The organism is Burkholderia sp. AU18528, assembly GCF_002223215.2.
GTDB classification, from domain to species: Bacteria; Pseudomonadota; Gammaproteobacteria; order Burkholderiales; family Burkholderiaceae; genus Burkholderia; species Burkholderia semiarida.
In genome coordinates, this window is sequence record NZ_NKFC02000006.1 from 856,338 (window position 1) to 970,389 (window position 114,052).

General features: G+C 68.4%; 100 protein-coding genes and 2 pseudogenes (2 of these 102 only partly in view). 54 read left to right on the plus strand and 48 right to left on the minus strand.

What is annotated here, in order from left to right:
- From CFB52_RS20750 to CFB52_RS20780, 7 genes are all read left to right on the plus strand, one after another.
- Window positions 1–1,334, plus strand: the 3' portion of a protein-coding gene (locus tag CFB52_RS20750; RefSeq protein ID WP_099317308.1) for an MCP four helix bundle domain-containing protein. Its footprint begins 1,054 nt before the window's first position; only the last 1,334 of its 2,388 coding nucleotides appear in the window; its start codon lies off the left edge, out of view; the stop codon is at window positions 1,332–1,334.
- Between the two features lie 22 nt (window positions 1,335–1,356).
- Window positions 1,357–2,085 carry a methyl-accepting chemotaxis protein gene (locus CFB52_RS20755; RefSeq protein ID WP_099317890.1) on the plus strand — a complete coding sequence of 243 codons (729 nt, stop codon included), beginning with the start codon at window positions 1,357–1,359 and terminating at the stop codon, window positions 2,083–2,085.
- A complete protein-coding gene (locus CFB52_RS20760; protein ID WP_060311143.1) occupies window positions 2,082–2,663 on the plus strand; it encodes a hypothetical protein in 582 nt (193 codons plus the stop codon). The genes CFB52_RS20755 and CFB52_RS20760 overlap by 4 nt, the downstream gene beginning before the upstream one ends.
- Window positions 2,664–2,684: 21 nt before the next feature.
- A complete protein-coding gene (locus tag CFB52_RS20765; RefSeq protein ID WP_099317309.1) occupies window positions 2,685–3,644 on the plus strand; it encodes a chemotaxis protein CheX in 960 nt (319 codons plus the stop codon).
- Window positions 3,645–3,680: 36 nt separating this feature from the next.
- Window positions 3,681–4,046 (plus strand): response regulator, encoded by a 366-nt coding sequence (locus CFB52_RS20770; protein ID WP_059639893.1) that lies wholly within the window; start codon window positions 3,681–3,683, stop codon window positions 4,044–4,046.
- Window positions 4,047–4,192: 146 nt separating this feature from the next.
- Entirely contained in the window at window positions 4,193–4,663 is a 471-nt protein-coding gene (locus CFB52_RS20775; RefSeq protein ID WP_099317310.1) for a DUF3592 domain-containing protein, read from the plus strand.
- Between the two features lie 23 nt (window positions 4,664–4,686).
- A complete protein-coding gene (locus tag CFB52_RS20780) occupies window positions 4,687–5,640 on the plus strand; it encodes a hypothetical protein (protein ID WP_099317311.1) in 954 nt (317 codons plus the stop codon).
- Window positions 5,641–5,661: 21 nt separating this feature from the next.
- Here CFB52_RS20780 and CFB52_RS35325 read toward each other — a convergent pair.
- Window positions 5,662–5,842, minus strand: a pseudogene (locus CFB52_RS35325) (LysR family transcriptional regulator); the annotation flags it as partial.
- Between the two features lie 205 nt (window positions 5,843–6,047).
- On the opposite strand from CFB52_RS35325, the gene CFB52_RS20790 reads away from it, so the two are divergent.
- Window positions 6,048–6,842 (plus strand): enoyl-CoA hydratase, encoded by a 795-nt coding sequence (locus CFB52_RS20790; protein ID WP_099317312.1) that lies wholly within the window; start codon window positions 6,048–6,050, stop codon window positions 6,840–6,842.
- Between the two features lie 188 nt (window positions 6,843–7,030).
- Here the strand turns inward: CFB52_RS20790 and alr are convergent, their stop codons facing one another.
- Entirely contained in the window at window positions 7,031–8,152 is a 1,122-nt protein-coding gene (gene alr, locus CFB52_RS20795; RefSeq protein ID WP_099317313.1) for an alanine racemase, read from the minus strand.
- A 301-nt stretch (window positions 8,153–8,453) separates the two neighbouring features.
- On the opposite strand from alr, the gene CFB52_RS20805 reads away from it, so the two are divergent.
- Window positions 8,454–8,825: an MAPEG family protein gene (locus CFB52_RS20805; RefSeq protein ID WP_099317315.1), complete on the plus strand. Its 372-nt coding sequence runs from the start codon at window positions 8,454–8,456 to the stop codon at window positions 8,823–8,825.
- A gap of 46 nt (window positions 8,826–8,871) precedes the next feature.
- Here CFB52_RS20805 and CFB52_RS20810 read toward each other — a convergent pair whose 3' ends face one another.
- Window positions 8,872–9,819, minus strand: coding sequence for a LysR family transcriptional regulator (locus tag CFB52_RS20810; protein ID WP_060311136.1), 948 nt, complete (start codon window positions 9,817–9,819; stop codon window positions 8,872–8,874).
- 119 nt (window positions 9,820–9,938) lie between these two features.
- Here CFB52_RS20810 and CFB52_RS20815 point away from each other — a divergent pair, with 119 nt between their 5' ends.
- The 6 genes from CFB52_RS20815 (at window position 9,939) to CFB52_RS20840 (ending at window position 18,030) form a co-directional block, all read left to right on the plus strand.
- Window positions 9,939–13,478 carry an ABC transporter ATP-binding protein gene (locus CFB52_RS20815; RefSeq protein WP_099317891.1) on the plus strand — a complete coding sequence of 1,180 codons (3,540 nt, stop codon included), beginning with the start codon at window positions 9,939–9,941 and terminating at the stop codon, window positions 13,476–13,478.
- 186 nt (window positions 13,479–13,664) lie between these two features.
- Window positions 13,665–14,042, plus strand: a complete 378-nt coding sequence (locus CFB52_RS20820) for a hypothetical protein (RefSeq protein WP_099317316.1) — start codon at window positions 13,665–13,667, stop codon at window positions 14,040–14,042.
- A gap of 15 nt (window positions 14,043–14,057) precedes the next feature.
- A complete protein-coding gene (locus CFB52_RS20825) occupies window positions 14,058–15,392 on the plus strand; it encodes an aspartate aminotransferase family protein (RefSeq protein ID WP_099317317.1) in 1,335 nt (444 codons plus the stop codon).
- A gap of 25 nt (window positions 15,393–15,417) precedes the next feature.
- Complete coding sequence (locus CFB52_RS20830) at window positions 15,418–15,972, plus strand: carboxymuconolactone decarboxylase family protein (protein WP_099317318.1); 555 nt, start codon at window positions 15,418–15,420, stop codon at window positions 15,970–15,972.
- A 207-nt stretch (window positions 15,973–16,179) separates the two neighbouring features.
- Entirely contained in the window at window positions 16,180–17,079 is a 900-nt protein-coding gene (lpxO, locus tag CFB52_RS20835; RefSeq protein ID WP_060311132.1) for a lipid A hydroxylase LpxO, read from the plus strand.
- Between the two features lie 159 nt (window positions 17,080–17,238).
- Window positions 17,239–18,030: an extensin gene (locus CFB52_RS20840; RefSeq protein WP_099317319.1), complete on the plus strand. Its 792-nt coding sequence runs from the start codon at window positions 17,239–17,241 to the stop codon at window positions 18,028–18,030.
- Between the two features lie 95 nt (window positions 18,031–18,125).
- On the opposite strand, the gene ahpF is transcribed toward CFB52_RS20840, so the two are convergent.
- From ahpF to CFB52_RS20865, 5 genes are all read right to left on the minus strand, one after another.
- Window positions 18,126–19,727 carry an alkyl hydroperoxide reductase subunit F gene (gene ahpF / locus CFB52_RS20845; RefSeq protein WP_060311130.1) on the minus strand — a complete coding sequence of 534 codons (1,602 nt, stop codon included), beginning with the start codon at window positions 19,725–19,727 and terminating at the stop codon, window positions 18,126–18,128.
- Between the two features lie 118 nt (window positions 19,728–19,845).
- Complete coding sequence (gene ahpC / locus CFB52_RS20850; protein ID WP_011547973.1) at window positions 19,846–20,409, minus strand: alkyl hydroperoxide reductase subunit C; 564 nt, start codon at window positions 20,407–20,409, stop codon at window positions 19,846–19,848.
- 223 nt (window positions 20,410–20,632) lie between these two features.
- On the minus strand, window positions 20,633–20,998 hold the full coding sequence (locus CFB52_RS20855; RefSeq protein WP_059582424.1) for a type II toxin-antitoxin system VapC family toxin: 366 nt from the start codon (window positions 20,996–20,998) through the stop codon (window positions 20,633–20,635).
- Window positions 20,992–21,210 (minus strand): hypothetical protein, encoded by a 219-nt coding sequence (locus CFB52_RS20860; protein ID WP_059582422.1) that lies wholly within the window; start codon window positions 21,208–21,210, stop codon window positions 20,992–20,994. The genes CFB52_RS20855 and CFB52_RS20860 overlap by 7 nt, the downstream gene beginning before the upstream one ends.
- 90 nt (window positions 21,211–21,300) lie before the next feature.
- Entirely contained in the window at window positions 21,301–22,197 is an 897-nt protein-coding gene (locus tag CFB52_RS20865; RefSeq protein ID WP_059582420.1) for a LysR substrate-binding domain-containing protein, read from the minus strand.
- Between the two features lie 179 nt (window positions 22,198–22,376).
- On the opposite strand from CFB52_RS20865, the gene CFB52_RS20870 reads away from it, so the two are divergent.
- The 3 genes from CFB52_RS20870 to CFB52_RS20880 are packed head-to-tail and all read left to right on the plus strand — an operon-like array spanning window position 22,377 to window position 25,336.
- The gene (locus tag CFB52_RS20870; RefSeq protein WP_059582418.1) at window positions 22,377–23,543 is read left to right on the plus strand and encodes a branched-chain amino acid ABC transporter substrate-binding protein; all 1,167 of its coding nucleotides are present in this window, start codon (window positions 22,377–22,379) and stop codon (window positions 23,541–23,543) included.
- Window positions 23,544–23,568: 25 nt separating this feature from the next.
- Window positions 23,569–24,093 (plus strand): L-2-amino-thiazoline-4-carboxylic acid hydrolase, encoded by a 525-nt coding sequence (locus CFB52_RS20875; RefSeq protein WP_059582415.1) that lies wholly within the window; start codon window positions 23,569–23,571, stop codon window positions 24,091–24,093.
- On the plus strand, window positions 24,086–25,336 hold the full coding sequence (locus tag CFB52_RS20880) for a Zn-dependent hydrolase (protein ID WP_059583070.1): 1,251 nt from the start codon (window positions 24,086–24,088) through the stop codon (window positions 25,334–25,336). The genes CFB52_RS20875 and CFB52_RS20880 overlap by 8 nt, the downstream gene beginning before the upstream one ends.
- 36 nt (window positions 25,337–25,372) lie before the next feature.
- On the opposite strand, the gene CFB52_RS20885 is transcribed toward CFB52_RS20880, so the two are convergent.
- The 10 genes from CFB52_RS20885 to CFB52_RS20930 form a co-directional block, all read right to left on the minus strand.
- The gene (locus tag CFB52_RS20885) at window positions 25,373–26,209 is read right to left on the minus strand and encodes a cytochrome c (RefSeq protein ID WP_059582412.1); all 837 of its coding nucleotides are present in this window, start codon (window positions 26,207–26,209) and stop codon (window positions 25,373–25,375) included.
- Between the two features lie 277 nt (window positions 26,210–26,486).
- On the minus strand, window positions 26,487–27,755 hold the full coding sequence (locus CFB52_RS20890) for a hypothetical protein (RefSeq protein WP_099317320.1): 1,269 nt from the start codon (window positions 27,753–27,755) through the stop codon (window positions 26,487–26,489).
- On the minus strand, window positions 27,752–29,575 hold the full coding sequence (gene glmS / locus CFB52_RS20895; RefSeq protein WP_099317321.1) for a glutamine--fructose-6-phosphate transaminase (isomerizing): 1,824 nt from the start codon (window positions 29,573–29,575) through the stop codon (window positions 27,752–27,754). The genes CFB52_RS20890 and glmS overlap by 4 nt, the downstream gene beginning before the upstream one ends.
- 119 nt (window positions 29,576–29,694) lie before the next feature.
- Window positions 29,695–30,183 carry a hypothetical protein gene (locus tag CFB52_RS20900; RefSeq protein WP_059582405.1) on the minus strand — a complete coding sequence of 163 codons (489 nt, stop codon included), beginning with the start codon at window positions 30,181–30,183 and terminating at the stop codon, window positions 29,695–29,697.
- The gene (gene pgaC / locus CFB52_RS20905) at window positions 30,161–31,432 is read right to left on the minus strand and encodes a poly-beta-1,6-N-acetyl-D-glucosamine synthase (protein ID WP_099317322.1); all 1,272 of its coding nucleotides are present in this window, start codon (window positions 31,430–31,432) and stop codon (window positions 30,161–30,163) included. The genes CFB52_RS20900 and pgaC overlap by 23 nt, the downstream gene beginning before the upstream one ends.
- Window positions 31,429–33,522 carry a poly-beta-1,6-N-acetyl-D-glucosamine N-deacetylase PgaB gene (gene pgaB / locus CFB52_RS20910; RefSeq protein WP_099317323.1) on the minus strand — a complete coding sequence of 698 codons (2,094 nt, stop codon included), beginning with the start codon at window positions 33,520–33,522 and terminating at the stop codon, window positions 31,429–31,431. The genes pgaC and pgaB overlap by 4 nt, the downstream gene beginning before the upstream one ends.
- A gap of 13 nt (window positions 33,523–33,535) precedes the next feature.
- The gene (pgaA, locus tag CFB52_RS20915; RefSeq protein ID WP_099317324.1) at window positions 33,536–36,148 is read right to left on the minus strand and encodes a poly-beta-1,6 N-acetyl-D-glucosamine export porin PgaA; all 2,613 of its coding nucleotides are present in this window, start codon (window positions 36,146–36,148) and stop codon (window positions 33,536–33,538) included.
- A 52-nt stretch (window positions 36,149–36,200) separates the two neighbouring features.
- Window positions 36,201–36,959 (minus strand): hypothetical protein, encoded by a 759-nt coding sequence (locus tag CFB52_RS20920; RefSeq protein WP_099317325.1) that lies wholly within the window; start codon window positions 36,957–36,959, stop codon window positions 36,201–36,203.
- A 63-nt stretch (window positions 36,960–37,022) separates the two neighbouring features.
- Window positions 37,023–37,448 (minus strand): hypothetical protein, encoded by a 426-nt coding sequence (locus CFB52_RS20925; protein ID WP_060311732.1) that lies wholly within the window; start codon window positions 37,446–37,448, stop codon window positions 37,023–37,025.
- Between the two features lie 634 nt (window positions 37,449–38,082).
- Window positions 38,083–39,078, minus strand: coding sequence for a LysR substrate-binding domain-containing protein (locus CFB52_RS20930; RefSeq protein ID WP_059582392.1), 996 nt, complete (start codon window positions 39,076–39,078; stop codon window positions 38,083–38,085).
- Window positions 39,079–39,655: 577 nt separating this feature from the next.
- On the opposite strand from CFB52_RS20930, the gene CFB52_RS20940 reads away from it, so the two are divergent.
- From CFB52_RS20940 to CFB52_RS20970, 7 genes are all read left to right on the plus strand, one after another.
- The gene (locus CFB52_RS20940) at window positions 39,656–41,071 is read left to right on the plus strand and encodes a circularly permuted type 2 ATP-grasp protein (protein WP_059582390.1); all 1,416 of its coding nucleotides are present in this window, start codon (window positions 39,656–39,658) and stop codon (window positions 41,069–41,071) included.
- Between the two features lie 64 nt (window positions 41,072–41,135).
- Window positions 41,136–42,077: an alpha-E domain-containing protein gene (locus CFB52_RS20945; RefSeq protein WP_099317326.1), complete on the plus strand. Its 942-nt coding sequence runs from the start codon at window positions 41,136–41,138 to the stop codon at window positions 42,075–42,077.
- An 8-nt stretch (window positions 42,078–42,085) separates the two neighbouring features.
- The gene (locus CFB52_RS20950) at window positions 42,086–43,081 is read left to right on the plus strand and encodes a transglutaminase family protein (protein WP_099317327.1); all 996 of its coding nucleotides are present in this window, start codon (window positions 42,086–42,088) and stop codon (window positions 43,079–43,081) included.
- Window positions 43,082–43,174: 93 nt separating this feature from the next.
- Window positions 43,175–46,588 (plus strand): DUF2126 domain-containing protein, encoded by a 3,414-nt coding sequence (locus CFB52_RS20955; protein ID WP_099317328.1) that lies wholly within the window; start codon window positions 43,175–43,177, stop codon window positions 46,586–46,588.
- Window positions 46,589–46,802: 214 nt separating this feature from the next.
- Window positions 46,803–49,409, plus strand: a complete 2,607-nt coding sequence (locus CFB52_RS20960; RefSeq protein WP_099317329.1) for a circularly permuted type 2 ATP-grasp protein — start codon at window positions 46,803–46,805, stop codon at window positions 49,407–49,409.
- Window positions 49,403–50,434 carry a transglutaminase family protein gene (locus CFB52_RS20965; protein WP_099317330.1) on the plus strand — a complete coding sequence of 344 codons (1,032 nt, stop codon included), beginning with the start codon at window positions 49,403–49,405 and terminating at the stop codon, window positions 50,432–50,434. Before CFB52_RS20960 ends, CFB52_RS20965 begins: the two co-directional genes overlap by 7 nt.
- A gap of 178 nt (window positions 50,435–50,612) precedes the next feature.
- The gene (locus tag CFB52_RS20970; protein WP_059582375.1) at window positions 50,613–50,885 is read left to right on the plus strand and encodes a hypothetical protein; all 273 of its coding nucleotides are present in this window, start codon (window positions 50,613–50,615) and stop codon (window positions 50,883–50,885) included.
- 59 nt (window positions 50,886–50,944) lie between these two features.
- On the opposite strand, the gene pip is transcribed toward CFB52_RS20970, so the two are convergent.
- Window positions 50,945–51,877 (minus strand): prolyl aminopeptidase, encoded by a 933-nt coding sequence (pip, locus tag CFB52_RS20975; protein ID WP_099317331.1) that lies wholly within the window; start codon window positions 51,875–51,877, stop codon window positions 50,945–50,947.
- Window positions 51,878–52,207: 330 nt separating this feature from the next.
- Between pip and CFB52_RS20980 the strand changes: the two genes are divergently transcribed.
- The gene (locus CFB52_RS20980; protein WP_099317892.1) at window positions 52,208–53,359 is read left to right on the plus strand and encodes an acyltransferase; all 1,152 of its coding nucleotides are present in this window, start codon (window positions 52,208–52,210) and stop codon (window positions 53,357–53,359) included.
- Window positions 53,360–53,388: 29 nt separating this feature from the next.
- On the opposite strand, the gene CFB52_RS20985 is transcribed toward CFB52_RS20980, so the two are convergent.
- Both CFB52_RS20985 and CFB52_RS20990 read right to left on the minus strand, forming a co-directional pair.
- Window positions 53,389–54,207: a multidrug ABC transporter ATPase gene (locus tag CFB52_RS20985; RefSeq protein WP_099317332.1), complete on the minus strand. Its 819-nt coding sequence runs from the start codon at window positions 54,205–54,207 to the stop codon at window positions 53,389–53,391.
- Between the two features lie 315 nt (window positions 54,208–54,522).
- Window positions 54,523–54,810, minus strand: coding sequence for a hypothetical protein (locus CFB52_RS20990; protein ID WP_099317333.1), 288 nt, complete (start codon window positions 54,808–54,810; stop codon window positions 54,523–54,525).
- Between the two features lie 352 nt (window positions 54,811–55,162).
- Between CFB52_RS20990 and CFB52_RS20995 the strand changes: the two genes are divergently transcribed.
- Together CFB52_RS20995 and CFB52_RS21000 are read left to right on the plus strand one after the other, a co-directional pair.
- Window positions 55,163–55,399 (plus strand): hypothetical protein, encoded by a 237-nt coding sequence (locus CFB52_RS20995; RefSeq protein WP_059582368.1) that lies wholly within the window; start codon window positions 55,163–55,165, stop codon window positions 55,397–55,399.
- 90 nt (window positions 55,400–55,489) lie between these two features.
- Window positions 55,490–55,807 carry a hypothetical protein gene (locus CFB52_RS21000; RefSeq protein WP_059639304.1) on the plus strand — a complete coding sequence of 106 codons (318 nt, stop codon included), beginning with the start codon at window positions 55,490–55,492 and terminating at the stop codon, window positions 55,805–55,807.
- 94 nt (window positions 55,808–55,901) lie between these two features.
- On the opposite strand, the gene CFB52_RS21005 is transcribed toward CFB52_RS21000, so the two are convergent.
- Genes CFB52_RS21005 through CFB52_RS21035 form a run of 7 tightly spaced genes read right to left on the minus strand, consistent with a single transcriptional unit; the run spans window position 55,902 to window position 63,122 of the window.
- Window positions 55,902–56,966: a 2-aminoethylphosphonate aminotransferase gene (locus CFB52_RS21005; RefSeq protein ID WP_059582362.1), complete on the minus strand. Its 1,065-nt coding sequence runs from the start codon at window positions 56,964–56,966 to the stop codon at window positions 55,902–55,904.
- The gene (aepY, locus tag CFB52_RS21010) at window positions 56,966–58,147 is read right to left on the minus strand and encodes a phosphonopyruvate decarboxylase (protein ID WP_059582360.1); all 1,182 of its coding nucleotides are present in this window, start codon (window positions 58,145–58,147) and stop codon (window positions 56,966–56,968) included. The genes CFB52_RS21005 and aepY overlap by 1 nt, the downstream gene beginning before the upstream one ends.
- On the minus strand, window positions 58,144–59,829 hold the full coding sequence (gene aepX / locus CFB52_RS21015) for a phosphoenolpyruvate mutase (protein WP_089465543.1): 1,686 nt from the start codon (window positions 59,827–59,829) through the stop codon (window positions 58,144–58,146). The genes aepY and aepX overlap by 4 nt, the downstream gene beginning before the upstream one ends.
- Window positions 59,826–60,593 (minus strand): NTP transferase domain-containing protein, encoded by a 768-nt coding sequence (locus CFB52_RS21020; protein WP_059582354.1) that lies wholly within the window; start codon window positions 60,591–60,593, stop codon window positions 59,826–59,828. Before CFB52_RS21020 ends, aepX begins: the two co-directional genes overlap by 4 nt.
- A 35-nt stretch (window positions 60,594–60,628) precedes the next feature.
- Window positions 60,629–61,630 (minus strand): TIGR00374 family protein, encoded by a 1,002-nt coding sequence (locus tag CFB52_RS21025; RefSeq protein WP_059582352.1) that lies wholly within the window; start codon window positions 61,628–61,630, stop codon window positions 60,629–60,631.
- Window positions 61,627–62,436 (minus strand): 2OG-Fe(II) oxygenase, encoded by an 810-nt coding sequence (locus CFB52_RS21030; protein ID WP_099317334.1) that lies wholly within the window; start codon window positions 62,434–62,436, stop codon window positions 61,627–61,629. The genes CFB52_RS21025 and CFB52_RS21030 overlap by 4 nt, the downstream gene beginning before the upstream one ends.
- Window positions 62,433–63,122, minus strand: a complete 690-nt coding sequence (locus tag CFB52_RS21035; protein WP_059582348.1) for a CDP-alcohol phosphatidyltransferase family protein — start codon at window positions 63,120–63,122, stop codon at window positions 62,433–62,435. The genes CFB52_RS21030 and CFB52_RS21035 overlap by 4 nt, the downstream gene beginning before the upstream one ends.
- A gap of 627 nt (window positions 63,123–63,749) precedes the next feature.
- Between CFB52_RS21035 and CFB52_RS21045 the strand changes: the two genes are divergently transcribed.
- Together CFB52_RS21045 and CFB52_RS21050 are read left to right on the plus strand one after the other, a co-directional pair.
- A complete protein-coding gene (locus tag CFB52_RS21045; protein WP_060967634.1) occupies window positions 63,750–65,264 on the plus strand; it encodes an acetyl-CoA hydrolase/transferase family protein in 1,515 nt (504 codons plus the stop codon).
- A gap of 287 nt (window positions 65,265–65,551) precedes the next feature.
- A complete protein-coding gene (locus CFB52_RS21050) occupies window positions 65,552–65,977 on the plus strand; it encodes a helix-turn-helix domain-containing protein (protein WP_099317336.1) in 426 nt (141 codons plus the stop codon).
- A 148-nt stretch (window positions 65,978–66,125) separates the two neighbouring features.
- Here the strand turns inward: CFB52_RS21050 and CFB52_RS21055 are convergent, their stop codons facing one another.
- Together CFB52_RS21055 and CFB52_RS21060 are read right to left on the minus strand one after the other, a co-directional pair.
- Window positions 66,126–67,007: a helix-hairpin-helix domain-containing protein gene (locus tag CFB52_RS21055; protein ID WP_099317337.1), complete on the minus strand. Its 882-nt coding sequence runs from the start codon at window positions 67,005–67,007 to the stop codon at window positions 66,126–66,128.
- A gap of 182 nt (window positions 67,008–67,189) precedes the next feature.
- Complete coding sequence (locus CFB52_RS21060) at window positions 67,190–68,713, minus strand: sigma-70 family RNA polymerase sigma factor (RefSeq protein WP_059582337.1); 1,524 nt, start codon at window positions 68,711–68,713, stop codon at window positions 67,190–67,192.
- A 298-nt stretch (window positions 68,714–69,011) separates the two neighbouring features.
- On the opposite strand from CFB52_RS21060, the gene CFB52_RS21065 reads away from it, so the two are divergent.
- Together CFB52_RS21065 and CFB52_RS21070 are read left to right on the plus strand one after the other, a co-directional pair.
- Window positions 69,012–69,437, plus strand: coding sequence for a hypothetical protein (locus tag CFB52_RS21065; protein ID WP_099317338.1), 426 nt, complete (start codon window positions 69,012–69,014; stop codon window positions 69,435–69,437).
- Between the two features lie 28 nt (window positions 69,438–69,465).
- A complete protein-coding gene (locus tag CFB52_RS21070; RefSeq protein ID WP_060311728.1) occupies window positions 69,466–70,317 on the plus strand; it encodes an SH3 domain-containing protein in 852 nt (283 codons plus the stop codon).
- 121 nt (window positions 70,318–70,438) lie between these two features.
- Here CFB52_RS21070 and ilvD read toward each other — a convergent pair whose 3' ends face one another.
- The 5 genes from ilvD to CFB52_RS21095 form a co-directional block, all read right to left on the minus strand.
- On the minus strand, window positions 70,439–72,298 hold the full coding sequence (gene ilvD / locus CFB52_RS21075) for a dihydroxy-acid dehydratase (protein WP_099317339.1): 1,860 nt from the start codon (window positions 72,296–72,298) through the stop codon (window positions 70,439–70,441).
- Between the two features lie 304 nt (window positions 72,299–72,602).
- Window positions 72,603–73,625: an Ldh family oxidoreductase gene (locus CFB52_RS21080; protein WP_099317340.1), complete on the minus strand. Its 1,023-nt coding sequence runs from the start codon at window positions 73,623–73,625 to the stop codon at window positions 72,603–72,605.
- Complete coding sequence (locus CFB52_RS21085; RefSeq protein WP_099317341.1) at window positions 73,618–75,210, minus strand: aldehyde dehydrogenase (NADP(+)); 1,593 nt, start codon at window positions 75,208–75,210, stop codon at window positions 73,618–73,620. The genes CFB52_RS21080 and CFB52_RS21085 overlap by 8 nt, the downstream gene beginning before the upstream one ends.
- A gap of 83 nt (window positions 75,211–75,293) precedes the next feature.
- Window positions 75,294–76,919, minus strand: coding sequence for an APC family permease (locus CFB52_RS21090; RefSeq protein WP_060967625.1), 1,626 nt, complete (start codon window positions 76,917–76,919; stop codon window positions 75,294–75,296).
- A 234-nt stretch (window positions 76,920–77,153) separates the two neighbouring features.
- On the minus strand, window positions 77,154–78,074 hold the full coding sequence (locus CFB52_RS21095; RefSeq protein WP_059582316.1) for a dihydrodipicolinate synthase family protein: 921 nt from the start codon (window positions 78,072–78,074) through the stop codon (window positions 77,154–77,156).
- Window positions 78,075–78,325: 251 nt separating this feature from the next.
- Here CFB52_RS21095 and CFB52_RS21105 point away from each other — a divergent pair, with 251 nt between their 5' ends.
- The 8 genes and pseudogenes from CFB52_RS21105 to CFB52_RS21140 all read left to right on the plus strand — a co-directional run.
- Window positions 78,326–79,258, plus strand: coding sequence for a 4-hydroxyproline epimerase (locus CFB52_RS21105; RefSeq protein WP_099317893.1), 933 nt, complete (start codon window positions 78,326–78,328; stop codon window positions 79,256–79,258).
- Complete coding sequence (locus tag CFB52_RS21110) at window positions 79,255–80,382, plus strand: FAD-binding oxidoreductase (RefSeq protein WP_099317894.1); 1,128 nt, start codon at window positions 79,255–79,257, stop codon at window positions 80,380–80,382. The genes CFB52_RS21105 and CFB52_RS21110 overlap by 4 nt, the downstream gene beginning before the upstream one ends.
- Window positions 80,383–80,491: 109 nt before the next feature.
- Window positions 80,492–80,725: a 2Fe-2S iron-sulfur cluster-binding protein gene (locus CFB52_RS21115; RefSeq protein ID WP_099317342.1), complete on the plus strand. Its 234-nt coding sequence runs from the start codon at window positions 80,492–80,494 to the stop codon at window positions 80,723–80,725.
- The gene (locus tag CFB52_RS21120) at window positions 80,722–81,999 is read left to right on the plus strand and encodes an FAD/NAD(P)-binding oxidoreductase (RefSeq protein ID WP_099317343.1); all 1,278 of its coding nucleotides are present in this window, start codon (window positions 80,722–80,724) and stop codon (window positions 81,997–81,999) included. The genes CFB52_RS21115 and CFB52_RS21120 overlap by 4 nt, the downstream gene beginning before the upstream one ends.
- 393 nt (window positions 82,000–82,392) lie before the next feature.
- The gene (locus CFB52_RS21125) at window positions 82,393–82,743 is read left to right on the plus strand and encodes a metalloregulator ArsR/SmtB family transcription factor (protein ID WP_099317344.1); all 351 of its coding nucleotides are present in this window, start codon (window positions 82,393–82,395) and stop codon (window positions 82,741–82,743) included.
- Complete coding sequence (locus CFB52_RS21130; RefSeq protein WP_099317345.1) at window positions 82,733–83,167, plus strand: YeeE/YedE family protein; 435 nt, start codon at window positions 82,733–82,735, stop codon at window positions 83,165–83,167. Before CFB52_RS21125 ends, CFB52_RS21130 begins: the two co-directional genes overlap by 11 nt.
- Before the next feature lies 1 nt (window position 83,168).
- Window positions 83,169–83,591 (plus strand): DUF6691 family protein, encoded by a 423-nt coding sequence (locus tag CFB52_RS21135; RefSeq protein ID WP_060311096.1) that lies wholly within the window; start codon window positions 83,169–83,171, stop codon window positions 83,589–83,591.
- A 51-nt stretch (window positions 83,592–83,642) separates the two neighbouring features.
- Window positions 83,643–83,882 (plus strand): annotated as a pseudogene (locus tag CFB52_RS21140) (PLP-dependent aminotransferase family protein); the annotation flags it as partial.
- Between the two features lie 84 nt (window positions 83,883–83,966).
- On the opposite strand, the gene CFB52_RS21145 reads toward CFB52_RS21140, so the two are convergent.
- The 3 genes from CFB52_RS21145 to CFB52_RS21155 all read right to left on the minus strand — a co-directional run bounded on the left by CFB52_RS21145 (window position 83,967) and on the right by CFB52_RS21155 (window position 87,178).
- Complete coding sequence (locus CFB52_RS21145; protein WP_099317346.1) at window positions 83,967–84,245, minus strand: hypothetical protein; 279 nt, start codon at window positions 84,243–84,245, stop codon at window positions 83,967–83,969.
- Window positions 84,246–84,341: 96 nt separating this feature from the next.
- Window positions 84,342–85,655 carry a cytochrome-c peroxidase gene (locus tag CFB52_RS21150; protein WP_373680973.1) on the minus strand — a complete coding sequence of 438 codons (1,314 nt, stop codon included), beginning with the start codon at window positions 85,653–85,655 and terminating at the stop codon, window positions 84,342–84,344.
- A gap of 59 nt (window positions 85,656–85,714) precedes the next feature.
- Window positions 85,715–87,178, minus strand: a complete 1,464-nt coding sequence (locus CFB52_RS21155) for a metallophosphoesterase (RefSeq protein WP_099317348.1) — start codon at window positions 87,176–87,178, stop codon at window positions 85,715–85,717.
- A 170-nt stretch (window positions 87,179–87,348) separates the two neighbouring features.
- Between CFB52_RS21155 and CFB52_RS21160 the strand changes: the two genes are divergently transcribed.
- The gene (locus CFB52_RS21160; RefSeq protein ID WP_099317349.1) at window positions 87,349–88,197 is read left to right on the plus strand and encodes a class I SAM-dependent methyltransferase; all 849 of its coding nucleotides are present in this window, start codon (window positions 87,349–87,351) and stop codon (window positions 88,195–88,197) included.
- Window positions 88,198–88,305: 108 nt separating this feature from the next.
- Here the strand turns inward: CFB52_RS21160 and CFB52_RS21165 are convergent, their stop codons facing one another.
- From CFB52_RS21165 to CFB52_RS21185, 5 genes are all read right to left on the minus strand, one after another.
- Window positions 88,306–88,617: a hypothetical protein gene (locus CFB52_RS21165; protein ID WP_060311090.1), complete on the minus strand. Its 312-nt coding sequence runs from the start codon at window positions 88,615–88,617 to the stop codon at window positions 88,306–88,308.
- Window positions 88,614–90,635 carry a BCCT family transporter gene (locus tag CFB52_RS21170; RefSeq protein WP_099317350.1) on the minus strand — a complete coding sequence of 674 codons (2,022 nt, stop codon included), beginning with the start codon at window positions 90,633–90,635 and terminating at the stop codon, window positions 88,614–88,616. The genes CFB52_RS21165 and CFB52_RS21170 overlap by 4 nt, the downstream gene beginning before the upstream one ends.
- A 310-nt stretch (window positions 90,636–90,945) precedes the next feature.
- Window positions 90,946–92,133 carry a porin gene (locus CFB52_RS21175; RefSeq protein ID WP_059639328.1) on the minus strand — a complete coding sequence of 396 codons (1,188 nt, stop codon included), beginning with the start codon at window positions 92,131–92,133 and terminating at the stop codon, window positions 90,946–90,948.
- A gap of 128 nt (window positions 92,134–92,261) precedes the next feature.
- Window positions 92,262–94,682, minus strand: coding sequence for a glycoside hydrolase family 31 protein (locus tag CFB52_RS21180; RefSeq protein WP_099317351.1), 2,421 nt, complete (start codon window positions 94,680–94,682; stop codon window positions 92,262–92,264).
- Window positions 94,683–94,708: 26 nt separating this feature from the next.
- A complete protein-coding gene (locus tag CFB52_RS21185; RefSeq protein WP_059582281.1) occupies window positions 94,709–95,980 on the minus strand; it encodes an MFS transporter in 1,272 nt (423 codons plus the stop codon).
- Window positions 95,981–96,452: 472 nt separating this feature from the next.
- Between CFB52_RS21185 and CFB52_RS21190 the strand changes: the two genes are divergently transcribed.
- The 8 genes from CFB52_RS21190 (at window position 96,453) to CFB52_RS21225 (ending at window position 105,777) form a co-directional block, all read left to right on the plus strand.
- A complete protein-coding gene (locus tag CFB52_RS21190; protein ID WP_059639331.1) occupies window positions 96,453–97,397 on the plus strand; it encodes a MurR/RpiR family transcriptional regulator in 945 nt (314 codons plus the stop codon).
- Window positions 97,394–98,386, plus strand: a complete 993-nt coding sequence (locus CFB52_RS21195) for an isoaspartyl peptidase/L-asparaginase family protein (RefSeq protein ID WP_099317352.1) — start codon at window positions 97,394–97,396, stop codon at window positions 98,384–98,386. Before CFB52_RS21190 ends, CFB52_RS21195 begins: the two co-directional genes overlap by 4 nt.
- Before the next feature lie 26 nt (window positions 98,387–98,412).
- The gene (locus tag CFB52_RS21200; RefSeq protein WP_099317353.1) at window positions 98,413–100,317 is read left to right on the plus strand and encodes a dipeptide ABC transporter ATP-binding protein; all 1,905 of its coding nucleotides are present in this window, start codon (window positions 98,413–98,415) and stop codon (window positions 100,315–100,317) included.
- 102 nt (window positions 100,318–100,419) lie between these two features.
- The gene (gene gsiB / locus CFB52_RS21205) at window positions 100,420–101,982 is read left to right on the plus strand and encodes a glutathione ABC transporter substrate-binding protein GsiB (RefSeq protein WP_060311085.1); all 1,563 of its coding nucleotides are present in this window, start codon (window positions 100,420–100,422) and stop codon (window positions 101,980–101,982) included.
- 67 nt (window positions 101,983–102,049) lie between these two features.
- Window positions 102,050–102,970, plus strand: coding sequence for a glutathione ABC transporter permease GsiC (gsiC, locus tag CFB52_RS21210; RefSeq protein WP_059582267.1), 921 nt, complete (start codon window positions 102,050–102,052; stop codon window positions 102,968–102,970).
- A 7-nt stretch (window positions 102,971–102,977) separates the two neighbouring features.
- On the plus strand, window positions 102,978–103,871 hold the full coding sequence (gene gsiD / locus CFB52_RS21215) for a glutathione ABC transporter permease GsiD (RefSeq protein ID WP_099317354.1): 894 nt from the start codon (window positions 102,978–102,980) through the stop codon (window positions 103,869–103,871).
- A complete protein-coding gene (locus CFB52_RS21220; RefSeq protein WP_099317355.1) occupies window positions 103,871–104,953 on the plus strand; it encodes a P1 family peptidase in 1,083 nt (360 codons plus the stop codon). Before gsiD ends, CFB52_RS21220 begins: the two co-directional genes overlap by 1 nt.
- On the plus strand, window positions 104,950–105,777 hold the full coding sequence (locus CFB52_RS21225) for a M55 family metallopeptidase (RefSeq protein WP_099317356.1): 828 nt from the start codon (window positions 104,950–104,952) through the stop codon (window positions 105,775–105,777). The genes CFB52_RS21220 and CFB52_RS21225 overlap by 4 nt, the downstream gene beginning before the upstream one ends.
- A gap of 35 nt (window positions 105,778–105,812) precedes the next feature.
- Here CFB52_RS21225 and CFB52_RS21230 read toward each other — a convergent pair whose 3' ends face one another.
- Complete coding sequence (locus tag CFB52_RS21230) at window positions 105,813–106,592, minus strand: alpha/beta fold hydrolase (protein ID WP_099317357.1); 780 nt, start codon at window positions 106,590–106,592, stop codon at window positions 105,813–105,815.
- Window positions 106,593–106,734: 142 nt separating this feature from the next.
- Here CFB52_RS21230 and CFB52_RS21235 point away from each other — a divergent pair, with 142 nt between their 5' ends.
- Entirely contained in the window at window positions 106,735–107,514 is a 780-nt protein-coding gene (locus CFB52_RS21235) for a helix-turn-helix domain-containing protein (RefSeq protein WP_099317358.1), read from the plus strand.
- Window positions 107,515–107,948: 434 nt separating this feature from the next.
- On the opposite strand, the gene pcaG is transcribed toward CFB52_RS21235, so the two are convergent.
- The 3 genes from pcaG to CFB52_RS21250 form a co-directional block, all read right to left on the minus strand.
- On the minus strand, window positions 107,949–108,542 hold the full coding sequence (pcaG, locus tag CFB52_RS21240) for a protocatechuate 3,4-dioxygenase subunit alpha (protein WP_059582250.1): 594 nt from the start codon (window positions 108,540–108,542) through the stop codon (window positions 107,949–107,951).
- A gap of 3 nt (window positions 108,543–108,545) precedes the next feature.
- Window positions 108,546–109,253 (minus strand): protocatechuate 3,4-dioxygenase subunit beta, encoded by a 708-nt coding sequence (gene pcaH / locus CFB52_RS21245; protein WP_060311079.1) that lies wholly within the window; start codon window positions 109,251–109,253, stop codon window positions 108,546–108,548.
- Window positions 109,254–109,531: 278 nt separating this feature from the next.
- The gene (locus CFB52_RS21250) at window positions 109,532–110,116 is read right to left on the minus strand and encodes a YiiX/YebB-like N1pC/P60 family cysteine hydrolase (protein ID WP_059582246.1); all 585 of its coding nucleotides are present in this window, start codon (window positions 110,114–110,116) and stop codon (window positions 109,532–109,534) included.
- A 120-nt stretch (window positions 110,117–110,236) separates the two neighbouring features.
- On the opposite strand from CFB52_RS21250, the gene CFB52_RS21255 reads away from it, so the two are divergent.
- The 4 genes from CFB52_RS21255 to CFB52_RS21270 all read left to right on the plus strand — a co-directional run bounded on the left by CFB52_RS21255 (window position 110,237) and on the right by CFB52_RS21270 (window position 112,894).
- Complete coding sequence (locus CFB52_RS21255) at window positions 110,237–110,974, plus strand: helix-turn-helix domain-containing protein (protein ID WP_059582244.1); 738 nt, start codon at window positions 110,237–110,239, stop codon at window positions 110,972–110,974.
- 76 nt (window positions 110,975–111,050) lie between these two features.
- On the plus strand, window positions 111,051–112,037 hold the full coding sequence (gene pcaQ / locus CFB52_RS21260; protein ID WP_059582242.1) for a pca operon transcription factor PcaQ: 987 nt from the start codon (window positions 111,051–111,053) through the stop codon (window positions 112,035–112,037).
- A gap of 127 nt (window positions 112,038–112,164) precedes the next feature.
- The gene (locus CFB52_RS21265) at window positions 112,165–112,524 is read left to right on the plus strand and encodes a type II toxin-antitoxin system RelE/ParE family toxin (protein ID WP_099317895.1); all 360 of its coding nucleotides are present in this window, start codon (window positions 112,165–112,167) and stop codon (window positions 112,522–112,524) included.
- 73 nt (window positions 112,525–112,597) lie between these two features.
- Window positions 112,598–112,894, plus strand: coding sequence for an XRE family transcriptional regulator (locus CFB52_RS21270; protein ID WP_006479223.1), 297 nt, complete (start codon window positions 112,598–112,600; stop codon window positions 112,892–112,894).
- Window positions 112,895–112,981: 87 nt separating this feature from the next.
- Here CFB52_RS21270 and CFB52_RS21275 read toward each other — a convergent pair whose 3' ends face one another.
- Window positions 112,982–114,052 carry the 3' portion of an APC family permease gene (locus CFB52_RS21275; RefSeq protein ID WP_059639345.1) on the minus strand. It continues 204 nt past the right edge of the window, so only the last 1,071 of its 1,275 coding nucleotides appear in the window; its start codon lies off the right edge, out of view; the stop codon is at window positions 112,982–112,984.

Below are 114,052 nucleotides of genomic sequence, written 5' to 3' on the forward strand. Positions count from 1 at the left end.
TCAACGAAGTCGCGAAGCGGATGCCGGACGGCCGCGAGAAGTGGCTCGACCTGAGCTGGTCGGCGATCACCGACGAAACCGACACCGTGGTGCGCCTGATGCTGTGCGTGCGCGACGTGACCGAGATCCGCGCGCTGACCGCGCAGGCCGGCGAGCAGCAGCGGCGCCTCGAGATGATCGGCGAGATTCTGTCGATCAGCCAGGACAAGTTCCACGACTTCGTGCACAGCGCGAAGGGCTTCCTCAGCGAGAACGAGCGGATGATCCGCCAGCACGAGCGCGCCGATCACTCGATCGTCGCGGCGCTGTTCCGCAACATGCACACGATCAAGGGCAATGCGCGCACGTACAGCCTTCAGCACCTGACGAACATCGTCCACGAAGCGGAGCAGGCGTACGAATCGCTGCGCCGCGCGGACAGCGGCCCCGAGTGGAACCGCGACGCGCTGATGGAGGATCTGGCGCGCGTACGCGAAGCCGTCGACCACTACGCGACGATCAACGCGGTCACGCTCGGCCGCAGCGGCGAGCCGGCGCAGAATGGCGCCGATTTCCTGATGGTCGAGCGTGCGCACATCAGCGAGAGCCTGCGTGTGCTCGACGGCGCCGATCCGGCCAACGCATCCGACTGGCGCGCGGCGCGCGATGCCGTGCGCCGCATGCTGAGCCAGCTCGGCACGCAAGGGATCGGCGACGTGCTCGGCGGCGTGATCGAATCGCTGCCGTCGCTCGCGGCCGAGCTCGGCAAGCCGGCGCCCGTCGTGCATATCGACAGCCACGGCCAGCGCGTGCGCAGCGAGATCGTTGCGACGCTGAAGAACGTCTTCATGCACCTGCTGCGCAATGCGATCGACCACGGGATCGAATCGTCCGACGCGCGGCGCGCGGCCGGCAAGCCGGCGTCCGGCACGATCGACATCGCGGTCGGCGTGGGCGGCGGCGAACTGTGGTTCGTGCTCGGCGACGACGGCCGCGGCCTTGCGCTCGACCGGATTCGCGGCATCGCGCGCGAGCGTGGCTGGATCGATGCCGTGAGCGAAGCGGCGTTGTCCGACGAGGATGTCGCCGAGCTGATCTTCCGGCCGGGCTTCTCGACCGCGCAAGCGGTGACCGAAGTATCGGGGCGCGGCGTCGGCATGGACGCGGTGCGCAATTTCCTGAAGCGCGACGGCGGCGATATCGCGCTGCGCTTCACCGACGATCGCGTCGGGGCCCCGTATCGCGCGTTCGAGACGATCGTGTCGCTGCCGGCGCGCTTCGCGGCCGACGGTGCCACTCACGGCGCAGGGCACGCGCAGCCGGCGCGCCTCGCGGATATCGGCGCGGCGGAGTGACGGCGTGATCGTACAGGCGTGGATGATTCAGATGGCCGCCGCGCTCGCGGGCGGCGTGGTCGTCGCGGTGGCGGCGGCGATCGTGTGTCGTGTGATGCGCCAACGGCTCGTCGCATCGATGGAGCGCGACGCGCATGCGTTGCGCGGTGCGCTTCGCGCGGCCGAGGTGCGGGCGGAAGAGACGGCGTCGGCGCATGCGCAAGCGGCGGACGCATGGGCGCAACGCGAGGCGCAACTGGAAGAGGCGCTGGCGCGCGAGGTGTCCGAGAGCGCCGCGCAGCGCGACGCGTTGCAGGCACTGTCGGCCGACCGCGCGGCGCTCGCGCAGCACGCGATGAAGATCGCCGACGAAGCCGCGCGCCTGCGCGGGCTCGCCGGGACGTTCGAGCGCTGGCACGAGCAGATGATCTCGCTGACCACGCAGAACCAGGACATGCGCGCGAAGAACCTGGAGCTGTCGGCGATCGTCGCGCACGTGTCGATCGTGTCGCTGAACGCGTCGATCGAGGCGGCGCGTGCCGGCACGGCCGGGCGCGGCTTCTCGATCGTCGCGAGCGAGGTGCGCGGGCTGGCCGCGCGCTCGCAGGAACTGTCGAACAGCTATCGCGACAGCCTGAACCGCAACGATCTCGTGACGGCCGCGACGTTCCAGGACATTCAGGCCGGCGGCAAGATGATCACGGCCGCGCTCGCGACGGTCGAGACGCTGGCCGGGCAACTGCACGCGCGGATCGAAGGAGCGGCCCCGTGATCAGCGCGCAGGCGAGGGCCGGTTTCGAGCGGATCTTTTTCGATGCCGCGCGCACGCGGCTCGCGGCCGGCGGCGCGTGCGACATCCGGCCGGCCGCCGGGCACGCACACGACGCGCCCGATCGCATGCACGCGAAGCCGCGCTCGAAGCCGACGGTAGCCGAACATGTGGTCGTGCTGACGATCTCGGCGCTGCATTTCCGCCTGCTGCTTGCACTGCGCTTCAGCGACGACGACGCGACGCGCCGCCATTTCGCCGGCGCGACGGCGGGCGCGAGCAGCCAGCGGCCGCTGACCGACGCATTCATGGAAGTCGCGAACCTGTGTTGCGGCGCGATCAACCAGGCGCTGACCGCGCCGTTTCCCGATCTCGGAATGTCGACGCCTTACCTGCTGAGCGGCGCGAGCATCGACGCCATGCACGCGCTCTCGCCCGATTACGTGGCCGCGTACGACCTGACGCTCGACGGCGACGTGCGGGTCGGCGCGACGCTGTGCGTGTGCGCGAACGCGCCGGTCGATTTCCATGTGCCGGAAACGGCCACGGTGGAGAGCGGCGGCGAGCTCGAACTGTTCTGACCGACCATCAGGAATCCTCCGATGACCGAAGACCAACCCGTCAGCAAGGTGCTCGTGCTCGACGACAGCCGCGTGCATGCCGACGCGATCAAGCGTTTCTGCGACGAGCACAATCTGGTCGGCCTGACCGTGCGGCGCAGCCGGCTCTTGAAGGTGCTGCGCTCGAACATCGATCTCGGCGCGATCCTGCTGGCCGAGGATTACGGCGGCTCGCCGGCCGAGAGCGCGATCATCGCGACGCAGATCGACGCGCTGCGGCCCGAGTTGCCGATCATCCTGCGCCGCGAATCGCTCGCGTCGCGCGACGGGCTGCCCGATGCGCTCGCGCGTGTCGCGTGCGCGGCCTACGTCGCCGACGACATGACGCCGCTCGCGCGCGCGATCGACGAATACCTGTTCGGCCGCGACTATCCGAACGCGCTCGTGCGCGGCATCTCGGAGATCACCGAGGCGCGCATCGACGGCCTGTTCCCGGGCATGACGATCGAGCACGACACGCCGTGCATCGTGCGCGACCAGATCATCTTCGGCGAAGTGTTCAGCCTGATCGCGCTCGAAAGCGCGTGGTGCCGCGGCTACATGCTGCTGCAGACGAGCGAGCAGCCGCTGCTCGACATGCTCGGCGGCACGCGCGACAGCGGCCGCGCGCCGGATTTCCGCGACGTGAACAGCGTGCTCGGCGAACTGACCAACCTCGTGTGGGGCGCGTTCAAGAACCGCTATCTCGGCGACGCCGAGGCGCTGGCGCGCCATCCGGTGCAGGTGCCGCTCGTCGTCAATCACAAGCAGAAGTTCATCTCGTTCGGCGGCGACTGTCCGCAGCTCTGTTTCAAGTACCGGATGACCGATCCGGCTTCGGGGCGCTCGGCCCGTCTCGACCAGCGTTTCGTGTTCAGCCTGAGCTGGTCGCCGGAGGATTTCCGCGAATCGGTGCAGGACGTCGGGCCGATGGTCGAAGCGGGCGAACTCGAACTGTTTTGAATGTTGAAGTCGGCAACGACGAAAGGGGAATACGACATGGCAAAGATTCTGGTGGTGGACGATTCGGGCACGGTGCGCGACGAAGTGGCCGGCTTCCTGCGCAATCACGGGCTCGACGTCGCGACGGCCGTCGACGGCAAGGACGGGCTCGCGAAGCTCAAGGCGACGCCCGGCGTGCGCCTCGTGATCAGCGACGTGAACATGCCGAACATGGACGGCCTGACGATGGTCGAGAAGATTCGCGGCGAACTGGCGAACACGGCGGTCAACGTCGTGATGCTGACGACCGAAAGCAGCCCGGCGATGAAGGCGCGCGGCAAGGCCGCCGGCGTGAAGGGCTGGATCGTGAAGCCGTTCAAGGGCGATGCGGTGCTCGACGCGCTGAAGAAGCTCGCGGGCTGACGCGCCTGCGGGCCGTCGAACGGTTGCGCGCGCAATTTACAGCGCGCCGCGATGTCCGTATCCTGCCGGATGCCGAGGGCGGCGTGGCGGCGCATCGTGCGCCGCCACGCCCGGCATCGACGAACATCAGGAACGGAACGAAACCGATGGCATCCGAATACGGGCGACCCGCCGCGCGGCACACGGAGACGCTGATCGCGAAGGGCGTCGTTTTTACCGTCGTGGGCACGTGCGTGCTGATCGGCGTCACGTTGCATGCGCAGTCGACGCGCGAATTCCTGCGCGCGTCGGTCGTCGTACCCGGGCGCGTCGTCAAGCTGAACGCAGGCCAGCATCATCCGGAGATCGCGTTCACGACGCTCGCGGGCGAGCAGGTCGAATATGCGCAGGGCGGCGAGGTCAGCGTGCAGGACGGCGCGACGGTCGAGGTGCGCTATGCGCCGGACGCGCCGAGGATGACGGCGCGGCTCAACACGTTCGGCGCGATCTGGGGCGGCGTGCTGACAATCGGCGCGATGGGCGCGGTCTTTTTCGCCGTCGGCGTCGGTCAGTTGTGGTCGGGCGTGCGCGCGTGGCGCAGCGGGCGCAACCGGGTGCGCCCGCCCGCCGCGCACTGAAACACTTCACAGGACATTCCGGCATGACAATTCGCTTGATGCCGTGGCTCGTCGCGATCGGCGCCGCGTTCGCGGGCTGCGCCGCGCACGCGGCGGGCACCGCGCATTCGCTCGATCAGGTGCCCGGGAAATTCGATTCGCCTGACGCCCGCGCCGCGTATGCGCGCGACATGAGCGGCGCGCCGGAAGCGGACGGTTTCGGCGTGCACTTGCCGCCCGGCTTCACGAAGGAGGGGCTGGTGGCGCAGCTTGCGCCGGGCCAGCCGCTTGCGCGTGTCGTGCTGGCCGGCGCGAAACCGTGGCCGCAGCGTCCCGGCGCGTTCGTCGCGATCGTTTGCGTGGCGCCGACCGACGAGTCGGCGCGCGAGGCGCTGCGATTCCGTGCACCCACCGATTGCGAGGGCTTCGACCGCCACGCCCAGGCCGATGATCAGAAGGAACTGGTCTGGCTGGGCGTGTTCGAGCGCGGCCCGGACGGCGTGCCGCGCCTCGTCGCTCGAACCGAACAGCCGCTCGACCAGGCCACCGACTGGAGCAACACGAATCTCGACAGTCCCGACTACCTCGAGGAGGCGAAGCCGCCGGGTGATCGCGTGCTACGTCCCGAGCGGTGGTCGCGGTTCGATCTCGCGCCGTATGCGCTGCGGGCGGGCGATGCCGCGTTCGGGGTGCGGGCGGGCTGGTCGATCGGTTATTCCGGCGGCGGTGCGTCGTTCGAGGCGTTGTACCTGTTCCGGATCGACGGCAAGACGCTGCGCATCGTGTTCGCGCAGCCGATGATGTTCTACCGGGATATCGCAGGCGATTGGCATCGCAACGGCACGCGCGATCACGACATCACCGAAGGCAGCAATACGCTGAGCGTGCTGTCGACGTCGACGGACGGCTTCCGCGACCTGCAGTTGCGCGAGCGCGGCGGCAAATGGCGCCGGACGTTTCGCTGGTCCGCGGCGGACGGCGCGTATCAGGCGCGCTGACGCACCGGCCCTGGCGGTCCGCTACCGGGCCACGACCGGCCCCGCCGCCGCCGTCGCGAATTCGGCGACGACGGCTTCGATCACCGCCCGTACATGCGGTCTTGTAGAGATCGGCACGGGCGACGAGCCACCCGGTGAAATGATTGCATCGCCGCTCCATCAGGCGCACCAGTTCAGGCTCGGCGTCGGCGCGGAAGCACGGCGCGCAACGGCGCCGTTGACGGGCGAGCGGCATCGCACGTCGCGCGGTGGCCGACGGGCAGGCGTGCATGCGCATGCGGCGGCGCGGCTGGACGTCGTGCCGAATGTGGAGGACCATTTCCCCGACATGCCGCGAGCGGGCGGGCGCGATGGCCGCTCGTTCGCATCGCCTCTCAACCCTGCCGAACCCCGTCGAGCGGAACACCATGGAACCCATTCACGAGACAGCTGGGCCGATCCTGCTGCGCGACACGCGCGACGGCGTCGTCACGCTGCGCCTGAATCGCCCGCAGCAGTTCAACGCGTTGTCCGAAGCGATGCTTTCGGCCCTGCACGATGCGTTCGATACGCTTGCCGCCGATCCGCACGTGCGCTGCGTCGTGCTGGCCGCCGAAGGCAAGGCGTTCTGCGCCGGCCACGACTTGCGGCAGATGCGCGGCAAGCCCGAACTCGGCTATTACCGCACGCTGTTCGCGCAGTGCAGCCGCGTGATGCTCGCGATGCGCGCATTGCCGGTGCCCGTGATCGCGCGCGTGCACGGCATCGCGACGGCGGCCGGCTGCCAGCTCGTCGCCGCGTGCGATCTCGCGATCGCGGCCGATACCGCGCGCTTCGCGGTGTCGGGCATCAACGTCGGGCTGTTCTGCTCGACGCCGGCCGTCGCGTTGAGCCGCAACGTCGCGGCCAAGCGCGCGTTCGACATGCTGGTGACCGGGCGCTTTGTCGATGCGGCGACGGCGGCCGCGTGGGGGCTCGTCAACGAAGCCGTGCCCGAGGACGCGCTCGATGCGGCCGTCGCGCGCAAGGTCGCGGAGATCGTCGCGAAGAGCCCGGCCGCGGTGCGATATGGCAAGCAGATGTTCTATCGTCAGCGCGAGTTGCCGCTCGACGAAGCGTATGCGTACGCGGGCGACGTGATGGCGCGCAACATGATGGAAGAGGATGCGGGCGAGGGCATCGACGCGTTTCTCGAGAAGCGCAAGCCGACGTGGCGTTCGTGATGCGTTGACGGAAGCCGGCAGCGAGCGCGTCGTCGTGCAACGCACAACGACGGGCCGCGTCGTTGCCGGTGCGCGTGGGCGGTTCGCCGCAAAGCAGCCGGGTCGCCCGAGGCGGCCACGCCAGCACGTGGCACGGCAGGTGGCGGCGACGCGGTTACGCATCGCAGCACCGCAGCACCGCCGGCCCGTCAGCGTCCGTAGCTGCCGGTCCGTAGCGCCGGCTGCACGCTCGTCGCCCCGGGCGGCACGATCACGACGGGCACGCGGCGCGCGAGCGCGCACATCAGCTCGTAGCCGATCGTGCCGCTGGCTTGCGCGACATCGTCCACCTTCACCTGGTCGCCCCACAGCTCGACGCTCGAGCCGATGCCCGCGTTCGGGCACGGCGTCAGGTCGACGGTCAGCATGTCCATCGATACGCGGCCGACGACGCGCGTCATCACGCCGTCCACCGCGATCGGCGTGCCGGTCGGAGCATGGCGCGGATAGCCGTCCGCGTAGCCGCACGCGACGACGCCGATCCGCATCGCCCGGTCGGCCGTGAAGCGGCGGCCGTAGCCGACGGTTTCCTCCGGCGCCAGCGTCTGCACGCCGATGATCCTGCTCGTCAGCGTCATCGCGGCCGTCAGCGGCGTGTCGGCGATATGCCGCGAGGCGCCCGTCGGCGAAGCGCCGTACAGGATCGTGCCGGGGCGCACCCAGTCTCGGTGCGCGCGCGGGTGCCACAGCACGGCCGCCGAATTCGACACCGAGCGCTCGCCCGGAATCCCGGCCGTGGTCGCGTCGAACTGGTCGAGCTGCCAGTCGACTTCGCCTTCGTCGGCGTTCGCGAAATGCATCATCAGCGTGATCTTGGCGATCGGCGGCGCGCTCGCCGCGCGTTCCCACGCGGCGCGGAACGCGGCCGGCCGATAGCCGAGCCGGTTCATGCCGGAATTCATCTTGAGCTGGATGTCGATCGGCTGCTGCGGCTTCGCGGCGATCAGCAGGTCGAGCTGTTCGTCGCAGTGCACGGCGACCGTCAGCCGATGGCGATCGGCCAGCTCGACGTCGGCGGGCTCGAAGATCCCTTCGAGCAGCAGCACGGGCTTGTCCCAGCCGAGTTCGCGCACGCGCACGGCTTCGTCCAGATCGAGCAGCGCGATGCCGTCGGCGGCCGCGAGGCCCGGGTAGATCCGCTCGATGCCGTGGCCGTACGCGTTGGCCTTGATCACGGCCCACACGCGCGATTGCGCGGCGGTGCGGCGGATGAAGTCGAGGTTGTGGCGGACGGCGTCGGGGCGGATATGGGCGACGATGGGACGGGGCATGGCAAGGGCTCGGGTCGGATGTCGTTCGGCGCACGGGGTGCGGAGTGAAGCGGCAGGCCGGCGCGATTGCGCGCCCAGCCAGTGTCGAGCGCTATCTTATTGGTGTTCGACCAGTTTTAATTAACGTATTTATCGATGATTTGGTGGAAATTCGGGTGCTGACGCTCGCCGCGCACTGCCCACTTCGGCCTGCGCGGCCGAGTCTCCCGTCTAGAAAACCGGTGCGCGAACGGCACGGTGCAATGCTAAGCTCTCGGCGATCTTGTCATTGACCAATGTAATCATAACGGAGGAGACTTGGATGACGACGTCCCAGCTGTGCCTGTTCATCGTGGCGCTGTTGCCGTTCCCGATGACGTTTCTCGCCAAGGCCCGCAAGGGTTACGACAACCGTACGCCGCGCGATTACCTCGCGAAGCTCGAAGGCTGGCGCGCCCGTGCGCAGGCCGCGCATCAGAATTCATGGGAAGCGCTCGCGCTGCTTACGGCCGCGCTGGTGGTGGCGTGGCACAACGGCGCGAACGCGCATCGCGTCGACCAGCTCGCGATAGCGTTCGTCGCGATCCGCGTCGCCTATGCGCTGATGTACCTGTTGAACTGGGCGTCGCTGCGTTCGCTCGTGTGGTTCGGCGGGATGGCGTGCGTCGTCGCGCTGTTCTTCGCGACGCCGTAAGCGGCCGGTCATACGCAAACGCGCTGCCGGCGTTGCATGCGGCCCGTCAGGCCCCGCCCGCGCCCCGTGCGTGACTGTCGTTGGATGCGGGCGCAACGATCTTCGAGACGAACGGAGGCGCGTCCGCTTCGCTGCGCAGGAATGCGATCAACGGATCGAGCAGCCGGTGCCGCGTCGCCGGGTGGCGGCGCAGCACGAAGCGCCATGACGCGTCGCGCGCGAGGCCCGGCACCAGCGGCACCAGACGCCCGCTGCGCAGCTCGGGCTCGATCAGCGGCACGCGGCCGAGCGCGATGCCCGCGCCGCCGACGGCCGCGCCGATCACCTGGCTGAAACTGCTGTAACGGACGATCTTCGTCTCGAAGTCGTCCGGCAAGCCGAACTGCACGGCCCAGTTGCGCCAGTCGATCTCGGGGCTGTCCTCGTGCATTTCCTGCAGCAGCCGCGAGCGGCATACGTGCCCCGACGCGTACGGAAACAGCTCGGGGCTGCAGACCGGAAACACGGTTTCCCGCATCAGCACGTCGTCGTCGGCCCGCAGCCGGTGCGCCGGTACGTGCACGATCGCCAGATCGACGCCGCTGCGCGCGAAATCCGGCTCGTCGTCGAGCACGACCGCGTGCAGCGGGGTGTCGGGATGAAGCGACGAGAATTCCGCCAGCCGGCGCGCGAGCCACATCGACGAAAACGGCGCGTTGGCGGACACGGTGAGCCGTTGCGCGGCACCGCGAATCTCGCTGCACGCGTCGGTGAGACGCGACAGCGCATCGCTGACGGCCGGCAGCAGGCGTGCACCGGCCGGCGTGAGACCGATGCCGCCGAGCCCCGTGCTGCGTTCGAGCAGCCGCGCGCCGAGCGATTCCTCGAGCGAACGGATCTGGTGGCTGACCGCGCTGGTCGACACGTTCAGCTCGACCGCCGCGCGCGCGAACCCGCCGAGGCGGACGGCCGCCTCGAAAGCACGCAGTGCGCTGAGGGGAGGAAGGTGCGACATGCGGGGTATTGTAGTTGACTCAACACCCGTTGAAAAATCATCTTTTGCCGCGCGCGGGCGGCGCGGGTAGCCTCGATCCGGTCAACCAGAACGCAACCAAACACCGACCGGAGGGCTTCATGTATTTCGACCGACGACTATGGGCGATGATGGCGGGCCTGCGCTGGCGGGTGGCGGCGGCCGTCGCGCTCGGGCTGCTCGCGATGGGTGTCGGCATCCTCCGCTTCGTGTTTCTCGGCCGCGTGCTGGCGCTGGTGTTTTCCGGCGCGCCGGCGCGCGGCATCGGCGAAGCCGTCGTTGCAACGGCGGCCTGCGTGCTGCTGCGCGCATGGCTCGATCATCGCCGCACGGTGCTCGCGCAGCATACGGCGGGCCGCGTGCAGGCGACGCTGCGCGCGCGGCTGTTCGACCGAATCGCCGCGCTCGGCCCCGCCTGGTTCAGCGGCGAACGCACGGGCGGCGTGATGCTCGCCGTCGTCGATGGCGTCGAGCAGTTGCAGACCTTCTTCGGCGTCTACCTGCCGCAACTCGTGATCGCCGCGTGCGCGCCGCTCATGATCTTCGCGGTGCTCGCGTGGTGGGACGTGCCGACGGCTGCGATCCTGCTCGTCGCGGCGCTCGTCACGCTCGCGTTGCCGCAGCTCGTGCATCGCGCCGACAAACGCGCGGCGCTCGCCCGTTCGGCCGCGTTCAAGGCGTTCGGCGAGGAATTTCTCGACGCGGTGCAGGGCCTGCCGACGCTGAAGGCGTTCGGGCAGAGCACCGCGTTCGGCGCGAAGCTGGCCGCGAAGGCGCGCGCGTTGTCGGACAGCACGTTCTGGGTGCTCGCGCTCGGCCTGCTGACACGGTTCTTCACGGATCTCGGCACCGGCCTCGGCGCAGCCGCGGCGATCGCGGTGGGCGCATGGCGCGTGCGGCACGGCGACATGAGCCTCGAAGCGCTGCTGATCGTGCTGATGGCCGGCAGCGAGATCTTCCGGCCGTTGCGCGACCTGCGCGCGGTGCTGCATCAGGGGATGATCGGCCAGTCGGCGGCGAATGCGATCCACGCGCTGCTCGACGCGGGCGGCGCCGCGCCTCGCGTCGATGCGCCGCGCGTAGCGGGCCTGCGGCCGGAGATCGCGTTCGACGACGTCAGTTTCGCGTATCCGGGGCGCCGCGCGGAGGCCCATGCGGCGCTGAGCTTCTCGGTACGCGCGGGCGAGACGGTCGCGATCGTCGGGCCGAGCGGAGCCGGCAAGTCGACCATCGTGCGCCTGCTGCTGCGCCAGCACGATGCGCAGGGCGGCGCGGTCCGGATCGGCGGCCACGACGTGCGCACGCTCGATGCCGATCAGGTGCGCGAGATGATCGCGGTCGTCGCGCAGGATGCGACGCTGTTCGATGGCAGCGTCGCCGACAACCTGCGGCTCGGCCGCCCCGACGCGAGCGACGCGGAGATGATCGCCGCCGCGCGCGCCGCCAACGCGCACGATTTCATCTCGGCGCTGCCCGATGGCTACGCGACGCGCATCGGCGAGCGCGGGCTCATGTTGTCGGGCGGTCAGCGCCAGCGCATCGCGATTGCCCGCGCGCTGCTGCGCGATGCGCCGATCCTGTTGCTCGATGAGGCGCTGTCGTCCGTCGATGCGGAAAACGAGGCGCTGATCCAGCAGGCGCTGGACCGGCTCACGCGCGGGCGCACGACGCTGGTGCTCGCGCACCGGCTGTCCAGCGTGATCGGCGCCGATCGCATCCTGGTGCTCGACCAGGGGCAGGTCGTCGACGAAGGCACGCACGCGGCGCTGATCGCACGCGACGGCCCGTATCGCCGCCTGATGGGGCCGCAACTGGAAGCGGCCGCCGAATCCGTCGGCGCGGCGACCCCGGCCGGCGCGACCGCGCGCGCGTCGTCGGGCCCGCAGGTGCGGCCGCTGAACGACGACGCGGCGACGATCGGCTGGCCGGAGACGTTGCGGACGCTGCTGCGCTTCGTGCGTCCATGGAAGGGCAAGGTGGTGCTCACCGTGCTGTTCGGGATCGGCCGCGTGCTCGCATTCATCGGCGTCGGCGTGCTCGGCGCGCGGGTGGTCGGCGCGGTGCCGACCGGTCATGTCGGCACCGGGCTGGTTGCCGCGCTGCTCGTGATCGCGCCGGTCGCGGCCGTGCTGCACTGGCTCGAATCGTGGCTCGCGCACGACATGGCGTACCGGCTGCTCGCGGAAATGCGCATCGCATTGTTCGCGACGCTCGAGCGGCTCGCGCCGGCCGGGCTGCTGCGTCGCCGTTCCGGCGATCTCGTGTCGCTGGCGACGCAGGACGTCGAGACCGTCGAATATTTCTACGCGCATACGCTCGCGCCCGCGTTCGTCGCGGTGCTCGTGCCGGCCGGCGTGCTGGTGCTGCTCGCGTCGGTCGCATGGCCGCTCGCGCTCGTGCTGCTGCCGTTCCTGCTGTGGGCCGGGCTCGCGCCCGTGCTCGCCCGCCGCGACGTCGACCGGCTCGGCACCGGCGCGCGCGAAGCGCTCGGCCGGCTCGGCGCGCACCTGACCGAAACGATCCAGGGGCTCGCGGAACTGACCGCGTTCCAGGCGATCGCACGCCGGCGCGCCGCATTCGTGGCCGAGGCCGATGCGTATCGTCGGCAGCGCGCGAAGCTGCTCGACGATCTGTCGACGCAAAGCGCCGCGCTCGAAGTCGCGAGCGGGCTCGGCGGGCTGGCGGTTGCCGCGCTCGGCGCGTGGTTGTGCGCACGCGGCTGGTTCCCGCACGAGTCGTTGCCGCTGCTGGTGCTCGTCGCGGTGGCCGCGTTCATGCCGGTGGCCGAAATCGGTCAGGTCGCGCGCCAGCTTGCCGACACGATCGCGTCGACGCGCCGCTTGCGCGCGCTGGAGAAGGAGCCCGTGACGGTGACGGACGGCGCGCACGCGATGCCCGGGAATCCGGCGGTACGGTTCGACGCGGTGTCGTTCACGTATCCGGGCCGCGGCGTGCCCGCGATCGACCGCGTGAGCTTCGAGGTGCCGCCCGGCAGCACGGTCGCGCTGGTCGGTGCATCGGGTGCGGGCAAGTCGACCGTCGCGAGCCTGCTGCTGCGCTTCTGGGATCCGCAGCAGGGCCGCGTCACGCTCGGCGGCGTCGACCTGCGCGACCTGCGGCTCGACGATCTGCGGCAGCACATCGCGCTCGTCGCGCAGGATACCTATCTGTTCAACGACACGCTGGACGCGAACATCCGGCTCGCCGCGAACGATGCGTCCGACGCGGACGTGCGGCGCGCGATCGACCACGCGGCGCTCGGCGATTTCGTCGCGCGGTTGCCGGACGGGCTCGCGACGCGCGTCGGCGAGCGCGGCGTGCAGTTGTCGGGCGGCCAGCGCCAGCGTGTGGCGATCGCGCGCGCGTTCCTGAAGGATGCGCCGGTGCTGATCCTCGACGAGGCGACGTCGCACCTGGACACGATCAGCGAGCAGCAGATCCGCGCGGCGCTGGAGGACCTGATGACGCAGCGCACGTCGATCATCATCGCGCACCGGCTGTCCACTGTGCGCCATGCCGACCTGATCCTCGTGATGGAGCAGGGCGCCGTGATCGAGGCTGGCCGCCATACGGAGCTGATGGCGCGGCAGGGCGCGTATGCGCGGCTCGTGTCGCATCAGGCGAGCGGGGTCGCGGCGTGACGGGGCAGCGAGCGCGGCTGCATCCGGTGTTGTCCGTACCCAGGTATTGACAACATATGTTGTGTGATTGTCTAATTCGTCATCGCGTGTTGCGCGATCGTGACGACGTGCGTCCCGGCATCGTTTGACGGGGCGCGCCAACCCGGCGCACGCTACCTGTCACCGGAGTGGACTCTTTTGCACGACATGCCGCTTTCCCTTTCGCCCGTCATCGCCGGCACGCCGTTCGACATCGGCGTGCGCCTCGGCGAGCTTGCCCGGCCGGTATTCGACGCGTACTTGCGGCAGAGCCGTGCATGGCAGGCCGTGCGCGGCTGGCGCGGCCATCCGTTCGTCGCCGACGCGATCGACGAAGCCGCGCTGCTGCGCGTGCTCGGCGATCGTGCACCGGAAGGGCTGCCGACCTACCGCGACGGTCCGACCGATCGCGACGAAGAGAACACGCTCGCGACCGCGGTGTTCGAGATTCATGACACCGCGATCGCCTTCACCGTCCATCAACACCGCACGCAGCGCTTCGCGACGCGCATCGTGCCGTCCGCGCACGCGCCCGGCGCGTCCTGATCCTTGAGGTTACGCATGACGACCGTTTTCCATCGCGCTCCGCGCGCCACCTTGCCCGTCGCCGTCGCCGGGGACGGCATCGAGATCGTCGATTCGACCGGCAAACGCTATATCGATGCGTGCGGCGGCGCGGCCGTCTCGTGTCTCGGCCACAGCAACCCGCGCGTGATCGACGCGATCAAGCGGCAGGCGCAGCAATTGCCGTACGCACATACGTCGTTCTTCACGACCGACGTGGCCGAGCAACTGGCCGACCGGCTCGTCGACGGCGCGCCGGCCGGGCTCGACCACGTGTATTTCGTGTCGGGCGGCTCGGAGGCGATCGAGGCCGCGCTGAAGCTGGCGCGCCAGTACTTCGTCGAGAAGGGCGAGCCGCGGCGCCGTCATTTCATCGCCCGGCGCCAGAGCTATCACGGCAACACGCTCGGCGCACTCGCGATCGGCGGCAATGCATGGCGGCGCGAACCGTTCCTGCCGCTGTTGATCGACGCGCATCACGTGAGCCCGTGCTATGCGTACCGCGATCAGCAGGCCGGTGAAACGGAGGAAGCGTACGCGCAGCGCCTCGCGGACGAGCTCGAACGGAAGATCGTCGAACTCGGCGCGGAAAGCGTCGCGGCGTTCGTCGCGGAAACGGTGGTCGGCGCGACGGCCGGCGCGGTGCCGCCGGTGCGTACCTACCTGAAAAAGATTCGCGCGGTGTGCGACAAGTACGGCGTGCTGCTGATCCTCGACGAGATCATGTCGGGGATGGGGCGCACGGGTTACCTGTATGCGTGCGACGAGGACGGCGTCGCGCCCGATCTGCTGACGATCGCGAAAGGGCTCGGTGCGGGCTACCAGCCGATCGGGGCGACGCTGGTGAGCGATCGTATTTACCGGACGATCGTCGACGGCTCGGGCTTCTTCCAGCACGGTCACACGTACATCGGCCATGCGACCGCCTGCGCGGCCGCGCTCGAAGTGCAACGCGTGATCGCCGAGGAGAAACTGCTCGACAACGTGAAGGCGCGCGGCGAGCAGTTGCGTGCGTCGTTGCGCGCGCATTACGGTGCGCATCCGCATGTCGGCGACGTGCGCGGCCGCGGGCTGTTCGTCGGCGTCGAGCTCGTGCGCGATCGCGACACCAAGGCGGCGTTCGATCCTGCGTTGAAGCTGCACGCGGCAGTCAAGCGGGAGGCGATGCAGCGCGGCTTGATGGTGTATCCGATGGGCGGCACGATCGACGGCGTGCATGGCGATCACATCCTCATCGCGCCGCCGTTCGTCTGCACCGCGCAGCAGATCGATACGATCGTCGAGCGGCTGTCCGGCGCGATCGGCGCGGCGCTCGCATCGGCCGCCGCGTGAGCCCCGACCCCACTGCATTCTCATCATGACAGACAGACTGCCTCCTTTCGATCCCGCGTCGGCCACCGACGAACAGAAGGCCGTGCTCGCCGATATCCTCAGCGGCCCGCGCGGCAACCTGAACGGGCCGTTCCTCGGCTGGATCGCGAGCCCCGAGCTGGCCCAGCACGCGCAGAAGCTCGGCGCGTTCTGCCGCTACCGCACGGGGTTGCCGCTGCGGCTGTCGGAGCTCGCGATTCTCGTGACGGCCGCGCGCTGGCGCTCGCAGGCCGAGTGGCACATCCATCATCCGATCGCGCTCGAGGCCGGCGTGCCGGCCGCGACGGCCGACGCGATCCGGCTCGGCGTCGCGCCCGCATTCGAATCGGACGACGACGCGCTGATCCATGCGTTCGCCACCGAGCTGTACGACACGCGCCGTGTGAGCGATGCGACGTTCGCGCGGGCGCGGGCCCGCTTCGGCCACGAGACCGTGGTGAACCTCGTCGCGCTGCTCGGCTATTACGCGCTCGTCGCGATGACGCTCAACACGTTCGATATGCGCGCGGACGGACAAACTGATTTGCCGTTTCCGGAATAATCGCTGCCGGCGCGTGCGGCAGCAGCATGCCGCACGCGCGTCCGGATGGCCCGAAAAGCACGTACGCGCGGGCTTTTCGGCGTTTCGGCACGAATCGTTTCGCGACTTCGGCGTGTTGTAAGGCGTACACAGCACGACCTACCCGTCAGAGCAGGAAATTTTTCCCCTCCCTAGAATTTCGGCAAATAGCTTACGGGGGAAATATCGATGCGCTGGGTCCTGTTGATCGTGTTCATTGCGTGTGTCGTGTACACGCATCGGCGCGGCAAGGTTCGGCACCGGTTGTTCAGGCAACTATCCGACCACTCGACCTTTACCGCACCGCTGAACTGCTTTTCGTACGCGTTCTCGTCGGTGCCGACCACGCCGTTTCTCGATACGCGGCACTTTCCGGAGCTCGCGGTGCTGCAGCGCGAATGGCGCACGTTTCGCAGCGAAGCGCTCGCGTTGCGCGACGCGAGCCGGATCAAGGCGTCGGGCGAGTACAACGACATCGGTTTCAATTCGTTCTTTCGCCACGGCTGGAAGCGTTTCTACCTGAAGTGGTACGACGCGCCGCATCCGTCCGCGCAGGCATTGTGTCCGCGTTCGGTCGAGATCCTGTCGCGGATTCCGTCGATCAAGGCGGCGATGTTCGCGCAGTTGCCGCCGGGCGGGAAGCTCGGGCTGCATCGCGATCCGTATGCGGGCTCGCTGCGCTACCACCTCGGGCTCGCTACGCCGAACGACGACGCGTGCCGGATCGTCGTCGACGGCGAATCGTACGCATGGCGCGACGGCGAGGCCGTGATGTTCGACGAGACGTACCTGCACTGGGCCGAAAACCGCACCGCGCACGATCGCGTGATCCTGTTCTGCGACATCGATCGCCCGATGAAATATCGCTGGGCGCAGCGCATCAACGATGCGTTCGGGCAACTGCTGATGCGCGCGGCCGCATCGCCGAACGAAACCGGCGATCGCACGGGCGGGCTCAATCGCGCGTTCAGGTACCTGTATGCGATTCGCCGCGCCGGCAAGCGCTTGAAGGCGTGGAATCGCACCGTGTACTACATCGTCAAGTGGCTGCTGTTCGGCGGGATCGCGGTCGCGATTTTCTGCATCTGACGGGCGACGGCGGGCGTTTCTTCCGTCTGACAATAGGGCGTACGGCAGGGCGCCGACGGCCTCGCCCGCAATCAATGCAACCAAATGTATTCGTCCGGGATCAACGGACGTCGGCCGCGTATGATGGCTTGTTCACATGGATATGATCGGTGAGCAAGCATGACGAGTACCCGTAAGACCATGATGATCGCCGGCGGGCTCCTGGTCGCCGCGGCCGGCACCGCGTACGTGATGCTGCTGCGCGCGGACCACCGTGCGATCGAAGACGCCGGCATCGGCGACGCGGCCGCACCCGTTGCGTCGGCGCCCGCGAGCAACGATCACGCAGCGCAGGGCGCGATCGCGCCGCCCGCACCGGCTGCCGCGACGGCGCCGAAGCAGGCGGCTGCTGCCCCGTCGCCTCCCGAACCCACACCCGCGCCGGCTGCAACCGCGCGCGTCGGCGCCGCGCCCGCGCCGGTTCCGGCGATTCCGGTCGTCAGCGACAAGCCGCAACCGGTGACGAAGCCGGCCGCACCGCCGCCGAAAGTCAACGTCGTGACGGTCGATGCGCAGGATTCGACCCCCACGCCGGCTCCCGCACCGGCCGCCAAGCCCGCTCAGTCGGCGCAGTCGGCCGCACCCGCGCAGGTCACGCAGCGCGCGCCGCGCAAGCGCGACGGCCTCGAACGCCATGCGGCCGCCGCGCGGCCGGCCGCGACGAAATCCGAAACGCCGGAGACGGCCGCGCTCGTCAGGGAATCGGCGAAGCTCGATCCGTCGCTGCCGCCGCCGTCGACGTCATCGATGCAGTCGATGTCGGCGAGCACCGGTTCGTACCGGCAGGGCGGTGCGTCCTCCGGCGCGAATCCGGTGGCCGCCGCGATGACCGAGCAACTGGTCAGGCAGTCGAGCAGTTTCAAGGCGACGGCGCCTGCGCCGGCGGACGGCGGCTCGGCCGCAACCAAGTAACCGCGCGCGTTTTCGGCATAAAAAGGGCCCCGCACGCCGACCAAGGCATGCGGGGCCAAGAGAGACAAACCTTGATGTCGTCGGGCCGACGTGCGTCAGGCGGCGACCGCTTCTTCGGCCTTCGGCTGCGCGGTTGCGACGGGCGCCGCCACATCCTGCCGGATCAGGTGGTCGAACGCGCCGAGCGACGCCTTCGCGCCTTCGCCGACCGCGATCACGATCTGCTTGAACGGCACCGTCGTCACGTCGCCGGCCGCGAACACGCCCGGCACCGACGTCGCGCCGCGCGCATCGACGACGATCTCGCCGTGCTTCGACAGCTCGACGGTGCCTTTCAGCCATTCGGTGTTCGGCACGAGGCCGATCTGCACGAACACGCCTTCGAGATCGATGCGCTGCGTGTCGCCCGAGCGCAGATCCTTGTAGACGAGGCCGTTCAGCTTGCTGCCGTCGCCGGTCAGCTCGGTCGTCTGCGCCTGCGTGACGATCGTCACGTTCGGCAGGCTGCGCAGCTTGCGCTGCAGCACTTCGTCCGCGCGCAGCTGCGCGCCGAATTCGATCAGCGTGACTTCCTTCACGATGCCGGCGAGGTCGATCGCCGCCTCGACGCCCGAGTTGCCGCCGCCAACCACCGCGACACGCTTGCCCTTGAACAGCGGGCCGTCGCAGTGCGGGCAGTACGCGACCCCGCGGTTGCGGTATTCGCGCTCGCCCGGCACGTTGATTTCGCGCCAGCGTGCGCCGGTCGCGAGGATGATCGTCTTCGCCTTCAGCACCGCGCCGTTCGCGAGACGGATCTGATGCACGTCGCCCGGAATCAGCGCGTCGGCGCGCTGCACGTCCATGATGTCGACGTCGTACTGCTTCACGTGCTGTTCGAGCGCGGTCGCAAACTTCGGCCCTTCGGTTTCCTGCACCGACACGAAGTTCTCGATCGCCATCGTGTCCAGCACCTGGCCGCCGAAACGCTCGGCGACCACACCCGTCGCGATGCCCTTGCGTGCCGAGTAGATCGCCGCGGCGGCGCCCGCGGGGCCGCCGCCGACGATCAGCGTGTCGAACACCGGCTTGTTCTCGAGCGACTTCGCCGCGCGTTCGCCGGCGCCCGTATCGAGCTTCGCGAGGATTTCCTTCACGCTGCTGCGGCCCTGGCCGAACGAGGCGCCGTTCAGGAACATCGTCGGCACGGCCATGATCTGGCGCGACTCGACTTCATCCTGGAACAGCGCGCCGTCGATCGCGACGTGGCGGATGCGCGGGTTGATCAGCGACATCACGTTCAGCGCCTGCACGACTTCCGGGCAGTTCTGGCACGACAGCGAGAAATACGTTTCGAATGCGTAGTCGCCGTCGAGCGCGCGAATCTGTTCGATCACGTCGTCGTCGAGCTTGATCGGATGGCCGCCCGTTTGCAGCAAGGCGAGCACGAGCGACGTGAATTCATGGCCCATCGGGATGCCGGCGAAGCGGATGCCGGCCGGCTTGCCGGGCTCGCCGATCGAGAACGACGGCTTGCGCTCGGCGTCGTCGCGGCGTTCGGTCACGGTCACGCGATCCGTCAGCGACGCAATCTCGTTCAGCAGCGCCAGCAGTTCCTGCGATTTCGCGCTGTCGTCGAGAGAGGCGACGAGTTCGATCGGGCGCGTGATCTTTTCGAGGTACGCTTTCAGTTGATTCTTGAGATTGGCATCGAGCATGGCGTTTCGGATTCCGTATTGATTATGCTGGTCGGGCACGTCGTGCCGGAGGAGAGGGCGGGCCGCGCGATGCAGTGCCCGCCGTCGCGCGCCTCGGGCGAGGCGCGCGGAGCGATCGTCAGATCTTGCCGATCAGGTCGAGCGACGGGGTCAGCGTTTCCGCACCCGGCGTCCACTTGGCCGGGCACACTTCACCCGGGTGCGCCGCGATGTATTGCGCGGCTTGCACCTTGCGCAGCAGTTCGCCTGCGTCGCGGCCGATGCCGTTGTCGTGGATTTCGCACAGCTTGATCTCGCCTTCCGGGTTGATCACGAACGTGCCACGCAGCGCCATCCCTTCTTCCTCGATCAGCACGTCGAAGTTGCGCGACAGCGTGAGCGTCGGGTCGCCGACCAGCGGGTACTTGATCTTGGCGATCGTGTCCGACGTGTCGTGCCATGCCTTGTGCGTGAAGTGCGTGTCGGTCGACACGCCGTAGATTTCGACACCCAGCTTCTGGAATTCCGCGTAACGGTCGGCGAGGTCGCCCAGCTCGGTCGGGCAGACGAACGTGAAGTCGGCCGGGTAGAACACGACGACGGACCACTTGCCCTTGAAGTTCTCTTCCGAGACGGGCACGAATTCGCCGTTGTGGTAAGCGGTTGCCTTGAACGGCTTGATTTGGGTGTTGATGATCGGCATCTGGGTAATTCCTTTTCGTCAGTGGTGAGTGGAGTGTTGCCAGTATCCGGGTTCACCCTGTGTTTGTGAAATTGCTTGTTTCAATCCGGGGCATCGGGATTTTCTATCTGCTTCCGGCCCTTGATTGGGTGGGGAGGGGAGGGCGTTGATGCGGGCGCCCGCTCGGCATGAGGCGGGGTCGGGGGACGTGCTGGGAAGGCGTATGCGCTGGGCGTACGCCGGCTTAGATCTGATACGGCACGCGAACGCCGGGTTCGGAGGCGGGAAAGTCCTTCGTGTTGCGCGATACGAGCAGCAGACCGTTCACTTGCGCCGATGCCCACACGATCGCGTCGGGCAGGCGTATCCGGCGGTCCTTGCGAATCGTCACCGCGCGATTTGCAACCGTGCTGTCGAGTGCGATGACGTCGAACGACGAGAGCCATGCACGGATGGGTGCCTCGTCCCTTGCGGACGCCCCGACGAGGACTTCCATCCACGTGATCATGCTGATTGCGCGATAGTCGTAGCGGCCTAACTCCGCACGGGCGGATTCCACGCCGCCCAGATAATCGATCAGGATGTTGGTGTCGAAAAGGGCTTTTACCATTCCGAGCGCAATTCCTCTTGATAGGCGAGCCCATCGATCGTGCGATCTTTCCAGAGACCGAAGACGTCGTCGGCAAGCCGGGGCTTGTTCAGGGCAATGTAGGCGTCGATCGCGTCACGAATGATGGCGGCGCGGGGACGGTGTTGAGTCTCGACGATGACGGCCAACGCGTCTAGTTGGCCATCCGTCAGATCGACCAGAATCCGACCCATGGTAACCTCCGATATATGATATGCATATCATATATGCAGACTTAAAAGTATGCAAGGCCCCGGCAGGACGACGCTGCAAGGAGCCCCCGCTCAAATCCCCGCCATCTTCCTCAACCATTCCGCCAGCCGCCGCGCCCCGTCCGGCATGTCCGCGTCCTCGCGCGTGCACAGGTAGTAGTCGCGCCCGTCGTCGAGCGCGTGATCGAACAGTTGCACGAGTTCGCCGTTCGCCAGTTCGCGCTGGACCAGCGGCGCGCGCAGCAGCGCGGCGCCGAGGTCGGCGCGCGCCGCGCTCAGCGTGAGCTGGCCGTCCTCGAACATCGGCCCCACCGCATGCGACACGTGCCGCACGCCGGCGCCCTGCAGCCAGTTGACCCACGTGCTGCGATCCTCGTCGTGCACGAGCGGCGCGCGCGCGAGATCGGCCGGCGTGCGGAACGGCCCGTGACGCTTCAGGAACGACGGGCTGCACATCGGCACCATCGCGCCCGGCAGCAGCCGCTCGCAGCGGTAGCCGGGCCAGTCGCCGGTGCCGAAGCGGATCGACAGGTCCGATGCATCGCTTCGGTAGTTGCGGTGATGCGCGTACAGCACCGTGACGTCGACATCGGTGTTGTCGGCCAGGAACGCATGCAGCCGGGGAATGAACCAGCCGATGCCGAGCAGCGGAATCAGGCTGACGGTGATCTGGCGCAGCGACGAACGGTCGCGCACGAAGCGCGTCGCGCTGCGCAGCACCGAGAAGGCCGCGCTGATCGACCGGTAGTAGTCGCGCCCCTCGTCGGTGAGCGCGAGCAGCCGGCCTTCGCGCACCGTCAGCGGCGTCTGGATGAACGCTTCGAGCAGTTGCAGCTGATGGCTGACCGCCGACGGCGTGATGTCGAGTTCGCCCGCCGCCGCGGTGACGGAGCCCAGACGCGCGAACGCTTCGAACGCACGCACCGCGCGCAGCGGCGGATCGTGCGGCAATTGTTCGATATTTTTCATGTATCGAATTTTATCGAAAAATCAGGGTAAGCGACAACACAAAAATATGCTGTATTTACATGGGTATACAGTAATGTGTCGGGAATGGTATAAGCATCCAACAATTGGGTATTTGGGGTTTGGTGGTTGAATATTTAATATTTTTCATGTTTATGATTCGATTCACCGATCCCTCACACATGAAAATCGCTTTCCTCTCCGCCAGTCTCGCCTTCTCCGCGGCCGCCCTCGTCGCCGCCGTTCCCGCGTTCGCGCAGTCCGCTCCGCAGACGGTCCTGATCGGCCTCGCCGCGCCGCTCACCGGCCCGTCCGCGCGGATCGGCAAGGATCTGCAGAACGGCGCGCAACTCGCGATCGACGACGCGAACGCCAAGCATCCAACCATCGGCGGCAAGCCGGTCGTCTACAAGCTCGTCGCGGCCGACGACCAGTCCGATCCGCGCACGGCCGTCGCGGTCGCGCAGCAACTCGTCGACCAGCACGTGATCGGCGTCGTCGGTCACTGGAACACGGGCTGCAGCGTGCCGGCGTCGCGCGTGTACCGCGATGCGGGCATTCCGCAGATCGCGCCGGCCTCCACCGGCCATCAATACACGCAGCAGGGCTACGCGACGGCGTTGCGCATCATGGGTCACGACGATGCGGGCGGCCGCTTCACCGGTGCGTACGCGGTGAAGACGCTGAAGGCCACGCGCATCGCGGTGATCGACGATCGCACGTCGTTCGGCGCGGGGCTGGCCGACCAGTTCATCCAGGGCGTGCAGGCGAACGGCGGCACGATCGTCGATCGCCAGTACGTGAACGACAAGACCACCGATTTCAGCGGCGTGCTGACCGCGATCAAGGGCAAGCGCGCGGATCTCGTGTTCTTCGGCGGCCTCGACGCGCAGGCCGCGCCGATCGCGCGCCGGATGCGCCAGCTCGGCGTGAACGCGCCGCTGCTCGGCGCGGGCGGCTTCGTGAGCCAGACCTTCCTGTCGCTCGCCGGCAAGGACGGCGACGGCGTGACGGCGCTCGAGCCGGGCCTGCCGCTCGACCGGATGCCGGGCGGCAAGACGTTCGATGCGCAATACCAGGCGCGCTATCACGCGCCGATCGAACTGCATGCGCCGTTCGCGTACGACGCGGCCGCCACGCTGATCGCGGCCGCGCAGAAGGCCGGCACGACCCAGCCGGCGAAGCTCGTCGCGGCCGTTCGCGCGATCGACCGGCCCGGCGTGACGGGGCGCATCGCATTCGACGCCGAAGGCAACCTGAAGGACCCGGCCTTCACGATCTACCAGGTGCGCGGCGGCAAGTGGGCCGTCGTCGACGTGCTCGGCGGCTCGCGTACCGCCGTCAAGTAACGATAAAACGACCAGGACGATCCCCATGACCGAAGCGAACCCGACATCCGCCGCCGCACCCGAGGACACACGCCTCGGGATTCTCGCGCGGCGCCGCATCGAAGCGGAAATCATCAAGCCGATCTACGAGATCATGAAGCGCGAGTTCGGCGCCGAGCGCGCGCAGGCCGTGATCGCCGAAGCCGTGCGCGGCGCGGCCGTCGATGCGGGCCGTACGTTCGCCGCGCAGGAGCCGGACGGCCCGAGCGTGAAGTCGTTCATCGCGCTGCAGGTGCTGTGGGAGAAGGACGATGCGCTCGACGTCGAGGTGCGGCGCGCGGACGACGCGCACTACGACTACGACGTGCATCGCTGCAGCTACGCCGAGATGTATCACGCGATGGGGCTTGGCGAGATCGGGCACCTGCTGAGCTGCGCGCGCGACAGCTATTTCATCCAGGGCTATGCGCCGGACATCGCGCTCACGCGCACGAGCACGATCATGCAGGGCGGCAAGCGCTGCGATTTCCGCTATGCGCTGCAACGCGCGCCGGAGCACGGCGATGCATGACGCTACCGTGACCATGCCGCGCGTCGACGGCGACCGTCTGTGGGCGTCGCTCGAACGGATGGCGCAGAACGGTGCGACGCCGAAGGGCGGCGTCTGCCGTCTCGCGCTGACCGATCTCGACCGTGAGTCGCGCGACCTGTTCGTGCAGTGGGCGCGCGACGCCGGCTGCACGGTGCGCGTCGATCGGATGGGCAACGTGTTCGCGCGCCGCGCGGGCCGCAATCCGGGCGCCGCACCCGTGATGACGGGCTCGCACGCCGATTCGCAGCCGACCGGCGGCCGCTACGACGGCATCTACGGCGTGCTCGGCGGGCTCGAAGTCGTGCGCGCGCTGAACGATGCGGGCATCGAGACCGAACGCCCGATCGACGTCGTGATCTGGACCAACGAGGAAGGCTCGCGCTTCGCGCCGGCGATGGTATCGGCCGGCGTGTTCTCGGGCGTCTACACGCTCGAATACGGGCTGTCGCGCACCGACGGCGCGGGCCGGACGATCGGCGAGGAGCTCGAACGGATCGGCTACGCGGGTGCGGAGCCGGTCGGCGGCTATCCGGTGCACGCCGCGTACGAACTGCATATCGAGCAGGGCGCGATTCTCGAACGGGCCGGCAAGACGATCGGCGTCGTGACGGCCGGGCAGGGGCAGCGCTGGTACGAGGTGACGCTGACCGGGGTCGATGCGCACGCCGGTACGACGCCAATGGAGTTTCGTCGCGACGCGCTGGTGGGCGCCGCGCGGATGATCTCGTTCGTCGACGAGCTCGGCCGCCGTTACGCACCGGATGCGCGCGCAACGGTCGGGATGATCGAGGCGCGGCCGAATTCGCGCAATACGGTGCCGGGCGGCTGTTTTTTCACGGTGGAATTCCGGCATCCCGACGATGCGGTCCTCGACGAACTGGACGCGGCGCTGCGCGCGGAGCTCGCGCGCGTGGCCGACGAAACCGGCCTCGGCGCGCGGATCGAGCAGATTTTCACGTATGCGCCGGTGCCGTTCGCGCCACGCTGTATCGACACGGTGCGCGACGCGGCCCGCGCGCTCGGGTTGTCGCACATGGACATCGTGTCCGGTGCGGGACACGACGCGTGCTATGTCGCGCGTGTCGCGCCGACCGGGATGATCTTCGTGCCGTGTGTGGACGGGCTGAGCCACAACGAGGCGGAAGCGATTACGCCGGAATGGGCGACGGCGGGCGCCGACGTGCTGTTGCGCGCGGTGTTGCAGAGTGCGCAGGAAGCGTAAGCGCGACGCGTGCGGCCGGGCTGCGGAGCGCTCGCGTTACTTCCCCGCCTTGCGCCGCGCCATATACGCGAGATACGCGACGATCTGGTCGAGTTCGCGGTCGCTCAACTGTTCGGGCGGAAACGCCGGCATGCTGCGGCCCGGCCAGTCGCGTACCGACGCCGGGTTGCGGATGTAGCGGCGCAGCGCGGCGGGCTGGAAATAGTCGACCGGATTCATCGGCGTGTTCAGGTCGGGGCCGGCGCGGCTGCTGCCCGCGCCGTCGATGCGATGACACGCGAGACATTGCGTGACGAACAGCCGCTGGCCCGCGCGGGCCGGATCGTTCGCGGGCAACGCGGCATCGACCGCGAGCGACGGCCAGCGCGCGAGCGGCGACGATTCGATCGTGATGCGCACGATCTGGTACGGCCACTGCTCGCCGCGCACCGACGGCGCGTCCGGCCCGAGCCAGACGAGATAGAACGGCCCCGCGCCGACCTGCTTGCCGGGCAGCTTCGGCCACGGATGGGCCGGATCCTCGATCGCGAGCCACGGGACCGCGCCGGCCGGCGCGCGGCGGCGCACGAGATCGAGCGGCAATTGCGCGGCGAAACCGTCGGCCGCGCGCGTTTCGAGCACGCCGTCGGCCGGCAGCGGCGTGTCGCCGAGCAGCGCGGCGAACGGCACCGCGCGGAACGTCATCGGCCGGCCGTATGCGATGTCGCGCGGCACGTGGATGTCGGTCGCGTCCGGACGCGCGAGCAGCGCCTGGCGGGTGAGGGCGCGGGCCGTGCCGTCGGTGTCGAGTTCGAGCGTGGACTGAGCCGACGCGCGTTGCCCGAGCAGGCAGACGGTCAGCAGCACGAGCGAAAACCACTGGCGCTTCAGCATTCGTTCTCCGGGAAGGGGCGTTCCGGCGGCGGCAGGCGGGCCGCCGCGGTCGATGGAAGGAATCGGGCGACAGTCTATCCGGTACGGGCGGCGCTGGCGAATTCGGCGCGCAAGGGCATGGCCGTCATGACCGGGCCGGCCCGCGGCAGGGCTCGACCAACGGGGCGCCGAGTGGGCGAGGTGTCGTCATAGCGGTTCGGACCGCGGAGGACAAACGCTCACGGTGGCGATATGCGGTCTACCCGCGTTCACGACATTGCGTGACCGGCCATCGTCGTCAATGACTCGAACAAGCCGCTTCGCTCTTCGGCATGGGTGTGCGTTGCGCCGGTTCGAAATCGGCTTCACGCAGTCCCGACGGCGTCAGCGACACGAAATGCATCGCCGTGCCGCGCGCCGGGAAACCGGCGATGCCGGTCGAGCCCCACGGAATCGGCGAACGCTGCACGCCGCTCACCGCGATATCCGCCGGCGCAAGCGCGAGCGTCAGCAGCCGCCCGTCGCGGGTCGGCACATACGCGTGCGTGCCGGCGACACCGAGGTCCGATTCGCGCACCGACGCCGGCAGGCAATCGAGCGTCGCCGTGCGGCGGCCGTCCGGCGCGATCAGCATCGCGACGCCGCGATCGTCCGCCGTCGTCGTGACGACGATGAAACGGTCGATCTCCGGCACATAGGCGGCCGAATACACGTAGTACTGGATCGCGTCGTTCAGCGATCCGAGTTTTTCCAGCTTCGCGGTGACGGGGTCGAACATCGCGTATTCGAGCGTCGCGTCCGTGCTACCTTCGATGAACTTCTGCCACACGAGCAGCGCGTTGCGCGGCGAGCCCGCGATCACGGGCCACCACTCGCGGCGGCGCGGCGCGACCGCGACATGGTTCAGCACGCGCCCGGCCGCATCGTAGGTTTTCAGGTAGACACCGTTGCCGCTGCCGAGGTTGTCGACACCACCGCCGTTGACCCAGTCGGCCGAATAGAACACGACGAAGCGGTCGCCGGCCGTCGCGACATGCCCGGAATGGCCGCCCGATTCGACGTCGTTCGGGTAGGGCTTGACCGGTTTCAGGTCGCGGCGGTAGACGCCGTAGCGTTGGCTGACTTCCTGCGGCGCGTTCCAGCCGTCCTCGAACGTGACGAAGATGTCGCCGCGCGCGTTCTGCGCGATCGACACGGGTTCCTGCGCCTCGGGGCGGCTGATGAACGTGCGCACGTGCAGCACGCGCGTCCCGCCGGGCAGCCATTCGCCGACGTACACGTCATGCGGCCAGTTGCCGCCGCGGAGCGCACCGCGCGGCACGATGCCCGAGCTGCTGAAGAACACCCAGCGTTTGCCGTCGCCGGCGTCGGCCACGCCGATTCCGTGCATGAAGCGCCGCGGGTCGCCGCTGTCCTGCGGCGACGGGACGTTCGACACCGTGACCGTATGCACGACCGGCGCGCCGGCGAAGGCCGGCGGCGACGCCGTGCCGATGCCGCCCGCGCCGCAAAGGGCAATTGCGGCCAGCCGCACGACGGCCTGTACCGGGCGCGTTCGCCGCATCATTCGACGGTTACCGATTTCGCGAGGTTGCGCGGCTTGTCGACGTCGGCGCCGCGCGCGCAGCCGACGTGATACGCGAGCAGTTGCAACGGAATCACGTTGACGATCGGCGACAGCAGGTCGCCCGATTCGCGCACGCGGATCAGGTGCGTGTCGCGGTCGGCGTCGATCTCGAGCTGACTGCCGGCCAGCACGTAAAGCCGGCCGCCGCGTGCACGCACCTCGGCCATGTTGGACTTCAGCTTCTGGAACAGGCGGTCGTCCGGCGCGATCGTGACGACCGGCATCGCGCTCGTGACGAGCGCGAGCGGCCCGTGCTTCAGCTCGCCGGCCGCATAGCCTTCCGCGTGGATGTACGACACTTCCTTCAGCTTCAGGGCGCCTTCCAGTGCGATCGGGAAATGGATGCCGCGGCCGAGGAACAGCGCGTTCTCGGTGCGCGCGAACTTCGTGGCCCAGCCCATGATCTGCGTTTCCAGCGCGAGCGCGTGGCCGATGCGCCCGGGCAGCGCGCGCAACTGCTTCAGGTGCGTCGCGACTTGCGCGGCATCGAGCCGGCCGCGTAGTTGCGCGAGCGTCAGCGTCAGCAAGAACAGCGCGACGAGCTGCGTGGTGAACGCCTTGGTCGACGCGACGCCGAGTTCGGCGCCGGCCCGCGTCAGGAACAGCAGTGGCGCGTTGCGCGCGATCGTGCTGGTCGCGACGTTGCAGATCGCCATCGACAAATCCTGGCCCATCGTGCGCGCCTGCTCGATCGCGCCGATGGTGTCGGCCGTTTCGCCCGACTGCGAGATGCCGACGACAAGCGTGCGCGGATCGGCCACCGTGTCGCGGTAGCGGTATTCGCTGGCGATCTCGACCTGGGCCGGCACGCCCGCGATGCTTTCGAGCCAGTACTTCGCCGTGAGGCCCGCGTAGTAGCTGGTGCCGCAGCCGAGCAGCAGCACGCTTCTGACTCGCGACAGCAGCCCGCGCGTGCCTTCCGTCGCGTCGAACAGCGCCGGCGAGATCGTGTCGATGCCGTCGAGCGTGCTGTCGATCGCCTTCGGTTGCTCGAAGATTTCCTTCTGCATGAAGTGCTGGTACGGGCCGAGCGCGGCATCGTCCGCGCGCGCCTTCACTTCGCACAACGGGCGCCGTGCTTCCTGCCCGCCCGCATCGACCACGGCGATGCGATCCGGCGTGATCAGCGCGACGTCGCCGTCCTCCAGGTACACGAAGCGGTCGGTCAGGTCGCCGAGCGCCGCGCAGTCGGACGCGAGGTAGTTCTGCTCGGCGCCGATGCCGATCACGAGCGGCGAGCCGGCGCGCGCGGCGACGAGGCGCTGCGGCTCGCGCGCGCCGAGCACCGCGATCGCGTACGCGCCGTGCAGCCGTTTGACCGCGCGCACCACCGCGTCGAACAGGTCGTCGCGATAGAGGCTGTGGATCAGGTGCGCGATGACCTCGGTGTCGGTCTGCCCGCGAAACGTATAGCCGAGTTGCTTCAGTTCGGCGCGCAGCGTGTCGTGGTTCTCGATGATCCCGTTGTGCACGACGGCGATCGTGTCGCCCGACATGATCGGATGCGCGTTCATTTCAGACGGCGCGCCATGTGTCGCCCAGCGCGTATGCGCGATGCAGGTCTGCGCTTCGAGGCCGAGCGTCAGCACACGGTCCTGCAGGTCCGTCACGCGTCGCAGCGTGCGTTCGCTGCGCAGGCGGCCGTCGCCCTGAACGGCGATGCCGCACGAATCGTAGCCGCGATATTCGAGCCGGCTCAGTGCATTGACCAGTTGCGGCACCTGATTGTTCAGGCCGCTTGCTCCGACGATTCCGCACATGATTCACCTCGTCTCCAGGAAGTTTTCTGGCTGGCGCGCGATGCGCGGCAGCACGATGTCAGGAGCGGTGCCGCGTCGCACGGCAGGCGTCGCGCGCGGCGCGGCACGTCTCCGGCGCTCTATTCGCGGGGCTGCGGCCCGGCATGGGCAACCCATTCGATGCCCGAAATCGACCCGTTCGCATCGTGCGACGCGACGAGAATGCGCGTCGTGCGGCGCGCGCCGCGCCGGCGCTCGCTCGCGAACGCGGTCGGCGGCACGGAGCGCACCTTCACGCTGGCCGAGCGTCGCACCATCTTCGACACGCGCAGGCGATAGGCGAATGGATGCACGACGCGTCCCGCGATCAGCCACATGACGATCGTGCCGGCGATCAGCGCGATGCTCGTCACGTAGAACACGATCTGCTCGATCGGCATCTCGGCCTCGTTGAACGGCAGCAGGTAGCGGTACGTATAGATGCAGATCGATGCCCATACACCGCCGACCAGCGCGGGCCGCACGAGGCGGAACCATGCGACGAGCACGGGCCCGACGATGCCGCCGCGTTCGGCGATCATGTCGCGCGGGGCGCGCAGGGAAAGGTCAATAATCGGCGCGTTCTTCATGTTGAATGCCTCGGTCGGGACTGACCCAGACGGCGCGCTTGCCGCGGCCCCGCAGCACGACGGCGGGCAGGGCGACGACGGTGGTGATCATGCTGATCAGCCAGAACGCGACGGGGTACCAGATGGTGTCAAGGAAGTACATCAGGAGTTTTTCGTCGTAACGACGATCGATCATGCTGCCGATGATCAGCTGCAGGATGCAGGTCGCGACCAGCAGCATCCCGTGCCAGTGCGGCACCACGGACACATGCCAGTTCGGCGGAAGCGGGTAGACGACGTCGATCAGCGCGAGCAGCAGGATGAACGACATCGAGTACGCCCACGCGATGCCGATCAGGTACTCGACGAACAGCGGCCACATCATCATCTGCGTGGGCCGCATCAGCGTGCCCGCGTACTTGAGCAGCACCTGGATGCCGCCCTTGGACCAGCGCAGCCGCTGCCGGTAGAGCCCCTTGATCGTCTCGGGCATCAGGATCCAGCTGAGCGCGTGCGGCTCGTACACGACGCGCCAGTCGCGGCACTGCAGCTTCCAGCTGATGTCGATGTCCTCGGTGAGCATGTCCGAGCTCCAGTAGCCGACGTCGGCGAGCGCGGTCTTGCGGAACATCGTGATCACGCCCGATACCGTGAAGATGCGGCCGTACACCTGCTGCGTGCGCTTGATCAGCCCGACGATCGACGAGAATTCGCCGACCTGCATGCGGCCGAGCAGCGACGTGCGCGTGCGGATGCGCGGGTTGCCGGTCACCGCGCCCACGCCCGGGTCGGTCAGGAAATGTTCGAGCATCCAGCCGATCGCGTCGTGCGCGAGCAGCGCGTCGCCGTCGATACAGAGCAGGTATTCCGCGTTGGATACCGCGGCCGCGGTCGTGAGCCCGACCGCCTTGCCTTCGTTGCGCGCGTGATGGATCACGAGCAGCCGCGGGATCTCGACGGCCAGCTCGTTGAGGATCTCGCCGGTGCGATCCTTGCTGCCGTCGTTGACCGCGATGATGTCGTAGTTCGGATACAGCATCCCGTTCAGATGGGCGATCACGCTGCGCGCGTTCGCGGCTTCGTTGAAGCAGGGCACGACGATCGACACCTTCGGGATGCCGCTCGACGCGATCGTGCGTGTCGACAGCTCGCGGCCTTCCTCGAGCAGGAAGTAGTGCACGACGCCGCCGATCATCCACAGATACGACATGAAGAACGGATAGTAGAAGACGAAATCCTGCAGGCGCTGGATCAGGCTATGGGAGGTCATGGCGTCTTGGTTCCCCGCGATTGCTGCATCTGCATCAGCGCGTTGATGGAGGTTGGGTCGAGGCGCGACTTCAGCGACATCACGTCGCGCATCGCGTCGAGCTCCGGCTGGCCGGTCAGGAAATTGTCGGGGTAGTAGCCGAAATTCACGGCGCCCTCGCTGCGCAGCCGTCGCATCTGCGCGAGCAGCGTGCTGGCCGGCACCGCCTTCTGCCCGTGCCAGTCGTACGACTGCAGTTCGAACACGGTGCGCTGCAGCCCGCGCTGCTTCGCGCGCACCGCCTTCACGAGCTGGTCGAGCCAGCCTTCCGGGTCCTTCGCCTGTTCCATGTACGGCATCGCCATCAGCGCGACGTAGTCGTAGGCGGCGATGAAATCGTCGTAGTTCTGCGCATACCACGCTTCCGATTCGGGCTTGAGCACCGGCATCGCGAAGATGTTGCGCGCGGTCAGCACGTCGCCGGCGTTCTGGTGGGCCAGCACGATCTGTTCGAGCTGCCGGGTCATGTCGATCAGGTAGCGCGTCTTCTGGCGCGTCCAGCGCTTCATCAGGTCGGGGTTCTCGCGGATCTTGCCGACGTCGGCCGGCAGCCCCCATTGCGAATAGGTGCGCAGCGCATGCCGGCCCGCATCCTCGTAGTCGTCGAGCACGGCGTCGTCGCCGAACAGGATGCCGCTGAACGACGCGTGCTTGCTGAGATCCTCGTAGACCTGCTGGATCATCAGCCGCGCATCGGGATCGAACGGGCTCAGCCGGAACACGCGCGCGCCGTTCTCGCGGGCCGGCGCGCTGCCGTAGGCGCTGACGGCTTCGAGCGCGCGGAGCTTGTCGGCCGGCGGCCGGAACGCGAGCACCGGCATCCACGCGTATACCTGCACGTTGGACCGCGTGTTGAGCTGCCACGCGGCACGCGAGAACAGGTCGGAACGCATCGGCAGATGCCGGTTCGGGAAATACACCGCTTCGGCCACGCCCGTGCCCTTCGGGTCCGCATACGCCTGCAGGTACACCGATTTCGGCTGCATCCGGTAGATGCGCTCGATCAGCTTGCCGAGATTCGCTTCCTGCCGCGCGGGATCGGGGTCGTAGACCTGGTCGAGATCGACCTGCACGGTACGCTCGGGCATGTCGACGTCGCCGCGGTTCGACGCCGGCTCGCGCATCGAGCGCTCGAACCCGCCGATATCGACGTCGTACATCATCAGGATTCGTCTGAGCCGGTCGAGCGGCACGTCCGGCGTATTCGGGCCGGCATCGAGGCTGAACTGGATGTCCATGCCGAGCGATGTCGAGATCTGGCGCACGGGCTGGTTTTCCGCGCCGTACGGCCACACCATCGAGCGCGCGACGATGCCGGTGCGTTGGCGGATCTGCCGCACGCAAGTCTGCAGGTCGTCGTGCACGCGGGCGTGGAATTCGGCGTCGGTTTCATAGCGCTTCTGGTCTTGCAGGTACAGGTGCGACGTGGTCGCCGGCAATTCGTTGCCTTGCGGATTCGCGATCGCGCCATGATGCAGATTGTGGGTGTGGCAGCCGAGCTCGACGAATTCCGACTGCCCGAGCTTCTTCACCTCGTCCCACGACAGGAAGTAGTCGCGCGGCACCTGAACCTTGTCGCTGATGCGGATCGGCGTATCCGGCGGCGTGTCGATCCACGCGGTGACGAGGCCCATCACGGCCGGATACTTGAAGCGCTCCAGCAGCGGCAGCACCTTCGTGTAGTGGCTGCGAAAGCCATCGTCGAACGTGAGCAGCACCGAGCGCGGCGGCAGCGGCTTGCCGCCGCGCCGCGACGCCTCGATCTGCTTGACCGTGATGGTGTGGTAGTTGTTGGTCTGCAGCCACGAGAAGATCGCGGTCAGCGTACCGGTATCGACCGCGAACGGATCGATGATCGCGGTCGGCGACGAAAACGACGCCATCAGGTTGTCGCGCACGTCGTGCAGGCAGATCACGCGAAACGTCTTGCCGTCGGCCGGGTCGGACGGCGGCAGCAGGTCGATCATCTTGGCGCCGCTCACGCCCGGGAACAGCGAACAGGCGGCAAACGTGCCGAGGCATCCGCACATGAAGGTCCGTCTGGATTGCATTCAGGGCTCCTTTCTAAAACGGCAGGTTGAGCGACAGGAAGCCGGTTTCGGAGCGCTCGCGCTGGCCGTCGTACGCGTGGCTGCTGACCTCGACGCCGTAGCTCAGCGTGATGTCGCGCTTGAACGTCCACGCGTGCTCGATGCGCGCACTCCACAACGGGCTGGTGCCGAAGCCGCGCTCGTTGTACGCGCCGCCCGACACCGACACGCGCTGTCGCAGCCCGAGGTCGCCCTTCTTCCACAGCGTCAGTTGATGCATGACGGTCGCCGCGGCCGCGTAGTCGCGACCGGGGCTGAAGTAGGGCGCGTCCCGCCGCGTGTTGCTGTCCGTGCCCAGGTTCAGCGAGACGTTGACGAGCTGGTTCGCGGACGTATACACGCGCTGCGTGGCGGTCGCCGCGATCTCCTGGTGCAGGTTCGAATCGCTGTAGCGGCTCACGCCGTAGCTGAGCTTGACTTCGCGCCGGTCGTTCTGGCGATACACGACCTCGACGTTCGCGGAGCGGCCCCAGATGTGCGCGGCATACGCTTTCCACGGCAGCGAGTTGTCGTTGGTGTCGAGCCCGGCGCTGACCGTCCAGTAGTCGTTCAACGCGTACGCGATCGTCCCGCGGCCGCCGGTTCGGCCGTCCCCGCCCATCGAGCGCGTGACTTCGCCGAGCACGGTGAGCGGCCCGTGCCGGTAGTCGCCGCCGATGCCGGTGCGCGTGCGGCTGAGGTTGCCGTCGTCGGTCTGCGCGAAACCGTAGAACGTGTGCGAAAACACGCGCCAGTTGTCGCCGAACGGTTGCGAATACACATAGCTGTCCGACGTGAAGCTGTTGTTGGCCAGCGCGCTGTTGCCGTGCTCGAAGCTCAGGTCGGTCGTGAACACCGGGCTGCGGTATGCGTTGTAGTCGCGCTTGAAGCTGCGCACCGCCCCGCTGTCCGGGAACGTGTTGCCGAGGGTCTGGTCGACGGTTTTCGCGGTCGCGTAATCGTCCGCCGTGAGCGATGCGCGGCCGAGGCCCGCGAGCATCTCGACGCTGTCCGGGTGATCGGTCAGCGACGCGCGATACATCGAGATCGCCTGGCGCGGATGAGACTGGCCCGACACCGCGTCGGCGTGCGCGGCACGCACCTCTGCGTTGAACGGCACCTCTTTCTCGAGCTGTTCGAGCGCGGCGATCCCTTCGTTCACGTGACCCGTGAAGATCAGGTATTGCGCGCGCAGCCGGTAGTAGCGCAGATAGTCGCTTTCTCCCGGGCCGACGTTGGTCACCTGCCTGGCCGGCGGCAGCGACTTCTCCATGTCGTCGAGCACCTGCTTCGCTTCCGGCGCGCGTGCCTGGTCGACGTACGACCAGAACAGCCCTTCCTGCAGCTCGATCGGTCGCGTGCGCGAGCCGTACTGGAAGCCGCGGGTCGCGCGATCGGTCGGCGACGCGGTGGCCTGTTTCAGCGCGCGCGCGTACACGGCGTTCGCCTTGGCCGGCTCGCTCAGGTACAGGTATGCGTCGCCGACGGCCGCCAACGCGTCGATCGAGATTTCCGCGCTGGACGGAATCGTCTCGAACGTCGCGACGGCCGTTTTCATCTCGCCGCGTGCGGCAAGGGCGACGACCCGGTCGCCCGCGAGTGCGGTGCGGACCGGGGTGTACTCGGGTGTCGCGGGTATCCGCTTGTCGAGGTCGTCCGCCGCGCGCAGCGCGTCGTCGATTCCGTCGAAGCGGTCCGAACTCGTCATCGAGCGCGACTTGTCGCGTCCGCCGCGCACCTGCTGGCGAATCGACAGCTCTTCCAGTTGCGCGATGTCGACGGCGGAGAACGCATCGGGCCGGGCCTTCGCTTCGTCGAGCGCCTTGACCGCGCCGCCGCTCGCCGCGAGGCCGAACACGTCGTTGCGTACCGTCTCGACGTCGGCGGTGCGGAGATTCGGCGCCCGCGCATTCGGCGCTTCGACGTCGGGCCCCTGCGATCGCTGGGTCGGCTCGCCGGGGAGCTGGGCGCCGGGCGTCTGTGAATTCGGCGGCTGGGACGACGGCAGTTGCGCGCCGGGCGTCTCGGTCGCAGGCGTGGGCGAGTTCGGCATCGGTGTGCCGGATGCCTGCGCGGTGAGCGTCGGCATGGTCGGCGCAACCGGCGGTGCGGTGGTCAGGGGGTGGGCGGGCTGCGGCGGTGCATCCGACGTTCGCGCGCGCGGCGCCGACGTATCCGGCGGCGGGGTGTCGAATGCCTGCGCAAGCAGCATCGATGCGTTCGGCGATGCTGCGACCGGCGCCGGTGCGCTCGGCTGCGCAGCATCGGGGTCCACCACGACCGTGGTCGGCATCGCCGGGTTCGGCGCCTGCGCGATCTGCAGCGACGCGTCCGAGGCCCGCGCGATCGGCGTGGGCGCAAGCGGGGGCTGCGTGCCCGAACCCTGCGCGGCCTGCGTCGACGCGCCCGTTGGCCGCAGGTCGGGTGGCAGCGCATCCGGCGCACCGCGGGATCCGGCGATTTCGCTCGTGCCGCGCGGTTCCGCGTCGCCTTCGGCGGAAAGACACGGGCCGGACGCGACGAGCAGGCACAGCAGCGGCGCATGCAGGAGGATCCGCCGGGTCGGCGGAGCGACGGTGGTGCATTGTTGGTGACGATTGTTGGCCACGGTGTCTCCTCACTTTGAAACGATCACGTCGATTGCACGCCCGAGGGCCGGTTCACAGGCGGTTGCGAATCGCCTGCCCCAGCAGTGCGCGCGATTCGCTGTTCGTCGGGTCGATGGCGAGTGCTCGGCTCGCGTTCTGCTCCACGCAGCTCCATTCGTCGATCTCTGCGCACCGGCGCGCCTTGGCCAGAGCGCGGGCGCCTTCCAGCTCATCGTGCGTGACGCGGGCGGTCTCCATGTGCGGCGTGCCGGCGAGGCTCGACTGCGGCTGCCGTTCCGTCGCGGGGTCGGGGCGTTTTCTCGTGCGTGCCAGCGCCTGCGAGCGTGACGTCCGGTGCGCATCGCCGGCGCGCGCCGAGCGACTGCCGGTCGACGCCGCGTGCGGGCTCGCTGCGAGCTTCGTCGGCGGCACGTGCGCGGCGCGCGGTGGGCTCGTGTCGGAGCGGGCCGTGGCTTGCGGCGGCACGGCCGGTTCGGCCGGCGCCGACACGGCGGGCGCCGTCGAGGCGGACGGCGGAACCGGCCCGGCCTGCGCGACCGTCGACGCCGAGCCGGCGGGCGCCGCTGTGCGGGACGAGCCACCCGTCGCCGCGACGATGAGCTGGCGGTACTTGCCCACGACGTTGCCGATCACGCCGGCGATATCGTGCGTCACGCTCGCGTGGCCGATCCTCGTGTCTCGCTCGACGTACGCGAACGCGCCGAAGATCGCGGCAAATGCAGCGACGCTGAGCGCCGCATTCTTTCCCGGACCCCACGAGGGTTTCGGCTGACGGTCGGGCGAGTCGTCCGGTCGTTCTGGACGGGGCATTCAAGTCTCCTGGATTCGATGCGCTCCATGAATGACGCGATCGGAGCGGGGCGGTGCGACGTTTCACCATCGCAACTGCGTCGTGAGCGCACCCGTCTCGACGATCGCGAACTGGGTTGCTCCCTGATAGGTCCCTTCGACCCGGTAGCTCGCGTCCGGCACGCTGAACAGGCAGCGCGATCCCGATGCATTGAATTCGACGAGCACGCGCCCATGCCGGCGCAGGCGCACCTGCACGTTGGAGAGGGGCTGGCCGGTGCTCCCCGACACGAACGACACGCCCAGGTTGTACGGGCGCCCGTCAGGGGGAAGCGGCGCGGTGCCGTCGATCCGCGCATCGCCGCAGATATACGAAATCACGTACCGGTTTGCCCCCGGACCGGACGCCGGCGGCGGGGCCGCCGATGTCTGGGCCATGGCGTTCATGCAGAGCGTGGAGAGCACGACGCTCAGGAAAGGGCGAGCCTGCTGTCGAAGCGAAGGTGACATTGCAATCTCCCGTCCGGAATCGATGACGCGCATCGACTCGGAGTCGAATTTGCCAACGTTCTTTTTGCGACACGCTATTGATACACGATGGCTTTTGAACCAACAACCGCGTGTGACCCGAATGGGACGGGAGCGAAAGATCCTATCTAAATAGGATAAGGATGGATTGGTAAGGATGTCTTAATTCTGAATAAAGTCGATATTCCCGGACATGAAAATTGCTCACCGGTAGCGATGATCGAGCACGCTTTGAATCACGTCGGAGGTATCGACGTTCGTGCCGAAAAATAACGACTGATAAAAGAAACTGTTGCGCCTGTATTCGAGAAGAATCGATGAATGTTCGGATACAGACCGCATGTCGAGAAATGAGGGTGCGACGTTTTTGATCATTCCGGCTGTTACAGGTAAATAGAAACTTGTGTAACAAGGTATTTCTGTCTGGAAAATCAGTCCGAATATTCTTACTTAATACGGGAAGCAGTAAAAAGTACGACACGGATTCGCAAACGTTTGCGTTTTAATGGCGGCGGATTGGGGCAGGTGAGGGATTTTATGGAATCCGGCGGATTATCGATTGCCGTCGAAAGAATACGCATGCGCGCCATGGATATCCACGGCGCGGACACAGCGTTCAGCGACTGCCGCCCGCGCTTCGTCGCGCGCCGCGCATTGCCGGCGCGGCCGCCTCTTCGGTGCCGATCGCCGCGTCGAGGGCCGTGCGCGGCCGGTTCATGATGTAGGCCCACAGCTGCTCGGCCGCGAGCCCGCGCTTGCGCGCCGATCGATACAGGCGGATTTCGAGTTCGGTGATCCAGTCGCCGGTGCCGGCGCAGACGAGCGTGCCGTCCGCGAGCTCTTTCGCGACGCAGCTTTCCGGCAGCCAGCCGATGCCGTGCCCGGCCACGACCATGCCTTTCAGCGCCTCGGACATGTGCGTCTCGAAACACCGGTGCAGCACATACGGCTCGGTCGCGTTCAGCAGCAGCATCTCGACGATGTTGCCGAGAAAGGCGCCCGACGAATACGCGAGCAGCGGCAGCGGCGCATCGGGCGTGCCGGGCAGCTGGAACACCGGCTTGCCGCGTGCATCGGGCGACGACACGGGCAGGATTCGTTCGACGCCGAGGCTGACGAACGGAAAGTGGTTCGGATCGAGCACGATCGGCAACTGCGGATGGTGATAGCCGAGCAACAGGTCGCATTCGCCTTCGACGAGCTGCTGCACGCCTTCCGGCACGTTCACCGCATTGACGCGCGCGGTCACGTGGCCGACCTCGCTGTTGAGTTGCTTGAGCCATTCCGGAAACAGCGTGAACACGAGCGTATGCGCGACGGCGAAGCGCACGACCTGGTCGCTGGCCGCGAACTGGTCGTAGCCGTTCACGAGATTGCGCGCCGCATACATGCTGCGCAGGATGTCCGCGGCGAGCCCGCGGAACATCTGGCCGGCCGGCGTCAGTGCGATCGGATTGATGCTCCGGTCCACCAGCTTCGCGTCCATCCAGGTTTCGAGGGCGGCGATTCGTCTACTGAACGCCGATTGCGTCAGGTGCCGATGACGCGCGGCCCGGGAAAAGCTCTTGGTATCCGCCAGGCTCAGGAAATCTTCCAGCCACTTTGCTTCCATTTCGATCTTCGCTTTTTATAGTCGGGCGCCTGAAAGGGGGCGCCGTCTGCTGCGCAAACGTTCTAGCGTACCGCGCATCGCGTCGGTCGGGCCGATGTTTTTTTTCGATCGGTGTCAGTCGAAATATGCATGGGCGTTGTCGGCGGGATTACGGCTACATAGCGTTGAGGGGCCGGACCGAGTTAACCGGACAGTTCATCGCGTCGGACTGTCCGGCCCGCCCGGACGGCGCTTCCCCCGGGCCGGCTGCGCCGTGTGCGTGCCGGCCCGCCCGCTCGGGCCGGTGCCCGCCTCGTCGCTTTTGGTGCAGTGCAGATTGCACATCCGTGACACGCGGGAGAACTATGTTCGTCGGATGCGGCGCAGCATCGGCCATGCGCGTCGGCGGCGCACCGCGAGTGCGCGCCGCGTCGGCGATGCACCGTTGTGGTGCGAAACGTGGCGCGGGCGTGCCCGGCGCGGCGCAAAAACAGGGGGATATCGACGGGAGCGAACACGGCACGTTCCTTGCAAAGCATTGGTTACGCCGGTCCGGCATGCGCAATGCCGGGGAAAACGATCGATGGAGAAAAAATCGATGAAGCCATTCGATGAAATGCTGCAATCCGGCGACATGGTAAGGGCGCCTTACGCGCGCCTGAAGCAATGGCTCGACACGCAGAATCCCGCGAGCCTCGCCCAGAAGGCCCACGATGCGGAAGGCGTGTTCCGCAAGACGGGCATCACGTTCGCCGTCTACGGCGACGCGGAGGCCGCCGAGCGGCTGATTCCGTTCGACATCGTCCCGCGCATCATCTCGGGGGCGGAGTGGAGCCGGCTGTCGCTCGGCATCGAGCAGCGCGTGATGGCGCTCAACGCGTTCCTCGACGACATCTACCACCGCCAGGAAATCGTGCGCGCGGGCATCGTGCCGAAGCACCTGATCGCGCACAACGACGCGTTCATCCCGGAGATGATCGACTTCCGGCCGCCCGGAAACGTTTACACGCACATCATCGGCGTCGACATCGTGCGCACCGGCGAGAACGAGTTTTACGTGCTGGAGGACAACGCGCGCACGCCGTCCGGCGTGTCGTACATGCTGGAAAACCGCGAAACGATGATGCAGCTCTTTCCGGAGCTGTTCCAGCAGGTGAAGGTGCGCCCGGTCGAAACCTATCCGCAGATGCTGCGCCAGTCGCTCGCGGCCGTGTGCCCGCCGGGCGGCAACACCGACAACCCGACCGTCGCGGTGCTCACGCCCGGCATCCACAATTCCGCGTACTACGAACATTCGTTCCTCGCCGACCAGATGGGCGTGCACCTCGTCGAGGGCAGCGACCTGCAGGTGATCGACGGCCGCGTCGCGATGCGCACGACCGAAGGCTTCCAGCCGATCGACGTACTGTATCGCCGCGTCGACGACGCGTTCCTCGATCCGCTCACGTTCCGCCCCGATTCGGTGCTCGGCGTGGCCGGCATCATGGACGTGTACCGCGCGGGCAACATCACGATCGCGAACGCGCCCGGCACCGGCATCGCCGACGACAAGGCGATCTACTCGTACATGCCGGAGATCGTCGAGTTCTACACGGGCCGCAAGGCGCTGCTGGAGAACGTGCCGACCTGGCGCTGCGGCGAGGCCGACAGCCTGAAATACGTGCTCGAGCATCTGGACGAACTGGTCGTGAAGGAAGTGCACGGCTCGGGCGGCTACGGGATGCTGGTCGGGCCGTGCGCGTCGAAGGCCGAACTCGACGCGTTTTCCGCGAAGCTGCGCGCCCGTCCCGCGAACTACATCGCGCAACCGACGCTCGCGTTGTCCACGACGCCGATCCTGACCGACGCCGGCCTCGCGCCGCGCCACGTCGACCTGCGGCCGTTCGTGCTGGTGTCGGACCGGATCCGCATCACGCCGGGCGGGCTCACGCGCGTCGCGCTGAAGGAGGGATCGCTCGTCGTCAACTCGAGCCAGGGCGGCGGCACCAAGGACACCTGGGTGCTGGCCGACTGAGCCGGACGCGACCGCGCGCGCCGGAGCCGGCGCGCGAACCGAACGAAGACGGAGTGGACACGAGATGCTTCTGGGACGTACTGCAAGCGGGCTCTACTGGATGTACCGCTATATCGAACGCACGGAGAACATCGCGCGCATCGTCGATGCCGGGCTGCGGATGGCGCTCACGCGCACGGCCGACGCGCCGGCCGAATGGTCGTCGGTGCTCGTCAGCTCGGGCGCCGACGACGGCTATCGGCAGAAATACGACGCGTACGCGGCCGATACCGTGACCGACTACCTGCTGCGCGACCGCGACAACCCGTCGAGCGTGCTGTCGTGCATCGAAGCCGCGCGCTCGAACGCGCGGATGGTGCGCACGGCGCTCACGCGCGAGGCGTGGGAAAGCGTGAACGGCGCGTGGCTCGCCCTGCGCCGCGCGCTCGCGCAGCCGGTGCCTGAAAGCGAGCTGCCGGCCGTGCTCGACGAAGTGAAGCGCGAAACCGCGCTGATCCTCGGCAGCTTCTACAGCACGATGCTGCGCAACGAGATCTTCGATTTCGCGCAGATCGGCGCATTCATCGAGCGCGCCGACAACACCGCGCGGATCATCGACGTGAAGTACCACCTGCTGCTGCCGTCGGTGTCGCACGTCGGCACGATCCTCGACAACTACCAGTGGGAGACGATCCTGCGCTGCGTGGCCGCGCATCGTTCGTACCGCTGGGTGTACGACGTGCAGTACAAGCCGCTCAACATCGCGGACTACCTGATCCTGAACGGCCGCATGCCGCGTTCGCTGCGCTATTGCTACGGGCGCGTCGTGTCGAGCCTGAACCTGCTCGCGAAGGATTACGGCGTGACACACCCGTGTCACGACACGGCCACGAAGATCCTGCAACTGCTGTCCGATACCTCGGTCGAGCGGATCTTCAAGAGCGGCCTGCACGAATTCCTGACCGACTTCATCGGCCGCAACAACAGCCTCGGGCTCGAAATCGCCCAGGCTTACAACTTCGACTGAGGCTTGCCATGCGACTCGCCATTCGACACATTTCGCGTTATCGGTTCGACGATCAAGCCAGCCATGCGCTGCAACGGCTGCGGCTGCGCCCGCAATCCGGCCCCGGGCAGACGGTGCGCGCGTGGCAGGTCACGATCGACGGCGTCGAGCCGACGCTGTCGTACGCCGACGGGCTCGGCAACCGGATCGACCTCGTGCGCCACGATCGCGGCGCGAAGGACGAGATCGTGGTCGTGGCGGCCGGCGTCGTCGAGACGCAGGACCGCGCGGGCATTCTCGGCAATTCCGAAGGCTATGCGCCGCCGTGGATCTTCGAGCGCGAGACCGCGCTCACGAAGGCGGGCGACACCGTGCGCGCGCTCACGGACGCGCTGCCGATCGAGCCGCACGGTCTCGACGCACTGCACTGGCTGATGACGGAAGTGCACGGCCGCATCGCATACGCGCCGAACCTGGCGGCCGATGCGCCCGTCGATGCGGAAACCGCGCTGCAAAGCGGCGAGGGCACGAGCCGCGACCATGCGCACGCGTTCATCGCGGCCGCACGCGTGCTGAAGATCCCCGCGCGCTACATCTCGGGCTACGTGTTGGCCGACAGCGCGATGCAGCGCATCGCCGATTCGAAGCAGCATGCGGGCGACGTCGAGGAGGAGGCGGCGCTCGCGCTGCAGAGCGGCGACGGCATGCAGCAGGCGCTCGGCGCGTCGCATGCCGCGCAATCGCAATCGCAATCGCAATCCCAAGGCCAGCCGCAGGCGGCGCTCGGCGCGCAGCCGCAAGCCGCGTCGCTGATGCAGCAGCCGGCCGGCCATGCATGGGCCGAGGCCTATGTCGAAGGGCTCGGCTGGGTCGGCTTCGACCCGTTCATGAACCGTTGCCCGGACGAACGCTACGTGCGCATCGCGGTCGGCCTCGACCATCGCGACGCGCAGCCGGTGACGGGGCTCGGTGCGACGGCCGTCGCCGTCGAGATCAGCGTCGTGCAGTCGCCGGAACTCGTCTGACCGGCGGCGCGCCTTCGCCGAATCCGCCATGCCGGGCCGCCGCGTCGACAGCGACGCGGCGTGCGCGGCCGGCCCAACCCGACCCGAGCTCCCATGTCCATCCACGTCGCGCTGCATCACACCACCCGCTATCGCTACGACCGGCTCGTCAACCTCGGCCCGCAGGTCGTGCGGCTGCGGCCCGCGCCGCATTGCCGGACACCGATCCTCGCGTATTCGATGACGGTCGAGCCCGCGCAGCACTTCATCAACTGGCAGCAGGACCCGTTCTCGAACTATCTGGCGCGCCTCGTGTTTCCGGAGCGCACCGAGCACTTCGAGATCACCATCGATCTCGTCGCCGAGATGTCGGTGTACAACCCGTTCGACTTTTTCCTCGAAGCGAGCGCGGAGCAATATCCGTTCAGCTATGACGACGCGCTGAAGACCGAACTCGCGCCGTATCTCGCGTGCGATCCGCAGACGAGCGCCGCGCCGCTGTTTCGCGCGTATCTCGACGGTGTGGACCGCACGCCGGCCGGCACCGTGAACTTCCTCGTCGCGCTGAACCAGCAGCTTCAGCGCGACATCGGCTATCTCGTGCGGATGGAGCCCGGCGTGCAGACGCCCGCGCAGACGCTCGAGCTCGCGTCCGGCTCGTGCCGCGACAGCGCGTGGCTGCTCGTGCAGCTGTGCCGCCATCTCGGCATCGCCGCGCGCTTCGTGTCGGGCTACCTGATCCAGCTCACGCCGGACGTCAAATCGCTCGACGGCCCGAGCGGCACGTCGGTCGATTTCACCGATCTGCACGCGTGGTGCGAGGTCTATCTGCCGGGCGCCGGCTGGATCGGCTTCGATCCGACGTCGGGCCTGCTCGCCGGGGAAGGGCATATTCCGCTCGCGTGTACGCCGCAGCCGACGAGCGCGGCGCCGGTCGAAGGGCTGATCGACGAATGCGAGGTGTCGTTCGAGCACGAGATGAGCGTGACGCGCGTGTACGAATCGCCGCGCGTGACCAAGCCGTATACGGAATCGCAGTGGGATGCCGTGCTCGCGCTCGGCTCGCAGGTCGACGGCGCGCTGGCCGCCGGCGACGTGCGGCTCACGCAGGGCGGCGAGCCGACCTTCGTGTCGATCGACGATCGCGACGGCGCCGAGTGGAACACCGATGCGCTCGGCCCGACCAAGCGCGGCTACGCGACCGAACTCGTGCAGCGGCTGCGCGCCGAATACGGCGACGGCGGCTTCCTGCATTTCGGGCAGGGCAAGTGGTACCCGGGCGAGCAATTGCCGCGCTGGGCGCTGTCGATCTTCTGGCGCGCGGACGGTCAGCCCGTGTGGCACGATCCGTCGCTGTTCGCCGACGAGCGCGAGCCGTCCTCGTACACCACCGACGACGCGAAGCGCTTCATCGATGCGCTCGCCGCGCGGCTGAACCTGACCGGCGAATTCATCCGGCCCGGCTACGAGGACGTGTGGTACTACCTGTGGCGCGAGCGCCGGCTGCCCGTCAACGTCGATCCGTTCGACGCGCGCCTCGACGACGAACTCGAGCGCGCGCGGCTGCGCAAGGTGTTCGAGCAGCAGCTTGACAGCGTGGTCGGCTACGTGCTGCCGGTGAAGCGGGTGGATGACACGCCGGGCCTCGACGGGCCGCGCTGGCAGACGGGGCCGTGGTTCTTCCGCGACGAGCGGATGTACCTCGTGCCGGGCGATTCGCCGATGGGCTATCGACTGCCGCTCGACTCGCTGCCGTGGACGGCCCGCGCCGACTATCCGTACCTCGTCGAGCGCGATCCGTTCGCGCCGCGCGACGCACTGCCGGACGCCACCGCCATGCGCGCCCGCTACGCGGGCCCGGCCGACGCGCCGCGCTATCTGGCCGGCGTGCATCGCGAAGCGTCCGCGCCGACCGTGATGCAGTGGCGCGACGACGGCGCGGCCGCGAGCGCTCGTGCGGGCGCCGTGGACCCGCATCGCCGGCCCGAGCGTTTCGAATCGGCCGCGTGGATCACGCGCACCGCGCTGTGCGTCGAAGTGCGCAACGGCATCCTGTACCTGTTCATGCCGCCGCTCGCCGCGCTCGAGGATTATCTCGACCTGCTCGGCGCGATCGAGCTGACCGCGCACACGCTCGGCGTGAAACTCGTGCTCGAAGGCTATCCGCCGCCGCGCGACGCACGGCTGAAGCTGCTGCAGGTGACGCCCGATCCGGGCGTGATCGAGGTGAACATCCACCCGGCCGCGAGCTTCGACGAACTCGTCGACCACACCGAATTCCTGTACGACGCCGCGTGGCAGTCGCGGCTGTGCAGCGAGAAGTTCATGGTCGACGGGCGGCACGTCGGCACGGGCGGCGGCAACCACTTCGTGCTCGGCGGCGCGACGCCGGCCGACAGCCCGTTCCTGCGCCGCCCGGACCTGCTCGCGAGCCTGATCGCGTACTGGCACAACCATCCGTCGCTGTCGTACCTGTTCTCGGGGCTCTTCATCGGGCCGACGAGCCAGGCGCCGCGCGTCGACGAGGCGCGCAACGACCAGCTCTACGAGCTCGACATCGCGTTCGCGGAAATCCAGCGCAACAAGCTGCTGTTCGGGCAGGACATGCCGCCGTGGCTCGTCGACCGCGTGCTGCGCAACCTGCTGATCGACGTGACGGGCAACACGCACCGCAGCGAGTTCTGCATCGACAAGCTGTATTCGCCCGATTCGTCCACCGGCCGGCTCGGTCTGCTCGAACTGCGTGCGTTCGAGATGCCGCCGCATGCGCGGATGAGCATCGTGCAGCAACTGCTGCTGCGCGCGCTGGTCGCGCGCTTCTGGGCCGTGCCGTACACGACGCCGCTCACGCGCTGGGGCACCGCGCTGCACGACCGCTTCATGTTGCCGGAATTTCTTCGGATGGATTTCGACGACGTGCTGGCCGAGCTGCGCGACGCCGGCTTCGCGTTCGATCCGGCGTGGTTCGCGCCGCACTTCGAATTCCGTTTTCCGCTGTTCGGGCAGGTCGCGGTGAACGGGATGCAGCTGTCGCTGCGCGGCGCGCTGGAACCGTGGCACGTGATGGGCGAGGAGGGCGCGCCCGGCGGCACGGTGCGCTACGTCGATTCGTCGGTCGAACGGCTCGAAGTGCGCGTGACGGGGCTGAACGACAACCGGCACGTCGTGACCGTCAACGGCCGCGCGTTGCCGCTGCAGCCGACCGGCACCGTCGGCGAATACGTCGCGGGCGTGCGCTACAAGGCGTGGTCGCCGCCGTCGGCGCTGCATCCGACCATCGGCGTGCACGCGCCGCTCACGTTCGACATCGTCGATACGTGGCTGCAGCGCTCGCTCGGCGGCTGCCGGTATCACGTCGCGCATCCGGGCGGGCGCAACTACGCGACGTTCCCGATCAATGCATACGAAGCCGAGAGCCGCCGGCTCGCGCGCTTCGTCGAGATCGGCCACACGCCGGGGCGGATGGAGGTCGCGGCTGCCGCGCCGAGCCGCGAATTTCCGTTCACGCTCGACTTGCGGCGGCCGTGATCGATCGATGACAGGGAGGACGACGATGCGCGGATCGCGACCTCCGGGCCCGCCGGTCGGTCGCGACGCCCCCGGAGTGCTAGGATGCGGGCAGATTGCGGTTCCGCGCTGCGGCTTGCCGCCCGACTGGCGGCGCGCGTGCGCGGCCGCACCCTGACGACGGAACGACATCGTGCCGCCCATTGACCTCGATCATCTCGCCGCCCTCGACGCGATGCCCACGCTTTTCGATACCGGCGCCCAGCCGGACGCCGCCGAACTGGCCGCCGCGCTCGCGGCGCCGGCCGCCGCCGGCCGTTACGACGAACTGCGCGGCAGCGCGGCCGGCCTGCACGCGCCCGCGCTTGCGCCCGCATGGCGCAGTTTCTTCACGTCGATCGGCAGCGACGGCGTGGCCGACCTCGACCGCCGCGCCGATGCACTGCACCGGCGCATGCGCGAGAACGGCCTGTTCTACCAGTTGCACGAGCAGCGCGCCGGCGACGGCGCGGTCGGCCCGTGGTCGCTCGACCTGCTGCCACTGATCGTCACACCGGAGGATTGGGTCGGGATCGAGCGCGGCGTGCTGCAGCGCGTGCGGCTGCTCAACGCGACGCTGGCCGACCTGTACGGGCCGCAGACGATCCTGCAACGCGGGCTGCTGCCGCCCGCGCTCGTCACCGGCAATCCGGGCTATCTGCGCGCGATGCGCGGCGCACGCGTGCCGGGCGATACGTGGCTGCACGTCGTCGCGTTCGATCTCGCGCGCGGCCCCGACGGCCAATGGCGGATCGTCGCGCAGCACACGCAGGGCGCGGCCGGGCTCGGCTACCTGCTCGAAAACCGGCTGATCGTGTCGCGGCTCTTTCCGCGCGGGTTTCGCGGGCTGCGCGTGCAGCGCCTCGCATCCGCGTATCGCGCGCTGCTGCAAAGCATGCAGTCGCTCAGCCCCGCCGCGAAGAATTCGCGGATCGTGCTGCTGACGCCGGGGCCGCACAGCGCAACCTATTTCGAGCATGCGTATCTCGCGCGCTATCTCGGCCTCACGCTCGTGGAAGGCGGCGACCTGACCGCACGCGACAATCGCGTATTCCTGAAGACGCTCAGCGGGCTCGAGCCGGTGCATGGCATCCTGCGGCGCGTCGACGATGCGTGGCTCGATCCGCTCGAACTGCGGCCCGATTCGATGCTCGGCGTGCCGGGGCTGTTGCAGGCCGTGCGCGCGGGCAACGTGCTGCTCGCGAACGCGCCGGGCTCGGGTTTCCTCGAATCGCCGGCGATGCTCGGCTTCATGCCGCGTCTCGCGGAAGCGCTGCTCGGCGAAACGCTGACGCTGCCGGCCGTGCATTCGTGGTGGTGCGGCGAGGCGGCCGCGTGCGACGACGCGCTGCCGCAGCTCGCGCGCAGCATCGTCAAGGCATCCTATCCGCCCGACGTGCAGGAAGGCGGGGCGTTCGAACCGGTGATCGGCGCGCGGCTCACGCAGGCGCAACTGGCGGAATGGCGCGCGCGGATTCTCGCGCGGCCCGAACACTATACGGTGCAGGCCGACCTGCCGCTGTCGCAGGCGCCGACCTGGCCGCGGCCCGACGCGCCCGACGGCAACGGCAGTGCACGGATCGTGCCGAAGCCGCTGCTGCTGCGCGTGTTCGCGCTTGCGGACGGCGCGCGGCGCTGGCGGCTCCTGCCGGGCGGGCTGTCGCGGGTCGGCACGCGCGACGCACTGTTCAACGCGCCGATGCCGCGCGGCGGCAGCACTGTCGATACGTGGGTGATGACCGAAGGCATCGTCGATTCGACGACGCTGCTGCAGACGCACCTCGGCCCCGACGATCTCGTCGAGCGGCCGCGCGCGATCGCGAGCCGCGCGGCCGAGAACCTGTTCTGGCTCGGCCGCTATACCGAGCGCGCGACCAACCTGATGCGCCTCGCGCGCGCCGCGCTCGAACGGCTGCGCGGCGAAGACGACGTCGACAGCCCCGCGCATCTCGAACTGATCGACACGCTGTGCCGCGACACCGGGCTGGTCGCGGCCGACGCGCCGCACGCGGTCGATGCGCCGCAGGCATTTCAGTACGCGCTGGCGACGTCGCTCACGCGCGGCGGGGATCGCACGTCGGGCATCGCGTCGTGCCTGTTCGGCATGCGTGGCGCGGCGGCCGCGATCCGCGAACGGCTGTCGAGCGATCAGTGGCGGCTGATCGACGACGCGACCCAACTGTTCGCGGACAGCGCAGGGCAGCCGGAAGCCGAGGAGCAGATCGGCAACGACGCGCTGCAGTTGCTGGAGCGTCTCGGGCTGCTGCTCGGCGCGATCACCGGTGCGCAGACCGACAACATGACGCGCGACGACGGCTGGCGATTGCTGTCGATCGGCCGGCAGATCGACCGGCTCGACTTCCTGTGCAGCGTGCTGAAGTTCGCGTTCGACGAAGGGGCCGTGCATCGGCAGGACGGCTTCGAACTCGTGCTGGAACTGTTCGACAGCACGATCACGTTCCGTTCGCGGTTCCAGCGCGGCTTCGACGTCGCGCCGCTGCTGTCGCTCGTCGTGCTCGATACCGACAATCCGCGCTCGCTCGGCTGGGTCGTGCAGGCGCTGCGCGGCCGGCTGACGAAGGTCGAGCGCAGCGAAGGCTACGCGCTGTCCGAGCTGGCCGAGACGGTTCCGGACATACCCGCGTGGTCGCTCCACGAGCTGTGCGAGACCGCCGAAGGCGGCCGGCACGACAAGCTGCTCGCCGCGCTCGACACGACGGTGAAGGCGGTGTGGGAACTGTCGAACCGGATCGGCGAGCGCTATTTCAGCCACGTGCGCGAGGCGGGCAGGACGCTATGGTGACGACGAAAGGCGCACCGAAAACGCCATCCGGTGCCGGCCATGCACGGCAGGCAGCGGCCGCGGCTCCGGCCGCCGTCGCGCCGGGCCGGTTGCTGCGCGTCACGCACGACACCGAATACCGCTACGCGGCGCGTGTCGAATCCGCGCAGCACCAGGCTCGCCTGCAACCGCTCGCGACGCCGCGCCAGCAGATGCTGTCGTTCTCGCTCGACATCGAGCCCGCGCCGGAATCGGTCTGCACCGAGATCGACGCGTTCGGCAACGCGCGTGCGTCGTTCGCACTGAACCAGCCGCACGACGCGCTGCTCGTGCGCAGCCGCAGCACGGTGCGCGTGACGCCGCCGATGTGGTCGCTTGGCGCCCGCGGCGAGCCGCCGCCGTCGATCGCGAATCCGGACGCCGCGCACGCCACCGCATGGGAGGCCGTGCGCGACCGCTTGCGGTTCCGCGCGGGGCAGCCTTACGACCCGGCGAGCGAGTTCGTGTTCGCGTCGCCGCACGTGGCGTGCGACCCCGAACTCGCCGCATACGCGGCCGCGAGCTTCACGCCGCAACGGCCGCTCGTGCAGGCGGCGTGGGATCTGATGCGGCGTGTGCATGCCGATTTCGCGTACACGCCGAACAGCACCGACATCACGACGTCGGCACTCGATGCGCTGCGGTTGCGCAAGGGCGTGTGCCAGGATTTCGCGCACGTGATGATCGGCGCGCTGCGCTCGCTCGGGCTGGCCGCGCGTTACGTCAGCGGTTACCTGCTGACGCAGCCGCCGCCCGGGCAGCCGCGGCTGATCGGCGCCGACGCGTCGCATGCGTGGGTCGACGTGTACGATCCGGCGTGGCCCGAGGATGGCGGCTGGCTGCAACTCGATCCGACCAACGATCGCGCGCCCGGCGACGACTACGTGATGCTGTCGGTCGGCCGCGATTATGCCGACGTGACGCCGCTGCGCGGCGTGATCCGCGGCGGCGGCGCGGATCAGGAGCTGAAGGTCGGCGTGACGGTCGAGCCGCTCGATGCGGCTTGACGGTACTGCCGGGCGGGGCTCGCACCCTTTAAGTCTTCGTTAATACTGCACGCCTAGCATGGTGATGCTGGCGAACGGTCCGAACTCAGGTCCGGCGCGCCGGCGGCACGCGCGGGTGCGTCGACGTCACGGCGCCGCGCCGTCGCGCGTCGCCATTTCCATGCAACGGCGGCAGACCATGATCAAGCACTTCGACTACACGCTCGGCAACGAGACGATCGAGCTTTGTGCGAGCTTCGGCGCGGGCCCGGCGTTTCGGCGCGTGCTCGTGAGCCGCGCGGATTCGATGGAAACGTTGGTGGTGCTCGATGCGCGCGGGCTATCGGGCTTGCTGAAGGTGGCGACCGAGGAACCGGAAGGGCTGCTCGACGATGCGATCCGCAAGGTCGGCGACGAACAACTCGTCGAACGGGCGATCAGCGGCCGGACGATCGTCGAAGCCGCGTTGTGACCGGCGGCGCGTAAGCGTGCCCGTAGGCACGGAGCATGCGCCGCGTCGCATTCCGTCGATCACGCAGCGAACCGGTCCGTCGCCGCGACCAACGCCTCCAGAATCCCCGGCTCGTTGTACGCATGCCCCGCGCCGGGCACGATCTCGAACGTCGCATCCGGCCACGCCTTCGACAGCTCCCATGCGGTGCGCGCCGGGGTCGCGATGTCATAGCGGCCCTGCACGATCACGCCCGGAATGCCGGCGAGCCGATGTGCGTCGCGCAGCAACTGGCCTTCCTCGACGAAACCCTTGTTCACGAAGTAGTGGTTTTCGATCCGCGCGAACGCGAGCGCATAGTGGCCGTCCCCGAAATGCGCGGCGAGCGCGGGATCGGGCAGCAGCGTGATCGTGCGGCCTTCCCAGATGCTCCACGCGCGTGCGGCTTCGAGTTTCGCGGCTTCGTCGTCGCCGGTGAGCCGGCGATGGTAGGCGGCCATCAGATCGCCGCGCTCGGCTTCCGGAATCGGTGCGAGGAAGTCTTCCCAATGATCGGGAAACAGCCACGACGCGCCTTCCTGGTAGTACCACAGCAGTTCCGCGCGACGCATTGTGAAGATGCCGCGCACGAGCAGCGCGCTCACGCGTTCGGGGTGGGTCTCCGCGTACGCGATCGCCAGCGCGCTGCCCCACGAGCCGCCGAACACCAGCCATTGTTCGGCGCCGACCATTTCGCGCAGGCGTTCGATATCGGCGACCAGATCCCACGTCGTGTTGTTCTCGAGGCTCGCATGCGGCGTCGAGCGCCCGCAGCCGCGCTGGTCGAACAGCAGGATGTCGTAGCGCTCGGGATCGAACAGGCGGCGGTGGTCCGGGCCGCAGCCGGCGCCGGGGCCGCCGTGCAGGAACACGGCGGGCTTGCCGGCCGGGTTGCCGCAGCGTTCCCAGTAGATGCGGTGGCCGTCGCCGGTGTCGAGATGGCCGTGGGCGTAGGGTTCGATCGGTGGGTACACAGACAGGCTCCGGTGAGGTCGACAGGAGGCGGACGAGGCGCGGGCCAATGTGCGGACGGGTACGGTCGAGCGGATGTTGCTGCGCCGCAAAATTCGTTGCGTAGGCATCGGACCGGCCGCCGCCGGACAAGGCTTGTCATTATGCCCATTCGTCGCGCAGGGCGTGGGCGCGCCGTGGCGCGGCGTCGCCTCGTCGGCGGCATGTGCCACGCGGATTTTTGAAGCAATTTCATTCCGATATTTTTCATACAAAATCCCGGCGACATGTCGGCGGGCCGGTCGGGCGCCGGCCGATTCCTGTTCCTTTACCGTGCCAACGGAAACCAGCCGATGAACCATCGCGTCACGCAGTTGACCGGGTTGCGCGCCGTCGCGGTCGCGATGGTCGTCGTCGGTCACGCCGAGCATGTGCTGCCCGGCGGCTATACGGGCTGGTACGCGCCGTTGCGGCTGATCGCCGACGGCCGGCTCGGCGTGCTGATCTTCTTCGTGCTGAGCGGTTTCCTGATCACCAACGTGCTGCGCGCCGAGTTCGCGCGCACGGGCGGCATCGCGCTGACGTCGTTCTACGTGCGCCGGGCGCTGCGGATCTGGCCGGCCTGCTATGTGTATCTCGCGGCCGTTGCGCTCGTCGCGTTCACCGGCGGGGTCGACGTCGATCGTCGGCAGTGGCTCTATGCGGCGCTGCACCTGTGGAACTACTCGGCGTGGTTCGGGCTGACCGGCGACAACGCGCTGCACCCCGACGGCGCGTGGTATCTCGGCCATTTCTGGTCGCTCGCGCTCGAGGAGCAGTTCTACTGGTTCTGGCCGTTGCTGTTCGTGCTCGGCATCCGCCGCGCCGGCACGCGCTGGCTGGCCGCGTTGATCCTGGTCGTGCCGCTGGTACGCACCGTCACGTATTTCGTTGCGCCGGCGCTGCGCGGGCAGCTCGGGATGATGCTGCACACCGGTGTCGATCCGATCCTGATCGGCTGCTATGCGTCGCTCAACCGCGAACGGCTCGAAGCGTGGATCGGCTCGTGGCGCGGCGAGGCGCGCATCGTGACGGCGCTCGTCTTCGTCGTGCTGATCGGCATGCCGCTCGCCGAGCACCGGCTCGGCGGCTTCTGGAATGCGACGTACGGCGTGACGCTCGAAGCCGCGCTGATCGCGATCGTGATCGTCGTGCTGAATTTCCGCGGCGAGTTCTGGTGCGCGCGGTGGTTGCGTACGCGGCCGGTCGTGTTCGTGGGTACGATCTCGTTCAGTCTTTATCTGTGGCAGCAGCCGTTCGCGAACCCGCATCTGCCGGTCGCGCATGCGTTTCCGCTCGGCATCGTGTGGGCGCTGGCGGCCGCGACGGCCAGCTACTTTCTCGTCGAAAAACCGTTCCTGCGGCTGAAGGATCGCTATACGGCGCGCGAGGCGCGGCGTGTGCGGGATGACGCGTTGCGGATGCCGGCGCCGACCGAGGCGATCGGGGCGAAGGTGGTGGAGTAGGTGGGGTAGCGCCGCGATTCACTGCGGTCTTACTGGAAGCGCTTCATTGCGGCGGGCGAATACCAGAAGTTCCGGAACATGTCGATTCCATAGGCCTTGCCGTCGTAGTGGACGACCGTGCGCACCGTGCGCTTGCCCGTATCCGAGTAATCACCGTTCTTGCGCTGCGTCGTCGTGATGTGCGCCGTGATCGACAGGTCGGCAAAGCCGTGGCTCGATGTTTTCTCGACGGCGATCGTCATACGGGCCTCTTCACTGCGCGCATCGCCGACGCCAGGGCCGCAGGCATCGCCTTCGACGCTGATCCATCCGTAGAGGTTGGTGCCGAACACCGGGCGGATTCGGTTGCCTTCGCGAATCCACAGCGTCAGTTCTTCGCTCGCATTCGCGTCGGGGCAACTTGGCCCGCGTGCGCTGCTGGTAAACACGACGCCGAACGCCCGTACGTCGGGCGACAGCCGGTAGGGCGCCGTGTCGATGCGGTAGCTGTTCTCGCCGATTTCCGTTGCCGCATCCTCTTCGACCACCGATCGATCGGCCGCCACGACCTTGCCGCCCTCGACGAGCGCGACGACCTGAAGCTTTTTGCTTTCATCGGGATGCTTGCTCTTCGGCAGCGAATCGAACGCGACGGCGGCGATCGTCGTTTCCGGCGCGTTCGGCATCGCCTTGCATGACGATGCGACGACGAGCCGGTCCGCGTCGCGCGTGGCGATGCGCGCGCTCGCGACACCGGCCCAGCGGGCGACGGCTGCGACGACTGCGTCGCTGCAAGACTGGCTGTCGGCAGCGTGAACGACGGGGGAGGCGACGAGCGTCAGCATTGACGCGAAGCGCAAGATTCTCATTGTCGCGATCAAATGTGTCTTCATCGGTATTCGTGGGCGTTGCCTCCCGACCCACTTCCGTCGGTCGATTCCAACAGGATTGACGTTCGGCATTGACGGACCATCGGTCGTTCAGGATGGCGGGCATGCGTCGTTCGCGATCGAAGCGGGTGCACGGAGGTTACCGTCGACAGGTGCACGAGACGGCTTGCTTCGCGGCGCGAACACGGCGCTCGGCATTCGGCACACTCGTCGGCTCGCGGCACGACGCAGCACATGGTAATGAGGCATTCCGTCCCGGTCGATGTGCACGGCCGATACCGACGGACGGCGCTTTCATAGATCGACAACTGACGCGCCGTTCACCTTCCCGTCGACGATATCCTTGCCTTGCTGCCGGGCCGCCCGCCTCGCCACTCCAAAGTCGGAGAACGTGTGGGGCTGGTTCAGTCGGAAAACACGGCTTGAAGGCGCGCTTGCCATCGAGGCCGGGCGAGATATGCGCACGGCGATGTCATACCCTTCGGCGTAACGGGAATGCCTGTCAAAGCGATGGAACGTGCGGGAGAAGACAAGGGGATGAAGTTCGTACCCCTTATAGAGAAGAAACGGATAGGTTGGCATGTTGGTTGCTCCATAAGGGGAAGCCCACTATACACGGAACGGTTGGGGCGGGGTGACGCGGATGACGAGGCGCGCATCCGCACTCGTCGCGGCCAGCCGAAATAAAGTGGTTGCCTGTCCGGCGATACGCGTATGATGGTTTCATCCGAGCCGCATGTGCATATCGATGGCTTCCCGTCCTCCAGCCTGGGCCGCACCCCTGGCTTGCGCACGGTATTTTCCGTCTCTTCGACCCGCGGTGCCGTGCGGCATGCATCCGTCGGAACCGGCTCCCGTGCCGCCGTTCGAGCGAACCCTGGTGTTCTCGCTGGGCATCGATTCAAGATGCAAATATTAATCAAAGGCGGCGAACATGAGCTGGTACTGCGATGTGGAGCGCGAATTGGTACATATCAGGCGGTCGATCGGGCTGCTTGAACAAGCCCAACACGCCTTCGTCAACAAATCGTCCGTAAGTGATCCTTCGTATTGGCGGATCAGGCTCAACAAACTCCGCAAGCAATCCAACCGAAACAGGATCCTCGAGCTCCAGGTGGACGAGCTTTTAGGGCGCATCGACGGAATTCAAGTTCCGCGCTGCGGCAAATAGGCCTCTGTTCGGTCGCCCTTGTTATTCCGCGGCTGCACGCGTAACCGGGGGCAGCTCGAGCAAGCCGATTTCAAATTCAGGAGCAACATCATGATTGACGCCAGCCCAAGCAACACGTTTCGACATCTCCCGCTCTCGCCGGAGCAAGACGCGGAAATCCGGCATTACATCAAGAGGAAGGAGCAAAGGGGCGAGCAATGGGATACCCAGGAACTGGCAATGATGCTCGGCGACATGCTTGCGCCTCCGCCGAGCGACGATGAGAAGCCGGAGCCCACCGTTGAAGAAACGAGACTGGCCTGCGAGTTTGCATTGGCATCGATCGACGAAGCCATGGGATCTGTTTCCGCCAGCGAAGAACGGCTCGCCGCGGTGGAGGCCGAGGAAATGAAACACCCCAGAGGATAGGGCATTGCCGACGCCCATGTGTCACGTCCACGATTGTGAAGGACAAGAAAAAAGGCCCTTGCGGGCCTTTCGTGGACGAAGGTGAGGGCAGCGCTTACCGCGTCAACTGGGTAAAACCATCCAGCAACCGCTCGACATCGGCCGCCTGAATCGCGCCCATCGTCGAGATCCGGAACAGTTCCTTCGACAGCCCGCCTTGCCCGGCGTAGATCACGAAGCCGCGCGCCTTCAGCCCGTCGTGCAGGGTTTCGTACGTCACACCCTGCGGCAGCCTGTACGCACGCAAAACGACCGACGACTCGCCTTCCGGCAGCACCAGCGGCATCCCGCGTGCAACAAGCCCCGCCTGCGCCTGATCGGCAAGCGCCTTGTAATGCGCATGCCGAGCACGCCAGCCGCCGGCCTCATCGAACTCGCGCAGCGCCTCGACCAGCGCGTAATACGCATGCACGGACGGCGTAAACGGCGTATTCCGCTGATCCTGCAGCTTCGCAAGCCGCCCGAGATCGAGATAGTACGTGCGGCTCGCGGCCTTCGCGAGCGCACTACGGCGCACGATCACGAACGCGGCACCCGGCACACCATGCAGGCACTTGTTCGCGGTCGCGGCAACCGCATCGATGTCGCCACCTGCAAAATCGATCGCTTCCGCGCCGAAGCTGCTGACGCCGTCCACGAGCATCTTCACGCCGCGCGCACGGCACACCTCGGCGATGGCGCCGAGGTCGTTCAGCCGGCCGGTCGTCGTTTCATGATGGATCACCGCGACATGCGAGTAGCGGCCCGCGTCGAGGCGAGCGCCAATCTGCGCGACATCCGGCGCCTGCATCCACTCGTGCTTCAGCACATCGTGCGCGATGCCGTACTGCGTGGCGATCTGCGTGATCCGCTCGCCGTACACGCCGTTCTCGATCACGAGCAGCTTGCCGTCCTGCGGCACGAGCGCGGCGATCATGCTTTCGACGGCGGCGGTGCCCGAACCGGTCATCAGCACGGCGGCCCATTCGGCCGGGTCGAGTTCATACGCGGCAACGAGCCGCGCGCGCGCTTCATCCTGCAAGTCGAAGAATTCGCCTTCGCGATGGCACAGGTCGGGTTGCAGCAGGCTGCGGCGCACGCGTTCGGAGAGCGTGACCGGGCCGGGGTTCAGCAGCAGCATCAATGGGCTCCTTCGACGTGGGCTTCGGTCTGCGCGGCGCCGATGTGCCGCATCAGACGGGTCTTGACCTCGACCGGCGTGACGGTCGGGCGCGGCAGGCCGTCGGGCACGCCGGTGCGGATCGCAATGCGCACGAACTGTGCACCGTCGCCCGTGGCAGCCAGCGCCGCATCGAGCACGTCAAGCGTATCGCCTTCGACCGCCGACGCATAACCGCACGAAGCGGCGACACCCGCGAACGACACATGCTGCGACACCGTCGCCTGGCCGCCCGTCGATTCGTGCGCGCCGTTGTCGAGCAGCACGTGCGTGAGGTTGGCCGGGCCGTAGGTGCCGAGCGTCGCGAACACGCCCATGCGCATCAGCGCGGCGCCATCGCCGTCGACGGCCACCACGCGCAGGTCGGGCCGTGCGAGCGCGAGGCCGAGCGCGAGCGGCGTCACGCAGCCCATCGAGCCGACCATGTAAAGCTGGTTCGGGCGATCGTCGAGCGCGTAGAGTTCGCGGCCGCAGAAACCGGTCGACGCGAGCACGACGGTCGAATCGACCGGCGTATGCGCGATCACGCGCTGCAGCGCGTCGTGACGGGTCGGCCATGCATCGGCCGACGCGGCGCGCGCCGACGATTGCGCGGCGACGTGCGCGCGCGGCGTCGCGGCCGGGTTCGCCTTCAGTTCATACGGCGCGACGCTGCCTTTCTGCATCACGAGCGCGTACGGGCGGCCCGTCGCGTCCATGTGCGCGATCGCGCGGTCGAGTGCCGGGCCGACCTGTTCCGGGTCGGTCGGGAACGTCTCCCACGGAATCTCCATCGTGTCGAGCATCGCGGGCGTGATCGGGCCCATCAGCGCGTGCTGCGGCTCGTCGGCCACGCCCGGCTGGCCGCGCCACGTGACGATCAGCAACTGCGGCAGGCGGAACGTCCAGGTGAGCGACGTGAGCGGGCTCACCGCGTTGCCGAGCCCGGAGTTCTGCATCATCGCGATCCCGCGCTTGCCGCCGAGCGTCGCGCCGGCGATCAGTGCGACCGCGTCGCCTTCGTTCGCGGCCGACACGTAATGCAGCGTCGGGTCCTGCAACACGTAATTGATGAACGGCGTCAGGTACGAGCAGGGCACGCCCGCGTACCAGTCGAAACCGCGTTCGCGCGCGGCCTCGACGAACTGGGCCGCTTCGATCATTGCGCGCCCCCGTTGGCGGTGCCCGGCTCGGACAGCGGCGTCTGGCCGTGCGCGAAATCGCCCGCGCGGCGGAAGTCTTCGAGGTCGTTGACGCCGCGCCAGTGGCCGTGCACGTACTGCACTTCGATCTTCTCGCCGGCGGCGATCAGTTCGTTCAGCAGCGACGGGATGTCGAGCGTGTCGAAATCAGGACGCGCCTGCAGCGTCGCGAGCATCGCCTTCAGGCGGTCGACGCCGGCGCCGCGCACGTTCAGCAGGCCGATCCAGCGGCCGTGCGGCGTGCCCGCGGCGACGTCGCTCGACACGCGCTGCAGGTAGGTCTTCTGGCCGAACAGGCCGCGATCGTCGGCCGCCGAGCAGAGGGCGAAGTCGCGCACGCTCTGGTTGGTCTCGGTGAGCGACGAATCGACCACCACGCTGAACTCGGCCTCGCTCTCCGCGAGGTCGCGCACGATGTAGCTGCGGAACAGCAGGTCGCCGTACGAGATCACGGTGTCGCCGGTCAGGCGGTCGGCCGCGCAGGCGAGCGATGCGAGCTCGCCCGTCTGCGCATGGCGCTCGTTGACGACGAGCTTGATGCCCGACGTGTCGATCGCATCGGCGCGATAGCCGCCGACCACGGTGATGTCGTTTACGCCGTGCGTCTTGAAGCCGTCGACGAGCCAGCGCAGCAGCGGCTTGCCGGCGACCGGCAGCATGACTTTGGGTTTATCTTCGGTGACGGCTTCGAGGCCCTTGCCGCGGCTCGCGGCGAGCACGATCGCCGCATTCGACGCGCGCGACGACGAAGACAGGTAGATACGCTCGGCAGCCGAGTACTCGTCGGCGTCCTGCAGGCGGAAGATCTCGTTGACCGATGCGACGCGGTCCTCGACGTTGATCAGCGTTTGGCTCTCGTAGATCTCGCGCGCGGTCGCCTGCATCGCGGATGCCGACGCGCGGATCAGGTGGTTCGCCCAGATCACGGTGCTGATGCCGGCCTGGCGGAACACGTCGGTCGGCGTGCTGTAGTACTTGGTCGGCACGATCACGAGCGGCGCCTTGCCGCTCCATTCGCGTGCGAACTGCAGGATCTCGTCGGGACGCGACAGCTTGCTGTGGATCAGGATCGCGTCGGCGCCGGCTTCCGCGTACGCGTTCGCGCGGCGCAGCGCCTCGTCCATCCCCCAGCCCGCGATCAGCGCTTCGACGCGCGCGACGATCGAGAAGTCGGGGTCGGTCTGCGAATCCTTGCCGGCCTTGATCTTGCCGCAGAATTCGTCGATCTCGGCGAGCGGCTGGCGTTCGCCGCCGATGAAGCTGTTGGTCTTCGGAAACTGCTTGTCCTCGATGCACACGCCGGCGATGCCGCGCTGCTCGAGCTTCTTCACGAGGCGGCGCACGTTGTTGAAGTTGCCGTAGCCGGTGTCGCCGTCGAGCAGGATCGGCAGGTCGCTCGCGTCGGCCATGAATTCGAGCACGTCGACGACCTGGGTCCAGCTCGCTTCGTTGTTGTCGCGCACGCCGAACTGCGCGGAGATCGCGAGGCCCGAGGCCCAGATGCCCTTGAAGCCGGCCTCGCGGACGATCCGCGCGGACAGGCCGTTGTGCGCTTCCATCAGGAATTCGAGATCGCTGCTGACGAGCATGCGGCGCAGGCGCGCGCTGCGCGATTCGGTGAAGTTGGGTTCGCGTGCGTTCATCGTGCGGCTCCGGCGGTAGTGCGTTGAATCAGGGGAAGAATGTCTTGCGTCGCGCGTGCGACGTCGTTCGGGAAATCGATCTCGATCCACGGCGAGCCGGTGACGTCGGCGACGTCGAACGAATGGCCGCCTTCGAGCAGCAGGTCGCGCACGGCTTCCTCGTGCGGCATGTTCGCGCGGCCGCTGTCGACGTAGCCCGCGACGATCGTCGCGAGGCGGCGCGCGGTGCCTTCGGTGAAGCGGAAGAAGCCGACCGATTCGCCGATCGTGTCGTAGTCGAGGTCGACCGCGAGCTGCTTGCGCAGCTCGACCGGCACGCCGTTCTTCAGGCACAGCTTGACGGGCTCGTCGCCGGCCTCGAAGTCGCGGTCGATCAGCAGGCGGTCGACCGCGCGATCGGAATCGGCCACCAGCGCGTGCAGGATGTTCTCGTCGTACAGCACGTCCGCGTCCATCAGCAGCACGTCGCCGCCGCGCGTCATCGCCTCGGCGACGGTATGCACGGTCAGCACGCTGCCGAGGTCGTAGCGGTCGTTGATCACGATCTCGGCGGTGCGGCCGAGGCGCTTCAGTTCCTGCTCGACCTTCTCGTGCTGAAAGCCGAGCCCGAGCACGATCTCGTCGACGCCCGCGGCGTCGAGCACGCGCAGATGGCGCTCGAGCAGCGACACGTCGTCGAAGCGCAGCAGGCACTTCGGAAACTGCGCTTCGGGCGGTTGTTGCAGGCGCAAGCCGAGGCCTGCCGCAAGAATGATGGCTCGCATGGGTTCTCCAACCAAAAAGCCGGCGATCTGAACGATCAGTCGGCGAGCGGCTGCGGCGCACGGCGCCGCTGCCAGTTTCTTTCACTGAAATGCAGATAGAGCAGGCCGGGCAGGCCGAGCGCGAGTTCGCGCGCACGCTTCGCGAGCGACAGCGCGAGCGCCGCGTCGGGCGGCAAGCCGACCAGCGGCGCGAGCAGCAGGTAGCCGCCTTCCTGCGCGCCGAGCGAGCCCGGGATCGCGAAGGCCGCGCCGCGAATCGCCTGGCCGACGCTTTCGAGCAGCAGCGCGTCGAGCCAGCTCACCGGATGCCCGAGGAAGTGCAGCGCGAGCCACACTTCCGCGGTGCCGACGATCCAGCCGACGAGGCTCAACGCGAAGGTCTTCGCGACTTTCGCGCGATCGCGGTACAGCGCGCCGACGGCGCCGTCGATCGCGTCGGCGCGCGTGGCGAGCGACGACCAGTCGCGCGGGCCGAGCAGCTTCGACGCGAGGCGCAGGCCGCGGCCGAACAGGCCGCGCCGCTGCGCCAGATAGAACATCACCGCGAGCGCGCCGAGCACGCCGGTGGCGATCAGCGCGGGCGTGCGCAGGTGCGCGACCGACTCGTGCGTCGCATACAGGCTGAACGCGGCGATGCCGATCAGCGCGAAGGCCATCTGCGAGAGCGCCTGCATCGTCGTGCCGACGGTCACGGCGGCGGCCGCGTCGGCCATCCGCGTACCGCGCTGCGCGAGGTGGCGCACCATCAGCACGGGGCCGCCGATCTGCCCGGCGGGCAGCAGGCTGTTCACCGATTCGCCGACCCAGCGCGCGCGCAGCGCATTGCCGAGTTCGGCGCCCGGCTGCCCGCGGCGGAACATGACCGTAATGGCTACTGCGTCGATCACGAGCGGCACGACGTGGAACGCCGCGACGAGCGCGAGGCCCCAGCCGGCCGCGAGGAATGTGGACGCCACCGCGCCGACGCCTTGCCAGGCCAGCAGGGCGATGAAGAGTGCGGTCCCGAGGGACAGCAGGATGAGGCCCGCGCGTGTCATGACCCGCTCGTGCGTCGCGTCGCCAGCTGCTTGAAGACCTGGCGGAAACCGAAATACGCGATCGCGTCCTTCATGTTCGAGATGAAGCGCTTCCACGGCCGCATGCCGGGGTTGGTCACGTATTCGAACGTGAGCGACACGCGCATCTCGTTCTGGCCGAGCGGCGTGATGCGGTGGCGCAGCTTGTCGCCGTCGAACAGCACGATGCCGCCGTCGGCGATCTGCACGGAGCCCGGTTCGTCGGGCACGTCCGGATTGCGCGTATGCAGCTCGTAGTCGAGCCGGCACGACGATTCGTCGATCACGCCGATCAGCAGCGTGTAGCGGCGGCCGTCGTAGTACGACGTGTCGTAGTGCCAGCCGATGTGGTCGCCGGGTTTCGTGTAGTAGTAGAGCGCGTACGCGTGCGGATCGTCGTCCGGCGACAGCATCAGCTTGTCGCCGGTGATTTTCTCGAGGAAGCCGATCAGCGCCTTCGAGCGATACAGCTCGGCGATGTACGGCGCCTGCTCGTCGATCGTATGGCGGCTCACGCTGCCGCCCTGCTTGTGGCCGGGCAGGTAATTGCGGTTCAGGCCGGCCTGCATCGCGCGCGCGGCATCCGCCAGCTTCGCGTGCGCGTCGGCCGGCAGGAATGCGTCGAGATAGAGGAACGAGCCCTGGCGCGTGTAGTCGCCGCGCAGGCGCTCGAGGTCGAGCCGGCCGACGCAGTCGGCCACGGTGCGATCGGGATCGGCCGCCGTCGCGCGCACGGGCGCGGGGCGTGCCGGGCTCAGCACGGAATCGTCGCGCGTGCTAGGAGTCATTTGGAAGCCTGGATTTCGGTTGAATTCTGCGAAAGGTCGCCGCGGTTGCCGCGCCGCACGACGCGCCACCAGTCGATCACGACCCAGGCGGCGAACAGCGGGGCGCCGATCGACGCCGCGAGCAGGAACGGCTGCACGCCGTCGACGAGCGTCACGATCGGCAGCAGGTACAGCACGTCCTCGGTCTCGAAGCCGCCGGCGAACGCCTGCTTGGTGCCGGCCTTGCCGGCGATCGATTCGATCCGCATGCGCAGGAAGAAGATCAGCGCGACGGCCGCGCCGGCCACGGCGCCGAGCAGCACCGGCGACGCGGCCATCTGGCCGCCCTGGGCGACGATGCCGACGCCCATGCTGACGAACAGCGCGACCGTGACGAGCGCATCGGCCGCGAGGTCGTAAAAATGACCGATCTTGCTGGACTTGCCGCTGATGCGCGCGAGCTCGCCGTCGGTATGGTCGACGAAGTTCGACAGCACGATCAGGAACGCGCCTGCATTGCTCCAGCCGAAGCCGCCGTGCGCGAGGCACCAGGCGCCGGCGAGGCCGATCAGCAGACGAAGGGTAGTGAGGTGATTCGGGGTGACCGGCGTATCGACGAGCGGTCGGACAAGCGAGCGCGCGAGCCGCGCATCCCACGTGCGTGGCAGGGGCGGTTCGGGGTGTGTGGCGGTTTTTCTTTGGTCCATCGGCGAAATATATACGGAATTGTAATTTGTTGCTTTTTATTCGATCAATGTCCTGACATGCGGGAGTGTTACCGCGTCTTGCAGGCATCGGCCGGTTCGAAAACGCACCTGCGAACGAGGCCGCCGACCGGGCGGCCGGACCCACTTTCCAGTGTGGTCCGCATCGCGCGGCTGTCAAGGCCGCACGGGCTTCGCGGGCCGGCCGGCGGTGCGCGATGGACCGGAGCTTGACCTCCGTCAGGCCGGGAAAGAGCGCAGCGGGCGACAATCGGCCACGCCGGACGGGTGTCGTCCGTTGCCGAACCAAAGGCCGTCAATGTCGAGGGACATCCGTCGATTGATGCGCGACGGCCGGCGATCGCGAACCGGCGATTCCGCCCCGATGCTTTCACGTACCTTTCGCGCGCATCGGGCAGGCCGATCGCCTGTCACGGAACGGTCGTTCGATACCCGGCAAATCCGGCAAGGATCTTTTGCATCCAGCGGACATTTCGCGACGTTCGCCTCTGCGATACTCCGACCGTGCCCGTGGTGCCGGGCCGCCCCTCGCGGCCCCAAGGGCTTCGCGTCGCTCAGGAGACACCCCCCGCGACGTCAACGACAGACCAAAGCGTCAGATAACCAGCCATGTCTTCATCACGCATCCTCGCTCCCGCCCTGCGTTCGCTCGTCCGCACCGCCGACGAAGCCGCCGCGCTGATCCGCCCCGGCATGACCGTCGCCATGAGCGGCTTCACCGGGTCGGGCTATCCGAAGGCCGTGCCGGCCGCGCTGGCCGCCCATATCGACGCGGCGCACGCGCGCGGCGAGGACTTCCGGATCAACGTGCTGACGGGCGCGTCGACCGCACCGGAACTCGACGGCGCGCTCGCCCGCACCGACGGCATCTCGATGCGGCTGCCGTACCAGTCCGACCCGACGTTGCGCGACAAGATCAACGGCGGCGAAGTCGATTACCAGGACGTCCACCTGAGCCACGTCGCGCAATACGCATGGTTCGGGCTGTACGGCGATCTCGACGTCGCGATCGTCGAAGTCGCGGGCATCCGCGAGGACGGGCTGCTGATTCCGTCCGCGTCGATCGGCAACAACAAGACCTGGCTCGAGCGCGCGAAGCACGTGATCCTCGAAGTGAATGCGCGCCAGCCGCTCGGCCTCGACGGGATGCACGACATCTACTACGGCACCGCGCTGCCGCCGCACCGCAAGCCGATTCCGCTGACGAAGAGCGACGACCGGATCGGCGAGCCGTACCTGCGCTGCCCGGCCGACAAGATCGTCGCGATCGTCGAAACCGACGCGCCGGACCGCAGCAATGCGTTCACCGCCCCCGACGCGACTTCCAGGCAGATCGCGCTGCAACTGATCGACTTCCTGCGCCACGAAGTGAAGCGCGGCCGCCTGCCGGAAAACCTGCTGCCGCTGCAGTCGGGCGTCGGCAACATCACGAACGCGGTGCTCGCGGAACTGAGTTCGGCCGGCTTCTCGAACCTGACGGCCTACACCGAGGTGATCCAGGACGGCATGCTCGACCTGCTCGACGACGGCACGCTGAGCTTCGCGTCGGCCACCGCGCTGTCGCTGAGCCCGGCCGCGGTGCAGCGTTTCGCCGACGACATCGCGACGTTCCGCGAGAAGATCGTGCTGCGCCCGCAGGAGATCAGCAACCATCCGGAACTCGTGCGCCGCCTCGGTTGCATCGCGATGAACGGGATGATCGAGGCCGACATCTACGGCAACGTGAATTCGACGCACGTGATGGGCACGAAGATCCAGAACGGCATCGGCGGCTCGGGCGACTTCGCGCGCAACGGCTATCTGTCGTGCTTCATGTCCGCGAGCACCGCGAAGGGCGGGGCGATCTCGCGGATCGTGCCGATGGCGAGCCACGTCGACCATACCGAGCACGACGTCGCGGTGGTCGTCACCGAGCAGGGGCTGGCCGACCTGCGCGGCCTGTCGCCGAAGCAGCGCGCGCGCAAGATCATCGCGACCTGCGCGCACCCGGACTACCGCCCGATGCTCGAGGATTACTTCGAGCGCGCGTCGCGCGAAAGCTTCGGCAAGCACACGCCGCATCTGCTGGCCGAAGCGCTGTCGTGGCACGAGCGCTACGTGCGCACCGGGACGATGAAGGCCTGACGAGCGGGCCGGCGGCGGGCGCGCGCCCGTCGCAGTCGAGCGACGGAATGCCGGGCACCCGCCGCAGGAACAGCGTCGACAGCTCCATCGCGAGCGTGGCGCCCGCGTCGATCACAGCAGTTTGAGCGGGCTGCCGGGCGTGCTCGTCGCGCACCTCGGCCGCGGACGGCGATGGTGCGGCGGCGCGGCGGGATACGACGCGGGGCCAACGGTTTCACGGGGGCCCGGACTTGTCTTGATGGAGTCGAGCGACTATCTTGCAACCTCAAGCGAACTTGAGGTCAAGCATGAGCCGACTGGACATTGCGGACGTAGCGCGGCGCACGGGACTGCCTGCATCGACGCTGCGTTATTACGAGGAAAAGGGGCTGATCGTCCCGATCGGCCGGCATGGGCTGCGGCGGCAATACGACGAGTCGGTGCTGGAGCGTCTGGCGTTGATCGCGCTCGGCCGCGAGGCCGGTTTCTCGCTCGATGACATCCTCACGATGGTCGGCACCGAGGGCCGGCCGGCGATCGACCGCGCGAAACTCGATGACAAGGCCGACGAGCTCGACCGCACGATTCGCCGTCTCGGCGCGGTGCGCGATGCGCTGCGGCATGCGGCCGCATGCCCGGCGGCGAACCATCTCGAATGCCCGTCGTTCCAGAAGCTGCTGCGCATTGCCGCGCATCGTTATCCGGCGCGCCGCGCGAAGCCGGAAGGTGCGTAGGCAGCGAGCCCGCGCGAGGCAGGATGCGCCGCGATAGCCGTGCGACCGCAGGACGGCGACGTGGCGACGTCACGGGGCCGACGTGCCGAATGCGACGAGGCGACGTCGCCCGTGCAGGCTTCGGCGTCCGCGAAACAGCCGCGCCTGCTCATCCCGCGTAATACACGCGGCATTCCATTTCGCGCCCGCGCACGATTCGCTTGCCGACGAGTGCGCCGTACGTTTCGGTGAACACGGTGCGCTGGTGCTCGCACTGCACGGCGTCGTAGAAGTAGAGCGAGACCCAGTCGGTCGGGCGCCCGGCTTCCGGTGTGCGCATGGCGGCCTGCTGGCTCAGCGCCGTGAAATGCCAGCCGCCCTTGGTCATGTGCATCACGGGCGGCGGCACGTAACCGTCCGCGTTCGGGCGCCGGTGCGTGAGCGTCGGCAGCACGCCGGCGGCCGCCTTGTTGCGGTACTGGCGATCGATGTAAAGCAGCAGTTCGACCGGCGGCTCCGTGCCGGGGCCGGCGTTTCGCATGTGACCTTGCCAGCGTCGGCGGCGGCTCAGCACGTCGTCGAGCGCGGCGCGGATGCCGACCGCGCGCCGCGGGCCGACGCCCGCGATCGTTTCGAGCTGGCCGTTGCGGGCCGCGCGTTCGAGTTCCTCCAGCGTATCGATGTGCAGCGCGTCATGAATGCGCAGCGCGAGCGCGTGACCGATGCCCGGCACGGCTTCGAATGCGGACGCGCGTTCCGCGTCGCCGCGCAGGCGGTCGAGCTGGCGCCAGCGGCCGGTCACCAGCAGCTCGGCGATCGCCTGCGCGACGCCCGCGCCGACGTCGGGCAGCGCGCCGAGCGCCTCGACGCCGCCGGTTTCGAACACGGTGCGGACGTCGCGGTCGAGCGCATCGACCGTGTCGGCCGCCGCGCGGTACGCGGCGACCCGGTACGGATTCGCGCCCTGGTCGACGAGCCGTTGCGCGGCCTCGCGCAGGCAGGCCGCGATAGGCTGGTTTTCCTCGTACGTCTGGCTGACGGTCGACTGCATGGCGAGGGACCCGAAAAGCACAAACGGAATGGCTGCGGCGAGCGATGCGCCGGTCGGCTTTCAACCATTGTCGTGACGCGCGATGAAGAAAACTTGATGTGCGTCAATGGCAAACGTAGCACAGGCGCGCCGTGCACGGTCATGCAGCATTTCGGCACGACCGTGCGCGGCGCGCGATGCGGTTACGCGTCGAGAAACGACTGCGCGTTCTCGGCCTCGGCGGCCGTGCGCAGCGCGGCGAGCGCCCGTTTCTCGATTTGCCGCACGCGCTCGCGCGACATTCCCGCATCCTGCGCGATCGCGTCGTAGGTGTCGGGCTCGGCGCCACCCAGGCCGAACCGCCGGCGCAGCACGTCGGCCTCGGTCGGCGTGACCGACCGCAGCAGCGACAGCACGCATTCGCGCATGCGCGTGTCGGCCAGTTGCTCGAACGGGCTGGCCGATGCCCGATCCTCGATCAATTCCACGAGGCCGGTATCCGCATCGGGCAGCGGCGTGTCGAGCGAAACCGGCTCGGCCGGCAGCGCGAGCACCGCGCGCAGCTTGTCTTCGTCGAGGCCGGTTTCGGCCGCGAGTTCGGCCGGCGTGGCCCGACGGCCCGTCCGCTGGCGAAAGCGCAGCACATGCCGCTGCACGCGCTGATACTGGTCGCCGACGTGCACCGGCACGCGGATCGTGCGGGAGCGATCCGCGACCGCCCGTGCGATCGCCTGGCGGATCCACCACGTCGCATAGGTCGAGAACTTGAACCCGCGCCGGTATTCGAATTTCTCGATCGCGCGCATCAGGCCGAGGCAACCGTCCTGCACGAGGTCGGACAGGTCGACGCCGCGGTTCAGGTACTTGCGCGCGATCGACAGCACGAGCCGCAGGTTCGCCTCGAGCATCGCGCGCGTTGCATCGCGCACCTTTTGCTGGCCGTCGCTCAGCGCCGCCGCGAGCGCGCGCCGTGCGACCGCATCGAAGTGCGCTGCATCGACCGCCGACGGATCGTGCGGTGCGCTCGCGAGTGCGCGCACGGTACGGCTTGCGTCGTCGACGGCCGGCGCGACCCAAGCGAGCGAGCCGAGCAGGGCGGCCACGTGGTTGCGCGCGTCGCGATATTCGTCCGAACGGCTGCCATGCGCATGCAGCGCGCCGCGCAGCGCCGAGACCGCCGCGTGCAGCGCATCGTAGCGGGCGGGCGCCGGCGTATCGTCGTCGCCGTCGGCCGACCCGGTCGCGCCTGTCGTGCGATGACGCTCGAGCAGCACGTCGACCGCGGGCGGATAGCCGGCGATCGCATGCAATACCTGATGACGGCCCGTCTCGATTTCGCGGGCGAGCGCGATTTCGCCTTCGCGCGTGAGCAGCGGCACCGCTTGCATGCGCCGCATGTAGAGCGCGAGCGGATCGGTCGACGCGCTCGTGCCGCGTGCGAGGTCGCCGAGCATGGCCCTGCCTTCGTCGAGCGCGTCGCGATCGACCTCGACCGGCGCCGCGCCGGCGAACGGTGCGGGCGCGGCCGGCTCGTCGAGTACCGCGATGCCGATGTCGGCGAGCGCGGCGCGTACGACGTCGAGCGCATCGGGGCTGTCGCTTTCGGGCGGCAGCGCGTCGACGAGGTCGGCGTGCGTCAGATAACCCTGCTCGCCGGCGAGCGCCAGCAACTGGATGATCGGATCGAGCGGTGTGTCCGCCCGGAGAGTGGGGCGTGGCGTAGTCATGTCGATGGCGGCGCGAGCCGCGTTCCTGTCTGGGCGGGCCGAAGCTCGCCGGTTTGCGGTTGCCGGTGGATCGCGGACGCCCGTCCGCGCCGGTCAGCCCGACATCGTTCAAGTTGAGGGCATTTGCGCCAACTTCAACGCCGGCGCCGCGGACGGGCCAGCACGCGGCGTGCCCGCGCGGCGCGCCGGAGCAGGAAACAAAAAGTAACCGATCATACGCGCGGAAATCCGCAGGGGACGTAAGCTAGAGTCACGCGCGCCGCCTGGCGGTGGCGCACGGATTCTGCCGGAGTACGAGATGAACCCGATTCCCGCCGCGAGGCCGGCCGTCGTCGCGCTGGCCGCACTGATGCTTGGCGGCTGCTACTACACGAGCCCGTACGGCTATGCACCTTATTACGCACCCGTGCCCGCCACGGTGACGCAGCGCGAGATTCCGGCTGCACCGGCCACGCCTGGCCCGGCCCAGTCGACCGTGCCGCAAGCGCAGGTCGACGCCGGCACGGCGGTGCCCGTGTATGTCGCCCCGGCCTACGTGCCGGCGCCGTATCCGTATTACTACCCGGCGTACTACTCAGGCTGGTACGGGCCGCCCGTGACGATCGGCTTCTGGGGCCGCTGGGGCGGCGGCGGATACTGGGGCGGGCGCGGCGGGTACTGGCATCGTCCGTGGGGTGGCGGGCATTGGGGTGGCGGCCATGGGGGCGGCGGCCATCGGCACTGACGGGCGCGCGGCGGCGCGGGAGAGCATCATGTTGAACACGATTGTCCGAAGTCTGTGCGTCGTCCTGGCCGGCCTCGCGGCCGTGCCGGGCGTCGCCGATGCGCAGAGCAGCGCTTACACGAATTCGCCGGCCGAGCTGTTTGCGGGGCCGGCGCCCGATTATCCGGTGGTCGCGCAGATTCCGCCCGGCACCGCGCTGGACGTATTCGGCTGCCTGAGCGACTACACGTGGTGCGACGTCGCGCTGCCGGGCGTGCGCGGCTGGATCGATGCGCAGTTGCTCGACTATCCGTACCAGGGCAACTATGTGCCGCTGCTCGAGTACGGCGCGATCATCGGTGTGCCGGTGACTGGATTCGCGATCGGCGCGTACTGGGACCGCTATTACCGGCACCGCCCGTGGTATCCCGACCGCGATCGCTGGGCGCGCCGTGCGGAGCCGCGGCTCGGCCCCGGCGGCATGCCGCCGGGGCAAGGGCGGCCGCGGCCGGGCGCACCGATGCAGGTCGCGCCGGCCGGCCCGCCGCCCGTGCATGACACGCGGCCATCGGCCACGCGCGGCGGCTGGAACGGCGCGAATCGCGTGCCGCCACCGGCTGCGCCTGCTCCTGCACCGACACCGATGCCGGGTGGAGTGGGTAATGCGCGTCCGGCCAGCCCGCCAGCGCCGACCCCGATGCCGGGTGGGGTGGGTAATGCACGTCCGGCCAGCCCGCCGCCGGCCGTGCCGCGCCCGTCATCGCCCATGCCGGGCGGCGAGGGCCACATGATGCCGCCGCCGGTGCGGCAGGGAGGCGGCGGTTATGCGCGGCCGCAAGGCGGCGGAAATGGCGGCGGTAATCGCGGCGCAGGCGGTGGCCCCGACGAATTCCGTCACTGAGGGCGCCGGTGCCGCGGCTTCTCCGGGCACCGGACGAAAAAAAGCCGCTCCGAAGAGCGGCTTTCGGATCGGGCGAACGGGAAGCGGGCAAGCCGCTACCCGCCGCCTGTAGCGCGTCGCATCAGTCGTCGAGCAGGGACAGGTCGCGTACCGCACCCTTGTCGGCCGACATCACCAGCTTCGCGTATGCCTTCAGCGCCGCGGACACCTTGCGCGGACGCGGCTGGGCGGGCTTCCAGCCCTTCGCGTTCTGCTCCTCGCGGCGGCGCGCCAGTTCCTCGTCCGACACCAGCACGTCGATCGTGCGGTTCGGGATGTCGATGCGGATGCGGTCGCCGTCGCGCACGAGGCCGATCGCGCCGCCCGCTGCCGCTTCCGGCGAGCAGTGGCCGATCGACAGGCCCGACGTACCGCCCGAGAAACGGCCGTCCGTCAGCAGCGCGCATGCCTTGCCGAGGCCCTTCGACTTGATGTAGCTGGTCGGGTAGAGCATTTCCTGCATGCCCGGGCCGCCCTTCGGGCCTTCGTAGCGCACGATCACGACGTCGCCGGCCTTGACGTTGTCGTTCAGGATGTTCTCGACCGCTTCGTCCTGCGATTCGGTCACGTGAGCCGAGCCTTCGAACACGAGGATGCTCTCGTCGACGCCGGCCGTCTTCACCACGCAGCCGTCGAGCGCGATGTTGCCGGTCAGCACGGCGAGGCCGCCTTCCTTCGAGAACGCATGCTCGTACGAGCGGATGCAGCCTTCGGCGCGGTCGAGGTCGAGGCTCGGCCAGCGCGTGTTTTGGCTGAACGCGACCTGCGTCGGAATGCCGGCCGGGCCGGCCAGGTAGAACGTGCGGACCGCTTCGTCCTGCGTGCACACGATGTCCCACTGGTCGAGCGCGTCCTTCAGCGTCGGCGCGTGGACGGTCGGCACGTCGGTGTGCAGCTTGCCGGCGCGCTCGAGCTCGCCGAGGATCGCCATGATGCCGCCTGCGCGGTGCACGTCCTCGATGTGGTACTTGTTCGTGTTCGGCGCGACCTTGCACAGCTGCGGCACGGTGCGCGACAGGCGGTCGATGTCCTTCATCGTGAAGTCGATGCCGGCTTCCTGCGCGATCGCGAGCAGGTGCAGGATCGTGTTGGTCGAGCCGCCCATCGCGATGTCGAGCGTCATCGCGTTCTCGAACGCCTTGAAGCCGACCGAGCGCGGCAGCACGCGTTCGTCGTCCTGCTCGTAGTGCTGGCGCGTCAGTTCGACGATGCGGCGGCCGGCGCGCTTGAACAGCTGTTCGCGATCGGCGTGCGTGGCGACGACCGTGCCGTTGCCGGGCAGCGACAGGCCGAGCGCTTCGGTCAGGCAGTTCATCGAGTTCGCGGTGAACATGCCCGAGCACGAGCCGCAGGTCGGGCACGCCGAGCGTTCGACTTCGGCGACGTCGGCATCCGAATACGACTGGTCGGCCGCGATCACCATCGCGTCGACGAGGTCGAGCTTCTTCAGTTCGATGGCTTTGGTGACCGGGTTCGCGAGGCGCGTCTTGCCGGCTTCCATCGGGCCGCCGGACACGAAGATCACCGGAATGTTCAGGCGCATCGCGGCCATCAGCATCCCCGGCGTGATCTTGTCGCAGTTCGAGATGCATACCATCGCGTCCGCGCAGTGCGCGTTCACCATGTATTCGACCGAGTCGGCGATGATGTCGCGGCTCGGCAGCGAGTACAGCATGCCGTCGTGGCCCATCGCGATGCCGTCGTCGACCGCGATCGTGTTGAATTCCTTCGCGACGCCGCCCGCGGCTTCGATCTCGCGCGCGACGAGCTGGCCGAGATCCTTCAGGTGCACGTGCCCGGGCACGAACTGGGTGAACGAGTTGACGACCGCGATGATCGGTTTCGAGAAATCGTCGTCTTTCATGCCGGTGGCACGCCACAGCGAGCGCGCACCTGCCATGTTGCGGCCGGCGGTGGAGGTTTTGGAACGGTAAGTGGGCATGGTGAAAGCTGAAGAAATATCGCGGGAAAAGGGTGGAGGCTCGGGAATAAAGGCCTCTCTCGCGCCCGTGCGAACAACCTCTTGAGCTGCGCCCTGGGCAAACTTCGCGATTATCCCACAGCCGCCGGGCCCGTGGCGCCGGCGGGAGCGGGCGAGCGGCGCGCCGGACAGCGGCCATGCTCCCCCGGCGCGCCCGGGCTCGCCGGCACGCAGCCCGACGCAGGTCATTGCCGGCGCAACCGGCGCGCGGCTTCACCGCCCGTTCTGCCGATGGTGAAGCCGCGCCGTGCGGCTCGATCGCGCGTCAATCGAGCAGCGTCAGGATCTCGTCGTACAGCGCCTTCGGAATCCGCACGCCGTTTGCGATGCTGCGCGCGCGGGCGTCGAAGCGCCGTTGCGACGGCAGCCGCGCGCCTTGCGCGACGATCGATTCGAACATCCGCTCGCCGCGCGCAAGCCCCGCGTCGAGCTCGTCACCGAGAAACACCTTCGGATCGAACGCGATCACGAGTTCGCCGTGGCACGGCGTCGCGCCGACGCCTTCGTCGAAATCCATCGATTCCCGGCTCGTCATGTCGCCGATCAGCGCGCCGCCGAGCAGCTCGACCATCGCCGCGAGCGCCGAGCCCTTGTGCCCGCCGAACGTGCGCATCGCGCCCTGCAGCGCGGCTTTCGGATCGGTGGTCGGCTGGCCATCCGCGTCGATCGCCCAGTGCGACGGAATCGCCTTGCCCTGTTTCGCATGCAGCTCGATGTCGCCGCGCGCGATCGCGCTCGTCGCGAAATCGAACACGAACGGCTCGCCGCCCGGGCGCGGCCACGCGAACGCGATCGGGTTGGTGCCGAACACCGGTTCGCGGCCGCCTTCCGGCGCGACCCAGCTATGGCTGGGGTTCATCGCGATGCCGACCAGCCCTTCGGCGGCGATCGCCTCGACCTCGGGCCACAGCGCGGAGAAGTGGTAGCAATGGTTGATCGCCATCGCGGCGATCCCGTGCTGCTTCGCCATCTCGACGAGGACGGGCAGCCCGGTCTCGAAGCTCAGCAGCGAGAAGCCGCGATGCGCGTCGACCGCGACGATCGATGACGACAGCCGGCGCAGCGTCGGCACGGCTTGCGGATCGACCTTGCCTTTCTTCAGCGAGCGCACGCAGACGAGCAGCCGGTACACGCCGTGCGAATGGCACTCGTCGCGCTGGCCCTGCGTGATCACGTTGGCGATGGCGTGCGCATGCGCGTCCGACATCCCGTTGTGCGTCAGCACGCGCAGCGCGAGTGCGCGCACTTCATCGAGCGACAGGACGACTTCGGTTGCGCGCTCAGCCATGGTTCACCTCGCGCGGGGCGGGCACGCCGTCGATGCGTTGCGGCACGTGCAGCGGATTGCCGCTGCGAATCGCGTCCGGCAGCAACGCGTCCGGCACGTCCTGGTACGACACGGGGCGCAGGAAGCGCTCGATCGCGCGTGCGCCGACGGACGTCGTGCGCGTGTCGGACGTCGCCGGGAACGGGCCGCCGTGCACCATCGCGTGGCCGACCTCGACGCCCGTGCCGAAACCGTTGACGAGAATGCGGCCGGCCTTGCGTTCGAGCGTCGGGCGCAGCGCGGCGAACAACGCGGCGTCGCCGTCGGCGAGATGCGCGGCGATCGTCAACTGACCTTCGAGCGACTTCAGCACGCGATGCAGCGTGCCGGCATCCGGGCAGCGCACGATCAGCGATGCGGGGCCGAACACTTCGTCGCGCAATTCGCGGTGCGCGACGAACGCATCGGCGGACGTCGCGAACAGCGCCGCGCGGGCCTGGTGACGGCCGCCTTCCGCGCCTTCGGCCAGCAGCTCGACCGCATCGTGATCGCGCAGCGCCGCGACGCCTTGCGCGTAGCTCGCGTGGATGGCCGGTGTCAGCATCGTCTGCGCGGCGACGGCACGCACGGCATCGGCCGCCGCGGCTTCGAATGCGCGCAGCGCGGGGCCGTCCACCGCGAGCACGAGGCCTGGATTCGTGCAGAACTGGCCGGCGCCGAGCGTGAGCGACGCGACGAACTGCGCTGCGATGGTGTCGTGACGGGCGTCGAGCGCGGCGGGACACAGCAGCACGGGATTGATCGAGCTCATTTCCGCATAGACGGGAATCGGCTCGGCTCGCGCGGCCGCGATATGCATCAGCGCGACGCCGCCGCGGCGCGAGCCGGTGAAGCCGACCGCCTTGATGCGTGGATCGGCGACGAGCGCCTGACCGATCTCGCGCGACGCGTCGAACAGCAGCGAGAACACGCCGGCCGGCATCCCGCATTCGCGCACGGCCTGCTGGATCGCGCGGCCGACGAGTTCCGACGTGCCCGGATGCGCGGAATGCGCCTTGACGATCACCGGGCAGCCGGCCGCGAGCGCCGACGCCGTGTCGCCGCCGGCCACCGAGAACGCGAGCGGGAAGTTCGACGCACCGAACACGGCGACGGGCCCGAGCGCGACGTTGCGCAGGCGCAGGTCGACGCGCGGCAGCGGCTTGCGCTCGGGACGCGCCGGATCGATCCGCGCGTCGAGAAAGCCGCCATCCCGGACGAGCGACGCGAACAGCGCGAGCTGCCCGACCGTGCGGCCGCGTTCGCCTTCGATGCGTGTGCGCGGCAGCCCGGTTTCGACGACGCAGCGCTCGATCAGGTCGTCGCCGAGCGCCATGATGTGGCGGCCGATCGCGTCGAGGAACGCGGCGCGCGCGTCGGGCGACGTTTCGCGATAGGTGTCGAACGCGTCGTCGGCGAGCGCGCACGCCGTTTCGAGGTCGTGCAGGCTCGCGCCGCCGAACGCCGGTTCGAGCGGTTCGCCGGTGGCGGCGGCGAGCGCGTGGAGGGTGCCGTTCTGTCCGGTGACGGCCGACGGGCCGATCAGGAGCTGACCTGTGAGTTGCATGGTTTTCCTCGGAAAAGGCAGGGCCGGGCGTACTGCGCCCGGCCGTTGGAAGGGGAAAAGGGCTGAAAAAGGGCGCGGGCGCGTCAGTCCTCGTCGTCGTCGAGTTGCAGCTTGTCGGCGCGCACGCCGGTGTTTGCGCCCCAGTAGTAGATGACGAGTGCGACGGCCGCGACGACGACCGTGTCGTACGGATGCGCGAGCCGGCCCGTGCCGCCGAAGCCGCCGAGATACGACAGCACGATCATCGCTGCATAGAACGCGATCAGCCACGCGGACGAACGCACCTGTTCGGCGAGGCTCAGCTGCGCGGTCGGCACCCAGCGGCGGCACGCGAGATAGATGACGAACATCACGATCTGCAGCCCGAGCAGCCAGGACACGGTGCTCCAGCCCGACCAGTAGACGATCAGCGCGGCGATCACGAACGACGCGGGGCCGGTGACGCCGAACGCGCTGGCGCGGAACGGCCGCGGCAGGTCGGGCGCGGTGCGGCGCAGCGCGGCGACCGACACGGGCGCGACCGCATAGCTCAACACCAGCGCGGCCGACACGATGTTGATCAGCGCTTCCCACGACGGAAACGGCAGCGTCCAGAAGATCGCGAGGCCGAACGTGAGCCACAGGCCCGCGCGCGGGATGCCCGACGCTTCGTCGACGCGCGTGAACACCTTGAAGAACGTGCCCGTTTTCGCCCAGCCGTAGACCACGCGCGGCGTCGCGTTCATGTAGATGTTGCCGCAGCCGCTCGGCGAGATCATCGCGTCGGCGACGACCATCACCGCGAGCCAGCCGACGCCGAGCGCAAGGGCGATGTCGCGGTACGGCAGCGAGAACGCCTTGCTCACGTCGTGCCAGCCGGCGGCGAGCATGGCCGTCGGGATGCTGCCGATGAACGCGAGCTGCAGCAGCACGTAGATCAGCGTCGACAGCAGGATCGACAGGATCAGCGCGATCGGGATCGTGCGCTGCGGATTGCGCACCTCGCTCGCGACCGACACGATCGGCGTGAGTCCGAGATACGCGAAGATGATGCCGCCCGCGGACACGGCCATCTCGATGCCCGGCATGCCGAACGGCGCGAAGCCGTGCACGGTCAGGTTCGCGGGCTTGAAGAACGTGAACAGCACGCCGATCACCGCAAGCGGCACGATGAACTTGAAGACGCTGATGATGTTGTTCGCCTTTGCGAACGTCTTCACGCTCGAATAGTTCAGGTAAAAGAAGAAGCAGAGCAGCGCGGCCTGCACGAGCCAGCCGAGTGTGGTCGGGTCGCTCGATCCTTCGATCGTCAGGCCCGGAAACCACGCGGCCGCGTACTGGCGCGCGGCGACCACTTCGATCGCGATCAGGCTCGAGAACGCGATCAGCGTGATGAAGCCCATCAGGTAGCCGAGCAGCGGGCCGTGCGAGAACACCGGGTAGCGCACCACGCCGCCCGCGCGCGGCAGCGCGGCGCCGAGTTCGCAGTAGACGATGCCGAGCAGCAGCACCGCGAAGCCGCCGAGCAGCCACGAGAAGATACCGGCCGGGCCCGCGATCGTCGATACGTGACTCGCGGCGAACAGCCACCCCGAACCGAAAATGGCGCCGAGACCGATGAACGTGAGATCGGTCAGCGACAGCTGTTTCTTGAACTTGCCGTGACCCGCGTCGGGGTGCGCGGAACGGGAAAGCGGGACGGACGGGTGTGCGTTGCCTTGGCCTGGCATGGGCTTGTCTCCTGGAGGGAATATCGGCACAGGCTCGATGTGCGCCGCGCTCCGACGGAGCAGTGGCGCTCGCCTGCAGGCCGGCGTCGCCCGGTTCGAACGACCGGGGCGGGCTGCGGCCCGTTCACGCGCGGCGCGACGCCGGGGTTGGCGTGAACGGCCCGCAGGCCATGCCGGACCGGGGACGGCGGCGCGTAGCGGGGCAAGCCCGCGCACCGCCGCCGGGGGCGTCGATCAGAGACCGACGTCGGGCAGCACCGGGCGCGTTTCCAGCGCCTTCGCGACGATCGCCTTCACTTCCGCGAGCGTGTCGCCTTGCAGCGCGAGGCGCGGCGGACGCGTGATCGCGCTGCCGCGGCCGACCAGCTCTTCGCACAGCTTGATGCACTGCACGAGGTCCGGGCGTGCGTCGAGGTGCAGCAGCGGCATGAACCAGCGATACAGCGCGAGCGCTTCATCGAAGCGCTTCTGCTTCGCGAGGCGGAACAGCGTCTCGCCTTCCTTCGGAAATGCGTTCGACATGCCCGACACCCAGCCTTCGGCGCCGACCGCGATGCTCTCGACCACGACGTCGTCGAGGCCCGCGAACAGCACGAAGCGATCGCCGACCGCGTTGCGCAGGTCGATGAAGCGGCGCGTATCGCCCGACGAATCCTTGAAGCAGACGATGTTCTCGCAATCCTGCAGCGCGATCAGCACGTCGGGCGTCACGTCGTTCTTGTAGATCGGCGGGTTGTTGTAGACCATCACCGGCAGGTCGGTGCTCGTCGCGACCGCGCGAAAGTGCGCGGCGGTTTCGTGCGGTTTTGCCGAGTAGACGAGCGCGGGCATCACCATCACGCCGTCGACGCCGACGCGCTGCGCTTCGCGCACCGTGTTGCGCGCGAATTCGGTCGTGAATTCGGCGATGCCGGCGATCACCGGAACCTTGCCGCCGGCCGCGTCGCGTGCGGCCTCGATCACCTGGAGCTTCTCGCTCGTCGACAGCGACGTGTTTTCGCCGACCGTGCCGCAGACCACGAGGCCCGACACGCCGTCGTTCACCAGGTTCTTGACCACGCGGTGCGTGGCGTCGATGTCGAGGGAAAAGTCCGGCTTGAACTGGGTGCTGACGGCCGGGAAAACCCCGGTCCACTGAATGGCGTTTCGGCTCACTGAAATCTCCTACGTGTTCGTATCGGTTGGCCGACAGGCGTCGGTGTGGCAACCAGTATCGCCGCGCAAACGCCCATCACGCTTGAGTCGTATCGCGGAGCAAAATGACGAAATCGGCACAGCGGCCGGCAGGGGCGCCGGGGGCGCGTTGCACTATGCCGATTTCGTCGTCGTCCTCATCGAAAAGCCACAAGCGGACGGACGCGCGACGGAGGAAGCTATGCTCCTTTCCCCACTTCGGACGGCTCATGATGAAGCGCATCCAGATCATCGATTCGCACACGGGCGGCGAACCCACTCGGCTCGTCGTGTCCGGCTTTCCGTCGCTCGGCAACGGCACGATGGCCGAGCGTCGCGACGTGCTCGCGCGCGAGTACGATCGCTACCGCACCGCGTGCATCCTCGAGCCGCGCGGCAGCGACGTGCTGGTCGGCGCGCTGCTGTGCGAGCCCGTGTCGCCCGACGCGGCGGCCGGCGTGATCTTCTTCAACAATAGCGGCTACCTGGGCATGTGCGGGCACGGCACGATCGGCGTCGTGCGCACGCTGCATCACATGGGCCGCATCGCGCCGGGCGTGCACCGGATCGAGACGCCGGTCGGCACCGTCGAGGCGACGCTGCACGACGACCTGTCGGTCAGCGTGCGCAACGTGCCCGCGTATCGCCACGCGCAGGCCGTCGAAGTCGACGTGCCGGGATACGGCCCCGTGAAGGGCGACATCGCGTGGGGCGGCAACTGGTTCTTCCTGATCAGCGACCACGGGCAGCACATCGCCGGCGACAACGTCGCGGCGCTTACCGCGTATGCGTCGGCCGTGCGCGCAGGGCTCGAACGCGCGGGCATCACCGGCGCCAACGGCGGCGAGATCGACCACATCGAGCTGTTCGCCGACGATCCCACGCACGACAGCCGCAGCTTCGTGCTGTGCCCGGGGCTCGCTTACGACCGTTCGCCGTGCGGCACCGGCACCAGCGCGAAACTCGCGTGCCTCGCGGCCGACGGCAAGCTCGCGCCGGGCGCGGTGTGGCGGCAGGCGAGCGTGATCGGCAGCGTGTTCCACGCGAGCTACGAGCTGGCCGACGGCGGCATCGTGCCGACGATTCGCGGCAGCGCGCATCTGAGCGCGGAAGCGACGCTGCTGATCGAGGAAGACGATCCGTTCGGGTGGGGCATCGGGTCGTGAGCGAAACGAAGACCGACGTCGTCGTGATCGGCGCCGGCATCGTCGGCGCGGCGTGCGCGCACGAACTCGCGCGGCGCGGGCTGCGCGTGCTCGTCGTCGACGACGCGAGCGGCGGCGCGACCGGCGCAGGCATGGGGCACCTCGTCGCGATGGACGACAACGCGGCCGAACTCGCGCTGAGCCATTACTCGATCGAACTCTGGCGCGCGTTGAGCGGCGAGATGCCCGACGGCTGCGCATACCGCAATTGCGGCACGCTGTGGCTCGCGGCCGATGCGCACGAGATGGATCTGGCGCGCGCGAAACAGGCGACGCTCGCCGCGCACGGTGTGGCCGGCGAGCTGATCGATGCGGCAGCGCTCGCGCGACTGGAGCCGATGCTGCGCGCGGGCCTCGGCGGCGCGCTGAAGATTTCCGGCGACGCGATCCTCTACGCGCCCGTCACCGCGAACTGGCTGCTGCAGCGCGCGCCGCGCATCACGTTGCGTCGCGACAGGGCCGTCGCGGTCGATGGCCCGAGCGTGATGCTCGCGAGCGGCGACGTGCTGCGCGCGGAGCGTGTGGTCGTCGCGAACGGCGTGGCGGCGCGCGCGCTGCTGCCCGAACTGCCGCTGCGCCCGAAAAAGGGCCATCTGCTGATCACCGACCGCTATCCGGGCCACGTGTCGCACCAGCTCGTCGAGCTCGGCTATGCGGCGAGCGCGCACGCGAGCGACGGCACGTCGGTCGCGTTCAACGTGCAGCCGCGGCCAACCGGTCAGTTGCTGATCGGCTCGTCGCGCCAGTTCGACACCGAGGATTCGCAGGTCGAGCCGCCCGTGCTCGCGCGCATGCTGCGCCGCGCGGTCGGTTACCTGCCGGATCTGGCCGAGCTCAACGGCATCCGCGCATGGACCGGCTTCCGCTCCGCGAGCCCCGACGGCCTGCCGCTGCTCGGCGAGCATCCGTCGCGCCCGGGCGTGTGGCTCGCGGTCGGGCACGAAGGGCTCGGTGTGACAACCGCGCCGGGCAGTGCGCGGATCGTCGCCGCGCTGATGGCCGGCGAGCGGCCGCCCATCGATATCGAACCGTATTTGCCGGGACGCTTCTTGAGCGCGTCCCGCGTAGCCGGAGCGCTGACATGAAACGACCCCCACGCTCACTTCGTCCGCTGTCGACCGGAGTTGGCGCTTCGGCGCTGGCGTCGGTCCCATGCAAGGCACCCCCCACGGGGGCGGCCCGGCGGAGGCTGACATGATCATTCATCTGGACGGCCGCGCGCTGACGGTGGCCGACGGCGCGACCGTCGCGGCCGCCGTCGCGGCGAGCGGCGACGACACGACGCGCGTGTCGTGCACGGGCGCGGTGCGTGCGCCGTTTTGCGGGATGGGTATCTGCCAGGAGTGCCGGATGACGATCGACGGCCGGCGCCGGCTCGCGTGCCAGACGCTGTGCCGCGACGGCATGCAGGTGGAGCGCACGCGATGAAACAGGAACGACAGGAACGATTGAGCGTCGACGTCGCGATCGTCGGCGCGGGCCCGGCCGGGCTGTCGGCCGCGCGGGCCGCCGCACGAAGCGGCGCGACGGTTGCGATCGTCGACGACAACCCGCGCGCGGGCGGGCAGATCTGGCGGCAGCCGGCAGCAGTCGCACCGACGCCGGCCGCGGCCGCACGCCTCGCCGTGCTGCGCCAGCCGAACGTCACGCATCTCGCGGCGACGCGCATCGTCGCCGAAACGCAGCCGGGCACGCTGCTGCTCGAAGACGACGAACGCGGGCGGCTGCTCGATTTCCGGACGCTGATTCTCTGCTGCGGCGCGCGCGAGCTGCTGCTGCCGTTTCCGGGCTGGACGCTGCCGGGCGTGACCGGCGCGGGCGGCTTGCAGGCACTGATCAAGTACGGGCTCGACGTGCGCGGGCAGCGCACGGTCATCGCAGGCAGCGGACCGCTGCTGCTGGCGAGCGCGGCGACGGCCCGGCAGGCCGGCGCGCGCGTATCGCACGTGCTCGAACAGGCCGCTTGGCGCGACGTGGCCGGCTTCGGTACGGGGCTGTGGCGCTGGCCGTCGAAGCTCGCGCAGGCCGCGAAGCTCGTCACGACCGCGTATCGGCCCGCTGCGTACGTCGTCGAGGCATTCGGCGACGAGCGGCTCGAACGCGTGCGGATCCGGCACGGCGATCGCGAATTCGACGTCGACTGCGACCGGCTCGCATGCGGCTTCGGCCTCGTGCCGAATACCGTGCTGCCGCGGCATCTCGGCTGCCGGATCGAGAACGACGCGGTGGCCGTCGACGCGCACCAGCGCACGAGCCGCGACGGGTATTTCGCGGCGGGCGAGTGCACGGGCGTCGGCGGCAGCGAGTTGGCGATGGTCGAAGGCGAGATCGCGGGCTACGCGGCGACGGGGCAAACGGCACTGTTGGCCGCGCTCGTCGCGCGGCGCGCGCACTGGCAGGCTTTCGCGGATGCCGTGCGTGAGCGCTTCGCGATCCGCGAACCGATCCGCCGGCTCGCGCGGCCCGACACGCTGCTGTGTCGCTGCGAAGACGTACGGTTCGACGCGGTCGCGCGGGAACCGGGCTGGACGGCCGCCAAGCTGCAGTCGCGCTGCGGGATGGGCGCGTGCCAGGGCCGTGTGTGCGGCGCGGCCGCGCAGGCGCTGTTCGGCTGGACGCCGCCCCCGCCTCGCACGCCGCTCGTGCCCGCGCGGGTCGGCACGCTGATGCTCGACGGCACGGGGGCCTGCGACAGCGCATGATGCGTGACGCTGGCGGACTGTGATGAAGCGGCCCCGGTTTGCGCCGGGCCGTGCCGCTCCTTCCATCTTTATTTCACCTTCACTTTTCCTGGCCGCCGGCCCCCGCCCGCCACGAGCGCGCAGGCGATCGAGCGTCGTGGGCATGGGTACGGGTGGCGGCTCCTTCTGTCGCGGTGCCAGTTCATCGACACAGTGCCCGCGCCGTCGAGCTCCATCGGCAGGATGCGATCGCAGTTCAACTGCATGAAGCGCCGCGCGGCGGGGCCCGCGTGACGGTAGGCAAGGAGGTTTGATTGAGGGTGATCAACCGAATTGCCGATCCGGCACGCAGCGGGACAAACGACAATATACAAAATAATATAATATTTATTCTTTAATCATATCCCTCCGCCGATGAACGACGATTTCCCGACCGGGCCGCCCGGCCCCGACCAGATGCGCGCCGCCGCCGGATCGGCCTGTGCGCTCCTGAAGGCGATGTCGAATCCCGACCGGCTGCTGTTGCTGTGCGAACTGTCGCAGGGCGAGCGCTGCGTGAGCGATCTCGAGGCGCGCCTGGACATCCATCAACCGACGCTGTCGCAGCAGCTCGGCGTATTGCGGGACAACGCGCTGGTTCGTACGCGCCGCGAAGGCAAGGCGATTCACTATTCGCTCGACAGTCCGGCCGCGATCGCGGTGATGGGCGTGCTGTACGAACAGTTTTGCGGGGCGACCGTGAAGGAGGCACGCGATGCAGATTGATGCGCTTCATTTCACGCCGTGGCTATCGCTCGTCGGCGGCGTGCTGATCGGGTGCGCGGCCGTGTGGCTGGTCGCGTTCAACGGCCGGATCGCCGGTATCAGCGGGATCGTCGGCGGCCTGCTGACGGCCGGCCGTGCAGAGCGCGGCTGGCGCGCGGCGTTCGTCGCCGGGATGATCGTTGCACCCGTCGTCATGCGTTTCGCCGGGAGCAACTCGATGCCGCAGGTCGACGCCAGTTGGCTTGACGTGATGGCGGCCGGGCTGCTGGTCGGGATCGGCACACGATACGCGGGCGGCTGCACAAGCGGCCATGGTGTATGCGGAATTTCGCGCGGGGCGCTGCGCTCGGCGGTCGCGACGGCGACCTTCATGGTCGCCGGCTTCGCGACCGTGTTCGTGCGGCTGCACGTTGCGGGGGGCTGACATGCAGGCAGGATTCGCGTTTCTGGCAGGGCTGCTGTTCGGCGTCGGCCTCATCGTGTCGGGTATGGCCGATCCGCGGAAGGTGCTCGGTTTTCTCGACCTGGCGGGCCGCTGGGATCCGTCGCTTGCATTCGTGATGGCCGGCGCGATCGGCGTTGCGGTGTTCGGGTTCGCGTGGGCGAAGCGCCGTACACGGTCGTGGCTCGGCCTGCCGATGCAGTTGCCGGCGCAGCGGGCGATTACCGTGCGCCTCGTCGCGGGAAGCGCGGTATTCGGCATCGGCTGGGGGATTGCCGGGTTTTGTCCCGGGCCTGCGATCGTGTCGATCGGCTTCGGGGTGGCCAAGGGAATCGGGTTCGTCGTCGCGATGCTGGCCGGAATGGCGTTGTTCGAATGGATCGAGCGACGGCGGAATGGGCCGTGAGGCTGGTGCGGCGGCTGCGCCCGTCACGGCGTGCGTTCGTCCATCGCCGCGATGAGCCAGCTGCCCGACGGGATGCTGTGGATCTCGTTGGCGGAAGGCGTGCGCTCCGATGTGTTGTTCGACGCCGCGCTCGCGCATGGAGTCAAGATCGCGCCCGGTTCGATCTTCTCGAATGCGGGCCGTTTCGACGGCTATATCCGGCCCGGCTGCGCGCGCGTATTCGATGCGGCGCACGAGGCGGCGTTCGACACACTTGGCCGCCTCGTACGGGAAGCCATGGCGGCCGGGTAAGCGCGACGGCGCCGGCCGGACGGACTTCCGAATACGCGAGTGCGCCGGCCGGGCGCGGCACCGAAGCGGCAAGCCTCCGCCATTTCATCGGCCGACCGCGTGCGTGGCGAGGTGCTGGCGAATCAGCGACAGGTAACGATCGCCGACCGAGAAATCGCGTGCCGCGCGCGGCCGGGCGGCGGCCGGCCGCAGCGTGGCCGGCACACTCATGCCCAGATACCGGCACACGGCCGACGGAAAGGGCTTGCGCGTATGCCCGAGCTGACGCGCCGCGCGTTCGACGCGGGCATCGCCGACCTGGGCACGAAGCCACGCCAGCACTTGGCGATCGGTGTCGTTGACGATACGGACCAGATGTTCCATCGCGCGCCTCACTGTTCATAAATACAGTACTGTAAATATAACCAGTGTTTGCGAGAACCGCAAGCGGCGGCGCGTCGGCTGGCCGTTTCGCCAGGGTCAGCGCGCCGGCGCGGCGGTGCGCGCGAGCCGGGCAGCGGCCGCTGCCGGTGCGGCGATGCCCGTATAGCGCGCATCGGTCAGCGTGCCGAGAAATGCGACGATGTCGTCGATTTCCGCGTCGGTCAGCGCGGGCGGCGTACCGGGCCGGCGGTTCATCGGCGTCGAGTTGACGTTGATGTTGCCGCGATAGGCGGCCGGCACGTCGTCGAACGTTCGGGCGCCGTGATACCAGAAGCCCGGATCGGTCGAGCGCGTGTTGTAGAACGCGACCGCGTCGCGCAGCGTCGTGAACACGCCGTTGTGCATGAACGTCTGCTTGACCGCGACGTTGCGCAGCCCCGGCGTGCGCAGGTAGCCGCACCACTGCGTCGGTTCGGGCCAGCGCAGCCGCCGCGCGGTGTCGCACAGTCCGTTGTCGAAGTGGCGCGGATCGCGGTTCGCCGGCAGCGCACGGTTGCGCGGCACCGCGATCGCGTCGTAGCCGAAATCGGTGAACAGCGAGCGCTCCGGGCGGCTCGACGTGTCCGACAGCGTATGGCAGGTCATGCAATTGCCCTTGTCCGGATTCCGGAACAGCGCGAGCCCGCGCATCTCGGCCGGCGCGAGCGGCTTGCGCGTGCGCAGGAACGCATCGAAGCGCGACGTGAACGGCGCCATCTCGTCGCTCTGCAGATAGGCTTCGACGGCCGAACCGAGCGCGCGCACCAGGCGCTCGGGATCGCGCCGCACCGGCGCGCCGAAGCGCGCGGCGAGATCGGTCGCGAGTTCGGTCGCATTCACCTTGCGCAGCAGCGCGGCCGGCGACCGGTTGTTCATCTCGTTCGGATCGAACAGCGGCCCGCGGATCTGTTCGGCGAGCGTATCCGCGCGGCCGTCGCTGAACAGGCCGCCGAACGGCGACGGCGCGGGCGCATCGTCGTCCTGATAGAAGTGGCGGCGCGGCACGTAGCGCACGTACAGCAGCGACGGCGCATTGCGCTGGCTGAAGCGCCCGGGCCGGCTGCCTTCCGGCACGCCGGGCCCGGCAAGCGACGCGGCCGACAGCGTCGGCGCGAACGCGCGGCCCGGATCGTGGCAGCCCGCGCAGGACATGCCGCGCGGCTCGGACAGCCGTGCGTCGAAGAAGATCCGGCGGCCGAGCGCGACGAGCGTCGGGTCGGGCGCGAAGCGCGCGGTGGCCGCATCGATCTTGCCCGTCACCTGCGGCGTGCCGTTGCCGATCGTGTCGACGACGCGCGACGGCGGCGCGCCGGGCAGCAGGACCGTTTCGGCCGGCGCGGCGTGGGTCGCGAGCGTCAGGCCGGCGAGCAGGGTGGCGGCAAGCGTGTGCAGACCACGTACGCCCGGCCCGTCACGTCGAACTTCGTCACTCACGGCGCGATGAACCCCGTCTTGTCGCAGGCGAGCGTCCTGCCCGACTGATTGCACGACGCCAGGAGCTTGCCGGCCGCCGAATACGCATGGAACACCCAGCCCGTTGCCGGGGCGGCGTTGCGCTCCATGATCAGGAAGCCGAAGCTGTTGTTGTGCGACAGCCGCTCGATCACGGCGCCCGGTGCGGGTGTCAGGCCGGCCGGGAACGGGTCGGGCAGCGCGACGTCGAGGTTGTCGCCGCCGTTGCCGGACACGATCGTCGCCGGGTGCCCCGACGAGAAGTTGATCGCCTGGAAATCGTGCACGTGGCCGTGCAGCGCGACGTGCACGCCCGGCGGGTAGTACGCCTGCGCGTTGAGGCTCGACATCACCGACTGCAGCGCGAGGTTGCCCGGCGCGGGCGTGCTGCCGGCGATCGGCGCGAATGCGAGAATCGGATGATGGTTCGTGAAGATCGTCGTCGTCATGCCGGGCTTCGACGCGAGCGATGCGACCGTCTGGAACTGCTTCTGGTAGATGCCGAATTGCGCGTCGGTGGTCTTGAGCGGCGTGCGGCCGACCTTCGCGGTGTCGAACACGATCACCTGCGAGCCGTCGCCGAGTGAAACCGCATAGGGCTCCGAATAGTTTGCGTCGTTGTCGTTGGCCGGATCGTCGCACGAGCGGGCGGCCGAGTACGGGCGCGGGTCGAGGAAGCGGAACCAGCCCTGGCCCGCCCGCGCGCATTCCTCGTGGTTGCCGCGCACGACCACCCACGGCGCCTTCGCGAGCAGCGGCGCGGCCGGGCGGAACAGGTCGGCCTGCCACGTATCCCAGCCGTAGCCCCACGGGCTGTCCTTGCAGCCGGCGATGTCCGGCGGGCATGCGTTCTCGCGGTAGTGGTAGTCGCCGACGTGCAGCACGAGATCGGGCGACAGCTTCGCGACGCTGGCCGCGATCGTGCCGAGCGGCCAGACCGCGGCGTCGTTGCACGCCTGCCATGCATTGTCGGCCTTCTTCATCCGGCAGCCCGTGTCGGCGATGATCGCGATGCGCCGCGGCTGCGCTTTCGGCAGCGGCAGCGTGCGGCCCGCGACGCTCGCCGCCTGCGCGCCGGCGGGCAGCGTGGCCTCGCAGACGGACACCGGGAAGCTCGACGGTTTCGAATCGGCCGGGTCGCTGGCGGTCGGCCGCTGGGCGACGGTCGCCGCGCCTGCGCGCAGCGCCATGCGCGACAGCTTGCCGTCGACGGTCAGTTGCGGGCATATCGGATCGCCGGCCGACGCGGGCGTGTAGTTTGTGATGACGCGCGCGCTCGCCTGGTTCGCATCGCCGATCTCGACCCATGCGGCCTGGACGTTGGCCGACGCGCTGGCCGGATCGTCCGGCGTATCGATGTGATTCGAGCACGCGGACAGCGCGGCGAGGGCAACAAGCGGGGCGCAGCGCACGAGCAGCGCGCGCGAGAGGATTCGTCGCATGGGAAGGGGAAGCGCCGTAGGAAAGCCGTCAACGATACGCAGCGCGAATGTAAGAAATGTGAAAAGCGCGGCGCGACAGCGCGCATGAACGGGGCAATCGACCTTGACTTCAAGCCGGCTTGAAGCAGTATCGTCCGGTTCGTCATCAACGAATCGGAAGGGAATCGACGATGGAAGCCAACCGGCCCAACGAAGCGCAATCCGCGCTATGGAACGGTCCATCGGGGCGCGCATGGGTCGATGCGCAGGCGCTGATGGACCGGATGTTCGAGCCGTTCGAAACGCTGCTGGCGGATGCCGCCGCAGCGTCGTCCGCAATGCACGTGCTCGATGTCGGCTGCGGCACGGGCGCGGTCACGCTCGCGATCGCGCGGCGGCTCGGCGCGGGCGCGCAGTGCACGGGCATCGACATTTCGGCGCCGATGATCGACGCTGCCCGCGCGCGTGCCGAACGCAGCGGCGTGCGCGCCCGGTTCGTGTGCGCGGACGGGCAGACGCATGCGTTCGAGCCCGCCAGCGTCGACCTGTTCGTGTCGCGCCTCGGCGTGATGTTCTTCGACGACCCGGTGCGGGCGTTCGCGAACCTGCGGCATGCGGCGCGGCCCGGCGCGCGGATGCGGTTCGTCGCGTGGCGCGGCGCGGCCGACAACCCTTTCATGACGACGGCCGAGCGGGCGGCCGCGCCGCTGTTGCCGAACCTGCCCGCGCGCCAGCCTGGTGCGCCGGGGCAGTTCGCGTTCGGCGACCGGCAGCGGATCGCGTCGGTGCTGTCGGATAGCGGCTGGGCCGACGTCGCGATCGAGCCGGTCGACCGCGCGTGTGCGCTGCCGGCGTCCGCGCTGGACGACTACATCGCCCGGCTGGGCCCCGTCGGCCTCGCATTGCTGAAGACGGACGAAGCAACGCGGCAGCGCGTGATCGACACGACGCGCGCGGCGTTCGAGCCGTACGTGCATGGCGCCGAGGTGCGGTTCGATGCGGCGTGCTGGCTGGTGACGGCGCGCGCGCCGTCTGCCTGACGTGTCGCGTGAAAGCCGCGGAAGCGGATCAGGGACGCCCTGGCTGCCCGTCCGCGCCGGGATGACGCGCACCCGTGTGACGAAGCAGGGCCGCGCGACGTGCGTGCGTCAGCGTTTGCGCGCGCGCAGCATCAACCACGCGCAACCGCCGGCCGCCAGCACGAGACCGAGCAGGACGGCCTCCACGCCGAGCGCGAAACCGGGCGGCATTTCGCCGCTGTTCGGCACCGGCGCCAGGTTGCCGGCCATTGCGATTGCGCCGCCGGCGAGCAGCGCCGCGCAGACGATCCAGTAGATCTTGCCGCGCGGCGGCGCCGCGCGGATTCGCCACAGCGCGATGGCGCCGCCGCCGAGGTACAGCACGGCGAGCGTGCCGAGCGCAATGACGTCGGCCGCGCGGCTGTGCAGCAGCCCGCTCATTCGGCCTCCGTCGCGTGCCCTGGCGCGCGGCTCAGCAGATGCGTGCGCGTGTCCGCCGCGAGCGACACGTAGCGTTCGTACTGGCGCAGCACGTCGGCAATCACTTCGTCGCCGCGCAGGTATTCGACGTCGTAGCCGAGCCGGCCATCCTCGAAGAACGTGACGATGCCATACACGTGCGCACGCGACGCGTCCGGCTCGGCCGCCTCGCGCACCAGGAACGCGGCCGCGGATTTCACGGTGACGCGCACGCCGTACACGAAATCGCGATGGTCGGCGGTCGGCACGGTGAGCCGCACCGCATCGTCGCTGTCGCGCTGCACGTGCGCATCGACGCCGCTCGCGCGCAACTCGTCGGCGACCTTGCGCAGCGCGGGCTCGACCGTTTCCGCAACGAACTGGCGCGCCTCGGCCTCGGTCGTCTGACGCAGGATGTGCGTCAGGCGATGGCGCCAGTGCTGGCCGGTCCAGAAGCTCGTCGCGGGTGCGACGTCCTGCGAATAGTGCGCGCGGTCGGCCGCGAGCCCGCGCCACAGCCCGTAGCAGAGCGCGAGCATGATGAGGGCAACCGGCAGCGCGGCGATCAGCGTCATCGCCTGCAATGCGCCGAGCCCGCCCGCGACGAGCAGCACCGCGGCCGTCACGCCGAGCAGCGCGGCCCAGAACAGCCGCTGCCAGACCGGCGAATGCGCGCTGCCGCGCGTCGCGATCTGGTCGATCACGAACGCGCCCGAATCCGCGGACGTGACGAAGAACACCGCGATCAGCACGATCGCGACGATCGACAGCAGTTGCGGCAACGGCAGGAAATCGAAGAAGCGGAACAGCAGCGCATCGACGCTGGTCGCCGTCTGTGCGAGTGCGCCGGCCGCGCCGTGCGTATCGAGCCAGATCGCGCTGTTGCCGAACACCGTCATCCACACGAGGTTGAACGCCGTCGGCACGAGCAGCACGCCGATCACGAACTGGCGGATCGTGCGGCCGCGCGAGATGCGCGCGATGAACATGCCGACGAACGGCGACCACGACACCCACCACGCCCAGTAGAGGATCGTCCAGCCGCCGAACCAGCCTTCCTCGCGCGGCGGCGCGTATGCATAGGTGCGGAACGACAGGTCGACGAGGCTCGACAGGTACTGACCGATGTTGTCGGCGAGCGCGCGCAGCAGGAACGCCGTCGGGCCCGCGATGGCCACGAACGCGAGCAGCAGGAACGCGAGCAGCAGGTTCAGCTCGGACAGCCTGCGCACGCCCTTGTCGAGGCCGCTCGCGGCCGACAGCCCCGCGAGGATCACGACGAGCGCGACGAGCCCGAGGCGAAACGTATTGCCGCCCGTGTCCCAGCCGGCGACCGTATGCAGGCCCGCGCTCAGCTGCATCACGCCGTAGCCGAGCGTCGTCGCGATGCCGGCGACCGTGCCGACCAGCGCGAACGCATCGACCGTGTGGCCGATCCAGCCGTCGATGCGCTCGCGCAGCACCGGATACAACCCCGAGCGCAGCGTCAGCGGCAGGTTGTAGCGGAAGCCGAAGTACGCGAGCACGAGCCCCATCAGCCCGTAGATGGCCCACGCATGAAAGCCCCAGTGGAAGAAGGTCATCAGCATCGCCTCGCGCGCGGCGTCGGGCGTGCCGGGGGCGACCGTCGGCGGCTTCAGGAAATGCTGCATCGGCTCGCCGACGCCGAAGTACATCAGGCCGATGCCCATGCCGGCCGCGAACAGCATCGCCGTCCACGACACGAAGCTGAATTCGGGTTCGGCATCGTCGGGGCCGAGCCGGATCTTGCCGAAGTCGCTGGCGGCAATCAGCACGAGAAACACGAGGAAGCCGGTGACGGCGAGCACGTAGAACCAGTCGAAACGTGCGATGACCCATTGCTGGCCGGCGAGGAACAGCGCGCCGGCTTCGCTCGGGTGCAGCGCGCACACGACGAGCAGCGCGCCGATCACGGCGAGCGCGGGCAGGACGACCTGCGGCTTGAATGTCGTGCGAGGCGAGGGACGGAGATCCGGCATGGCGGGTATCCAGTTGTGGGCGCAACGACGCGCAACGCCGCCCGGCGCGCACGTCGCGCGTCGGACCCTGATACGGCATGCGTCGAGTGTACCGCGGTGTCAGGACTGCAAGAACGGGTATGCAGAGGGAATCGAACCTGACGAATTGTAAGGTATCGGGGCGATCGGGAAAACCGGCGTGGTGCGCCGGCCGGGCTGGTGGCGGGACGGGGAAACGTCGTGGAGAACGTCTATGGGGCGCCCGGACGGCGCATGCAGGGTGCGCATCGTCCGGGGCGTGGAGAGCGTGCCGAGGGGCCGCCCGGCGGGTTCAGAACGTGACGGCGATCCCCGCCATGCCGACGAACTGGCCGCGCGTCGTCGACGGCGTGAGCTGCTGCGAATCGCCGACGATCGGCGCCGCGTCCACGATGTGCCCGGCGCCTTGTGCGCCGAGCGTCTGCCCGCTCGAATGCGTGTACGCCTGCAGCGCGTAGAGCGTCGTGCGTTTCGACAGGCTGTACGACTCCTTCAGCGAGTACTGTTGATAGCGGGCCGCGCTCGCGACGCCGTTCGCCTTCGATGCGAGCGTGTACGCGAATGCGCCGGCCACCGAGAACGTCGGCGTGAATCGGTACGCGGCGAGCGCGCCGTAGGTGTTGAACACGGCCGTGTCGGTGAAGGCCGAGCCGTTGCCGGGCAGGTACTTCACGTTCGAATAGTTGAGCCCCATCGTCAGGTCGCCGAGCGTGTAGTTGCCGGCCGCCGCGACCTGTTCGACGGCCTTCGCGGTCAGATAACCCTGGTTCAGCACGGATACCGCGAAGCTGCCCGACGCTGCGGTGGCCGGATTCTGGAAGCCCGCTGACGAGCCCGAGCTGTTGATCCGCAGGTAGCCGGCCGCGATCCCGATCGGCCCGTTCGCGTAGCGCAGCGCGGCGCTGAACGTGTTGCCCTTGCCGGTCGCGCCGGCGATGCCGCCGAATGCGTACATCGCGCTCGCGGTGAGTCCGGCGAAGGTCGGCGACGTATAGGTGACCGAGTTGTTCACGCGGATCGTCGTGTCGAGGCCGTCGATGTCGCCGGGATGCGCGCCGGTGGCGCCGGTCAGCCAACTGCTCGACGCGTACGGGCCGACGAACAGGAAGTACGGCGTGTACTGGCGGCCGGCCGTGACCGTGCCGTAGCGAACGTTGCGCAGGCCGACGAAGGCCTGGCGGTTGAAGATCGTGCCTGCGGCGGCCTGTGCGCCCGTATTCAGGTTGAAGCCGGCTTGCAGGTCGAAGATCGCGTGCGTGCCGCCGCCGAGATCCTCGTCGCCGCGCAGCCCGAACTTCGACGCATACAGGTTGCCGTCGCGCATATAGACGTTCGAGTGTCCCTGCTGGTTGTTCACGTACGCGATCGAATCGTCGACCACGCCGTACAGCGTCACGCTGCTCTGCGCATGGGCGGCGGTCGTGCCGAGCGACGCGGCCGATAAAATGAGGATTGCATAACGGTTGACGGGTGCTGTCATTGTCGATCTCCGGGTCTCTTCATCTTTTCAAAGGGGGCGGGAGGCTGAATGCCTCCTCTGTGGCAGGCGGCGGGCCGCGCGAACGGCCCGCCTGATCGGGTTGGCTTCGGCCTCAGCGGTTCAGCGGTTCAGTGGTCGAACGCGACGACGAGGCGGCGCCATGCGCCGTCCCGCGTATCCTGCTCGACGCGCGCACCGCGCACGGCCACCGGGCCTTGCAGCGACGCGGGCAACAGGATCTCGACACGGTCGGCCGGGCGCGCCGGGCGGCCGTCCCAGCGGACCGACACGCCGAGCGCGCCGGACGCCTCGCGGCCGGTCTCGATGCGCCACAGTCCGTATTCGCCGTCGCGCCACGCTTCCGTTTCGCCGTCGTCCTCGACGCATTCGCCGTACGCGACGCCGTCCTCGATCCGTGGCGCGACGAGGAAGCCGCGCGTGTCGGCGCGCGCACCGAAGTGCTGTTCGGCGACGTTCAGCGGCAGCACGCGGCCTTCGCGCAGCAGCATCACCGGCGTGTCGAGCGGCGCGGGCAGCGTCACGCTCGCGCCGCCGTCGAACGATTGCGCGCTCGCGCAGCACGTCCAGCGTGCGCCCGACGGCAGATACACCGTGCGCTCGGACTGGCCGGGATCGACGACCGGCGCGACCAGCAGTGCGTCGCCGAGCATCATGTCGTCGCACGCGTCGTAGCAGCGCACGTCGCCCGGGAAGTCGGCGAAGGTCGGCCGCAGTACGGGCTCGTAGCGCGTCGTCGACAGCCACAGCAGGTGATAGAGGTAGGGCAGCAGCCGGTAGCGCTGCTTGATCAGCGACGCGATCCGCGCGGTGATCTCCGGGTACATCCACGGTTCGTTGACGGTGCCGTCGTCGTTCCACGAATGAATGCTGAAGCGCGGCATGAAGATGCCGAACTGCACCCAGCGCAGCAGCAACTCCGGCGACGGCGCGGGGCCGGAGAAGCCGCCGATGTCGTGACCGATGTTCGATACGCCCGACAGCGCGAGTCCGAGGCCCATCTTCAGGTTGTAGCGCAGCGTTTCCCACGACGTGTAGTTGTCGCCGGACCACGTCTGCACGTAGCGCTGCATGCCTGCGCCGCCGGAGCGCGACACGAGGAACGGCCGCCGCGCCGGCGCATGCGCGCGCTGCGCGTCGCGCGACGCGCGCATCATCAGCATCGTCTGCAGGACCTTCGCCTCGCGCGCCGGAAACGGCTGGCCGAAGCCGTGCGCGATCGCGTCGGGCGACCAGATCTCGTATTCGTTGTTGTCGTTCCAGGTCGACTCGATCCCGTATTCCAGCAGCGCCGACGTGACTTGCTCGCGCCACCAGCGGTAGGCGTCCGGCTGCGTGAAGTCGACGTACGCGCCGACCTCGTCCCAGAACTGCACCCACGCGGGCTCGCCGGAGGCCGAGCGGATCAGCAGACCGCGCTTCGCGGCGTCGTCGAAGGCCGGATGGTCGCGCAGCAGGCACGGCTTGATGTTCGCGCACAGGCGGATGCCGTGGTCGCGATAGTGCTGCACGAAACCCTTCGCGTCGGGAAACTTGTCGCGGTTCCAGTTGAACACGTAGCGCTTCGCGCCGATCGACGTATAGCCCGACGACAGGTGGAACGAATCGCACAGGATGTCGTGCGCGTCGCACTGCTCGACGAACTGGTTCATCTGCTGCTGCGCGTCCGGCGCATCGGTGTAGCTCATCGTCGAGCCCGAATAGCCGAGCCCCCATTTCGGCGTGCGCGCCGGACGCCCGGTCAGCCACGTGAAGCGCCGCGCGGCCGCGAGCGGCGTATCGGGCGACGCGATGAAGTAGTAGTCGAGATCGCCGTGCTCGGCGACGAAGTAGCGATAGAGCCCGTGGTAGTTGTCGAGTTCGCGGCCCATGTCGAACGTGCAGTCCGACAGCGTGTCGTAGAACAGCCCGAACCCCTGGCGCGCATCGGGCGACCACGTGATGTAGAACGGGATGTGCTTGTAAAGCGGGTCGGTGTGCTTCGCGCTGTAGCCCATCGCGTCGATGTTGCGCATCTCGAAGCGCGCGCCCGTGCGGTCGAGTTCGCCCGCGCGTTCGCCGAGACCGAATACCTTGTCGCTCCGCTCGCGGGCGACGTAGTGATACGCACGATCGTCCCACCAGCCGAAGTTGTACGCCTGCGTCGCGCGGTCGGCGAGCACGATGCGCCATGCGCCGTCCGCGCCGCGCATCGACCACGTGCAGTGGCCGCCTTGCCGGCGCACCGCGAGCCGGATCTGCGCGGTTTCGATCCGCACGTCGTCGTCGTCTTCGGCGAAGTCGTAGTGGGGCAGCGCGAAGCCGCTCAGGTCGAGGCGGTCGCGCCCGTCGAGCGGCACGTCGTCGAGGCCGGGCGCGATGGTCCACGTGCGCGGGGTGCGCGCCGTCGCGTCGGGCAGCACGCGCAAGCGCACGATGTCGTCCTCGAGCACGAAGATTTCGATGCTGGCGCCCGTATCGGACGCGAGCAGCACGCGGTTCGCGTGGTGGCTGGCGACGCGGAACACGGGCGGATGAAGGAGCGAAGTCATAAGGCGATTCCTGGTGAAAACGGAGCTCAGGCGTGCTGCGCGAGCAGGCGTTCCTGCTTCGACTGGCCGCGGATCAGCACCGCGAGCAGCGTGACGCCGATGATGTCGAACAGGCCGAGGCACGCGAACAGCGGCGCATAGCCGATCTTGTCCGCGAGCGCGCCGACCAGCAGCGAGAAGCCGAGGCCGCCGATCCACGCGGCCATCCCGGCGAAGCCGCTGGCGGTGCCGACCTCCTCGGAATCGAACACGTCGGCCGACAGCGTGTTGACGAGCGCGGAGATCATCTGGTGCGCGAAGCCGCCGACGCAGAACAGCGCAATCGCGGTGTACGGCGACGACACGAGCCCGATCATCGCCGGCCCGAGCATCAGCACCGCGCCCAGCGCGACGCCGGCGACGCGCGACCACACGAGGGGCAGCTTGAAGCGGTTAGCGAGGTAGGGCGACAGGTAGCCGCCGGCGATGCCGCCGAGGTCGGCCGCGAGAAACGGCATCCACGCGAACACCGCGATCTGCGTGAGCGGCATGTGGCGCTCGGTCGCGAGATACAGCGGAATCCAGAAGCTGAAAGTCTGCCATGCGGGCTCCGCGAAGAAGCGCGGCAGCGCGATCGCCCAGAAGCGCCGGGCGGTGACGACGTCGCGGACGCGGCGCCTGGACACGGGCGGCATCGTGGCCTGGCCGTCGCGGATCAGCGTGCGTTCCCGCGCCGTGATGCGCGGATGGTCGGCCGGCGACCGGTACTGCGTGTACCAGAGCGCGGCCCAGATGAAGCCGAGCGCGCCGGTGACCATGAACGCGGCCTGCCAGCCGAACCGCATCGAGATGAACACGACGAGCGGCGGCGCGATCGCGGCGCCGAGCGACGTGCCCGCGTTGAAGTAGCCGACCGCGACGGATTTCTCGCGGTCGGGAAACCATTCGGCGACGGCCTTCATCCCCGACGGAATCGCGGCCGCCTCGAACAGGCCCAGAAAGCCGCGCAGGATGCCGAGAGACAGCCAGCCCGATGCGAAGCCATGCGCGACGCCGACCACCGACCACAGCATCGCGAACAGCGCGAAGCCGAGCCGCAGCCCGATCAGGTCGACGATGAATCCGCATACCGGCTGCATGATCGTGTAGCCGATCTGGAACGCGCCGACGATGTACGAGTATTGCTGCGTCGAGATCGCGAACACCTGCTTGAGCTCGGGCGCGAGCACCGCGAGGGAATTCCGTGCGAGGTAGTTGAGAATCGTGCCGAGACACACGAGCACGATGATCCACCAGCGCAACGCCTTGACTGTCTTCACTGCTGTCTCCTGTCAGGCAGGGCGGGCGCGCGGCGCCTGCCCGGTCCATGAGGGCCATCCGTCGGGATGGCTTGTTTCGTTTTCGTTCGTACGATGTCCGATCTTGCTGCGCGCCGGTTTGTACCGGTTTATATCGAATTCACGGTGTTCGAGCGAACATTTGATCGTCATCACACTGCAATGTTATCTGACGACTGATCATTTTCGAACATCCTATGTTCGAATGCGAATCCGGTCAACGTGAATCTGCATTCGAACGAACTTGCTTGGGGTTTTCCCGATGACGGTGCGCCCGACACAGGGGTCGCGACGGAAGGGCGTCGTCCGTCGAAGGCCCGTGCGGCGCGGGCGGGCGACTTCGCGGATGGCTGACGAAGGTGCGCGGGGGTGACAACCCTGATGAAAATTTATTTTTTTCCGGCCATCAGATTGTGTAAATTCATTTTCATCGAACCTTGCAACAACCCTTCGCATGACGCCTCTCGTTCCGCCCGATGTCAGTCACGACGAACCTGCGATCGCCGAGCGGATCGCGTCGGCGATGCCGTTGATGACGCCGATTCACCGGCGCATGGGCGAATTCGTGCTGGCGAACCCGTTTCGCGCGGCGACGATGCGGATCGACGAGCTCGCGCAGGCCGTGAATGCGTCGATCGCGACCGCGAACCGCTTCGCGAAGGCGCTCGGTTTCGACGGCTATCCGGCGATGCGCGCGGCGCTCGTGCGCGGCTTCGAGGCCACGCTCGGGCCGGTCGAGCGGCTGCGTTCGGCGCAGGAGCAGGAGCCCGGCGTACGCGGCGCGGTCTGGATCGATGCGGTGTTCGACCAGGCTGTCGCCAACATCGAGAACACGCGCGCGCAACTGGATGCGGCCGACGTCGAGGCGGCGGTCGAGGCGATCGTCGGCGCGCGGCGCGTGCTGATTCTCGGCGCCGGGTCGAGCGCGTTTCTGACCGGATTGATGGAGCACGGACTGTCCGTCTGCCATGACAGCGTGCAGTCGCTCGCGCTGCTCGGCGGCCCGTCGCATGCGGCGCGACGTCTGTACACCGCCGATTCGCGCGATCTCGTGATCGCGCTCGCGTTTCCGCGCTACGTGAAGGACACGATCGAGCTGGCCCGTCGTGCGGCCGCGCGCGGCGCGCGCGTGCTCGGCATCTCCGACGGCCCGCAATCGCCGCTCGCGCCGATCGCGTCGCTGAACCTGTACGTCAAGGCCGAGCGGCGCTTCGCGGCCACGTCGGAGGCCGCGGTGCTGACGATGATCGAGGCGCTGATCGACGCGGTCGCGCTGCGCACGCACCGGTCCGCGAAATCCGCCGCCGAGATGACCGAATTCCTGCTGCCGTGGCTCGTGCAGCCGCAAGCGGCGCTGCCGGCCGCCAACCCTTCTTCCCCCCGTCCGAAAAAATCATGACTTCACCCGCGATCGTCGCGATTCACGGCGGCGCAGGCACGATCCTGCGCGAAGCGATGGATACCGACACCGAACGTCGGTACCGCGCCGAACTCACCGCGATCCTGCAGGCCGCGCAACAGGTGCTGGCCGACGGCGGCAGCGCGCTCGACGCCGTCACCGTCGCGGTGCGGATGCTCGAGGATTGCCCGCTGTTCAACGCCGGGCGCGGCGCCGTGTATACGGCCGAAGGCAAGCACGAACTCGACGCGGCCGTCATGGACGGCGCGACGCTCGGCGCCGGCGCGATCTGCTGCGCGACCCGCGTGCGCAATCCGGTACTCGCCGCGCGGCGCGTGATGGAGGCGAGCGAGCACGTGCTGTTCGCCGGCGCGGGCGCCGACGCGTTCGCGGCCGCGCAGGGGCTCGAGCTCGTGGAACCCGGCTACTTCGACACCGAAGCGCGGCATGCGCAGTGGGTCAAGGCGCGCGCGGCGGCCGGCGCGATGCTCGATCACGATGCGGCGACGTTCGTGTTCGGCCAGTCGCAGCCGCAACCCGCCGAGCCGCTCGATCCGGACCGCAAGCACGGCACGGTCGGCGCGGTCGCGTGCGACGTGCATGGCCATATCGCGGCGGCGACGTCGACGGGCGGCATCACGAACAAGCAGCCGGGGCGCGTCGGCGATTCGCCGATCATCGGCGCCGGCTGCTATGCGGACGACGCGACCTGCGCGGTCTCGTCGACGGGCACCGGCGAGACGTTCATCCGGCTCGCGACCGCGCATGACGTGGCCGCGCAGATCGCGTATCGCGGCGCGTCGCTCGCCGACGCCGCGCACGACGTCGTGATGAACAAGCTGCCGCGCCTGGCGGGCCGCGGCGGGATCATCGCGGTCGACGCGCACGGCAACGTCGCGATGCCGTTCAACACCGAAGGGATGTACCGCGGCTACGCGCGCGTCGGGGACGCGCCGGTCGTCGGCATCTACCGCGACGACGCGGCCTGAAACCGGATCGCACGAGGAGATACGCGATGACTTCGAGCCGTAACCCGTCGGCCCTGGCGCTGCCCGAGCAGCGCGTGGTGGCCGTCGACGACCTGTCGGTCACGTTCCGCCGCGAAAGCGCGACGTTCGACGCGGTGCGCAACGTGTCGTTTCACGTCGATCGCGGCGAGACGCTCGCGATCGTCGGCGAATCGGGCTCCGGCAAGTCGGTCACGTCGCTCGCGCTGATGCGGCTCGTCGAGCACGGCGGCGGCGAGATCACGAGCGGACGGATCGCGTTCCGGCGCCGTGGCGGCGCGCTGGTCGATCTCGCGCAGGCGAGCGCCGCGACGATGCGCGGCATCCGCGGCGCGGACATCGCGATGATCTTCCAGGAGCCGATGACGTCGCTGAACCCGGTGTTTACGGTCGGCGACCAGATCAGCGAGGCGATCGCGCTGCACCAGTCGAAGAGCGCGGCCGAAGCCCGCGCGGAAGCGCTGCGGCTGCTCGATCTCGTGCGCATCCCGGAAGCGCGCCGCGTGTTCGCGCGCTATCCGCACCAACTGTCGGGCGGGATGCGGCAGCGCGTGATGATCGCGATGGCGCTGTCGTGCCGCCCCGCGCTGCTGATCGCCGACGAGCCGACGACCGCGCTCGACGTGACGATCCAGGCGCAGATCCTGCAACTGATCCGCGGGCTGCAGGACGAAATGAACATGGGCGTGATCTTCATCACGCACGACATGGGCGTGGTGGCCGAAGTGGCCGACCGCGTGCTCGTGATGTATCGCGGCGAGAAGGTCGAGGAGGGCGAGTCGGACCGCATCTTCGCGACGCCCGCGCATCGCTACACGCGGGCGCTGCTCGCGGCCGTGCCGCGGCTCGGCTCGATGCAGGGCACCGACGCGCCGGAGAAATTCCCGCTGCTGAAGGTGGACGGCACGAGCGCGACGGCCGCGGCGCCGACCACGGCGTCCGCCGCGAACGACGCGCAGCCGCTCGTCGATCACGCCGCGCCGCCGATCCTGCGCGTGCGCGATCTCGTCACGCGCTTTCCGGTGAAGAGCGGCGTGTTCGGCCGCGTGTCGCAGTACGTGCATGCGGTGGAGCGCGTGAGCTTCGAGCTGCGCGCGGGCGAGACGCTCGCGCTCGTCGGCGAATCGGGCTGCGGCAAGTCGACCACCGGCCGCTCGCTGTTGCGCCTCGTCGAATCGCAGAGCGGCTCGATCGAATTCGACGGACGCGACATCAGCGCAATGAAGGGGCATGACCTGCAGGCGCTGCGGCGGAACATCCAGTTCATCTTCCAGGACCCGTTCGCGTCGCTGAACCCGCGCCTGACCGTCGGCTTCTCGATCATGGAGCCGCTGCTCGTGCACGGCGTCGCGAGCGGCCGTGAAGCGCAGGCGCGCGTCGACTGGCTGCTCGACAAGGTCGGCCTGCCGCCGGAAGCCGCGCGCCGCTATCCGCACGAATTCTCGGGCGGCCAGCGTCAGCGGATCGCGATCGCGCGCGCGCTCGCGCTGAACCCGAAGGTCGTGATCGCCGACGAGTCGGTGTCGGCGCTCGACGTGTCGGTGCAGGCGCAGATCGTCAACCTGATGCTCGACCTGCAGCGCGAACTCGGCGTCGCGTACCTGTTCATCTCGCACGACATGGCGGTGGTCGAGCGCATCAGCCATCGCGTCGCGGTGATGTATCTCGGCCAGATCGTCGAGATCGGCCCGCGCCGCGCGGTGTTCGAGGCGCCGCAGCATCCGTACACGAAGAAGCTGATGAGCGCGGTGCCGGTGGCCGACCCCGCGCGCCGGCATGCGCCGCGCCAGCTCGCGGCCGACGAGATTCCGAGCCCGATCCGCGCGGTCGGCGACGAGCCCGTCGTCGCGCCGCTCGTCGCGGTCGGCCCCGATCATTACGTCGCGACGCATCGCGTCGGCGGCGCGTATTGAGTAGTGGAGTCGTGCGTTGCGATGACGGCGCACGAACCGGCAGGCAGTCGAAACCGAAACGCCCGTGAGGCGTCACCGATTCACCGATAGGAGCCCAGCAACATGAACAAGCAGCATCCGTTTCCGATGTTTCGTCCGCGCGCATGCTTCGTCGCGCTCGCCGGCGCGTTCGCGCTGTCGGCCGCGCTGCCCGCGTTCGCGCAGCAGACCGCGGTGATGGCGGTGGATTCGACCTTCACGACGATGGACCCGTACGATGCGAACGACACGGTGTCGCAGGCCGTCGTCAAGTCGTTCTACCAAGGGCTGTTCGGCTTCGACAAGGACATGAAGCTCGTCAACGTGCTCGCGACCGGCTACGAAGCCAGCCCCGACGCGAAGACGTACACGATCAAGCTGCGCTCGGGCGTGAAGTTCCACGACGGCACCGATTTCAACGCGGCGGCCGTGAAGGCGAACTTCGACCGCGTGACCGATCCCGCGAACCACCTGAAGCGCTACAACATGTTCCGCGTGATCGAGAAGACCGAGGCCGTCGATCCGACCACGGTGAAGGTCACGCTGCGCGAGCCGTTCTCGGCGTTCATCAACACGCTCGCGCACCCGTCGGCCGTGATGATTTCGCCGGCCGCGCTGAAGAAGTGGGGCCGCGACATCGCGCTGCATCCGGTCGGCACCGGCCCGTTCGAGTTCGTCGAGTGGAAGCAGACCGACGATCTGAAGGTGAAGAAGTTCGCCGGCTACTGGAAGAAGGGCTATCCGAAGATCGACGCGATCGACTGGAAGCCGGTGGTCGACAACAACACGCGCGCGGCGCTGATGAAGACGGGCGAAGCCGATTTCGCGTTCCGCATTCCGTTCGAGCAGGCGGCCGACCTGAAGAGCAACCCGAAGGTCGACGTCGTCGAGCGGCCGTCGATCGTGCAGCGCTACGTGTCGCTGAACATGCTGCAAAAGCCGTTCGACAACCCGAAGGTGCGCCAGGCGCTGAACTACGCGGTGAACAAGGAAGCGCTCGCGAAGGTCGCATTCTCCGGTTTCGCGACGCCGTCGACCGGCGTGGTGCCGCAGGGCGTCGATTACGCGACGAAGCTCGGGCCCTGGCCGTACGACCCGGCGAAGGCGCGGGCGCTGCTGAAGGAAGCCGGCTATCCGAACGGCTTCGAGACGACGCTGTGGTCCGCGTATAACAACTCGACGTCGCAGAAGGCGATCCAGTTCGTGCAGCAGCAGCTCGCGCAGGTCGGCGTGAAGGTGCAGGTGCAGGCGCTGGAAGCCGGCGAACGCGTCGCGAAGGTCGAGAGCGCGCCGGATCCGGCGAAGGCGCCGGTGCGGATGTACTACATCGGCTGGTCGTCGTCGACGGGCGAGGCGAACTGGGCGATCACGCCGCTGCTGGCCGGCGCGTCGGCGCCGCCGAAGCTCGTCAACACCGCGTACTACAAGAACGACGCGGTCGACGGCGATCTGACGAAGGCGCTCGAGACGGTCGACCGCACGAAGAAGGCCGAGCTGTATGCCGATGCGCAGAAGCAGATCTGGGCCGATGCGCCGTGGATCTTCCTCGTGCAGGAGAAGATCGTGTATGCGCGCAGCAAGCGGCTGCAGGGCGCGTACGTGATGCCGGACGGTTCGTTCAACTTCGACGAGATCTCGGTGAAATGACGGCGGCTTGCCCGCCACGCAGTGCCGGCGGCGTAAGCCGCCGGTGCGCTGATTCGATCGGTGTCCCATGCTGAATTTTCTCGTCAAACGCCTGTTCGGCCTGCTGCCCACGCTCGCGATCGTCGCGGTGCTGGTGTTCCTGTTCGTGCATCTGCTGCCGGGCGACCCGGCGCGGCTCGCGGCCGGCCCCGAAGCCGACGAGGCGACCGTCGCGCTCGTGCGCGCCGATCTCGGGCTCGACCGGCCGCTGCCCGCGCAATTCGCGCGCTTCTTCGCGAAGATCGCGCACGGCGATTTCGGTGTGTCGACGCGCAGCAAGCGGCCGGTGTCGACCGAGATCGGCGAGCGCTTCATGCCGACGCTGCTGCTCACGCTCGTCAGCATGGTGTGGTCCACGCTGTTCGGCATGGCGATCGGCATTGCGTCGGCGGTCTGGCGCAATCGCTGGCCCGACCGACTCGGGATGACGCTCGCGGTGTCGGGCATCTCGTTTCCCGCGTTCGCGCTCGGCATGCTGCTGATGGAGATCTTCTCGGTGAAGCTCGGCTGGCTGCCGGTCGTGCCGGACGGCACGTGGAAGAGCTACGTGCTGCCGTCGCTGACGCTCGGCGCCGCGGTCGCGGCGGTGATGGCGCGCTTCACGCGCGCGTCGTTCGTCGAGGTGCTGAACGAGGACTTCGTGCGCACCGCGCGCGCGAAGGGCGTGCACGAGCCGATGGTCGTGCTCAAGCACTGCCTGCGCAACGCGATGATCCCGGTCGTCACGATGATGGGGCTGCAGTTCGGCTTCCTGCTCGGCGGCTCGATCGTCGTCGAGGCCGTGTTCAACTGGCCGGGGCTCGGGCGCCTGCTCGTCGACGCGGTGACGATGCGCGACTACCCGGTGATCCAGGCGATCGTCCTGCTGTTCTCGCTGGAATTCATCCTGATCAACCTGACCGTCGACGTGCTGTACGCGGTCATCAACCCGACCATCCGGTTCAAGTGAGGCGCGCATGAACGCGACTGTCCAGCCCGCGGCGCCGGCCGCACCGACCGCGATCCGCACGCCGTGGCGCGAATTCTGGCGCAAGTTCCGCAAGCAGACCATCGCGCTCGTCGCGGGCGGCTTCGTGCTGGCGCTCGTCGTGCTCGCGTTCGTCGGCCCGCACATCGTGCCGTTCGATCCGGAAAACTATTTCGACTACGACGCGCTGAACGCGGGGCCGTCGGCCGTGCACTGGTTCGGCGTCGACTCGCTCGGCCGCGACATCTTCAGCCGGATCGTCGCGGGCACGCGCATCTCGCTCGCGGCCGGCTTCTTCTCGGTGGCGCTCGGCGCGGTGATCGGCACGTTCTTCGGGCTGCTTGCCGGCTATTACGAAGGCTGGTGGGACCGCATCACGATGCGCGTGGCCGACGTGCTGTTCGCGTTCCCGGGCATCCTGCTCGCGATCGGCGTGGTCGCGATCCTCGGCAACGGGATGGTCAACGTGATCTGCGCGGTCGCGATCTTCAGCATCCCGGCGTTCGCGCGGCTCGTGCGCGGCAACACGCTGATGCTCAAGCACATGACCTACGTCGAGGCCGCGCGCAGCATCGGCGCGTCGGACTGGACGATCATCATGCGGCACATCCTGCCGGGCACCGTGTCCTCCGTCGTCGTCTACTTCACGATGCGCATCGGCACGTCGATCATCACGGCCGCGAGCCTGTCGTTCCTCGGGCTCGGCGCGCAGCCGCCGACGCCGGAGTGGGGCGCGATGCTCAACGAGGCGCGCGCGGACATGGTGACGGCGCCGCACATCGCGGTGTTCCCGAGCCTCGCGATTTTCCTCACCGTGCTCGCGTTCAACCTGCTCGGCGACGGGCTGCGCGACGCGCTCGACCCGAAGCTGGAGCGCCGTTGATGCGGGCTGCATCGATGTGGGCGGCGACGCTGCCGGCCGGGCCGCGCGGCACGATCGCCGACGTGCCGGGCGTGACCGTCGGCCATTGCACGCTCGATGCCGGCAGCGTGCAGACGGGCGTGACCGTCGTAAAGCCGCATCCGGGCGACGTGTACCGCGCCAAGGCGCCGGCCGGGGCGGCCGTGATCAACGGCTTCGGCAAGAGCGTGGGGCTCGTGCAGGTCGACGAACTCGGCACGCTCGATACGCCGATCGCGCTGACCAATACGTTCGGCGTCGGCGCGGTTGCCCATGCGCAGATTCGCGCGGCGATCGCGGCGAATCCGCGGATCGGCCGCGACTGGCCGACCGTCAATCCGCTCGTGTTCGAGTGCAACGACGGTTACCTGAACGATATCCAGGCCTTCGCGGTCACCGCCGCGCATTACGACGACGCGTGCCGAGCGGCATCGCGGGACGTCGCACGCGGCGCGGTGGGCGCCGGGCGCGGGATGTCGTGCTTCGACCTGAAAGGCGGGATCGGTTCCGCGTCGCGCGTGGCCGTCGCGGCCGGCCGGCCGTATACGGTGGGCGCGCTCGTGCTCGCGAATTTCGGCCGGCTGTCGATGCTGACGCTCGGCGGCGTGCCGCTCGGGCGCATCGTCGCGCAACGGCGCGCGGCCGGAGCCGCGCACGCTGCGCCGCCCGAGCAGGGCTCGATCATCCTGCTGCTGGCCACCGATGCGCCGCTCGACGCGCGGCAACTGTCGCGGCTCGCGCGCCGCGCGGGGGCCGGACTGGCCCGTACGGGCTCCGTCTACGGGCATGGCAGCGGCGACATCGCGCTTGCCTTCTCGACCGCGTACACGATTGCGCATGACGCGTCGACGATCGCGCTGCCGGCCCTCGTCGCCGATGCGGCGCTCGATCCGCTGTTCATGGCCGCGGCCGAAAGCGTCGAGCACGCGATCGCCGACGCGTTGCTGCAGGCGGTGACGGTCACCGGACGCGACGGCCACGTGCGGCAATCGCTGCGCGACGCGGTGCCCGATCTCGACCGCTTGTTCAACGAAGATAACGAAGGGCATCCGACCCAGTCATGAAGATCCTGATCTCGACCGACATCGAGGGTGTCGCCGGCGTATTCGCCGCCGAGCAGACGCGTGCCGGCAATCCGGAATACGAACGCGCGCGCCGCTGGATGACCGCCGAGGCGAACGCGGCGATCGAAGGTGCGTTCGCCGGCGGCGCGCAGGCCGTCTGGGTCAATGACTCGCACGGCGGCTTTCGCAACCTGCTGCCCGACGGGCTCGATGCGCGGGCGCGTGTCGTGCTCGGCAAGCCGCGTACGCTCGGCATGATGACGGGCCTCGAACAACAGCCCGATCTCGTATTCATGATCGGCTATCACGCGAAATCGCAGACGCGCGGCGTGCTCGCGCACACGATCAACAGCTTTGCATTCACGCAGGTGTGGCTGAACGGCGTCGAGCTCGGCGAAGCCGGGCTGTACGGCGCGCTGGCGCGCGAATACGGCGCGCACGTCGCGCTCGCGACCGGCGACGACGTATTCGCCGACGAAACGCAGCCGCTGTTTCCGGACGCGCGTTTCGAGACGGTCAAGACGGCCGGCGGCGCATCGAGCGGCGAGACGCTCACGCCGTCCGCGTCGTGCGCGCGCATCGCGGCCGCGGCGCGCGAAACGGTCGCGCGGGCGCTGTCGGCCGGCGTGCGCGCCGGCACGCATCGGCCCGCGCCGGCCGCGTGCACGCTGCGCGTGCAGACGGCCGCGCTCGCCGACCTGTTCTGCGTGCTGCCGTCGCTCGAACGCGTCGATGCGGTGACGCTGCGCTTCGACGGGCCATCGGTCGAGCACACGGTGCGCACGCTGAACAGCCTGTCGGCGATGTCGTTCATGCTGCGCTGATGCGTGCCGCGACGATGCCGCCGGCGCGCGGCCGGTCAGCCGATCGCGACGGGGCGGGCCGTTGCGGCGAGCAGGAATGCTTCCATCGCCGCGACCAGTGCGAGCGGGGTTTCGTTCATCGGATAGTGGCCCGCGTTGCGCAGCACGTCGACGCTGGCGAGCGGATAGCGTCGCAGATAGGTGCGGGCCATCAGCGCCGCGTCGAACGCCGGATCGTGCTCGCCGATCAGTACCTTGACCGGATGGATGCCCGTGATGTCTCCGCTGAAATCCGTATCGGCCCACGCGCGGAAGTACGCGCCGAATGCCCGCGCCGACGAACAGGCGGCCGAATACGCGGCTTTCCACTCGATCCAGGCGGCGGGCAGCCGGTTGCCGGTGCTGCGGTCGATGATGGTGCGGCGATCGGCGAGGTGGTCGGCAGCGCGCTCGAATAGCGCGCGTCGCGCGGCGTCGAACGGCAGACCGCCGCACGGGACGGGCGCGATCGGCACCAGCGCGCGCACGCGGTCGGGCGCGAGGGCGGCGATCTTCTCGATCGCCATGCCGCCCATCGAATGGCCGACCAGACTGAAGGTCGGGAAGCTGAGCGCGTCGGCGAGCGCGAGCGTGTCGGCGGCGATCTCGTCGATCGTGTAGTTGCCGCGGGCGTCGCGCATGCGGCCGTAGCCTCGGTAGTCCATGAAGACATAGCTGAAGTGCTCGCGCGACAGCCACGCCTCGAGAGGTTCGAACGCGCGGGCGTCGCCGAACCAGCCGTGCAGCACGAGAACAGGGTGGGGGCCGTCCCCCACGCGATGAAACGTATTCGGCATGTCCGCTCCGATGAGGTTGCCCGCCGGCCGATCCGGCCGGCGGGTGTTGCGGCCGAGAGGTCGCGCAACGGTGGAGCGGATCGTAGATCGTTCGAAGGCGACCCGCCTTCGATATCGGGTCATTGATGATGGAATTCGGGCCGTGAGAAATACGCTGCTAGATCCTTACGAACACATTCCCCGGAGCGTGGTCGTGACCGCCAACGACTTTGCGGCGGGCATGACGTTTCCGGAGCACGCGCACGTGCGCGGGCAATTCGCGTTCGCGTCGCGCGGCACGATCAGCGTGTCGACGCCGCACGGCCGATGGCTGGTGCCGCCGCAGCGCGCGTGCTGGGTGCCGGCCGGCGTGCGGCACGAAATGACGATGACCGGGCCGGTCACGATGCTGAACGCATTCGTGACCGTCGACGCCGCGCAGGCGGCCGGGCTGCCCACCCAGTGCGGCGTGTATGGCGTGTCGCCGCTGCTGCGGCAACTGATCGACGATGCGATCGATTTGCCGGCCATGTACGACGTCGACGGTCGCGCGGGCAAGCTGATGGATCTGCTGGTTGCGGAAATCGCGACGATGCCGTGCCTGTCGCTGCATGCGCCGCTGCCGGCCGACGCGCGGCTGGCGAAGGTGTGCCGGCACCTGTTCGCGGCGCCGTCGATCGCGGCTGATCTCGACCGCGTCGCGGCCGACGCGGGCGTGAGCCGGCGCACGTTCACGCGGCAGTTCCGTGCGCAGACGGGTGTGAGTTTCGCCGCGTGGCGCCAGCAGGTGTGCATGCTCGCGGCGATTGCCCGCCTGACCGACGGGCAGCCGGTGACGCGCGTCGCGCTCGATCTCGGCTATGCGAGCGCGAGCGCGTTCACGTCGGCGTTTCGCCGCATTCTGGGCGACACGCCGAGCCGTTATCTGGAGATTCGTCGCTAGGATTCGGCACAGGCCACGCGCTTGCGTGGGCCGCCGCGCCAAAAAAATACGCGTCCGCCAACTTCGGCCAGACGCGTTCAAAGGCACTCTGTCTGAAAAAATGCGCGGGCCGCCTGCCGACGGCGTCGCGCATCATCCCTGTCATTGTTTCTTCGTACGATTCAATTCTGTCGGCTCGTTGCAGATAACGAAGCATACGCCGCATAACGCGCAAACGATATCGTGTCGCCCACATGATTGATGTGCTGTCGCAGCATGCGTTTCGATCGCGCGTTCGATCTCGGCACGGGAAGCCAATGACGCCAGACGTCCGCAGCCACCGTGCATCACGACGCGGCGCATCATCGAAGGCGGCCCAAAACGCCGTGTGGCGCGATGCCGGTCGGTATCGCGCCACACGGCGGTGCGGTGGCAGGCGAAGCCTGCCGCATGCGTCAAACGTCGAAGAATACGGTCTCTTCCGGCCCCTGCATGTGGATGTCGAAGCGGTAGACGACCGGGCGGCCCGGCTGCGCGTCGCGTTTCGCGACGAGCGTCGCGCGGCGCTCCGCCGGCACCGCGTTCAGCACGGGGTCGACCGCGTTCGCGGCGGCTTCGTCGTCGAAGTACACGCGGGTGAACGCATGCGTGAGGATGCCGCGCATCATCACCGTCACGTTGATGTGCGGCGCCTCGTCTGCGGCGACGCGGCCCGGCTTGACCGTCTCGACGACGAAGCGCTGCTGCGGATCGGTGCCCGTGCCGACCCGCGCGAAGCCCGTGAAGCCGGATTTCGCGACGTCGTCGCGCGACGCGGGGTAGCGGCCGGCGGCGTCCACCTGCGTGAATTCGAGCACCGCGTCGCCCACGACGTTGCCGTCGCCGTCGAATACCTGCCCGACCAGCAGCACATGCTCGCCTTCGGCGTGCGCGGCGGCGATCGTCGGCGTGAACAGGCTTTTCAGGTCGTAGCCGTATTGCTGCGGGCACAGGCCGTACGCGAAGTACGGGCCGACCGTCTGCGAAGGGGTTTGCTTCAGCGTCGTCATGGTTCAGCGCTCCATCGGGGTGGCGTCGCGGCCGCGCAGCACGATGTCGAATTCGTAGCCGAGCGCATAGCCTTCTTCTGTGATGTCCATCGAGAAGCGCGAGATCAGGCGCTCGCGCGCTTCTTCGGGCGTGCCCTGGAAGATCGGGTCGTACGCGAGCAGCGGATCGCCGGGGAAGTACATCTGCGTGACGAGACGCGAGCCGAAGTAATCGCCGAACAGCGAGAAGTGGATGTGATTCGGGCGCCACGCGTTCGGATGGTTGCCCCACGGATACGCGCCGGGCTTGATCGTCAGGAAGCGGTAGCGGCCTTCGTCGTCGGTCAGGCAGCGGCCGGCGCCGAGGAAGTTCGGATCGAGCGGCGCGTCGTGCTGGTCGACCTTGTGCACGTAGCGACCGGCCGCGTTGGCTTGCCACACCTCGACGAGCGTGTTGCGCACGGGCTTGCCGCCTTCGTCGAGCACGCGGCCGGTGACGACCATCCGCTCGCCGAGCGGCTCGCCGTTCTTCACGGCGTTCTTCGTCAGGTCGTGGTCGAGCGCGCCGAGATCTTCCGCGCCGTAGACGGGCGCGTACTGGTCGCGCAGCTTCTCCTTCAGCGGAATCAGCGGGCGGGTCGGGCCGCGCTTCACGGATGAACGGTACTCGGGGTGAACATAGGCCGGATGCGACGGCCAGTCGCGCGGCGTGAGGATCGTGGGGGAATCCATCGGGCGTCTCCTGTCAGGTTTTTTCGCGAAGTGGATGGCACGACTTTAGCCAATCCGGAAAGTTATGCAAAATGACCTTTTTTCGCGAATCGCATAACAGTTCGTTATGTTTTTGCCCGCAATGAAAATTCCGCCGGACAGAAAGCCTGTCCGGCGGAAAAAAGCGATCGGGCTTCGCGTCGTCGGCGACGACCCCGTGCACGGCCCTCCAGCCAGCCCGTCACTGTTTTTTGTCGTTCGTTCTCGTTGTTATCCGGTCTCCCCGAGCGTGCCCGTCGTCATGGACGGCCGGGATCGAGCACGATCCCGTCGAATTCGAGCGCCAGCGTGCCGCTGCGCAGCAGGGCCGCGGGTGTCGCCGCGTGGCCGGCGCCGAGCACCTCGGTCACGTACCGCGTGCAGAAGCCACGCCGCGCCCGCGGCTTGAAGCGACTGCCGAGCAGCGCATCGATCCGCTGTTCGGCCAGCGCATGCGCGTGACGCTGCGCGTCGGCCGACGCCGCCGCGACACGGCGCGCCAGTGCGATGCGTCCGCCGTCGGTACGGGCGACGAAGCGCGACAGCGGTGTGAGCTTCGTCCACGCGAACGCCGCCGGCTCGGCGATCACCGGTTCGTCGCCCGACGTATCGACGACGATGCCGAAGCGATTGGCCCAAGTGCCCGATGTTTCGACCGAGCCGTTCGCACCGGCGGCGGCATCCGGCGCACCGGCCGGCACGCGGATGAACACCAGATCGCCGACATGCGCGCCGGCGGCCAGCGTGCGCACGGTGGCGAGCGGCATCGCGCGATCGGTGCCGCGCGCATCGCGCAGTGCGGTGTGGTGCGGTTCGCAGGCGGCTGTGTCGATTCGGGTGGTCATTTCGGCTCCGTCGTTGCGTGACAGGACGGAGCGGATTATGCAGACAAGTAACCCAAAGTGCTGATGTGGATGTGCGAGTGGCCTAATATTCGACCTCGAGCATCATTTTTCGATACCGCCATGACCGAGACCGCCCAACTCATCGAAACGCTGAAGCGCCAGTTGAAGGCGCAGGGCATGACTTACCGGGACGTCGCGCGTGCGCTCGACGTCTCCGAGACGAGCGTGAAGCGGCTGTTCGCGAGCGGCCGCTTCACGCTGGAGCGCGTCGTGGAGATCGCGCAGTTGCTCGGCTATACGCTCGCCGAGCTCGTGCAGGAGGCGTCGGCGTCCGCGCCGCGCCTGCGCGTGCTGACCGAGCAGCAGGAGGCGTTGCTCGTGTCGGACGAGAAGCTGCTGCTCGTCGCCGTCTGCGCGATCAACTACTGGACCGTGCAGGACATCGTGTCGGCCTACCGTCTCACGCAGGCCGAGTGCGTGAAATACCTGCTGATGCTCGACCGGATGAACGTGATCGCGCTGCTGCCCGGCGACCGGATTCGCGTGCGCGTCGCGCGCGATTTCGACTGGCTGCCGGGCGGGCCGATTCGCCGCTACTTCCATGCGCACGTGCTCGACGACTTTCTCGGCAGCCGCTTCGACGGCCCGGGCGAGACGATGACGTTCCTGCAAGGGATGCTGACGGACGCGGCCGCCGCGGAGCTCGAACAGGAACTGCGGCGGCTTGCCAGCAAGGCGGCGGCGCTGCATGCGGAGTCGTCGTCCGCGCCGCTCGGGCAGAAGCACGGCACGGCGCTGCTGATCGCGAAACGGATCTGGGAGCCGACCGGATTCCACGCGCTGCGGCGTCATGCCTGACGTCGCCGGAAAGCTTGGGCCTTTCCGGAAAGTTATGCAAAATGGCGATTCATCGTCATTTGCATAACCATCCGTTATGAACAACCGTATCGCCGACGGCCGCGTCAAATTCCGTCACCTGCAGTGTTTTCTCGCGGTCGCGCAGCTCGGCGGCGTGCAGAAGGCGGCCGAAAGCCTGTCGATCACGCAACCGGCCGTGTCGAAGACGATCGCCGAACTGGAGACGATTCTCGGCGTGAAGCTGTTCGAGCGCGGCCGGCACGGCGCGCAGCCGACCCGCGAAGCGCAACTGTTCATGCCGCACGCGAACGCGTGCGTGCTGGCGCTGCGGCAGGGCGTCGGGCTGCTGGCGCGCGAGGGCGGGGCCGCCGCCGCGACGCTGGAAATCGGCATGCTGCCAACCGTCGCGGCGTCGCTCGCGCCGGCCTTGATGAAGGCGCTGACCGCACGCTGGCCGCGCATCGTCGTGCGGATCGCGACGGCCGCGAACGCCGACTTGCTCGAGCGCCTGAAATCCGGCGCGATCGAATGCGCGATCGGGCGGCTGTCGGAGCCCGAACGGATGATCGGGCTCGCGTTCGAGCAGTTGTACAACGAGCCGCTCGCCGCGGTCGTGCGCGCCGGGCATCCGCTGCTCGCGAGCGCGGCGCCGGCCACCGAGCTCGCACGCTATCCGGTCGTGCTGCCGCCGTTCGGCACGTTGATCCGCCAGTCCGCCGAGCAACTGCTCGGCGCATGCGGCGCGCCGCCGCTCGATTCCTTCATCGAGGTGCTGTCGGTATCGGTCGCGCGCGCGCTGGCGCTCGAGAACGACGCGGTCTGGTTCGTGCCGCTCTATGCGGCGGAATACGATCTGTCGGCCGGCGCGCTGGCGCGCCTGCCGCTACCGTCGGCGGGCACCGACGAGCCGGTCGGGCTCGTGCTGCGCACCGATGCGCAGCCGTCGCCCGTCGCGCGGACGCTGATCGACGCGGTGCGCGACATCGCACGGTCGCGGTTCGGCGATGCGCGAGCGCCTCGGGCGCCACGCGCGGCGCGCAAGCCTGCTCGCGGCAAGCGTTGATCCATCGGGCCTGGCGACGCGCCGGACCCGATCTCCGTTCTTGCCGCGGGATCGGCCATCCGGTCAGTAGCCGTCATCGGGGTGCTTGGCATATCGTACCGTTTTTGATACGATGGACGACAAGACGATGGCGAGACAGCAGATTCAGGTCACGCTCGGCGTGCGGTTCTTCCGGACGGCCCGCGGCAACGAGCCGGTGCGCGAATGGCTCAACGCGCTCGGGCAAGCGGAGCGAAGGGCGATCGGCGAAGAGATCAAGACCGTTCAACTCGGCTGGCCGCTCGGCATGCCGCTGGTCCGGAAGATGGCGAAGGATCTGTGGGAGATCCGCGTTGCGGTGCCGGGGCGAAGCGCACGCGTGCTGTTCACGGTCGTCGGCGACACGATGGTGCTGCTGCACGGCTTCTTCAAGCAGTCGCGGGCTACGCCGTCGGACGATCTCGACGTCACCGTCGCGCGCCTGAAAACGCTGACGCGCGCCATCTGAATTCCCCGGTTGTGCCGGACGCACCGTCTCCGACGGTCGGGCAGCCGGCAACGCCATGCACCTGGAGTACGACATGACGACCACGAACAATCCGTATATCGGCAGCGATTTCGACGCCTTCCTCGAAGCGGACGGCAACCTCGAAGCGGCCACCGCCACCGCGATCAAGCGCGTGATCGCGTGGCAGATCGGGCAGGAAATGAAGGCGCAGCACATCACGAAAACGGCGATGGCCGCGCGGATGAAAACCAGCCGCGCCGCGCTCAACCGGCTGCTCGACGAAACCGACACGAGCCTCACGCTGGCGACGCTCGCGAGCGCGGCCGCCGCGCTCGGCAAACGGCTCAGCTTCGAGCTCGTGCCGGCCTGAGCGGCGCGAACGAACGGCGCGCGGCCGGATCGACGCGATCGTTCATGCGGCGAGTTGTCGAGCGCCGGCCCGCGTGCGCATGACGGGTCATCGACGCGCTCGGGTGATCCGCAGATACAGCAACGCGCCGCCCGCGAGCAGCAGCGGGCACAGGAAATACCAGCCGGTCGTCACGAACAGCCCGGCCACCGCAATCAGCGAAATCCACGCGCAGCGATACGCGATCCCGCCGCGCGGCAGCAGCTTCAGCGCGGCCGCCGCGCCGAGCCCGTACACCATCACGAAACATCCGGACGTCACGAGCACGAGCGGCTTCGGCCCGACGTCCGACAGCGTCGTGGCGGCCAGCGCGATGGCCGCGAGCACGGCAATCACGCCGAGGCTGCGGCGCGGCACGCCGCCGACCTGGCTGCCCTGCGCGAGCCACGCAGGCAGCGCGCCGTCGCGTCCGAGCGCCGCGCCGAGCTTCGCCGCGCCGGCAAAATACGCGTTCATCGTGCCCAGCGTGAGCAGCAGCGCGGCGGCCGCCGCGAGCACCTGCGCATGGCCGCCGATGCCGCCCGCGATCAGTTCGGCGAGCGGCGCGCCCGATGCGCCCGCGGAAGGCCCGAGCACCGTCACGCTCGCGGCGGCGACCGACAGATACAGGAACCCGACGACCACGACCGCGATGCCGGCCGAACGCGGCATGTCGTGCGCGGGCCGGCGGAATTCGGCCGCGAGATGCGTGATCGCTTCCCAGCCGGCGAAGCTCCATACGAGCAGCGCGGCGGCCTGGCCGACCGCGAGCCAGCCGTGCGGGGCGAACGGATGCAGGTTCGCGGTGCGCGCATGCGGCGCGGATGCGAGCACCGCTGCGAGCAGCAGCGCGACGAGCAGCGCCGACAACACGAGTTGCATGCGGCCCGACACGGTAACGCCGAATGCATTCGCGGCCGATACGACGGCGATCAGTGCGGCGGCCGTGACGATGATCGTCGTGTGTCCGCCGCCCGTGACAGCGGCGACGTAGGCACCGCCGAACATTGCCGCGGCCGGCGCGCCGGCCGGCACCGCGAAGTAGAAGCACCAGCCGACGACGGCCGCGGCCTTCGGGCCGAATGCGCGCCGCGCGTAGGTCGACACGCCGCCCGCATCGGGATAGCGGGCGCCGAGTGC

Bases quoted from the DNA above. Each gene is read 5' to 3' on its own strand.
- CFB52_RS20755 (WP_099317890.1), top strand. From the start codon at position 1,357: ATGATTCAGATGGCCGCCGCGCTCGCGGGCGGCGTGGTCGTCGCGGTG.
- CFB52_RS20765 (WP_099317309.1), top strand. From the start codon at position 2,685: ATGACCGAAGACCAACCCGTCAGCAAGGTGCTCGTGCTCGACGACAGC.
- CFB52_RS20770 (WP_059639893.1), top strand. From the start codon at position 3,681: ATGGCAAAGATTCTGGTGGTGGACGATTCGGGCACGGTGCGCGACGAA.
- CFB52_RS20775 (WP_099317310.1), top strand. From the start codon at position 4,193: ATGGCATCCGAATACGGGCGACCCGCCGCGCGGCACACGGAGACGCTG.
- CFB52_RS20780 (WP_099317311.1), top strand. From the start codon at position 4,687: ATGACAATTCGCTTGATGCCGTGGCTCGTCGCGATCGGCGCCGCGTTC.
- CFB52_RS20790 (WP_099317312.1), top strand. From the start codon at position 6,048: ATGGAACCCATTCACGAGACAGCTGGGCCGATCCTGCTGCGCGACACG.
- alr (WP_099317313.1), bottom strand. From the start codon at position 8,152: ATGCCCCGTCCCATCGTCGCCCATATCCGCCCCGACGCCGTCCGCCAC.
- CFB52_RS20805 (WP_099317315.1), top strand. From the start codon at position 8,454: ATGACGACGTCCCAGCTGTGCCTGTTCATCGTGGCGCTGTTGCCGTTC.
- CFB52_RS20810 (WP_060311136.1), bottom strand. From the start codon at position 9,819: ATGTCGCACCTTCCTCCCCTCAGCGCACTGCGTGCTTTCGAGGCGGCC.
- CFB52_RS20815 (WP_099317891.1), top strand. From the start codon at position 9,939: ATGTATTTCGACCGACGACTATGGGCGATGATGGCGGGCCTGCGCTGG.
- CFB52_RS20820 (WP_099317316.1), top strand. From the start codon at position 13,665: ATGCCGCTTTCCCTTTCGCCCGTCATCGCCGGCACGCCGTTCGACATC.
- CFB52_RS20825 (WP_099317317.1), top strand. From the start codon at position 14,058: ATGACGACCGTTTTCCATCGCGCTCCGCGCGCCACCTTGCCCGTCGCC.
- CFB52_RS20830 (WP_099317318.1), top strand. From the start codon at position 15,418: ATGACAGACAGACTGCCTCCTTTCGATCCCGCGTCGGCCACCGACGAA.
- lpxO (WP_060311132.1), top strand. From the start codon at position 16,180: ATGCGCTGGGTCCTGTTGATCGTGTTCATTGCGTGTGTCGTGTACACG.
- CFB52_RS20840 (WP_099317319.1), top strand. From the start codon at position 17,239: ATGACGAGTACCCGTAAGACCATGATGATCGCCGGCGGGCTCCTGGTC.
- ahpF (WP_060311130.1), bottom strand. From the start codon at position 19,727: ATGCTCGATGCCAATCTCAAGAATCAACTGAAAGCGTACCTCGAAAAG.
- ahpC (WP_011547973.1), bottom strand. From the start codon at position 20,409: ATGCCGATCATCAACACCCAAATCAAGCCGTTCAAGGCAACCGCTTAC.
- CFB52_RS20855 (WP_059582424.1), bottom strand. From the start codon at position 20,998: ATGGTAAAAGCCCTTTTCGACACCAACATCCTGATCGATTATCTGGGC.
- CFB52_RS20860 (WP_059582422.1), bottom strand. From the start codon at position 21,210: ATGGGTCGGATTCTGGTCGATCTGACGGATGGCCAACTAGACGCGTTG.
- CFB52_RS20865 (WP_059582420.1), bottom strand. From the start codon at position 22,197: ATGAAAAATATCGAACAATTGCCGCACGATCCGCCGCTGCGCGCGGTG.
- CFB52_RS20870 (WP_059582418.1), top strand. From the start codon at position 22,377: ATGAAAATCGCTTTCCTCTCCGCCAGTCTCGCCTTCTCCGCGGCCGCC.
- CFB52_RS20875 (WP_059582415.1), top strand. From the start codon at position 23,569: ATGACCGAAGCGAACCCGACATCCGCCGCCGCACCCGAGGACACACGC.
- CFB52_RS20880 (WP_059583070.1), top strand. From the start codon at position 24,086: ATGCATGACGCTACCGTGACCATGCCGCGCGTCGACGGCGACCGTCTG.
- CFB52_RS20885 (WP_059582412.1), bottom strand. From the start codon at position 26,209: ATGCTGAAGCGCCAGTGGTTTTCGCTCGTGCTGCTGACCGTCTGCCTG.
- CFB52_RS20890 (WP_099317320.1), bottom strand. From the start codon at position 27,755: ATGATGCGGCGAACGCGCCCGGTACAGGCCGTCGTGCGGCTGGCCGCA.
- glmS (WP_099317321.1), bottom strand. From the start codon at position 29,575: ATGTGCGGAATCGTCGGAGCAAGCGGCCTGAACAATCAGGTGCCGCAA.
- CFB52_RS20900 (WP_059582405.1), bottom strand. From the start codon at position 30,183: ATGAAGAACGCGCCGATTATTGACCTTTCCCTGCGCGCCCCGCGCGAC.
- pgaC (WP_099317322.1), bottom strand. From the start codon at position 31,432: ATGACCTCCCATAGCCTGATCCAGCGCCTGCAGGATTTCGTCTTCTAC.
- pgaB (WP_099317323.1), bottom strand. From the start codon at position 33,522: ATGCAATCCAGACGGACCTTCATGTGCGGATGCCTCGGCACGTTTGCC.
- CFB52_RS20920 (WP_099317325.1), bottom strand. From the start codon at position 36,959: ATGCCCCGTCCAGAACGACCGGACGACTCGCCCGACCGTCAGCCGAAA.
- CFB52_RS20925 (WP_060311732.1), bottom strand. From the start codon at position 37,448: ATGTCACCTTCGCTTCGACAGCAGGCTCGCCCTTTCCTGAGCGTCGTG.
- CFB52_RS20930 (WP_059582392.1), bottom strand. From the start codon at position 39,078: ATGGAAGCAAAGTGGCTGGAAGATTTCCTGAGCCTGGCGGATACCAAG.
- CFB52_RS20940 (WP_059582390.1), top strand. From the start codon at position 39,656: ATGAAGCCATTCGATGAAATGCTGCAATCCGGCGACATGGTAAGGGCG.
- CFB52_RS20945 (WP_099317326.1), top strand. From the start codon at position 41,136: ATGCTTCTGGGACGTACTGCAAGCGGGCTCTACTGGATGTACCGCTAT.
- CFB52_RS20950 (WP_099317327.1), top strand. From the start codon at position 42,086: ATGCGACTCGCCATTCGACACATTTCGCGTTATCGGTTCGACGATCAA.
- CFB52_RS20955 (WP_099317328.1), top strand. From the start codon at position 43,175: ATGTCCATCCACGTCGCGCTGCATCACACCACCCGCTATCGCTACGAC.
- CFB52_RS20960 (WP_099317329.1), top strand. From the start codon at position 46,803: ATGCCCACGCTTTTCGATACCGGCGCCCAGCCGGACGCCGCCGAACTG.
- CFB52_RS20965 (WP_099317330.1), top strand. From the start codon at position 49,403: ATGGTGACGACGAAAGGCGCACCGAAAACGCCATCCGGTGCCGGCCAT.
- CFB52_RS20970 (WP_059582375.1), top strand. From the start codon at position 50,613: ATGATCAAGCACTTCGACTACACGCTCGGCAACGAGACGATCGAGCTT.
- CFB52_RS20980 (WP_099317892.1), top strand. From the start codon at position 52,208: ATGAACCATCGCGTCACGCAGTTGACCGGGTTGCGCGCCGTCGCGGTC.
- CFB52_RS20985 (WP_099317332.1), bottom strand. From the start codon at position 54,207: ATGAGAATCTTGCGCTTCGCGTCAATGCTGACGCTCGTCGCCTCCCCC.
- CFB52_RS20990 (WP_099317333.1), bottom strand. From the start codon at position 54,810: ATGCCAACCTATCCGTTTCTTCTCTATAAGGGGTACGAACTTCATCCC.
- CFB52_RS20995 (WP_059582368.1), top strand. From the start codon at position 55,163: ATGAGCTGGTACTGCGATGTGGAGCGCGAATTGGTACATATCAGGCGG.
- CFB52_RS21000 (WP_059639304.1), top strand. From the start codon at position 55,490: ATGATTGACGCCAGCCCAAGCAACACGTTTCGACATCTCCCGCTCTCG.
- CFB52_RS21005 (WP_059582362.1), bottom strand. From the start codon at position 56,966: ATGCTGCTGCTGAACCCCGGCCCGGTCACGCTCTCCGAACGCGTGCGC.
- aepY (WP_059582360.1), bottom strand. From the start codon at position 58,147: ATGATCGAAGCGGCCCAGTTCGTCGAGGCCGCGCGCGAACGCGGTTTC.
- aepX (WP_089465543.1), bottom strand. From the start codon at position 59,829: ATGAACGCACGCGAACCCAACTTCACCGAATCGCGCAGCGCGCGCCTG.
- CFB52_RS21020 (WP_059582354.1), bottom strand. From the start codon at position 60,593: ATGCGAGCCATCATTCTTGCGGCAGGCCTCGGCTTGCGCCTGCAACAA.
- CFB52_RS21025 (WP_059582352.1), bottom strand. From the start codon at position 61,630: ATGACACGCGCGGGCCTCATCCTGCTGTCCCTCGGGACCGCACTCTTC.
- CFB52_RS21030 (WP_099317334.1), bottom strand. From the start codon at position 62,436: ATGACTCCTAGCACGCGCGACGATTCCGTGCTGAGCCCGGCACGCCCC.
- CFB52_RS21035 (WP_059582348.1), bottom strand. From the start codon at position 63,122: ATGGACCAAAGAAAAACCGCCACACACCCCGAACCGCCCCTGCCACGC.
- CFB52_RS21045 (WP_060967634.1), top strand. From the start codon at position 63,750: ATGTCTTCATCACGCATCCTCGCTCCCGCCCTGCGTTCGCTCGTCCGC.
- CFB52_RS21050 (WP_099317336.1), top strand. From the start codon at position 65,552: ATGAGCCGACTGGACATTGCGGACGTAGCGCGGCGCACGGGACTGCCT.
- CFB52_RS21055 (WP_099317337.1), bottom strand. From the start codon at position 67,007: ATGCAGTCGACCGTCAGCCAGACGTACGAGGAAAACCAGCCTATCGCG.
- CFB52_RS21060 (WP_059582337.1), bottom strand. From the start codon at position 68,713: ATGACTACGCCACGCCCCACTCTCCGGGCGGACACACCGCTCGATCCG.
- CFB52_RS21065 (WP_099317338.1), top strand. From the start codon at position 69,012: ATGAACCCGATTCCCGCCGCGAGGCCGGCCGTCGTCGCGCTGGCCGCA.
- CFB52_RS21070 (WP_060311728.1), top strand. From the start codon at position 69,466: ATGTTGAACACGATTGTCCGAAGTCTGTGCGTCGTCCTGGCCGGCCTC.
- ilvD (WP_099317339.1), bottom strand. From the start codon at position 72,298: ATGCCCACTTACCGTTCCAAAACCTCCACCGCCGGCCGCAACATGGCA.
- CFB52_RS21080 (WP_099317340.1), bottom strand. From the start codon at position 73,625: ATGGCTGAGCGCGCAACCGAAGTCGTCCTGTCGCTCGATGAAGTGCGC.
- CFB52_RS21085 (WP_099317341.1), bottom strand. From the start codon at position 75,210: ATGCAACTCACAGGTCAGCTCCTGATCGGCCCGTCGGCCGTCACCGGA.
- CFB52_RS21090 (WP_060967625.1), bottom strand. From the start codon at position 76,919: ATGCCAGGCCAAGGCAACGCACACCCGTCCGTCCCGCTTTCCCGTTCC.
- CFB52_RS21105 (WP_099317893.1), top strand. From the start codon at position 78,326: ATGAAGCGCATCCAGATCATCGATTCGCACACGGGCGGCGAACCCACT.
- CFB52_RS21115 (WP_099317342.1), top strand. From the start codon at position 80,492: ATGATCATTCATCTGGACGGCCGCGCGCTGACGGTGGCCGACGGCGCG.
- CFB52_RS21120 (WP_099317343.1), top strand. From the start codon at position 80,722: ATGAAACAGGAACGACAGGAACGATTGAGCGTCGACGTCGCGATCGTC.
- CFB52_RS21125 (WP_099317344.1), top strand. From the start codon at position 82,393: ATGAACGACGATTTCCCGACCGGGCCGCCCGGCCCCGACCAGATGCGC.
- CFB52_RS21130 (WP_099317345.1), top strand. From the start codon at position 82,733: ATGCAGATTGATGCGCTTCATTTCACGCCGTGGCTATCGCTCGTCGGC.
- CFB52_RS21135 (WP_060311096.1), top strand. From the start codon at position 83,169: ATGCAGGCAGGATTCGCGTTTCTGGCAGGGCTGCTGTTCGGCGTCGGC.
- CFB52_RS21145 (WP_099317346.1), bottom strand. From the start codon at position 84,245: ATGGAACATCTGGTCCGTATCGTCAACGACACCGATCGCCAAGTGCTG.
- CFB52_RS21155 (WP_099317348.1), bottom strand. From the start codon at position 87,178: ATGCGACGAATCCTCTCGCGCGCGCTGCTCGTGCGCTGCGCCCCGCTT.
- CFB52_RS21160 (WP_099317349.1), top strand. From the start codon at position 87,349: ATGGAAGCCAACCGGCCCAACGAAGCGCAATCCGCGCTATGGAACGGT.
- CFB52_RS21165 (WP_060311090.1), bottom strand. From the start codon at position 88,617: ATGAGCGGGCTGCTGCACAGCCGCGCGGCCGACGTCATTGCGCTCGGC.
- CFB52_RS21170 (WP_099317350.1), bottom strand. From the start codon at position 90,635: ATGCCGGATCTCCGTCCCTCGCCTCGCACGACATTCAAGCCGCAGGTC.
- CFB52_RS21175 (WP_059639328.1), bottom strand. From the start codon at position 92,133: ATGACAGCACCCGTCAACCGTTATGCAATCCTCATTTTATCGGCCGCG.
- CFB52_RS21180 (WP_099317351.1), bottom strand. From the start codon at position 94,682: ATGACTTCGCTCCTTCATCCGCCCGTGTTCCGCGTCGCCAGCCACCAC.
- CFB52_RS21190 (WP_059639331.1), top strand. From the start codon at position 96,453: ATGACGCCTCTCGTTCCGCCCGATGTCAGTCACGACGAACCTGCGATC.
- CFB52_RS21195 (WP_099317352.1), top strand. From the start codon at position 97,394: ATGACTTCACCCGCGATCGTCGCGATTCACGGCGGCGCAGGCACGATC.
- CFB52_RS21200 (WP_099317353.1), top strand. From the start codon at position 98,413: ATGACTTCGAGCCGTAACCCGTCGGCCCTGGCGCTGCCCGAGCAGCGC.
- gsiB (WP_060311085.1), top strand. From the start codon at position 100,420: ATGAACAAGCAGCATCCGTTTCCGATGTTTCGTCCGCGCGCATGCTTC.
- gsiC (WP_059582267.1), top strand. From the start codon at position 102,050: ATGCTGAATTTTCTCGTCAAACGCCTGTTCGGCCTGCTGCCCACGCTC.
- gsiD (WP_099317354.1), top strand. From the start codon at position 102,978: ATGAACGCGACTGTCCAGCCCGCGGCGCCGGCCGCACCGACCGCGATC.
- CFB52_RS21220 (WP_099317355.1), top strand. From the start codon at position 103,871: ATGCGGGCTGCATCGATGTGGGCGGCGACGCTGCCGGCCGGGCCGCGC.
- CFB52_RS21225 (WP_099317356.1), top strand. From the start codon at position 104,950: ATGAAGATCCTGATCTCGACCGACATCGAGGGTGTCGCCGGCGTATTC.
- CFB52_RS21230 (WP_099317357.1), bottom strand. From the start codon at position 106,592: ATGCCGAATACGTTTCATCGCGTGGGGGACGGCCCCCACCCTGTTCTC.
- pcaG (WP_059582250.1), bottom strand. From the start codon at position 108,542: ATGACGACGCTGAAGCAAACCCCTTCGCAGACGGTCGGCCCGTACTTC.
- pcaH (WP_060311079.1), bottom strand. From the start codon at position 109,253: ATGGATTCCCCCACGATCCTCACGCCGCGCGACTGGCCGTCGCATCCG.
- CFB52_RS21250 (WP_059582246.1), bottom strand. From the start codon at position 110,116: ATGACCACCCGAATCGACACAGCCGCCTGCGAACCGCACCACACCGCA.
- CFB52_RS21255 (WP_059582244.1), top strand. From the start codon at position 110,237: ATGACCGAGACCGCCCAACTCATCGAAACGCTGAAGCGCCAGTTGAAG.
- pcaQ (WP_059582242.1), top strand. From the start codon at position 111,051: ATGAACAACCGTATCGCCGACGGCCGCGTCAAATTCCGTCACCTGCAG.
- CFB52_RS21265 (WP_099317895.1), top strand. From the start codon at position 112,165: ATGGCGAGACAGCAGATTCAGGTCACGCTCGGCGTGCGGTTCTTCCGG.
- CFB52_RS21270 (WP_006479223.1), top strand. From the start codon at position 112,598: ATGACGACCACGAACAATCCGTATATCGGCAGCGATTTCGACGCCTTC.